Source organism: Micromonospora sp. WMMA1998 (assembly GCF_027497375.1).
Classification (GTDB): Bacteria; Actinomycetota; Actinomycetes; order Mycobacteriales; family Micromonosporaceae; genus Micromonospora; species Micromonospora sediminicola.
In genome coordinates this window covers 4,295,779-4,402,944 of sequence record NZ_CP114911.1, presented here as the reverse complement: position 1 = coordinate 4,402,944, position 107,166 = coordinate 4,295,779, and the positions used below count along the sequence as shown (strand labels likewise).

The window sequence follows — 107,166 nt, the reverse complement described above, 5'->3', positions numbered from 1 at the left end:
TGCCCCGGCCCAGGACAGACGGCACGGTCAGCCCGGGCGACGCGTACGCCGCGCAGGTCGACTGGTCGGACGTGCTGGAGCCGCACGGATGGACCGAGGTCCACCGGCCCGGCGGCGGTCAGATCCGCTACTGGCGGCGGCCGGAGAAGACGCTCGGCATCTCGGCCACCACCAACGCCCGCGGCACCGACCGCTTCCACAACTTCTCCACCTCGGGCTGGCCGTTCGAGGCCGAGCAGTCCTACTCCAAGTTCGGCGCGTACGCCCTGCTCAACCACGGCGGCGACCACTCGGCCGCCGCCCGGGAACTGAGCCGCCAGGGCTACGGCACGCCCACGACCAGCAACGCCGCCGCCGAGCAGCGCGCCGCCATCGCGGGGCCGATCGGCAGCGGAGACAGGGGCACCACGATGGACGCAGCCGAGCAGTGGGATGACCCGCTGCCGCTCGGGTGGCAGGCCGACCTGCCGCCGTTCCCGATCGACGCCCTGCCCCCGACGCTGGCCCGGTTCGTTCGCGGCCTGGCGCTGGAGGTGCAGACGCCGGCGGACCTGCCCGGCTCGGTGGTGCTCGGCATCCTCGCCGCCTGCGTCGGTGGCCGGGTGGTGGTCGTCGTCCGCCGTGGATGGCGCGAGCCGACGAACCTGTTCGTCGTGCCGGTCATGCCTCCCGGCTCACGCAAGAGCGCCGTCATCTCCGTCTGTCGTGCCCCGCTGACCGAGGCCGAGGTGGCGCTCGCCGAGCAGGTCGGGCAGCTCATCCGCGACCGGCGCACCGAGCGGGAGATCCGCGAGCAGCTCGCCGACACCGCCAAGCGGGCCGCAGCGAAGGACGGCGACCCGGTGAAGATCATGGAGGCGCAGGAGGCGGTACGCGTCGCCGAGCAGGTGGTGGTCCCGTCGTACCCCCGGCTCACCGCCAGCGACGCCACCCCGGAAGCCCTCATCACGCTGCTGGCCAACCAGGGCGGACGCATCGCCGCGATCTCCGCCGAGGCGGGGATCTTCACCTCGCTGACGGGCCGCTACAGCAAGTCGCCCAACCTCGACCCGATCCTCATGGCCCACGCCGGAGACGCGATCCTGGTCGACCGGCGCGGCCGGGAGCCGGAGCGGGTCGACGCCCCGGCGCTGACGCTGGTCGCATCCATCCAGCCGTTCGCGCTGCGCGAGCTGGTCGAGCGGCCCGACTTCGGCGGCCGGGGCGTGCTCGCCCGGATCCTGTGGGCACTGCCCGTCGACAACACCGGCCACCGCGACGTCGAGCCGCCGGAGATGCCCGAGCGGGACCGCGAGGCGTACCGGCACCTCATCTACGACCTGGCGCTCACCATGGCCGAGCGGGACACCCCCGCCCTGGTCGCGCTCAGCGAGGCCGCGCGGAAGGTGCACCTGGAGTACCACCGCGCCGTCGAGTACCGGCTACGCCGCGGCGGCGAACTCGGCGCCGACCTGGTGCGCGAGTGGGGATCCAAGCTGGCCGGCGCCGTCGCCCGGATCGCCGGGTGCCTGCACGCTGCCACCGCCTCGCTGGCCGACCCGATCAGCGAGGCGACCATGCGGGCCGCCGTCGAGCTGGGCGACTACTACCAGGCGCACGCCGTCGCCGCCCTGGCCGCCAGTGGCGACGACAAGGCCACCGCCGACGCGCGGCTGCTGCTGAGCTGGCTCGTCGACAAGGGCCTCACCCTGTTCAAGCTGCGCGACCTCCAGCGCACCGGGCCGAAGACGCTGCGCAAGGCCGCCGACGCGCGGCCCGTGCTCGACGACCTCGCCGAGAAGGGGTGGATCCGCGAGCACCAGGGCGGCGGGTGGGAGGTCCACCCGCACGCCGCACGACTGCTGAAGGCGGGCGACACGGGCGACACGGGCGACACGGGCGACAACCCGAGCGTGTCCGCTGGTCACGACCTGTCGCACCCTGTCGCCCCCGCTGTCGCACAGCCGGGCGACAGGGGCGACAACCCCGAACCCACCCCCCTCGCTGTCGCCTCTGTCGCCCCGGCGGGCGACAACCCGGGCGACAACCTGTCGCACTCCCCGATCAGGGGAAACACCGAACCTGTCGCCTCTGTCGCCCCTGTCGCCCCGCTCTGGCCCGAAGACAGCGACACCTGCCCCGCCTGCCACTGGCCGCTCGACTCCACCGCTCACTTCCAGAACTGCGAGGCCACCCGATGATCTCTGTAGCCGACATCCGCAGCTACGACACTCGCGTCGACACCGACGCCGCTCGCCGCATCGCTGAGGCGTGGAACCTGGTCTACCCGCACATGCGCGCCGCGCTCACCGGCGTGATCGACGGGAACCGGAGGTTCCTCGCCGAAGCCGATCGGTTCAAGCTGACCAACGAGCGCAAGGCCGCGCTCGCTCAGGCCATCAAGGACAACGAGCGCTGGCGGCGAGAACTCGGCCAACTCGACCGGAGCACGCTCCCGGCGTGCAGCGGCAGCGGCGGCTTCTCCGTGTCCACGGCGCTCGCCCTCGTGACCCCCGCCATCGCCGCGTTCTCCTGGGACTCGCCTCACCTCGGCGACGCCTTCCGCCTCGCCGCCGCGCTCGCCGACGTGGTGGGCGCCCGGACGGCGGCACGGCAGGCAGCCGAGCAGCACGCCCCGGAGGCCACCCGATGACCCCCACCCTGGCGCTGGAGCAGCTCATGCTCCACCCGCGCTACGACGAGCTGATCGACGCGCTGCGGTCGATCGCTCCGGTGCACATCGTCGACCAGGCCGACGCCGCCGCGGCCGACGCGCTGCGGCTCGTGACCACCATCGGCGCCGACGTGCTCGGCGCCGAGCAGACCACCCCGATCACCGCCGGCGGTACGCCCGGATGGCTGCGCCTGGGCATCCTCGACGCGCTCACCGCGTGGGTAGACGGGCGGGCATCGACCTGCCGGCACAACCCGCACCCGTCGCGGCCGGCGCCGGTCGTCGCCGCCGCCTGGCGGCCCGGCCTGGTGGCCTGCCCGGCGTGCGCGTACCTGGTCGCCCTGCCGCGGGGCAGCGAGCGGGACCGCACGTGCGACGCCTGCGGCCGGGTGTGCGCCGGCGTCGAACACGGAGACGGCGTCTGGCCGGGCCTGTTGCAACTGGGCAGCCTGATCTACCAGTACGGCACGTGCACCGACTGCCGACCGGCGATCACCCCGGATCCCGGCCCGCTGAGGCGGCCGGAGACGGCCGAACGGGACCGACCGAGGGGTACGGCAAGGGTCCGCCCGCGAGGCTCACGCGGACGCGGCCGGGGGCGAGGTGCACGGCGATGACCGGACCCACCGACGACGCCGCCCAGCTCGCCGAGCACGGCCTAGCCGCGCGGATCCTGCTCGCGTACCTCGACGGCGACCCCGACCATGTTGGCGAGCTGGTCAACGCCGACCCCAACGCGGCGATGAACGCCGTCATCGCCCTGGCTGGTGGCCTGGCCGCCACCGCGTGGGGACCGCGCGCCCAGGTCGCGCTGCGGTCCATCTCCACCGCCGCCGACCTCGACGCCATCGGACGGGAGGTCACCGGATGACCACCGCCGCAGCCAGGCCGGGCCCCGGCGGCGCCGCCGACCTGCTGCTCGCGCGCCACGCCGTGTACGCCGCGCTCTCCGGCTCGACCGCCGACGCCGGCTATCGCGCCGCCCGAGCCGAGCTGGAGCAGCTCACCATCGGGCAACTGCTCGCCGTCGCCGCCACCCTCGCGCTGCTGCTGGGGCGCACAGAGACGGTGCTGACCGTCGAGGAGTGGACGGATGTGGTCGACCGGATCGCCCGGGGCGATCAGTGACCGGGCCGCAGGTTTTCGTCCTGGCCGGCGGCGAACTGCTGGTGCGTGGACCTGCCGTCGCCCGCATCGAGCAGGCCGTACGCCACGCCCTCGCCGCCGCCCGACGCGACGGCATCGTCCCCCCGGACGTGCCCGGCCTCGCCGACGCCCTGCGGGTGGCCGTTGAGCGCCAGCAGGCGGCGGGTTGCGGCGTCGAAACCGCGAAACCGCTGGTCGCGGAGTTCGAGCCATCCTCAACCCAGCACGACGAGGTGGAGGTGGCAGACGTGGCGCGCATCGGCCAGGTCAGCGAGCAGTACGCCCGCCGGCTCTGCCGGGGCACGTTCACCACCGCCCGCATGGACGGCCGCCGCTGGCTGGTCGACCGCATCGAAGTCCAGACGTGGGCCGACCAGCGCGCGGCCCGGAAAGCGAGCTGACCATGACCGACCGACCGCGACGCCCCGGTGAGGACGTCATCGCGTGGGCGCACGACACCGGCAGGATCGGCGACGCCAGCACCCAGGCGTGGCGTGACCGGCTCGCCGCCGACCCGGCCGTCGAGCAGACCCTCGCCTCGCTGACCCCGGTCGACCTGCCCCGACTTCAGCAGCTCAACAACCAGGTACGGCGGCCCTCGGCAGCGGTGCTCGCCGCCAACGCCACGGCATACGCCCGCAACCCGCTGCTCGACGAGGCCCGCGCCAGCAACCCGCAGCTCGTCGCCCGCGCCCTGGCCAACGCTCCGGCGCCGACCCTGTTCCCCACCGGCGACCTGCCCGCCTTCACCGCCGCCGGCATCGACCCGCAAGCCCTGCTCAACGCCCCGTGGCAGGCGCGACACCCGATCGCCGAGGCGACGACCGCCGCCGCCGCGTACAAGGTGATGGACGAGTACGGCGGCGGCGAGGGTGCGGCCATGGCCGCAATGGACCTCGGCGGTCACCGCGGCAACCACGAGTACGAGCAGCGGTTCCGCAACTGGCTCGGTGCCGCCCTCACCGCCGAGGAAGTCCTGGCCGCGCTCGGCTGGGCGCAGGGCGACGAGGCCCGCGCCGCCCGCCGTGACCCGGCCGTTCGCTACGGCCCAGACCGGCCCGCCGTCGCGTTCCGGCGCGGCAACCGCATCCGGTGAGCGTCACCACCTGGCCGCCGCCCGCGAGCGCCAGCGACCGCCACGAGCGGGCGCCCGTCCTCGATGACGACACCGGGCAGCACCGCCTGGTCGTGCTGCGCGTCGCCCGTCTGTGGGGACGCAACGTGCTGATCGACACCGCCGGCCGTGTCCACTGCGACGGCTGCAACCAGCTCGTCGATGTTGACGAGCTGAGCCGACCCGACAACGGCCACCGGCCCGGCCTGCCCTACCGGGCCACGGGTCGCCTGGTCCCGGCGCGGGACTAGCGGAAGGGGTGGGCCGATGGGCGTCAACGTCACCCGAGTGACCAGCACGGATCGGGTCGCATCGGGATCGAAGGTCGAAGAGGCGGACTCTCCTTTCCCCGCCGGCGACACGGCCTGCGCCGCCCGGCCCGCCCCGCGACCCAATCCAGCGAGCGCCACTCTGAGTGAGCGCCGTCGGGTGCGGTCACGCAGGGTGATAGGCGTGCGATGCATGACTATGCAGCCGGCCTGCATAGGTGGGGTGCCAAAAAATCCAGCGGCAGGTCAGAGGACCACCGGGGCAGTCGCGAATCTCTCCCCCCGGCCTGGGGGGTGCCGGGGTCCGCATAACTATGCAATTCCTATGCAATCGGTGTGAATCGTCACGGAGTGTGACACGGGTTGTGTAGCGGAAAGTGACCGGCGTTGCCGCGCTGTCGGTGACTGAGTGGGGGTGGGCAGTGGCAAGAACAGTGAAGGTGGGCCTGGCGGTGGACGAGGCCCCGTTCGTGCGGGGCATGAAGCGGGCCGAGGCTGCCGCGGAGGGGCTCGACGACGCGCTCGGCGACGTCAAGGGCTCGGCCCGGGACACCGCCGCGGCGGCGGGGAAGGCCACCGAGTCGTTCGACGACCTCGGCGATTCGGCGACTGACACCGGCAGGGGGCTCGACCGCCTGCGGGCGGACGCCGCCCGGCTGGACCGGCAGATCGACGACACGGCGCGGACCATCCGTGATCTGGCGCGGGAGATCGCCGCAACGTCGGATGCGGCCGAGCGCGCGGACCTGAACAAGAAGTTGAACGTGGAGCGACGGGCCCTGCGTACGCAGACGAGCCTGCGGAAGCTCATTGACGTCGACTCGGCGTCCGACATGGGCGCGGAGCTGGCGGGCAGGGTGTCAGTGTCGTTCTCGCAGCGGCTCGGTCCGCTGCTCGCGCGGGCGCCCATGGCGGGCATGAACCCGGCTGCGCTGGCGATCGGGGCGCCGCTGGTCGCCGGTGTGGCCACGCTGCTCGGCACCGCGGCCGCCGGGGCGATCGTCGGCGGTGTCGGCATCGGCGGTGTGATCGGCGGGCTGAAGCTCGCGGCGAAGGACCCGGCGGTGCAGGCCGCGGGCGCGGAGCTGGGCGAGGATCTGTCGGCGATGCTGGGCCGCGCCTCGTCGTCGTTCGTGCCGGTGACGCTCGGCGCGATCGACACCATCCGGGGCCGGACGCTGGGGATGGAGGACGATTTCGAGCGGCTGTTCACCTCGGCGTCCCGGTACGTCGATCCGCTGGTCGACGGCCTGTTCGACGCGGCGGACAACGCGATGCCCGGGCTGATCGCCGCCATGGACGCGGCCGGCCCGGTCGTCGAGGTGGTCGCTGACGGCATCCGGGATCTCGGCAGCGCAGTCGGTGAGGGCCTGTCGGATCTGGCGCCGTACGCCGACGAGGGCGCGCGGGCGTTGCAGGTGCTGTTCACCGTGATGAACGGCGGTGTGGGGATCGTCTTCGACACGCTGGAGAACATGGCCCGGCTGTACCAGGCGTCGGAGATCGTCGGCGCGGTGCTGACCGGCGACCTGCCCAGGGCCATCGCACTGACGACCATGGCGCAGGACACCGCCAGCGGGTCGTCGACCGATCTCTCCGACGCGATCGGAGGCGTGGGCGGCGCGGCGGCCACGGCCGCGGGTAAGGCGCTCGAACTGGTCGACGTGTTGCAGATCCTCAACGGAATACAGCTGAACGCGAACGAGGCGGAGCGGGAGTTCCAGGCCGCGATCGACGAGGCGCGGGACACGTTCGACAAGAAGGTCAAGTCGATCAACCTGGGCACCGAGCGAGGCCGCGAGTACAGCGCGGCACTCGACAAGATCGCCTCGACGGCGAAGACGTCGGCGCAGGCCATCTACGACCAGACCGGCAGCGTGGACAAGGCCAACGCGAAGATCGACGAGGGTCGGAACGCGCTGTACAAGCAGGCCCGCCAGTACGGCCTGTCCGAGGGCGCGGCGTGGGCGTACGTGGACAGCGTGCTGTCGATTCCGAAGAACTGGAACACGGACATCAAGGCCACGGACAAGGCCACGCCCACCATCAACGCGATCAATGCCCGGATCGCGGCGATCAAGTCGAAGCGGGTAGTCATCACGGTTGTCAACAACGAGATCACGACTCGGTCTGAAGGCCGCAACGTGGGTATCGGAGACGGCATCGGTGGCCGCCGGTGGGGTGGCATCGTCGAGCACGCCCAGTGGGGTCGGCTGCGGGAGGCGCACGTGGCGTCGCCGGTCGCGCCGGCGCGCTACGCCTACGCCGAGCCGGCGACCGGTGGTGAGGCGTTCATCCCGCGGTACGGCAACCGGGAGCGGTCGCTGGGGATCCTGGAGCACGCCGCCCGCTGGTACGGCCAGCAGGTGGTGCCGGCCGGTGGTGGTGCCGGCGGCGGGCCGGTGACGTACGACAACCGGATCACGGTGCAGCCGTTGCAGGCGAACTTCACGGTGCACGAGCTGGAGGGGTTGCAGCGCCGCCAGGACGCGCTGGCCCGGGTGGGCCGCCCCCGCTGACCCCCGGACGCACGAACGGCCCGCCAGGATCGCCCTGGCGGGCCGTTCGGCGTGTCAGGTCGGTTTCACCAAGGGCCGTCGCCGTAGTTGTCGCCGCACACGTCGAGGAAGGCGCGGCGGGTCTGGCTGATGCCGAGGTTCGTGTCGGGTCCTGGGGCCGCCGCTGCCGCGCTGGCCACCTTCACCAGTTCCCGGCCGGCCCGGGAGAACGCCGGATCGGCGATCAGCTCGGCCCTCCGGGCGGCGGCGAGGTTGGCAGCCGGGTCGAAGTTGAAGTCGTTCCCGAGGGCGACGAGTTCGTTGCACACCTGGCGGATGGTTGCCTCATCGCTGATGGCGGCTGATGCGGTCGACGCGGACGTGGCCGGGGCGGCGGCCGAGCTGGTCGCCGGCGAGGCGGTGGTGGGCTGGTCCTCGGCAGAGCATCCGGCGAGGCTGAGCAGCAGGGCGGCGGCGGCCATCGGGGCGGCGATACGTGCTCGGGTCATCCCGGCAACGTATCGCCATCGATCAACCAGGGCCCGCGGCGCTACTGTCGGCGGCGTGGATGTGCTGGCGCTTCTGATCGGCGTGCCGTGCCTGCTGTGGCTGCTGGCCGCGCTGGTGATGGTGGTGTCGTCACGGTCACCGCTGGCCGAGCTACGCCGGCGGCACCAGCGGGCGATGTTCGTGCTGCGCGAGTCGGAGCGCCGGCAAGACGACGACCGCCCGGGCCAGGAGTGACGAGAACGGCCCGCCAGGGCGATCCTGGCGGGCCGTTCGGTGTCTTCGGTCTACCCGGCGAGCGCGTCGGCGAGGGCGGCGCCGAACGTGGCGGCGACGACCAGGGCGACGAGCGCCAGGGCGACGGTGCGGCGGTGCCGGTTCATCGGGCCACCCCGGCGTTGCGGTGCACCCGGCGGGCGCGGTTCCACAGCCTGCGGCCGTACCGGAGGCGCTTGCCGGTGGCCGAGCACCAGCGGCACGGGCGGGACAGCTTCCGCTTGCGCTTGCTGCGGTGGTGGCCGCGGCCGTCGCACAGCCAGCAGTCGCGGTAGGGCCTCACGGCGCACGACACGGCGTAGCCGAGGGCGAGGGCGGCGAGGATAGCGATTGCGGTCAGGGACGCTCTCACGGTGCCTCCTGGGGTGGTTTCCGGGGGTCGGGCGGGCCGCCGCGCTATCGGCTATCCCGCAGGTCACAGGCGGTGGGGTGCGCTAGCCCTCGCGCTATCGGATAGCGCACCCCGCGCTATCAGTCCTCGATCGCCTGGCGGCTGTCGGCGGGCAGCGCCGCGGTGAGGACGTCGAACTTCACGCCGTACTTCGTGGCACCCTTGCCGCCGTCGAGCTTGCGGTGGATCGACACGGTGGGGACGCCGGCGGCCTTCATCGCCGCGCCGAACGTCTTCACGTCCCACTGCCCGTACACGTCGGGTCGCAGCTCGGCCAGGCGGGGCACGAGCAGTTCCGACCACAGCGCCGCCTCGCCCGACACCCACACCGCCCGGACGTCGGCGAGCAGGTTGTACGCCTTCACCTTCGGCCGCTCGTCGTGCTGGTCGGGCAGCGTGCCGGCGGCGCCGCGCAGCTCGATCGCCCGGTCGACGATCCGCTCGGCGGTGGGCGCGTCCACGTAGTACGTGCGGACGATCGTCGGGGCGTCGAAGAACCCGACCGCCATGGCCAGACCCTTGTCGGTGAGCGCGAACTGCGTAGCCCGGAACCCGTTCTTGAACATCGACTGGCCCAACACCATGTCGTTCTCCTGCTGGCCCATCACCTTCAGGCACAGACGGGCACCCGCGTTGCCGGAGATGCCGGTGGGCAGGCTCGCCGCGTCGGGCCGCTGCGTGGCAAGCATCAGGATGATGCCCAACGCCGGCCCACGCTTGGCCAGGTCGGTGCAGATCGCGTCGAACTCCTTGCCGTGCTTCGGGTGGGTGAACATCACCTGGCACTCGTCGATGCCCACGACGATCGGGTGCAGACCCAGCGACTTGTTCGCCGCCAGCTCCGGCGTCACCTTCGACTCCGGGCACACATCGGCCGGCAGGCTGCGCAGCACCTTCGCGCGGCGCCGCATCTCGACGACCAACTCCCGCAGGCTGGCCAGCAGCGCGTCAACCTCGTCGTCGTCGTCACCGACGAAGTACCGGCGGGCGATCCGCTCGAACATCCGCAGGTCGCCGGTGCCCTTCAGGTCGGCCGCCCACACTTCGACGCGGGGGTCCAGGGCGACGCCGAGCAGCAGCAGCCGCAGCACGAACGTCTTGCCCATGCGCGGAATCGCACCGATGAGCAGGGAGACGAACATGACCAGACCGGCCAGCGGGTTGTTCCGCTCGTCGGTGCCGAACGGCAGCGGCTTGAAGATGTCCGCCCGACCGGCCTTGAGCAGCGGCCACGTCGGCTGCGGCGTCTGCGACAGCGGCTGGTCGGCCACCCACAGCTCCACCTGCCCGGTGTGCGCGCCTGGCTTCATCCACACCTGATCCAGTGGCAGGCGCAGCGCCGGCGAGCCGGCGACCTGCTCCCGCTTCTGAGTGATGAGTCCGGCGGTGACACCGGCGGGCAGGTTGACCAGCGCCGAGTAGCCGGGGCCGTCGCGGACGATCTCCCGGGGGAACTGGTAGTCGCTGGGCTCCTTGCCGTAGCCGGTGGCCAGCAGCGCCGCCCGCACCGTCTCGGCGGTGAGCTTGCGGTACGCCCGGCCCGGGGTCACTCGGTCGAGAATCGGCCGGTCGGCGGGCCGCCCGTAGTGCGCGGCGACCAGGACCAGGCCGACGACGGCCGCCCACCAGCCGACCGGCGGCATCCCGGCCACCGCGGCGGTGATGACGGCGGCGGCGAGCAGCACCAGCACGGCGCCGGCGGCCCACAGCCGGCCGGATGCCCGCTTGGCCCGGCCACGCTCCAGCGACTGCCACGTGTGCGGGTCGTCCCGGTTGGCGGCGCTGTTCTGCAGCTGGAACGTCTCCCGCCCGCCGAGGGTCCAGAACAGGGCGGCCGAGCTGCCCCGCCACGCGCCGCGCGGCGCGTACATGAGCACCTTGCCCAGGTACTTCGGGGAGCGGGTGAGGTGATAGGCGGCGGTGTGCAGCCCGTACCCGGCCGCCCAGCGGGCCAGCGCCGACCGCTGGTCCGGGGACCGCAGCGACGCCGGCACGATCGGGCGCCGCTGGTCGCTGCGCCCCACCACGTCGGCGAACGTGACCCGACGGTCCGGCGGGTCCACCGGCCCGCCAGCGGGCAGGGCCTCGAGGTCGTACGCCTCGGCGTCGTACTCGTCGTCAAACGGGATGCTGGTCATGGTCAGTACCTCCCTTGCGCCTGGTCGGCGAGGTTGCGGGCTTGGGTGGCCAGCTGGGGCAGCAGGTCGCGCCACGGCATCGTCGGCTCGACCATCTCGGACTCGATGAGCGCGGCCAGGGCGTTGAGTCCGCCGGCCGCGGCCCCGAGCCGCGCCAGCAGCTCGGGGCACAGCGTGCAGTCGTTGTCAGCCACGGTTGGCCTGCCGCCGGCGGCGGACGTGGAAGGCGACACCGGCCGCGCCCGCGCCGAGCCCGGCGAGGATGGCGGTGGTGGTGTGCCCGGTCAGGTTGGCCGCCACGGACACGGCGGCGAGGACAGCGGCGACGATGCTCATCGGGCGTCCGGTCCGGTGCGGAGGGCCTTCTCGTGCCGGTACAGCTGGTCGACCAGCGCGGTCGACGCCTTCCACCGGCGCGCGGTCAGCGCCTCCCGCATCCGCCGGCGGAACTCCCGCAGGCTCGGCGGGTTCTCGTCGACCTCGGCGGCGGTGTACACCTCGACGGCCAGCAGTTGCAGCGCCTTGTCGTCGGGCGTGCCGTAACCTTCCGCGCCCGCGCCGCCGGGCGTGCCACCTGCGGCGATAGCCGGGGCGGTCATCGAGTCGAGCAGCGCCCGGATGTCGTCGTCGGAGATCAGCCCGAACGACGGCAGCTCACCGCCCGGCACGGTCCCGGCCTCTTCGGCACGGTCCCGCAGCGCCGCCTCGTAGGAGCGGCGGGCGTCGTCGACCTCGGCGTGCGCCCGGACCCGGCTGCGGTAGTCCCGGGCGGTGTGCTCCGCCCCGACCTGCTCGCTGACCGCCTTCACCTCGTCGATGGCCCGCGCCACGGCGATGGCGTCCCGCCCGCGGGAGCGGACCATGTCGACCTTGCGCTGCGCGTCGGGGGTGATCCGCACGCCGGCCGTCGACAGGGCCATCTGCAGGGTCAGCTTGCCGAGCACGGGGATCACCGCACCGATGACCGCGATGGGCACGGTGGTGGCGGCCAGCCCGTGCACGAGCACCGCGGCGACGGACACGGCCAGCAGCAGCCAGCCCAGCAGGGTGGGCGTGCGGGACACCGAAGCGGATCGGCGGTGCGCCCGCTCGTGGAGCATCGCGGACACCCACACCAGGTCGAACAGGGCTCCCGCGCTGTAGGCGACCCACTCGGGTGCCTGCGTGGCGAGCAGGCCGCCAACGGCCACGAGGGTCCATGCGACCGCGAGCGTGGTCAGGGCGATCGGCAGGCCCCACAGGACGCCGGTCTGTACGGCGCTCAGGGCCTTCGTACGTGCGGTCATCGGGTCTTCTCCTTGGCGCAGGTCTGGATGTGCTCGGTCATGGCCTTCTTCAGCGCCTCGGCGGTGGCGTCGTCGGGGACGATGACCAGGCCGCACGCCTTGCAGGTCCAGAGGGTCATCGGGTCAGCTCCTTCTCGCGGCCGGCGGCCTGCCGGCGCTGCTGGGCGCGGATCTCGGCGGCGGTGGTGTCGGCGTGGCTCTCGCTGCTGCGCCGGGCGAGCAGGAACGGCGCGAGCATCACGGCCGGGCCGCCGAGCAGCACGGCGGTCAGGGCCAGGGCGGCGGTGTCGTTCATCGCGCACCGCCCGCCCAGCTCGTCGAGACGCACATGCCGCCGGCGCCCACCTGGTCGCCGGTGCACGGGTTGTCGTGGTGGTTCTGCATGAACGCGAGCCCGGCCAGGGCCGTGCACACCATCACGGTGCGCACGACCAGGCGGTTGATCCGGGCGGCCATCAGCGGTCGGCCTTGACGATGCGAGCGGCGGCGAGCAGCGCGTGGGCGAGCTGCTCGGCCTGCTCCGGCGTGCCGGTCCACCCGCCCGTGTCCAGCGAGCCGTGGTACTGGCCCTCGGCGCCCTCGGCCACGGTCATCACGATGCGGGCGGGGTCGGTGGGCTCCCCGGCCTCGCTGGACGACTCGATGTAGACGCTGACCGTCGCCGGGTGCGGGCGGAAGTGCTGCGGGTCCAGCGCGGTGATCTCGGCCAGGTTCAGCTCGTGGACCAGGCCGATGGTGAACCCGTCCTCCTCGGTGACCTGCCCGCGGTGGTCCTGGCTGCACCAGACGGGGCAGGCGGGCGGGCGCAACCCGGCCTCACGCTCGCGGATCGCCTCGGCGAGCCGCTGCACGGCGGCCGGGTTGCGCAGCCGGGCCAGCTCGACCAGCTCCAGGTCGCCGGCGGCGCGGCCGGCGTACGGCTGGTTGGTCGGGAAGCGGCCGGCGTTGTCCGCCTTGCGGGTCGCGGCCAGGTCGGTGGTGTCGGCGTCGACGAGACGCGACGACGCGGGGACGGGCGCGGATGCGATGATGCTCATGGGTCGGGGACTCCTCCCGATCAAGGCCTCCGGTTAGCGCTGCGAACGCTGCCGGGGGCCGCTTTCTTGTCTGGACTTGTCGTCCGGGTGTAGCTACACCGTAGCCGCTTGTGTAGCTACACCGCAAGGGGATAATCTCTGGTCAACTTCGATGACCGAGGAGATGACGTGGCACCCACAAGAGGCACGCCGACGCGACCCGTCCGGGTGGACCTGGGCGAATGGGAGCGGTTCGGCGTAGCGGCCAAGAGCCAGGGCGCGGATCGGTCCTCGCTCATCCGCGAGTTCATGCGCTGGTACCTGCGGCTTCCCGGCGCGAAGCTGCCGAAGCGGCCCGACGTGGCGCCGGCGGCGGTCGGCGAGTAGCTGCGCCAGGTGGTCACAGACTGGCCACGGACCCGCCGAGATGGTCACGACAGCGGCGTCATGATCCGACACGCCGCATTGCGGCTCAGCAGGAGAAACGCAGGGACCCGTCATCGTCCGTCACCGGGCGACACGGGTCCCTGCTCACTTTTAATCCATAGGTTCAGGGTTCGAGTCCCTGGCGGCCCACTCCGCTCCAGCTCAGCGGCCCTTTGTTGGGCCGCTGTTGCCGTGATCGGGGCCGGTACAGCAGCGAAGTACAGCAGTAGCCACTTCACCGGTCCAGTGCGCTGCCGAGCCGCTTGAGGGCGTCGCGGGTGGCCGCCGAGGAGACCACCGTGTAGATCTCCATGGTGATGGCGAACTGGGCGTGCCGAAGGATCTGCATTGCCACCCGGGGGTGGACGTCCAGGTCGGCCAGGAGCGAGGCGCAGGTCCGCCGGGCGTCCCTGACGGTGATCCGCCGGACGCCGGCTGTGTCGCAGCGACGGTCCCAGAAGCGGTTGAAGTTGCGTGGCTCGACCGGCCGGCCGTAGCGGGTGGTCAAGATGAGGTCCGACGGCTGCCAGGCGGGGCCGGCCGCATCCCGGGCAGCGGCCTGCGCGACACGGCGACGGCTGAGGGCCACGGTGCAGATGTCCGGCAGTGGCAGGGTGGCGTCCGAGGCGGCGGTCTTCGTCTCCCGGTGCAGCAGTTCGGCACCGACCCGCTGGAGCTGCCGATCGATGGTCAACTCCCCCGCGTCGAGGTCGACGTCCGCCCAGGTGAGCCCCAGCATCTCGCCCTTGCGCAGACCGAGCACCAGGACCAGGACGTACGCGGCGTAGAGCGGGTCGTCGTCGGCGCGGGCCGACTCCAGGAAGCGCCGCGCCTCGTCGCTCGTCCACGCCTTCCGCTTGCGCTTCCGTACCGGTGGCAGCTTCACCAAGGATGCGACGTTGCGGGTGATCAGCCCTTCGGTGATCGCCTGGGACAGCAGCGTCCGGAACACGGTCCGCAGGTGGGTGACGCTGGTTGCCGAGGGCAGATTCTGGCAGCAGCGGCCGAGGGCGCAGCAGCGACGCTGGGTGGGCTTGCGCCGCTCGTCCTTGCCCTGAGCGCAGCACTGGCAGGTCCGTCCGACCTCGTTGATCCAGGTCTGTACGTCACTGACCCGGAGCTTGTCGAGGCGCTTCCGGCCCAGCCCAGGGACGAGGTAGAGCCGGACCACCACCTCGTAGGTGACGTAGCTGCCCGGGGCGAGGTTCGGCTTGACGATCTCGCGCAGCCAGTAGCCGGCATACTCCCCCACGGTCGGAGAGCGGGTCGCCACCGGGCCAGCCTTAGCCTGCCCGTGCAGCTTGATCCACTTATCGTGGACGGCGTCGCGGGTCTTGCCGTAGACCCACTTCCGGCCCCGCTTGCCGTCCGGCTTCTCGACCCAGACGTACGCGGCAAACCCGTTCCGGTAGGGGAAGATCGAGCCTTCGCCGTTGGCCCTTGCGCGTCCAGGCATCAGGCGGCCTCCTGCCGCTCGACCTGTTCGCGGATGTAGTCGTCGACCCATTCGGGGAGGATGCGGCGGTACTTGCCGTCCTTGATGGAGCGCAGTTCGCCGGCGGCGATCTTCATCTTGACCTTGGAGATGCCGAAGCCGAGCAGCACGGCGACCTCGGCGGGCGAGTACCAGCGGGGGCGGAGGTCGTGGGTCATGCGGCGGCTCCGGTTACCCAGGTTTCGTGGGCGAGTTCTTCTCGGCCGATGCGTCTGCTCTCGCGCCGCTGGCGGGCGGCGGTGTTGGCGAGCAGGGCGTCTCCCTCGGAAAGCCAGCCGGAGCCGATGTAGGTGAGGGTGCCGACGGTGAGGGTGTCGTCGGGTTCGTCGTCTTCGGTGCGGCGGTAGGTAGCGCGGGTCTCGCGGAGTTGGCCGAAGGTGACGGAGTAGCGGCGGGCTTTGGTGAGGAAGTGGCCGCCGTAGCCGAGCATGTGTGCCCAGCGGCGCAGCCCGGCGTAGACGTTGGGTTTGGCGTCAAGGATGCCTTGACGGTCGTCGGCGGTTGCGGCGCCGCCGGTCGTGTCGGTGTGGGTGGGGCGGCCGAGGTGCCAGCAGGCGTCGATGAGGCGGGCGACGTGGTCGCCTCCGGGGTCGGCGTAGTCGTCAACCGCGGAGGGGGTGAGTCGGGTGGAGCTGTGTCCGGTGGCTTCGGTGGCCTTGGTGGCGTACTTGGCGAGGTAGGCGGCGACCTTGCCGTCGGTCAGCTCACCGTCGCTGCTGTTGATGCGTCGGACGTCGACCTGCTCGCCCCAGGCGATCAGCCAGCCTTGCGGCCGGTCGGGGTGCGGGGGTGTGGTGACGGTGATCTGCCGGGAGGCGGCGTGAACGGCGGCCTCCAGGTCGTCGATGGTGATGCCGGCGGGAGGCGGCACGAGCGCGCCTGGGGCGTTGGGGTCGACGCCGTCGAGGCGCAGCAGGGCGTGGAAGTGCACGGCTCCCCGGCGCTGCATTTCGGCGACCTTGCCGTGGGACACCCGCACGGGCGGCACCCAGCGGACCTTGCCGGAGGCGGTGACGATGCCGACCTTCGGGATGCCGCGTTGACGGCAGCGCGCGGCGACGTGGCGGTCGATGGCTTGCTTGGTGCGTCGCCACAGCTCGCCGGAGAAGTGGTTCCAGACGACCTGGTGGGCGTGGTCGTAGCAGTCGAGGCACAACGGCTGGCCCAGCCGCGGATCGTTGGCGTCGTGGCGGGCGAAGCACGCCGAGGGCTGCCCATGCCGGCAGGTGCCGGCGGCCCTACGGGCGAGGCAGGGAGCGGGTCGGCAGTCGCAGCGATGCCGGTTGCGGCAGGTGTGGCGGGGGACGTGGCGGTGGTGGACCGGGCCGAAGGACGGGGCGGTGAAGGTGGCGAAGACGACCGGGTGTCGGCCGACCGAGGCGGGGACGCCCTTGCCGCCGGTCAGGCCGCGACAGACGACTTGGTAGGCGTCGCCCTGGTAGACCCAGGCGCAGTCCCGGCAGACCGATTCGCGGCGGTTGCCGCACGCCTTGTAGAGCGTCCGATCGGGCAGCTCGTCGGTGTGCTGCTCGCTCAGGACTCGGCCGGTGTCGCGGTCGACGGCGGTGATGGTGCCGGTGAGGCGGATCGGGCGGGAGCAGCCGCCGGCGGGGCGGGTGTGCTCCAGCCAGCCGGAGAACTCCGGCGTAGCGGCGCGGTGCAGGACCTGGGCGTCACGACCGGCGGCGAGGCCGGGGCGGTAGGTGGTGAAGATGGCGGTCTCCTCGTGCGGGGGTGGCAGGGACGGGAGACGAAGCACCACCAGCCGTGGACGCCTGTCCGCTGGTGGTGTTCGTCGTGTCTCCTGGCACCGCCGAGAGGGCGGCTGACGCCGGAGGGCGGAATCGTGGTGATGCCACTTCCCGCCGATGGGTCATGTCCTTTCGCGCTCGTGAACCTGTGAATGTGGGCCGGCACGGGTGGGGAGCCTGGGATGTCGGCATCCGGCGGGCTGCCGCAGGCTGCCCCCACCCGTGGAGACGTGCGAATCCGGGCCATCGTGGACGGCAGGCGAAAGCCGTGCTGGGCCGCTCAGCGGATTCGGGGAACCGGCACAGCGGCCGGTGCGATCAAGAGCCGGCGGGACATGGCCCGCATCAGCGGCACGAAGGCCGCTCGGCATCTCCAGAGTCGAGTTCAGCGATCCGGCAGAAAGGCCGCGCTAACGTGCTCGACGAACGTCAGAGTAGCACCGGGTACCGACACGTCAACCCGAAGTAATGCCGGAGCCCGGGAGGCCATCCGGCCACCCGAGGACGCGCTCCGTGATTACGCCTCGGAGGATGGCCCCGTCCCACCGGGCCCCGGTTACGTCTGTGCGCCCGTACTCCGGATCGTGCGTTCTCCCGTAGGTGAACTGCGCGAAAGAAAGATCCGCATCGCGCAGGTCGGCATCCCGCAGATCGCAGCCAGCGAAGTGAGCACCTCGAAGAGAGGCGCCCCGAAGGTCGACGCCCCGAAAATCGCAGAACTTGAAGGAGTGCCCGTCCAGGGTGCGATGCCGAAGATCGCCACCCGCAAACGACTGTCTCGTCGCGCCGGGCAGGATGCTCATACGCGAACCGTAGCCCGATCGCCCGTTACCGAACCACCGGCTTTCTACGCGCTGACATGCGACCCATCAAGCGACGCAGGAGCCCGCCGCTGGCCTTGCCTGGTCTCGCATGATGGTTGACGGAACGGCGTCGCAGGACGCTTGACGTCAGGTCTAGATCGAATACTGGTGATCTGGTGCTGACGTCGATGGTATGGCGTGGCGGTGGTGTGCCTGGCCGACTGCTCTGGGTGTCGTGTTAGACGAGCCGGAGGATCTCTACGAGTTGGGAGAAGGTCGGGGTGACGGTCCGCCAGGAGCATTGCTTCGGGTCGGTCCAGAAGTCGCTGGCGACGACCCGGGGGTCGGCGGGGTCGGTGCGGTAGTCGAGGGCCATCGCGACGTCATCGCCGGGGATGCGGTTGACCGCGATGAGGACTGCCTGTTCTGCGTCGAGCCAGGGCAGTTCGACGCCCGCGGTGGAGATGCTGCCCCGTGCTTCCCGGAACAGGTGCGAGGAGGGTGGGTCGTCGGCAAACAGGGTGAGCGATCTGCTCTCGCCGCGTATCTGTTCGGAGCTGGTGAGGAAGTCCAGCGGAGATTCGAACCAGGGCATGAGATCACGAAGGACGTCGTCACCTGGATGTCGCCAGCGGCCACCGTTGAGCAGTTCGGTCAGCAAGGTGGGCAGCACCAGGCCATTGACGTCCAGGGTGTTCTCCACGCGCTCTTTCCCGTTTCCTCAGTATGGTGCCGACGGACGCGCCGGCGGGCATGGTGCCGATGACGAGACTAGGTGTCGTGTCGAGGTCAGCGCCGGGAGGTAGTTATCTGGTGTTTGGCCTTGGTTCGGTTCAGGTCGGTGGTGCTGCGGCGGGGCACGGCTGTGATCGGGGTGTCGGCGTCGTAGACGGTGACGGTGTGCTCGTCGAGGGCGACGGTGACGAGCTTGCGGGCGTGGACTTTCCCGACTTGGATCTTCTGTCCGGCGACCTGGATGCTGCCGTTTATGGACACGATCCGCTGAACGGTCGGGGCGGTGGCCGGTGGTGGGATGGGGGAAGCGGGTCGGGCATCGCGGATGCGGCCAAGCGCGGTGGGCGGCAGTGGGCAGCGCAGGGTGCGACGCAGCTGCCCGGCGTCATCGATGACGTGCAGGAGGACCCCGTCGACGCGGATGCGGATCCGTTGACCGGCAAGCGGCATGCCGACGCTGATCTGCCGGCCGGCGATGCTGATCCCGCCGCAGGCGTTGACGACCCGGTCGACCTCGACAGCGGTGGTCTGCGGCTCGGTCTGCGGCAATGGCGGTGGTCCGGCGGGGACGCCGCCGTCGGCCAGGAGGCGGGCAAGGTCACGTTGGGACAGCCGGGACGGGCTGGACTTGATCCGGGCGCCGTCGGCGGTCAACACGTGCAGCCGGTCGGTGTCGACCCAGATCATGACCGGGGTGCCGGCGAGGACGGGGCCCAGCCACACCTGCTGTTGGGCGACGGTCAGGTTTCCCGACGGCGGAACGACCCGGACGAGCTGCACCGGCTGCGGCCGGCCGGTGGACACGGTCACCGAAGCGGTGTCGACCTCGACAGGGAGTGGCTTCCTGGGGGCCGGTGCTGCGATGGGCAGCAGCCCACCCGGCAGGCGCAGCGGCAGGACGTCTGCCGCCGTCTGGCTCTGTCCCGCAGTCGGTCGGTGGAACCGGTCGGCAGGGAAGGCGTCGTCGATGCCCTGGTGGGGCCGGTCGTAATTGTATTCCGCGGCGAACGCGTCCACCGCAGCCTGGGCTTCCTCCACGGTGGCGAACACCCGCCCGTCCAAGCACTCACCTTGCAGGCTCTGGTGGAACCGCTCAACCTTGCCGGTGGTCGTCGGGGTGCGGGGTCTCGTATTTCGAGCCACGATGCCGTTCTCCCTGCAGATCCGCTCGAACAGCACCTCACCCGGGCGGGGCTTGGTGAACCGGCCGGTGAACTGCTTGCCGTTGTCGGTCAGCACCTCACCCGGCGTCCCGAACCGGGTCAGAGCGGCGGCGAACGCGGCGCACACGGCCCGGCCGGTGGCCCGGCGAACCACGGTGGCGATGACGCAGTAGCGGGAGTGATCGTCCAGGCCGGTGACGACCTTCGCCTCCGTGCCGTCAGCGAGCAGTACCCCGCCGACGATGTCCATCTGCCACAGCTCCATCGGCTCCGGACGTTCCCACCGCCGATAGTCCTCCCGCCGACGCTTACGCGGCACGGCCGGCACCAAGTTGTTCCGCCGAAGGATCCGATACACCGTCGCCCGAGCCGGCGCAGGAGTGACACCGCGACGGCCGGCCTCGAACCGCAGCCGACGCGGACCCCACCGCGGATGATCCCGGCGCAGCTCACACACCAGCGCCTCCGTGGAGGGGTCTACCCGGTGCGGGCAGACATGCGGCCGGTGAGACCGGTCCTCCAAGCCCTTGATGCCCTCGGCCGCATAGCGGGCGAGCCAGTTGTGGATCGTCTGCCGCGACACCCCATACCGGGCGGCGACCTCTGTCTTCGGCGTGCCGCCCAGGCACTCCATCACGGCGTGAAACCGCTGCTCCATGACGCTCAACTCCGCGAGTCCCACCCGGTGCTCCTCCCGCCTGAGTTACAGGCGCAACGAGCACCAGGCCGACCAGGTGTCAAACATCAACCGAGGCCGCCGTGTCAAACATCAACCGGCGCAGGACAGCCCGCCGCTGGCCTGTGTGGGAGGACTTTCTGTACGTCTATCAAGGCGGCCCTGAGCGGGCCGCACGCGCCGCCCCCCGGGCGCGCGTCCGCCGCTCCGCTGTCGCTCCACGCCGGCCACGCAACACGCCCGGCGGCTGGCGCGGAGAGCGGGAAGCCCGGGGCCGCCGCAGACGGCAGCGCCGAGAATGGTTGATGTTGCTGGGCCGGCAGCCGGCCGGCGCGGCGGCCGTCGGTACCGCCGCGCCGTAGGGCGGGTCTCCGCCGGCCGTGGTGGGGATGCGGCGCGGAGGATGCGGGGCCGCCCCTCCGACCTCAAGGGCGCTTCGCGTCGCTGCGCGACGGCCCTGCGGGCCGCCCTTGACCCCGGAGCCTCTGCGACCCCTCGGGCCGGCGTTGCCGGCAGGCGGGGGCCTGCCCGGGGTTCACGCGCCGCATCCCCACCACGACCTCGTCGCGTGGCTGTAGTGGCCGGCTGTGTCAACTTGCTCTTGACCTACAACGAGCTAGCGCTACGGCATTATGCGGGCCAATATGCTGCTCAGGCGTTCGAACGGCTCCGGCGAGGGAGCGAAGATCACGGCTCCAATCAACACCAGCAAGGTAAGTGCGATGACGGCTCCCCAGTGGTTCACCGAGACACTCCACCGTGTCCCAGGCCCGGAATCTTCCGGTTGAGCTTGGCGGCTTAATGGCCGTCGGACAGGGCGCGGGCGTATCCTCATGGTGACGTTCTCCCATGCTGATGACAGGCGGGCAGGACGAGGGAACGGCTCCGGCGGCCACCGGGGCCGTTCGCTTATGCAAGCGGCCTGCCGTTCACATACATGCTCGCGACTGTCTTGGAGCCGCGCCTTCAACTACGGTTGATGAATGTTCCGAGAGCTTGGGATCCCGCATGACGACGACTGGCAGTCCGGCGGCAGCGTGAGCTGGATAGACCAGAGGTTGCGGGCATGGACCAAAGAGGAGTGCCAGGAGCGCGTCAAGCTGTGGCAGGACAGCGCCAGCCGGTTCGAGAAGTCAATCAGCAGGTTGAGCCCCTATGCGCAGTATCACGTCGCCGCGATCTCGATCATGTCTGCCACCCGTCTTCGGCTCGATCGGGAGCTCTTGCTGTTGGTTGGGCAAGCTGAGGAACTAGGCATCCCGTGGACGGCTCTAGCCGAGGCGCTCGTCACCAGCCCTCAGAACGCACACAAGGTCTATGGAAGGCGTCTGATGGACATTCGCGGGGCCGTGGCGAAGGGCTGGAGCCTTCAGTCCGCGATCGAAAACTTCTATCCCCGTAGGGGAGGCTGATCGACGCAGCACCATGGACGAGACGACCTGTACGCCGGATTGTTTGGCCTGATCTACTGGCGAGATGCGCGGGCATCTTCCCTACCTCGCACTGCTGAGCGCTGGCGTCATGACGGCAGGGGCTGGCCTGATGGTCGCCCTGGGCTACATGGAACAGCCGGGACCGCTGAACGAGGCGCTGTTGGGTGCGATCGGCGGTGCCACAACGGCGGCGGGGTTCCGTCGTTGGAGGAAGCACCGTTCGTCGGGCTTGGGGCACACACGGGGCACAAGACAGCGTGAAACGTCGGCAAACAGCCACCAATGACGTGAGGTCGGCACGGGGTGCCGCCAGCGCGTCGGGCACGTCGGTGCAGGTCACGGGAGCCCCCGTCTTAGTTCCGCTTCAACGTCTGACACCGGTCGGGGGCAGGGGTGAGATCGTGGCACCTTTACAGCTGCCGGTCCGTGGCTACCGGTCGTCGTCCTCGTCGTCCCGCATCAGGCGGTCGAGGTCGTCAGGGCTCAGCCGCTTGATTTGGGCTTCCAGTTTGCGGCTGTACTGACGATCGTTCGGATCCATCCCGTTGCGAGATCGAGAGCTGCGGCCGTACTCCTTGAGGAAGTTGCCCAGCTCCCGACGCATGCGTTCCCGCCGGCCCGACACGGACCCCACTCTAGGCTCCGAAGGGCGAGTCGCGCCTTCCCATGAACCGCTGTCGACAGCAGCGGCGACAGCAACGGCCCGAGTTGAGGACAGCCGGCAGCGACCGGGCATGGATCGTAGCCCGAGATCACGGGCGCGGACGGACGTTGCCAGACGGAGCGCCCAGAACTTACAAGCGAGGGGTCATCAGCCGCTGCTACCGGCCGACGCGGATGCGATCGGCGGCGTACAGCTCGCGGGAACCGTCGGCACGGAAGATCACGATGACCGGGATGCCCTCGCCCATCTCCAGCTCGCGCCGCTCGACAGGGGTAGGCATCCGAGCAGTGGCGGTGTCGCCCTTGAGGAGCGTTACCGTCTCGGTTGGTTCGACGGCGCGAACGAACGTGCCTCGCGGCGGTTCCACGATTACGAGCCCTTCCGACCGGAGCAGTGCTACCGCTTGTCGGACGCTGGTGCGGCTCAGCCCGTACTCCTGAGCCAACCGCAGCTCGCTGGGAAGTGAAGCCCCGGGCGCGAGGTCGCCAGAGGTGATCCGGTCTCGCAGGAGGTCTGCGAGCTGCCGGAACACGGCGCGATCCGCACTCGGGTCGATCACGAAAGTGACGCTACGTGTCCAACAGCTCTACATCTTATTGTATCTACAGTCCTACGTCGTTACGGTGATGCGAGCTGCGGCATTGCGCTGAGCCGGTCTGCGGGAACACCCGCGACCTTGGTCGAGAGCCGAGGGAGGCCCGATGCCTCGTGTCTCGTACGAGGAGTACCTGATCGCCGTCGCGCTCACTCTGGCCAGGCGGCACCGGCCGGTCTGGTCATGGGAGCGATGGCGGAGGGTCTGCCGATGCGGAAGCGAGCTGCCCTGTCATACGACGCATCGGATACCGATCAATCGAGGCCACTGGCCTTCTGAGGACGACCGGCAAGACGCCCGACCAACGAACCAGGCGGCGAAGGAGCTGCGGAGATGACGACTCACCTCCCGGTCACACCGGCTTGGAGCTGCGGCGGCTGCGGTGCCGACTGGCCCTGCCAGACGCGGCGGCGCGAGCTGCGAGCGGAGTACGACCGCGCCCCGGTGTCGATGGCTCTCTACCTGGCCGCCCAACTCGTCGACGCCGCCCAGGACCTGGCCCACGTCCCCGCCGGCCACCTGCACCACCGATTCCTCGGCTGGACCCGATGAGCATCCTTCGGCCCGGGGACGAGAAGTTCCACTACAGCGACGGCTCCCACCGGTGGACCCCGCCAGACCTGGACTACGACCAGGAGGTCTGGGAGGAGCAGGTCCGCCAGCACAAGCAAGGCCACCTCAGGAACGAGCGCCCCAAGGTCCGCATCCAGCGGCTTATCTGATGCCAGCAGTACAGCAGCGAAGTACAGCAACCGTGCCAGCCGAACCAAGCCGAGAAGCGCGCCAACAGACCCGATGACCTCGCACCGCGCCCGACCCAGCCAGTTCGCCGGCAATCCATAGGTTCAGGGTTCGAGTCCCTGGCGGCCCACAGTTGACTCTTGCGCTGAGTTTTGCCGTCACCGCTGTGCGGTGGGCCGTACCACGATCTCGTTGATGTCGACCTGGTCCGGCTGGGTGACCGCGTACGCGACGGCGTCCGCGATCGCTGCGGGATCCAGCGCCATGGCGTCGCGGCTGGCCAACAGCGTGGCGCGTGCGTCGGGGTCGGCGACCGCGTTGACGAAGTCGGTGTGTACGAAGCCCGGTGAGACGACGGTGACGCGTACCGTGTCGCCGACCTCCTGCCGTAGCCCTTCGCAGACCGTACGCACGGCCGTCTTCGTCGCGGCGTACACCGCCTGCCCGGGGACGGTGCGGTACGCGGCGGTGGACGCCACCGTCACCAGGTGTCCGAACCCCTGGCGGCGGAAGACCGGCAGCGCAGCGGCGATGCCGTGCAGTACACCGCGCAGGTTGACGTCGATCATGTCGTCCCACTCGTCGACGCGCAGGTCGTCCAGCGGGGAGATCGGGCCGATGCCGGCGTTGTTGACCAGAACGTCCAGCTGGCCGAATTCGGTGACCGCCGTGTCGACCATGCGGATGAGGTCGTCGCGCCGCCGCACGTCGGTCGCCAGGGCGACGGCACGGCCGCCGCGTTCACGGATCTCACCGGCGAGCCGCTCGACGCGGTCGCTCCGCCGGGCGCCGAGGACGACCGTCGCCCCGCCGGCGGCGAGGGCCAGCGCGGCGGCGCGGCCGATTCCGCTGCTGGCGCCGGTGATGGCGATGACCTTGTTCCGGGTACCGGTCTTGTCTGTGCCTGTCATGGCTTTGTTCTCCTCGGGTTGCTGTACCGGGCCGCACGGAAAACGTCGCGTCTCCTCTCGCGGCGGCTCGAATCGGATGCACTTCCGCAGCCCCATCACTCCTGGGGGCGACGGCCGGTGGCTAGGATGGAACCGAAGCGGACAGGTGTCCGCATGGCCTCCACGTTAGCGGACACCTGTCCACTTCGCCAGCGAACAGGAGTGACATGGATCGCGGCACCGACGACAAGTCGAAACCCGGAGCGCAGAGGGGACCGAGCCGGCGGACCGACGCCGAGCGCAACAGGACCCGAATTCTCGACGCCGCGCGCACCGCCCTGGAGCAGGACCCCGACGCCTCGATGCAGTCGATAGCCAAGCTCGCCGGCATCGGCCAGGGCACCCTGTACCGCAACTTTCCCAACCGCGAAGCGCTCGTCCTGGCAGTACACCGTCGCGACGTTCACGACCTCATCGACGCCGCGCCCCGGCTGGCCGCCGGCAACCCTCCGCTCGCCGCGCTACGGCGATGGCTGGACGAACTGGGCAGCTACGGCAGGATCAAGCACGGCCTGGCCGGCGCCCTGAACAGCTCCACCAGAGAACAGCTCGCCGCCGAGGGGTACGACCCGGTCGTCGACGCCATGGACACGTTGCTGCACGCCTGCCAGCAGGCCGGCGAAGTCCGCACCGACGTGACCGCCGACGACCTCCTGTTGCTGGTCGGCTTCCTCTGGCGCATCAGCCCGGACGAGAACTTCGAGACCCGCAGCAGCCACCTGCTCGACCTCGTCATGGACGCACTGCGACCTCCCATCACGTAGCGCGGCGACCGGATTCCACAAGGGTCGGGCGATCGCGGCCTGCACGATGGCCACTGTGGACGAAGCAGCCGGGGTCGTATCGAGACGTTCACGTCGGTAAGATCCGCCGGGTTGCTCGTCGAGCCGGAGATCGGGGCGGTGCGAATGGCGGATCAAGAGCGTACGGATCATGCTGCGGTCGGCCGTTCCCTGGAAGCCGCCATGCGCCTGCTCGGCCAGGCGACCGGACCTACCAGGTCGGCGGATCCCACCTCCCCGGTCGAGGAGACCCCGCTGCGCGGGCGCGGCACCGGCGCGGACGGCCTGGTCGAGGCGGTCGTCGGCGGCTACGGGCGGCTGGAGTCGCTGGAGATCAACCCGACCCTGCTGCGCTCCGGCACGACGGCCATCGCCCAGTACGTGGTCGAGGCCGTGACCGCCGCCCAGGACGACGAACGGCGGCAGCGCCAGGAGGCGCTCGGCGGTGAGGTCGACCAGGCGGCGCTGCACCGCCAGCTCGAGGGGGTCGCCGAGCAGGCCTGGCGGGGGCTCGACGGGATGATCGGTGACCTGGACGCGATGGTCCGCCGACTCGATCGCGATCGGCGGTGACCGGTTGACCGGCGGGATCGAGGTCGACGTCGTCGCGCTGCGGTCGGCGGCCCGGACCATCCGGGGCGGCGGCGAGCGGCTCGCCGGCGAGGTGCAGCGGCTCCAGGGCACGGTCAGCGGTTCGGGCAACCCGTGGGGTGGCGACGAGGCCGGGAGCATCTTCGGGATGGCATACACCGAGGTGCTCCAGCACGCCCTCGACGTGTACGCCTCGATGGCCGACCAGCTGGTGGACGTGGCCGAGCGGCTCGACACGGTCGCCGCCGACCACGAGCGCACCGACCTGGACAACGCCGCCCTGTTCAAAGGACTGGAGTTGCCCGGTGGGCCTGCAGTTACCACCTGAGCTGGCCGAGGCCCTCAACTGGGTGGGCTTCACCTGGCCCGAGGCCGACGAGGAACTGCTGGTCGAGGCGGCCCAGGCGTGGACGGCCTTCGCCGGGACGCTGCGCGCGGCGGGCGCCGAGGCGAACGCCGGCGCCGCGACGGTCGGCGTCGCCAACCGGGGCCGGGACGTCACCGCGTTCGACACCATGTGGCGGGGCGAGGAGGGTCCGACCCGGCGCATCGAGGACGGCGCCGCGGCCGCCGAGCTGATCGCCGCCGCGCTGCTGGTGATGGCCGTGATCACGCTGACCCAGAAGATCCTCACGATCGTCCAGCTGATCATCGTGGTGGTCCAGGTCGCAATGGCTCTGGCGGCGGCCGCTCCCACGCTGGGCGGGTCGCTGGCGCAGATCCCGGTGACGATCGGCATGGCCCGGGTCGCGATCCGCCGGATCATCAAGGAAGTCATCGACCGGGTCGTCAACGAGATCATTCCCCGGCTGCTCCGTCGCGCGAAGACGCTGCTCCGTCGGTTCACCCGTAAGCCGGGCCGTGGCCCGGGACGTCCGCCGAAGGTGCCGGGGCCGCTGCGGGACATCCGCTACCAGGGCAAGCCGATGCTGGACAAGTACCGGTACGAGACCATGGGCGACCACCCGGGCAACCCGTTCCGGCCCAGTTCCGTACGGCGACTCGACGAGGCGCAGCTGGAGCAGCACCGGGTCTACGTCGACTCGGACGGCATCATGCGCAGTGCCCGGGACGGGCAGCCGTTCGACACCCGCAACGCCAGCACGCACTGGAGCCAGGACGGGGGACGGGCGATCTTCGTGATGGACGAGCGCGGCAACATCTACGCGTCGACCTACCAGGAGGTCGGCAAGTTACACCACTCCACGCTGGGCAACGGCAAGCCGGTCGCCGCGGCCGGGGAGATCGCGGTGGTCGACGGTAAGGTGCAGTACGTGACCTCGGCGAGTGGGCACTACCAGCCGACTCCGCAGCACATGCGACAGGTCACCGACGAACTGGGCCGCAACGGCGTCGACAACGTCCCGCTCTTCGGCTTCGACGGCCGTACCCGGCTGAACTGACTGTCGGAATCGGAAAGGGTGTCTGCGAGTGGCCAGTGACGACTGGAAGGGCATCGTCAACCAGATCCTGTACGGGTTGATGTTCACCCCCCAGCTGGACGACGACACCGCCGGCCAGATGGCCGCGGCGATGGTCGAGCGGCGCTACTTCGGCGCCGGCCCCGACGCGTACGCGGACGCGATCGTCCAGGCGCTGCGGTACGACGGCCCGCTGACCGACGAGATCGACACGCCGCACGGCGAGGCGGCGTTCCGCGACTTCCTCGGCCGGCTCGGCACCCGGCTGGAGGCGCTGCGGCCCTGGCCGCAGACACCGGCCTGACACCCCACCGGCGTGCGCCTCGTCGACCGAGCCACCTGAGGTACAATTTTCTGTACTTAGCCCGGAGGTGACCGTGCGGACCGTGAACTTCACCCAGCTACGGCAGAATCTCGCCGCCGAACTCGACAGCGTGATCAACGACGCCGAGGAGGTGGTGGTGACCCGGTCCGGCCACGAGCCGGTGGTGATCGTGCCGCTCGCGGAGTACGAGTCGATGAAGGAAACCGAGTACCTCCTGCGTAACCCGAGCAACGCCGCCGCGCTTCGTCGGTCGATGGCTGAGCTGGAAAAGGGTGAGGCGGCCGATCGGGAGCTGATCGACCCGGCCACCGTGCGGGACGTCGCGTGAGGCTGGTCTTCACCGCGACGGCGTGGAGCCAGTACCTCAGCCACACGGACCGCAAGTCGGTCAAGCGCATCAACGACCTCATCGCCGACGTGATGCGCAACGGATATGAGGGCATCGGCAAGCCGGAGCCCTTGCGGGGAGAGCTGTCCGGCTTCTGGTCCCGCCGGATCGATCGCGAACACCGGCTGGTATATCGGATCGCCAAGGAAGACGTCGAGATCATCGCCTGCCGGTACCACTACGGCGACCGGTAGCGAACCGCGAGCTCGTCGGCGTGGCCTGCGAGGACGGGCTCCAGCGGATCGTCTCGCGCCTGGAAGCATGCCCCCGCTCCTGGTCACGTGGGGCCACCTAGCGGCACAACGCGCCGATCATGTCGTCGAAGTCGGGGAACTCCGCCCTCGCCGCCGCGATGACCTCCTCGGCGGAGGCACGGGCAGCACCCTAGCGACGACGAGCGACACACCGGCCCCGTGCCGGGCCACGTCGGGTCTAGGGTGTCGCCGTGAACGATCACGCAGTCGAGTCGCACGAGCACGGCGACCAGCACGAGGTGTTCCGGTCCCTGCCCTTTCCCTTCACCGATGACCGGTTCCCGGACCAGCTCGGCGCGGTCGTGCAACGGACCGTGCTGGAGGGCGTGGAACCGGCTCGGGAGGTCATCCACACGAACGACAACGCGTGGATCGTCGGCGACGGCGTGAACGACCCGAACGAGCCGGGTGCCGTGGTCGTCACGTGCATCCAGCATGTGGCCGAGCGGGACTCGGCCGTGGCCGGGTTGGCCGGCCTCCCGCTCGGCCAGGTGGCCCACCGGGAGGACCCCGGCCAGCCGTGGTCGGTCGAGCCCCACTCGTGGCTGATGGAGTGACGGGCAGACGGTCGCTCGCCGTCTGCCCGTCACCCACGATGGACGGTCGGGTCAGCTGATGGGTACGAGCTGGAACCGCTGGTTCGCCTGCCCGTTGCAGTCGTAGAGCTGGACCTGCTGCCCGTTGCCGGTGCCCCAGACGTCGAGGCAGCGGCCGGACTGGACGCCGGTGATGGTGCCGTTGGAGTTGACGTTCCACTGCTGGTTGGTCTGGCCGTTGCAGCTGTAGATCTGGATCGCCGCGCCGTTGCCGGAGCCGGCGGCGTCCAGGCAGCGGCTGCCGCCGTACACCGTCAGTTGCCTGCTCGCGGTGTAGGTCCACTGCTGGTTGGTCTGGCCGTGGCAGTCGTAGAGCTGCACCCGGGTGCCGTTGGTCTGCGACGCGTTGGGCACGTCGATACACCGGCCGGACTGGTTGCCGACGATCCGGTTGGCGCCGTTGGTCGGCGGCGGCGTGGTCGGCGTGGTGGTCGGGGTCGGCGTCGGCGTCGCGGTGCCGGTCGGCGCCGGGCCGGCGGCGTTGAGGGCGTTGAGGACCGAGGTGTACGCGGCCTTCTTGTTGCCGCCGCCGTCGAACAGCAGCGGACTCTCGTTCGAGCGCCAGGAGTCGCTGTCGCGCACGCCCCACACGGTGATGCCGATGCAGCGCGGCACGTTCATGCACGCCTGGGTCAACCCGGCGTACTGCGAGGTGGAGGCGTTGGTGACGTCGACCTCGGTCAGCGCCACGTCCACACCGAGCGCGGCGAAACTCGACAGTGTGGTCTGGAAGTTGCCCGGCAGGGAACTACCGCCGGTGAAGTGGGTCTGCAACCCCACGCAGTCGATCGGCACGCCCCGGGACTTGAAGTCCTGGACCATCCGGTAGACACCCTGCGTCTTGCCGTAGGACCAGTTCTCGATGTTGTAGTCGTTGTAGCACAGCTTCGCCGACGGGTCGGCCGCCCGCGCGGTGCGGAACGCCACCTCGATCCAGTCGTTTCCGGTGCCCTGCAGGTTGGAGTTACGGCGACTGCCGTCCTCGTTGAACGCCTCGTTCACCACGTCCCACGCGGCCAGCTTGCCCCGGTAGTGACCCATCACCCCGTTGATGTGATCGATCATCGCCTGACGCAGGTTCCCGCCACTGAGACTCTGCATCCAACCCGGCTGCTGCGCGTGCCACGCGAGAGTGTGACCCCGCACCTTCAGGCCACGCTGCGTCGCCCAGTTGTAGATCTGGTCCCCGGCGGAGAAACTGAACTGACCCCGCTGCGGCTGCGTCGCGTCCGGCTTCATCTCGTTCTCAGCCGTGATCATGTTGAACTCACGCGCCGCGATCGTGCTGTACGTCGAATCGTTCAACCGGTTCGCCGCGATCGCCGTGCCGAAGTACCGACCCGACTGCGCCGCCGCCGCGCCCAGCGTGCTCGCCGCCTGGGCCGGACCCGGCACGATCAGCGCCGCGCCGACCAGGGTCAGCGCGCCGGCGGCGGCGGCCGCAGCCAGACGGTAACGGCCGTGCTTCAGTAGACGTTTCATGACACTCCTGTGCATATCGGGGGATGTGCAAGGTCGTGAGGAAACGCGGGCCCGCGTACCTGCCGTGCGGGAGTCGGCGCCGCGAGATTCTCGGGCCCCGGCTCCGAAACTTTCCGGAAACGTACCGGTAACTTGCCCAGCAAGATACTCGCGGGTCCGTGATCGGTCAACGTCGATGGCCGCCCGGATCACGGCGGGAAGGGCCCGGGGCAGCATCGGAACCCGGTTCGAGAAATGGCTCCGAAACTTTCGGAGGTCGGCCCTCGAGCGCCACCCGTCGCTGCGCGGTTCGCATGCCCCGACACTGTCGGTCAGGTGACGTCCTGGCGCATCGGGACGATCACCGCCACCGCCGCGGCAGCCAGCGCGTACGCGGCCAGCAGCAGCGCTCCTCCGACCGGCGGGAGGAGGTGCACGGCGTCGCCGCCGACCTGGTCGGACATGGCGTCGGCGAGGTAGGTGAAGTCGGTCAGCGCGGCGGTCGCCCCACCGGGCAGGACCGGATAGAGCGCGCTGACCCCGGGGATCATCATGAGCACCGGCTCGCCGAGGTAGAGGTAGCCGACCACGACGGCAAGGGCGGCGACCTGGTTGCGCAGGAGCGCGCCCACGCCGACGCCGATGAGCAGGTAGACCGTCATCGCGATCCCGATCCGGGCGAGCAGCGCCAGCACGGTCGGCGCGGGCAGCCCGAGCGGTACACCACGGGCGGCCGTGACGGTGAACAGCGCCGCCGCGGCAGAGCCGGCGAGAACGATCCCGTAGGCGAGGCCGACGACCGCGTGGGTGGCGAGTTTGGCGGCGAGCACGCGCCCGCGGCGCGGCGCGAACAGAAACGTGACGGCGGCGGTGCCGTGCCGGTACTCGGACGTGACCGCGAGCGTGCCGACGGCGGCCGGCACGAACGCGGTGTAGCCGAGGATGCCGAGGACCGAGCGGAGGCCGACCTCGGTGTCCAGCCCGGGCATGGGCGGGTCGAAGTTCTCCGGGCCCACCAGCGCCATGAGGCCGACCAGTCCACCGCCGAGCAGTACGGCGGCGAGCAGCAGCCCGCGCCACATCCGGGTCGCCAGCAACCGGCGCGACTCCGCTCTGATCAGGGGGGTCATCGGGCGGCCACCGAGTCGCTGGTCAGGTCCAGGAAGAGGCGTTCGAGGTCGGCGTGCGCGGTGACCAGCTCGTGGACGCGGAGACGGTGGGCGGCCGCGAGGTCGGCGACGGCCGGCGCGTCCAGTCCGCGTACCCGCAGCTGTCCGGGCCCGGCGGGTTCGACGGCGCCGGCGGGCAGGGCAGCGGCGAGCGCATCGGCGTCGGGCGAGGTGACCAGCACGGTCGGCGGGCCGGCGAGCCGGGACAGCGGCCCGGCGGCGACGAGTTCACCCCGCCGCATCACCACCAGATCGTCGACGAGCTGCTGGACCTCGCTGAGCACGTGACTGGAGATCAGGACGGTGCGTCCCTCGTCGGCGAGTCGGCGCAGCAGGTCACGCAGCCACGACATGCCCGCCGGATCCAGCCCGTTGCCCGGTTCGTCGAGCAGCAGGACCCGGGGGTCGCCGAGCAGCGCGGTGGCGAGGTTGAGCCGCTGCCGCATGCCGGTGGAGAACCCACGGGTACGGCGGTCGGCGGCCCCGGTGAGGCCGAGCAGGTCCAGCAGCTCGGTGACCCGACCGTCCGGGCAGCCGCTCATCGCGGCGTAGACCCGCAGGTGGTCGCGGGCGGTGTGGCCGGGGTGGAAGGCGTTGGCGTCGAACATCGCGCCGACGGTGCGCGCCGGCTCGGCCAGTCGCGCGTAGGGCAGCCCGCCGATCGTGGCGGTGCCGCTGGTGGGTGACACCAGCCCGGTCATCATCCGCATGGTGGTGGTCTTGCCGGCGCCGTTCGGACCGAGGAATCCGGTCACCACGCCGGGCGCCACGGTGAACGTCAGGCCCCGCACGACGGTCGCGTCGCCGTAGCGCTTCGTCAGGCGCGACACCTCGATCGCCAGCCGTTCGCCGGTCACGGTCGCGCCGCCGTCCCACGCGCGATCGCGGCGGCGAGCGCCGGTGCGTCCGGAGTGGAGAGCACGACCTCGTCGAACTCGCCGCCGGCCGCCGCGCGGTCGAGCACGAGGTGCAACCCGGGTTCGCCGCGGCGAGCCACCACGAGCTGCCGGGGACCGCCGAACAGGCCCCAGACACCGATCTTGGCGAGGCCGGACACCACGAAGCCGCGCCGGGCGCCGCGGGCCAGCCGGACCGGTTCAGCCACCGGGGCGGCGTGCCGGACCGCGCCGACGGGCAGCACGAACCGCTCTCGCCCGGTCCAGACGCGCTCCCATCCGGTGAACCGGACGTCGATCATTTCGCCGGTGAGCACGACGGTGGCCATCAGCTGTCCCCCTTCGTCGGGTCGGAGTCGTTCGCCGACTCCGGTGCGTCTTCGGTGCCGGTCGGCGGCAGGTCGGCGGGCATGAGGACGGTCGCCAGCAGGCGCGGTTTCCGCCCGTCGCCGGGCCGGTTGCCGAGCAGCGGGCCGACCAGCGCGGTGAACCCGGCCGCGAACTCACCCAGCTCGGCGTCCGTCAGGTGGAGCACGATCTGCTGGTAGCCAGCGCCGTCCGCGGCGAGGTCCACCCGGTCCCGGGCCAGGTAGCGGGAGAACTCCGAGAGCAGGCTCGACACGAACGCGGTGAAGTAGCGCTCGTGGTCCTCGGGCGTGGCGGCGGCCAGGGCGTCGGCGTCGAGCGTGGCGCCGTGCGCGGGCAGCGCGTAGACCCGTTCGACGGCTCCGCGCACCCGGCGCCCCTCGACCACGTCGAGCAGCCCGGCCTTGACCAGCGTCGCCAGGTGCCGGTAGAGCGTGGCCTGCGGCACGTCGGGCAGCAGCTCGACCAGGTCGTGCGTGGTCAGCCGGGTGCCGGCGACCGCCCGCAGGATCCGGATCCGCACCGGATGCAGGGCCAGTTCGGCCCACCGCTCCCTCGACATCGCCATGGCCGAACGTTATCACTCTTGATAGTGATAACGGTAGGGTCAGGCCGAGTGGTGACGCAACAGCCGGGTGAGCAGCCGGGACAACTGCGCGCGCTCCTCCGGCGAGAGCGGCGCGAGCAGTTCGTCCTGCACCACCGCGAGCCGCGTCTCCAACCGCCGCAGCTGCCGCCGCCCGGCCGGGGTGATGGTGACGACGTTGCGGCGCCGGTCGGCCGGATCCGGCTCGCGGGTCACGTAGTCGCGGTCGGCGAGTTCGTTGAGCGCCGCGACCACGTCACTGACGTGGATGCCGCTGCGGCGGCCGAGTGCCGCCTGGCTGGCCGCCCCGAACTCGTCCAGCGTGGCGAGCAGGCGGAAGTGGTAACCGCGGGCGTCCACCGCGGCGAGCCCTTCGCTCACCATCCGTCCGGCGCGGACGGCGATCTGGCTGATCAGCCAACTCGGCAGGCCGGCCAGGCGGGCCGGCACGACGTCCTGATCCGGAGTGTCCATGTGAGCAGCCTAACCAGAAACGTTGGTGCGACCAACAAAGCGACCCCATACTGTTGGTCGCACAAACGTTAGGACGACCAACGAAAGGCAGATCATGATCGAGCCGTTCCGTGTCGACATCCCCCAGCGCGACCTCGACGACCTCGCCGACCGCCTGGCCCGGACCCGCTGGCCCGACGAGCTGCCGGACGCCGGCGCCGACTACGGCATCCCACTGGCCCGGGTACGCGAGCTGGCCGAGCACTGGCGCACCGGGTACGACTGGCGAGCGCACGAGGCCGAACTGAACCGGTACCCGCAGTTCACCACGGAGATCGACGGGCAGAACGTGCACTTCCTGCACGTCCGCTCCGCCGACCCGGACGCGCTGCCGCTGATCCTCACCCACGGCTGGCCCGGCTCGGTGGTGGAGTTCCTCGACGTGATCGGGCCGCTGTCCCGCCAGTTCCACGTGGTCGTCCCGTCGATCCCGGGCTTCGGCTTCTCCGGCCCCACCCGGGAACGCGGCTGGGACGTCACCCGCGTCGCCCGCGCCTGGGCCGAGCTGATGCGCCGGCTCGGCTACCGGCGGTACGGCGCCCAGGGCGGCGACTGGGGCTCGGTGATCTCCACCCGCCTGGGCGGGATCGCCCCGGACAACGTCGTCGGCGTGCACCTCACCTACCTGCCCACACCCCCACCGCCGGGCTGGACGGGCGAGGGCGACCTGTCCGAACAGGACCGGGGCCGGCTGGCCCGGATCCGGCACCTGATGACGCACCGGCACCCGCACCAGATGCTCTACACCGCACGCCCGCAGACCGTGTCGTACGCGCTGAACGACTCACCCGCCGGCCAACTCGCCTGGATCGCCGAGAAGTTCACCGAGTGGGCCGACCCGCGTTCCACCATCAGCGCGGACCGCATCCTCACCGACGTGTCGCTCTACTGGCTCACCGGCACCGCGGCGTCCTCGGCCCGACTGGTCCGGGAGAGCGCGCTCGGCGGACCGCCCGCGCCCTGCCCGCCGCCGGTGGGCGTCGCCGTCCTCCCGCACGACATCACCCAATCCGTCCGCCCGCTCGCCGTACTGACGTACCAGATCCGACACTGGAGCGAGTTCGACCGGGGAGGTCACTTCGCCGCCCTGGAGGTGCCGGACCTGTTCGTCGCGGACGTCCGCGCCTTCTTCGACGGCCTACGGTGAGCGCCCGGCAGGCCGGCCCGGGACCTCCCGGGCCGGCCGATCCCGCCGCTCAGGCCAGCGCGGCGGCGAACATCCCCGCCTCATACGCCCCGCCGCGCTGGTGCGCGATCACCGCGAACCGGTTCGCCGCGTTGATCAGCCCGACCAGGCAGACCAGCGCCGCGATCTGGTCGTCGTCGTAGTGCTCGCGCACCCGGGCCCAGGTCTCGTCGGACACCCCCTGGTGGGCGTCGGCGAGCCGGGTGCCCTCCTCGGCGAACGCCAGCGCCGCGCGCTCCGCCTCGGTGAAGACGGTCGACTCGCGCCAGGCGGCGACCAGGTGCAGCCGGACCGCGCTCTCCCCGGCGGCCGCCGCCTCCTTGACGTGCATGTCGATGCACCAGCCACAGCCGTTGATCTGGCTGGCCCGCAGCGACACCAACTCCTGGACGGCGTGCGGCAGCGGCGACTGCTGGACCACCAGGCCCGCGTTGGCGAACCGCTTCATGAACTTCGCCGCGGTCGCGTTCTCGAACAGGTTGATTCGGGTCTCCATCGTTCCGGCCTCTCTGCTGGGGTGGTGTCGGACGACCACGAGATGCCGGCCGCCGCGCCGGCGTGACAGCGTGGCCCGGTGACCACCGACACAGCGACGGGACGTCACACCGCGTCTTCGGCCGGCGTCTGGTGGGGAACGCAGCCGAGCAGCGAAGGAGCCAGCCATGGCGGACCCGGCCACCGAGGACTTCCTCGCCCACCGGAACCTGCTCTTCACCGTCGCGTACGAGATGCTCGGCTCGGCCGCCGACGCCGAGGACGTGGTGCAGGAGACCTGGCTGCGGTGGGCCGGCGTCGACCTCGACGAGGTCCGGGACCGGCGCGCCTACCTGGTGCGGATCACCACCCGCCAGGCGCTGTCCCGGCTGCGCGCGCTGGGCCGCCGCAGGGAGTCGTACGTCGGGTCCTGGCTGCCCGAGCCGCTGCTCACCACGCCCGACGTGGCCGACGACGTGGCCCTGGCCGACAGCGTGTCGATGGCGATGCTGCTCGTGCTGGAGACGCTCACCCCGACCGAGCGGGCCGTGTTCGTGCTGCGGGAGGTCTTCGACGTCGGCTACGACGAGATCGCCGCGACGGTCGACCGGAGCCCGGCCACGGTGCGGCAGATCGCCCACCGGGCCCGGGCCCACGTCGCGGCGCGCCGGCCCCGGCAGGCCGTTTCCGCGGCCGAGACCCGCGACGCGCTCGACGCGTTCCGGCGGGCGGTCGAGACGGGTGACCTCCGGTCGCTGCTCGCCGTGCTCGCCGAGGACGTGGTGCTGGTCGGCGACGGCGGCGGGATCAAGCAGGCGATCCCGCGCCCGGTCGTCGGCGTGGACAAGGTGGCCCGGCTGCTGGCCGGCGGCTGGGGCCGGGTCGCACCCGTGGCCTCGATGGAACCGGCGCAGGTCAACGGCTATCCGGCGCTCGTCGTCCGGCTCGACGGCGAGCTGGACACGGTCGTGGCGGTCCGCCTCGACGACGGCCGGATCAGCGGGCTCTACACGGTGCGCAACCCGGAGAAGCTGTCGCACATGAACCGGGAGAACACACTGCGCCGGTGAGCGGCGGGCCGTGCGACGATGCCCGGATGAGCAGCGACGTCCCGCCCGACGTGAGCGCCCTGGCCATCAACGTGACCGTCCCGGAGGCGTTGCGCTGGACCGACACCCGGCGCGGCGAGGAGTTCACGCTGACCACGCTCAACATCCGGCTGCTGCCGGACGGGAGCCTCGCGGCGAAGGCATACGGCCGGCCCACGGCGGGCGGGCGCGGCGCGTACGTGTCGTTCCGGGTGCCCGACCGGCCGGAGCTGGCCGCGCTGGTCGCGGCGGCGGCCGACCGGGCCGGCGCGCTCTGGGCCGCACACCGCGGTCTCGGCTGAGCCGCTCGCGCACGGCGAGCCGCCGGGCGACCGAGGCGGCGCGACGCGCAGGCCCCACGACGCGGCGGATCCGGGCGGACCGGTCAGCGGCGGACGCCGACGCCGCCGTAGCCGTGCGACACGGCGGCCCGGGGCTCGCCGTCCGGCCGCCAGTCGGCCAACCGGACCAGGCCGGGCTCGACCACGTCGTAGCCGTCGAGGAAGCGGGCCACCTCGGCGTGGGTGCGGGGCATCAGCGGCGCGCTGCTGCGCCGATAGACCGCCGTGCCGGCCCGGGCGGGCAGCGGCGGCGCGCCGTCCAGGGTCAGGTGGGAGACCGCGAGCACGCTGCCCGGCGCGGTGGCGTCCCGCAGTCGCGCCACGGCCGCCCACGGATCGTCCGCGTCCGGCACGAAGTGCAGCACCGCCACCAGCAGCAGCGCCACCGGCTCGGCAAGGTCGACGGTGGCGCGCAGCAGCGGGTCGGCGAGCATCTCGTCCGGCCGCCGCAGGTCGCCGCGCAGCACCACGGTGCGGCCGTCGGTGGGCAGCAGCCGCCGGGCGTACGCCACGGCCACCTCGTCGTGGTCGACGTAGACCACCCGGGCGTCGGGGGCGACCGCGCGGACCACCTCGTGCACGTTGCCCTGGGTGGGCAGGCCGGCCCCGACGTCGAGGAACTGGCGTATCCCCTGCTCGGCCGCCCAGCGCACGGCCCGGCGCAGGAACGCGCGGTTGGTCTGGGCCGCCACGCCGGTGTCCGGGAAGATCTTCAGGATCTCCTCGGCGGCGGCCCGGTCGGCGGCGAAGTTGTGGCAGCCACCCAGGTAGTAGTCGTACATCCGGGCGACATTGGGTCGCGTCTCGGCCTCCGTCACGCCCTGATGTCTAGCACTCTGGGCGACACACCGCTGACCCGACGTGTCCATGATCCGCTTGCCCACGCGGTTGACCTGGTACGACGGTGGGACCAGCCGATTCGAGGAGGTACCGATGACCGGTGGACGGAAGACCGTGGAGGTCGACCCGGTGGTGTTCCGCGCCGTCTACGACTCGCCCGCCTCGCTGCCGGGGCGGCACCGGTGGACCACGCCGGAGGCGGACGTACGGCGGCTGGAGAAGCTGCTGAACATCCCGGCGCGCAGCGTCGGCGCGCCGCTGTGGGTCAGCGGCGACGAGCCGGACTGCCCGAAGTGCGGGCGGCGGGTGACCTGGTACGACATCGTTTCCTCGGCGCTGCACGAGGTGCACGACCGGGCGATGATCGCCCGCGTGGTGCTCGGCGAGCGGAAGTACGTCAACACCGAGGTGCCGGAGGCGATCCCGGGTGTCCACTGTGCCGACTGCCGCACCCCGATCACCGGCCTGCGCAGCTTCAAGTGCCACAACTGGGCGTACGCGTTCGAGGCGCTGGAGGAGATCGTCGAGCGGATGTCCGGCGTGCCCGCTCAGTCGCCGCCCGCCGCCTCCTGAGCGCGCCGGGCGGGGCGACGGCCGGGTGGCGAGGACGGCTCGGGGCCGGGGTCCGGCACCGGCGGCATCGGGCGGGTGACCGGCGTGCCGCCGGTGACCCGCAGCCGCTCGCCGTGGTGCCACAACTCGACCGCGTCGTCGCCGCCGGCGTCGGGCAGCGCGTAGCCGGCCGTGTCCGGGGTGAGCGTGACCCGTAGCCGGTGCCCGTGCCAGCGCAGGTGGAACACCAGCCGGGTGATCCGGCGGGGCAGCCGCGGGTCGAAGGAGAGCACGCCCCGGTCGTCGCGCAGCCCGCCGAAGCCCTGCGCCACCACCAGCCACGCCCCGGCCAGGGACGCCAGGTGCAGCCCGTCGGCGGTCTTGTCGCCCAGGTCGGCCAGGTCCTGGAACGCCGTCTCGGCGAGCAGGTCGTATGCCAGGTCGAGGTGGCCGACCTCGGCGGCGAGGGTCGCCTGCGCGGACGCGGACAGCGACGAGTCCCGGACCGTGCGGGCCTCGTAGTAGGCCAGGTTGCGGGCCTTCTCCTCGGCGGTGAACTCGCCGGGGCAGCGCAGCATGGCCAGGACCAGGTCGGCCTGCTTGACCACCTGCCTGCGGTACAGCTCCAGGTAGGGGAAGTGCAGCAGCAGCGGGTAGTCGTCCTCGCCGGTGCCGGCGAAGTCCCACTCCGGCTGCTCGGTGAAGCCGGCCGACTGCTGGTGCACGCCGCGCTTGCCGTCGTACGGGACGTGGACCGCGTCGGCGGCGGCCCGCCAGCCGGCCACCTCGGCCGGGTCGACGCCGAGCCGGTCGGCCACCTCCGGGCACCGCCGGACGGCGTCGGCGGCGCCGCGCAGGTTCCGCCGGGCCATCAGGTTGGTGAAGACGTTGTCGTCGACCAGGGCCGAGTATTCGTCCGGGCCGGTGACGCCGGTCAGGTGGAAGGCGCCGGCGTCGTCCCAGTGGCCGTAGCCGTGCCACAGCCGCGCGGTCTCGACGAGCAGTTCGGCGCCGCACTCGGCGAGGAACGCGGTGTCCCCGGTGGCCGCGACGTAGCGCAGCACCGCATCCGCGATGTCCGCGTTGACGTGCAGGCCGGCGCTGCCGGCCGGCCAGTAGCCGGAGCACTCCCGGCCGCCGAGCGTCCGCCACGGGAAGGTCGCCCCGGTCAGCCGCAGCTCGGCCGCGCGCTCCCGGGCCTCGGGCAGGTGGGCGTGCCGCCACCGCAGCGCCGAGCGGGTCAGCTCCGGCGCCAGGTATGTCAGCACCGGCAGCACGTACCCCTCGGTGTCCCAGAGCACGTGCCCGTCGTAGCCGTTGCCGGTCAGGCCCTTCGCCGGGATGGTGCGGTCGCCGTCGGCGCGGCCGGACTGGATCAGGTGGAACACCCCGAAGCGGATCGCCTGCTCCAGCTCCGGGTCGCCGGCCAGCTCGACGTCGGCGGTGGCCCAGGCCGCGTCGAGGGCGGCCCGTTGCGCGTCGAGCAGGGCGTCGAAGCCGTCGGCCCGGGCCGCGTCCGCCTCCGCGACGACCAGGTCGGCCAGCTCGTCGGCCGGGGTGCCGTCCACGTCCGCGCACTCGTACGCGGCGAACTTGGTGACCCGGATCCGCTCACCCGGGCGCAGCGGCCCGGTGAGCGCCAGCCGGAACCGGTCATCGGTCAGCTCGGCGTCGGTGGCCGTGTCGTCGGGGGTCTCGACCCGGTGCGCGACCGCCACCGCGACCCGCTGGCCGCTGTGTCCGGTCCGGTGCACCAGCACGCCGTCGGTGCCGTCGTGCCGGCCGGTCTCGGCGGTGAGCGGGTCGTGGATCACCGAGGCCGCGCGGGGGTCGTCGGCGCGTTCCGGCACCCGCTCGTTGGCGAGCAGGTCGGAGCAGATCCGCACCGGGACCGGGCCGTCCAGCGGCTCGACCGTCCAGTCGACGGCCGCGACCGGCCGGCGGGGCAGCGAGACCAGCCGGGTGCTGACGACCCGGACGCCCCGGCCGCCCGGTGAGATCCACTCGGTCTCCCGGCGCACCACCCCGGCCCGCAGGTCCAGTTCCCGGTGGTGTCGCCGGATCGTGCCGGTGCGCAGGTCGAGTGGCTCCCCGTCGACCCAGAGCCGGACCAGCGCGGCGTTGGGGGCGCTGATCACGGTGTCGCTGCGTTCGGGGAAGGCGTACCCGCCCTCGGGGTAGCTCAGCTCGTGCTGCTCGTGGAACCCGTTGAGATAGCTGCCGGGCATGCCGTACGGCTGGCCCTCGTCGAGCGTGCCGCGCCAGCCCACCCAGCCGTTGGCCAGCGCGAACACCGACTCGGTCTCGCCGAGCCGGTCCAGGTCCGCGCTGGTGCGCCGGATGCGCCAACCGCCGTGCGACACGTGTCCTCCCGGGCTCGGTGCGTGGACCGCCACCGAACCAGACCCGGCTGAGAGGTGGCTGGGATCCCGGTACCCGCGGCGGGCCGCGCGGCCACCCGAGGGTGGCCGAGCACACGGCTCAGGTGGTGAGCACCAGCGTGACCGCGGTGGCCAGGACGAGGAACGGCCCGAACGGCAGGTGGGCCGACCAGCGGACCCGGCGGAGGACGAGCAGCACCACCCCGGCCACACCGGAGAGGGTCACCGCGAGGACCAGGCCGGCCACCAGCACCGGCCAGCCGTACCAGCCGAGCAGCGCGCCGGCGCCGAGCGCCAGCTTGGCGTCGCCGAGGCCGAAGCCGCGCCGCCCGAGCAGCAGGGTGGTCGCCGCGAAGCCGGCGCCGAGGGCCAGCCCGGCCGCGGTGGCCCGCAGCCACGGCGACGGACCGGGCCCGGCCAGCGCGGCCACCCCGAGAAGCGCCCAGGTGCCGGCCGCGGCGGGCCAGGTCAGGCGGTTCGGTAGGCGGTGGGCGGCGGCGTCCACGAGCGCCATCGGCACCGCCCAGCCGAGCCACCAGGCCAGGGCCAGGCGCGCCGCCGGCGGCCCGCCGGTCAGGGCGAGCACCGCCACGGCGGCCAGCAGCGCCACCTCCACCAGCGCGGGTGGGGCGCCGACCCGGGCCCGGCAGCCCGGGCAGCGGGCGGTGGGGCCGAGCGCCGGCAGCGGTCGGTCCAGGTTGATCGGGGTGCCGCAGGTGTCGCAGGCCGCGCGGTCGGGGGCGTCCGGCGGTACGGCGTAGCGGGCCACCGCCAGCCGGACCGGCGGCACGACCGTGAGGACGGCGAGCAGCCGGACGACCGGGCGGGACGGGACGGCCGCCGGGGCGGCGGGGTGCACCCGTTCGGTGGTCACATCCGTGCTCCCGTCCGGTCGCCGACCGTTCCACTCTGGAGCACGCAGAGTGATGTCCGGCCGGACATCGGCGGGCGGACGGCGGGACGAACCGTCTCCGGCGCGCCCCCCGCGCCACCGGGGCGACCTGTGCCGGCGGCGCCTCCCGGGCCGGCCGGAGCGGCAGGACGGATCGGACTCCCGGGTCGGAGCCCACCCATACCGGCGGCCCCCGCGTCGACCTCGGGGGAACCGGCGACGCGTGCGGGTGAGCGCACTCCCGCCGCCGGGAAGGCCGACGATCGCCCGCCCGTCACCGTCCGGCCATCCACCGGTCGCCACCACCCGTCTTCACTCACCGTGTTCACGTGAATTGCCTCTGTTGCATCGGCTGACGTCAGCCTATGCTCGCCCCTTGGGTACGACGCAACCCCCCGATCAATAGGCGTCGGAGGCCGACCGAAGACATCAGTTCCCCATTCTTGAAGATCAGCACAGGTAAATGCACGCGGTGGCGGTCGAGGCCCGGCCGGACAGATCCGGGCGCGCTTCCGCATGCCCGGAGCGGGTCGGATCGACCACACCGGGCCGGCACCGAGGAGGGCTCGGCGTTGCGCACACGGCAATCCCGTCGATGGGAAATCTGCCTGCTCAGCCTCACGCTGGCGGTCGGCGCGGCCGGCTGCGGCAGCGGGCCGGAGGCGACGACCGGTCCGCTGACCGGGCGCGCCGCCGCACCCGTCGCCCATTCCGACGCCGAGGAGAACGCCGCCGCAAAGGCCGCGCTCGCCGCCTATTCCGGCTATCTCGACGCGTCCCGGACGGCGAGCGCGCGCAGCGATCCCGGGCATCCCGCACTGCCCCGCTTTCTAGCCGATCCACTGCTGACCCGGGTACGGCTGGCAATTCGTGACGCGAAGGAGCACGGCGCGATGCGTACCGGAAAACTGGTTTCCGACCCCACCGTCGTCTCGGTCGACCTGGCCGCCGACCCGCCCACCGTCGAGATCCAGGACTGCCTCGACGCGCGCGACTACCGGCTCGTCACCGTCAAGGACCGCAAGACCGTGCCCGGCACCCGCGGCGGTCGCTACCTGGCCACCGCGACCGCGGCCCGCTACCCCGACGGCCGGTGGCTGGTCAACACCGGCGCCGCGCACCAGGACCAGCCGTGTTGACCTGGGGAGGTGGGGGCGCCCCGGCCCGCCGGACCCGGGCCGGGGCGTCCCGACGGCTGCTGCTGGCCGCCGGCCTGGCCGCGCTGCTGACGCTGACCGGTGCACCCGCGCACGCCGCCGACCCGGGCGGCTCCTGCCCGCCCGACCAGACCGACTGCGACGTGTGGGACGACGACCCGGGTGTCCCGGGCGGCGGCGGCGGACCGGGCGGCGGCGGGAACGACGGTGGCGGGGGCGGCAACGGCGGCGGCACCGCGAAGTGCCAGTGGAACGGCCAGGTCGTCAAGTGCTACGACGACCTGCTCGGCTGGTTCAACAACAGCGACGGGTGCTACTACAAGCTGACCGAGCCGCAGCTGCCGGCGCCGGCCGGCCAGCAGTGGTACACCGCCAGTTGCGTCGGGGGCGCCACCGGCCAGCAGGGCAACGTCCTGCTCGCCGCCCCGCCGCCCGGCTTCGGCACGCCGCCCGACCCGGAGGAACTGGCCCGCCGCGCGCTGGCCTCGATCTCGCTGCTGCCACCCCGGGTCGCGGTTGCACCCCGGCGCAGCAAGGGACCCGGCCTGGTCGGCCTGCCGGTCTGGATGTGGGCCAGCCCCGGCGCGTCGTACTTCGGGCCGCTGTCCGCCTCCGCCTCCGACCGGGGGCTGACCGTCGAGATCACCGCGAAGGTGGACCGGATCGTCTGGCACATGTCCGACGACATCGACGTCACGTGCCACGGGCCGGGCACGCCCTACGACGCCGACGGGCCGGACGCCGGCGCGGCCTCGCCCGACTGCGGCCTGCCCCACGGCTACCCGAAGGCCGGCACGTACCGGGTCAGCGCCACCACCTTCTGGACCGTCGAGTGGTCGTCCAGTGGCGGCGAGCGCGATCAGATCCCCCAGAGCCGGGTCAGCGGTGTGGTCCCGGTGCTGATCAACGAACTTCAGGTGGTGACCCGATGAGTGTGGTGGCGTCCCGGAACGGGACCCCGGTGGAGGCGCCGGTGGCGCCCCCCAAGGTGGTCCGGCAGCGGCGCATCCGGCCCGGCCTGCTGGGCCTGGCGATCCTGCTGATCGCGGTCGGCGGGCTGGGTGCGGCGTTCGCGGTCACCTCGGTGCGGTCCACCGGCAGCTACCTGGCGGTGGCCCGGCCGGTCGAGGTCGGCCAGCAGGTCACCGCCGACGACCTGATGCCGGTCCGCGTCTCCGGCGGGCGCGAGCTGCGGCCGGTGCCGGCCGACCGGGTGAAGGACGTGCTGGGCCTGCGGGCCGCGGTCCGGCTCACCCCGGGCACGCTGCTCACCCCGGCCCAGCTCACCGACGCCCCACTGCTCGGCCCCGGCCAGCAGCAGATCGCGCTCGGGCTGGAGCCCGACCAGGTGCCGGCCCGCAAGCTGCACCCCGGCGACAAGGTGCTGCTGGTCAGCACGCCGGACAGCAGCGCCAACGGCAGCGCGGCGGCGCGCGCCGGCGGTACCCGCTTCGAGGGCACCGTGATCGACACCGCGACGCCGCAGAACGACGACACGGTCGTCTACCTGGCGCTGGCCGTCCGGGACGTGCCGGCCGTGGTGGCGCTGGCCGCGGACGACCGGATCGCGCTCGTGCTCACCGAGGCCGCCTGATGGCGATCATCGCCCTGGTCTCGGCGAAGGGCTCGCCGGGCGTCACCACCACCGCGCTGGCCGCGGCGCTGAGCTGGCACCGCCGGCTGGTGCTGGCCGAGTGCGACCCCGCCGGGGGCTCGATCCTCGCCGGCTACCTGGGCGGAGCGCTGGACGGTCCGCGCGGCATCGGCGAGCTGGCCGTCGGCGAACTGCGCGACGGCAGCCTGGAGAGCGCGTTCTGGTCCCAACTGGTCGACCTGGACGCGCCGCGCCGGGAGCGGCTGCTGCTGCCCGGCGTGGTCGACCCGGCCCAGGCCGGCAGCGTGATCCCGCTCTGGCAGCGGTTCGCCGACTACTTCACCGGCCTGGAGCGGGGCGTGCCGCCCTACGACGTGCTGGTCGACTGCGGCCGGCTGGCGGTCGGCGGTCCACCGTGGCCGCTGCTCCGGGCCGCCGCGGTGGTGCTGCTGGTGACCCGCGCGCACCTGCCCGACCTCTCCGCCACCCGGGCCACCGTCCGGGCGATCGAACGCGACCTCGGCGAACACCGGGTCCCCCCGGGCACCCTGCGCCTGCTGGTGGTCGGGGACGGGCACGGCACCAGCGAGATCAGCAAGGCGCTGCGGCTGCCGGTGATCGCCCGGCTGCCGCACGACCCGCGTACCGCCGAGGTGCTCGGCCACGGCGGCACCGTGCGCGGCAACCGGCCGCTGATGCGCGCGGCCGGCGCGTTGGAGGTGCCGATCCGGGCGCTGCTGGACCGGCGACGGGCCCGGCTGGCGTGGCCCGGCACCACCGCCGCGCGCGCGGTGGCCGAACCGACCGCGCCGGGGGTGCCCGGTGCGGTTTGAGCCGGTCTCCCACGACCCGCGCGGCCAGCAGCCCGGCGTCGTCTCCACGGTCCCGCCGCTGGCCCCGCCGAACGGTCGGCACCAGGTCACCGCGCCCGCGCCGGCCGCGCCACCGGCGCCGCCGCGCCCCCGGGTCGACTTCGCGGTGGTCCGCGAACTGCGCCGGGAGCTGAGCGAACGACTCACCCACTGGCAGCGGGGGCGGGAGTTCGACGCCGACGCCGAGGAGGTCGAGCGGGCCCGGCTGGCCGTCGCGGTCGTCTCCGCGTACGCGGACTCGGTCCGCCGGGGCGGCACGCCGATGCCCGCCGACGCGGAACGACTGCTGCTCGACCAGGTGACCGCCGAGCTGGTCGGCCTGGGCCGGCTCCAGACGCTGCTGGTCGACGACACCATCGAGGAGGTGCACATCCTCGGCTGCGACCAGGTGCGGATCACCCGGCACGGCGGCGGCGTCGACTGGGCCGAGCCGATCGCCGAGACCGACGACGAGCTGGTGGAGATCCTCCAGGCGGCGGCCCGGCGGGCCGGGGCGACCGAACGGTCGCTCTCCACCTCCAAGCCCACCCTCGACCTGCAACTGCCCGACGGCAGCCGGCTGGCCGCCGTGTTCCTGGTCAGCCACCGCCCGTACGCGGTGATCCGCAAGCACAACACGCTCGCGGTGAGCCTGGAGGACATCGCGGGCGGCCGAGCCGACCTGGACGAGATGATCGACCCGCTGCTGCGCGACTTCCTCCGCGCGTCCATGCGGGCCGGACTGAACATCATGGTCGCCGGGCTGGCCGGGGCCGGGAAGACCACTGTCATCCGGGCGCTGATGGACGAGATCCCGGCCGACGAGCCGTACGTGCTGCTGGAGGAGAGCCGGGAGCTGCTGCCGGCGCGGCGCGGGCACAAGCACCGGGCGGTGATGAGCTTCGAGTCCCGCGAGGGGCACGGCGAGCGCGGGGCCGACGGGCGACCCGCCGGTGAGGTCAGCATCGCCGACCTGATCCCGGTCTCGCTGCGGATGGGCGTGCTGCGGATCATCGTCGGTGAGGTGCGGTCCCGGGAGATCGTGCCGATGCTCCAGGCGATGACGACCAGCCGCGGGTCGATGTGCACCATCCACGCGCGTACCCCGGCGGGGGTGAGCGAACGGATCATCGAGCTGGCGCTCTCCCACGGCCGGGAGATGACCGTCGACCAGGCCCGCCGGATGGCCGGCAACGCGCTCGACCTGATCGTCTACGTCACGGTCGACGACGAGACCGCGATCGGTGGGCGCAAGCACCGGTTCGTCTCGCACGTCGAGGAGGTCATCGGCGTGGGCGAGGGCAACCGGATCACCACCACCACGGTCTTCGGCCCGGGACCGGACGGCCGGGCGGTCCCCCGCCACCTGCCCGAACGGATCCGCGACCAGTTGCTGCGGGTGGGCTACGACGCCCGGCTGCTCACCCGGTTCGTCGAGGCCGGGATGGGCGCCTGGCGGCGGCCCCGGCACACCCGCCTCGGGCGGCGGCCGAACGGGGGCCCGGCGTGACCCGGATCGAGCTGATCGCGCTGGTCTCCGGCGCGGCCTGCGTGGCCGGGCTGGTGCTGACCGTGGTCGCGCTGGTCGGCACCCGCCGGCCACCGAGGTCGGCGCCGGGCGGCGCCGGGCCGGGCCTGAGCCGGCTCTGGAACGGCTCCGGGGCGAGCCGCGCCGACCGGCAGCGACACCAGCTCCTGCTCGGCGTCGCCGTGGTGGCCGGCGCAGCGGCGTTCCTGCTCACCGGCCTCCCGGTGGTCGGCCTGCTGGTGGCGCTCGCGGTGCCCGGCGTGCCGTGGCTGTTCGCGGTCGGCCGGGCCGAGCAGCGGGCCATCGCCCGGGTGGAGGCGGTCGGCGAGTGGACCCGGCGGCTCAAGGACATCTCCGCCACCGGGCAAGGGCTCCAGCAGGCCATCATCGGCACGATCGCGACCGCGCCGGAGGAGATCCAGGAGGAGGTACGCACGCTGGCCGCCCGCCTCCAGGCCGGCTGGCTGGCGCGCTCCGCGCTGCTCGCCTTCGCCGACGAGATCGCCGACCCGGTCGGCGACCAGGTGGTGGCCGCGCTCATCCTGCACCTCACCGACCGGGGCGAACGCCTCGGTGACGTGCTCGGGTCGATCGCCGGCGCCGCGTCGGCCGAGGTGGCCACCCGGCGCGAGGTCGAGGCGAAGCGGACCCAGCCCCGGTTCGCGGTCCGCTTCCTCACCGGCATGACCCTGGCGACGCTCGCGTACGGGCTGGTGAACAGCGACTACATCCGCCCCTACGGGACCGTCACCGGGCAGCTCGTGATGGCGGTGCTCGGTGCGGCCTTCATCGGGCTGCTGGTCTGGGTGCGCTCGATGAGCCAGCCGCCGCGTCCGGCGCGCTTCCTGCCGGCGCCCGACCTGGAGGAGGCGATCGCGTAGTGGTCCTCAACTGGCAGATGGCGATCGCGGTGCTCGGCGGGGGCGCGGTCGGGCTCGGGCTGTTCCTGGTGGTCCGCGAGGCGTTGCCGGCCACCCCGGCGCTCGGCCCGGCCCTGCGTCGGCTGCACCAGCCGCCCGGCCAGGCCCCCGCGGCCGGCGCCGGGCCGGACTGGTTGGGCGGCTTCGCCCGCTGGCTGCGCCCGCCGCACCGCCAGCTCGCGCTGCTCGACCGGACCCCCGAGCAGTACGCCCTGTCCGTGCTGCTCTCCGCGCTGGTCGGCTTCGCCACCCCGGCGGTCGCCTCGGCCGTGCTCTTCCTCGGCGGGGTGGCGCTCCCGGTGGCCGTACCGGTGCTGGCCAGCCTGGGCCTGGCGCTGGCCGCCGGCCTGCTCGCGCACCGCTCGGTGCTGGCCCGGGCCGACGCGGCCCGGGACGAGTTCCGCCAGGCGGTCTGCACCTACCTCGACCTGGTCGCCTTGCAGCTCTCCGCCGCGCACGGCCCGGTGCAGTCGCTGGAACGCGCGGCGGCGGTCTGCGACGGCTGGGTGTTCGACCGGATCCGGGAGGCGTTGCGGCTCGCCCAGCTCCAGATGCACTCGCCCTGGGACGAGTTGCAGGAGCTGGCCGACCGGATCGGCATCCCGGAGCTGGGTGACGTGGGCGCGATCATGCGCTCCTCGGGCAGCGAGGGCGCCCAGGTGCACGAGACGTTGCGCTCCCGCGCCGACTCGCTGCGCGACCAGATCCGCACCGACAACCTGACCCGGGCCGAGGGGGTGACCAGCAAGTTGGACATCCCCGGCTCGCTGCTGGTCTTCGTCCTGCTCGGCTTCGCCGTCTACCCGTTCATCGCCCGTCTGTGATCCCACCCCGAGAAGGAGAAGACCATGCACCTCTACGCCTATCTGTACGCGACGGTGAGCACCCGCCTCGCCGAGCTGCGCCGGGACTCCGAGCGCGGCGACAGCCCGGTGCCGACCGCCGTGATCATCTTCGGCCTGGTCGCGGTGGCGATGGCGGTCACCGGGCTCGCCCTGGCCAAGGCGAACAACTGGATGAACGCCATCCCGAACAACACGGCGCCGCAGGCACCGTGATGCGCCGCCCCACCCGTACGGTCCGGAGCCGGCCGGCACCCGCCGGCCGGCCCGCCGGCCCGCGCGGTCCGGGGCGGATCGCCGCCGCCCTGCGCGCCCGCCTCGACGCGGGCGGGCGTGAGCGGGGCGCCAACCCGGTCGAGCTGGCGGTGATGATGCCGGTGATCCTGGTGCTGCTCTTCGGCTCGATCCAGGTCGCCGTCTGGTTCGTCGCCCGGTCCACCGCGCTCAACGCGGCGCAGACCGGGGTCAACGCCCAGCGCACGTTCGACGCCGGTCCGGACGCCGGCCGGGAGCGGGCCACGAACTTCCTGCGCCGCTCCGGGGACTGGCTGGTCGGCTGGGAGCGGACCGGGCCGACCTGCGCGGAGATCGGCGACGGCGTCACCTGCACGGTGCGGGGCCGCTCCCTGTCGGTCATCCCGGGGGTCTCCTTCGAGGTCACGCAGACCGCGCACGGCCCCGCCGAACGCTGGACCGCGGGGTGAGGCCGGTGCCACGGGACCGGGGATCCGTCTCGATCGAGGTGGCGGTGCTCGCCCCCGCCTTCATCGGGCTGATGGTGCTCGCCGGGGTCGCCGGGCGGACGGCCGTCGCCGACGAGGCGGTGGAGTCCGCCGCGCACGACGCCGCCCGGGCCGCCTCGCTGGCCCGTACCGCGGACGACGGCGAGGAGGCCGCCGAGAACGCGGCCCGCACCCAGCTCGACTGGTCCGGCCTGCGCTGCACCGCGCCGCCCCGGCTCGAACTGGCCGGTTCGGTGGCCGGGACGGCGACCAGCTTCGCCGCCGCGTACCGCAGCGCGCCCGGCGTGCCGGCGACCGTCACGGTGACGGTGACCTGCACCGTGTCCTTCGACGACCTGAGCGCGCCCGGGCTGCCCGGAGTGCCGGGCGGCAAGACCGTCGCGGCGAGCTTCACCTCGCCGCTGGACACCTACCGGAGCCGCGGATGACCGGGCGACGCGGGGCGGAGAGCGGCCGGGTGAGTCTCTTCCTGGCCGTGGCGATGACCGGCGTGCTCGCCGTCATCGGCCTCGCCTACGACGGCGCCGGGCAGCTGCGCACCCTGCAACGGGCGGACAACCTTGCCGCCGAGGCGGCCCGCAGCGGCGGCCAGATGATCGACCGCGCGGGCGCCATCGAGGGCGGCCCGACCCGGATCGACCAGGTCGCCGCCCGCAGGGCCGTCGCCGACTACCTCGCCGCCGCCGGCGGGGTGGGCGGCCACGAGGTCGACTTTCCCGTGGTCGGCGCCGAGACCCAGATCCGGGTACGCGTGCGGATCACCTACCGCCGGGACCTGCTCGGTCTCTTCGGCGCGCCACGGACCGCCACCGTCACCGGTGAGGCCACCGCTCGGGCGCTCACCGCGCCGCCACCGCCACCGTAGGAAGGAAGGCCATCATGGGTGCACCCCGACGCTCCGCCGTCCACCGCACCGGCCAGGTCCTCACCGGGCTCGGCGCCCTCGTCGTGCTCGTCGGGGTGCTGGCCGGCGGGCCGGTCGCGCTGCTGGCCTTCGCCGGCAGCCCGCTCCCCGACCACCTGCCCACCCTGGCCGAGGTGGGTACGGCGTTGACCAGTCGCGACGACGGGCAGCTCTTCCTGCGGGCGCTGGCCGTGGTGGGCTGGTTCGGCTGGGCCACGTTCGCGTTCTCCGTCCTGGTGGAGTTGGGCGCGTCGGCGCTGCGCCGGCCGGCGCCGAAGCTGCCCGGCATGCACCGCCAGCAGCGGGCCGCCGCCGCGCTGGTGGGTTCGGTGGCGCTGATCCTGGCCGCGAGCCCGGCCGCGGCGAGCGCCGCCGCCCTGTCCGCCCCGCAGGCCGTGGCCGTCGCCCCGGCGGCGGCCACCACGACGCAGGCCGCGACGCCGGTACGGTCCACGTCGGTGACCACCGACCCGGCGGTGTACCGGGTGGCGAAGGGCGACTACCTGGGCGAGGTGGCCGACCGCTACCTGGACGACTTCGACCGCTACCGGGAGCTGGCCCGGCTGAACCGGCTCGCCGACCCGGACCGGATCCGTCCCGGCCAGCTCATCCGGCTGCCCGAGGGCGCGGTGGACTCCGGCGCCCAGCGCCACGCCGCCGGACGGTTGGTGGTGACGTCGGCGCAGCCCAAGCCGGCGAAGCCGGGTGGGGGTGGCGCGTCGTCGACGGCGTCGAAGCCGAAGCCGAAGCCCGCGCCGCACACCACGGCCCGGGACACGACGCCGACCGTGGCGGCGCCGGACGGGCAGCCGCCGGCCATGTCGGCGGGGGCGTCCCGGGCGACGGCCGAGGAGGGCATCAACCGCCCGCTGGCCATCTCGGCGGTGCTGGCGGTGGCGAGCATCGTGGGCGCGCAGATCGGCGCGGTCCTCGGCCTGCGCCGGCGGCCGGTCCCGGCACGTGCGCTGGGCAGCGGTCGACACCGCCGGGACTGACCCGGGTCAGGGCAGCCGGGCCTCGACCCGGCCGGAGACCACGCGGGTGGGGAGCACGACCTGGTCGTTGGCGGCCGGGCCGTGCACCACCTCGCCACCGTTGAGCCGGAACGCGCTGCCGTGCCACGGGCAGACCACGCAGGCGTGGCCGTCGATCTGCCGCACCTCGCCCTCACCGAGCGGGCCGCTCTGGTGCGGGCAGCGCTCCAGCATCACGGTGACGTCGTCGCCGTGCCGGTAGAGGATCACCGAGACGTCGTCGATCTCCCGGGTGACCAGTTCCCGCTGCGGCAGGCTGCCCAGGTCGCCCACGGCGTGCCAGCCGTCGCTGATCAGGTGCATCTCGGAGACGCTCTGGCTGACCTGGGCGCCCTGCTTGTAGGCCAGGTGCCCGCCCAGGTACGCCCCGCCGCTCGCCGCGGACAGGCCCAGGTAGGCCAGCGCCCGGCCGAGGCCGTGCCGCCCGTTCAGCCGGGCCGCGAGCGAACCGGCGTAGAGGGTCAGGCCGACGATGTTCGCCCCCGCGTGCACCAGGCCGATCCGGCGCTGGTCCCGGGAGAGGGAGGCCCAGTCGTTCCATCCGGCGACCGCGGCGGGCAGCGCGCTGACCGTGCCGAGCCCGACCAGGGCGGTGGCCGCCCGGCGCTGACCGGGCAGCAGGTCCACCACGGCGGCGGAGATCCACGCGCCGACCGGGACCTGCACCATCGCCGGGTGCAGCGGGTGCCCCAGCCAGACGCCGTGCAGCGCGTCCCGGACCCGTTGCGAGCGCAGCGTCCCCTGGACGACGCGTTGCAGGCGGTCGCCCACCCGGTCGAGTCCGGAGGCCTGTTCGAGCTTCGTCATCAGTTCGCGCACCTGTTCCGACTTCCCGGCCGGCGGGCCCCCAAACCGGACGGCCGGGAAATCCCTCGCAGGTGGGCCGGGGCGTACCGTCGGAGGCATGGCACGCCGTCGCATCCCCCGTTGGCTGGCCCGCGCGCCGATTCCGCTCTACCGTCACGGCCTCGGCCGGTTGCTCGGCCGCCGGCTGATGATGCTGGAGCACCGGGGCCGCCGCTCCGGCCTGCCCCGCCACGTGGTGCTGGAGGTGGTCGACCGGGAGCCGGGCGCGCTCTTCCTCGCCTCCGGCTACGGCCGGGGGTCGCAGTGGTTCCGCAACGTCTCCGCGGATCCGGCGGTGCGGGTGTGGAACGGCCCGGACCGGGGCGTGCCGGCGCGGGCGACCGTGCTGGCCGGCGAGGAGGTACGGCAGCGGCTCGCGCGCTACCGGCAGCGGCACCGGCGGGCCGCTGCGGCGTTGGGCCGTGCTCTGGGCATCCCGGAGCTGACCGGCGACGGCCCGCTGCCGACCGACGTGGACGCCCGCCTCCCCCTGGTCCGCCTCGACTTCGCCGAACGCTGAACCGCCACCGTCACAGCCGCCGCCAGATATACTCCAGGCGCTTGCCGTATATAGGAGGCGTGGATGACCAAGATCCTGGTGGATGTCGACGATGAGGCACTGGCGGACGCCGCCGAAGCGTTCGGCACCAAGACCAAGAAGGAGACGGTCAACGTCGCCCTTCGCGAGGGTGCCGCCCGCCTACGCCGCGCCCGGGCCTTAGCCGAGCTGTCCGAACGCGGCCGGGCCGGTGACTTCGACGAGTTGCTCGACAAGGGCAGTTACCGCTCGTGAAGCTCGCCGACTATCTGATCGACACCAGCGCTCTCGTCCGGCTGCTCCGCGACCCCGACGTGGCAAAGCGCTGGGAGGAGACGGTGACCGCCGGCCTGGTCGCCGTGTGTCCGCTGGTCGAGCTGGAGTTCCTCTACACCGCCCGTTCCGTCGCGGACCGGGCCCAGCTGGAACAGCAGCTCCGAACCGTATTCGGGTGGGTGGCGATGCCCGACCGGATCTACGGACGCGCCGCCGAGACACAGCTGGAGCTGACCGGCCGGGGGACACACCGCTCAGCCGGTGCCGTCGACCTCCTCGTCGCCGCCACCGCCGAATACCACGGGCTCTCGCTGTTGCACTACGACCGGGACTTCGACCAGGTGGGCGCCGTGACCGGCCAACCGATGCGGTGGCTGGCCGCACCCGGCACGATCAAGTAGCCGGCCCGCGTCCGCTGGCCCCCGGGCAACGTCGGGGGCATGCTGACCCCATGGGTGTACGCGTCGAGCACGCCGACGGCGTGACCACGGTGATCCTGGACCGGCCGGAGGCCCGTAACGCCGTGGACGGGCCGACCGCCCGGGCCCTGGCCGACGCGTTCCGCGCCTTCGACGCCGACCCGGACGCGTCGGTGGCCGTGCTCTGGGGCGCGGGCGGCACGTTCTGCTCCGGCGCCGACCTCAAGGCGATCGGCACCCCGCGCGGCAACCGGGTCGAGCCCGAGGGCGACGGGCCGATGGGCCCGACCCGGATGCGGCTGTCCAAGCCGGTGATCGCCGCGATCTCCGGGTACGCGGTGGCCGGCGGCCTGGAACTGGCGCTCTGGTGCGACCTGCGGGTCGCCGAGTCGGACGCGACGCTGGGCGTGTTCTGCCGGCGGTGGGGCGTACCGCTGATCGACGGCGGGACGCTGCGGCTGCCCCGGCTGATCGGGGAGAGCCGCGCGATGGACCTGATCCTCACCGGCCGCCCGGTGCCCGCCGACGAGGCGTACGCGATGGGGTTGGTGAACCGGCTGGTCGCGCCCGGCGCGGCCCGCGCGGAGGCCGAGCGGCTGGCCGTCGGGATCGCCCGGCATCCGCAGACCTGCCTGCGCAACGACCGGGCGGCGCTGCTCGCCGGCGCCGGTCGGCCCGAGCCGGAGGCGCTCGCCACGGAGCTGGCCTACGGCATGGAGTCGCTGGCGGTGGACGGGGTGCACGGCGCCGGCCGGTTCGCCGCCGGGGCCGGCCGGCACGGCGCGCCGGCCGGCTGAGGCGTCACTTCAGGTTGCGCAGCGCGTCCTCGACGGCCCGGTGGAACGTCGGGTACGCGTAGATCATGTGCCGGAGCTGGCTGATCGGCACCGCCGCGTGCACGGCCACCACCAGCGCGGAGAGCACCTCGCCGCCGGTCGGGCCGGCCGAGGTGGCGCCCACCAGCACGCCCTTGTCGGCGTCGGCGACCAGTTTGATGAAGCCGGCGTTGCCGGTCTTGTGGATCCAGCCGCGGGCCGACGAGGTCAGGTCGGTGTACCCGACCTGGACGTTCACGCCGCGCTCGCGGGCCTGCTGCTCGGTGAGGCCGACCGCGCCCACCTCCGGGTCGGTGAAGGTGACCCGGGGCAGCGCCCGGTAGTCGGCGACCGGGACGCTGCCCGGCGCGACCGTCGAGCCGCCCGCGCTCATCGCGCCGCCGACCGCGCTGACCACCCCGGCCGCGCCGCCGACCACGCTGGCGGTGCCGCTGGCGTCCGGGCCGCCCTTGGTGCGCCGCATGTGGTCGAGCACGTCCGCGACCACGATGCCGGCCTGGTACATGGCGATGTGGGTGAACGCGCCCTCGCCGGTGAGGTCGCCGACCGCCCAGATCCCCTCGGCGACGTGCATCCGGTCGTTCACCGGCAGGTAGCGCTGCCCGGCGTCGACCCCGACCGTGTCCAGCCCCAACTCCTCCAGGTGCGCCTTGCGGCCGGTCACCACGAGCAGCTTCTCGCCGGTGAACGCGGTGTCGTCGGCGTGCACGGTGAACGCGCTGCCGTCGTGGCTGACCCGGCCCGCCTTGACCCCGGTGTGGATCTCCACCCCGTCGGCGCGCAGCGCCTCGGCGGCGAGCGCGGACGCCTCCGGCTCCTCGACGGCGAGCACCCGGTCGGCCGCCTCGACGACCGTCACCCGGACGCCGAACCGGGCGAAGACCTGGGCCAGTTCCAGCCCGATCGCGCCGCCGCCGAGCACCAGCAGCGACGCGGGCAGCTCCTCCACCTCGATGGCCTGGTGGTTGGTCCAGTAGGGCGTGTCGGCGAGCCCGTCGATCGGCGGGACCGAGGGGCGGGTGCCGGTGCCGAGGACCACGCCGTAGCGCGCCTGGAACACCTGGTCACCGACGCGGACCCGGTTCGGGCCGTCGAGCCGGCCGCTGCCCCTGACGAACCGGCCGCCCTTGCCGGTGAACCGGTCGACCGCCGCCGTGTCGTCCCAGGTGTCGGTGGCCTCCTCGCGGATCCGCTTCGCCACCGGCGCCCAGTCGGGCCGTACCTGGGCGGAGCCGGCCAGCTCGTTCACCCGGTGCGCCTCGGCCAGCGCGTTGGCCGCCCGGATCATCATCTTGCTCGGCACGCACCCCCAGTAGGGGCACTCGCCACCGACCAGGTCCCGTTCGACGCCGACCACGGTGAGGCCGGCCTCGGCGAGCCGCCCGGCCACCTCCTCGCCGCCGACCCCGAGCCCGACCACGACCACGTCCACCAGTTCCGGCTCCGCCATTCCGCCAGCATTCCGCACCGCCGGGTCGCGGGCCACCGGACCCGGCCGGATTTCCCGTGCCGGTGACGCACGCGACGTCCTACAGTCGCCGGATGCACGCGCGCTTCGTCCCGGTCCGGGACTGCTTTCACGACCTCTTCGCCACCGGCCGGGAGACCGGCGCCGCGCTGACGGTGTGGCACCACGGCGTACCGGTGATCGAGCTGGCGGGCGGCACCTCGGCGGCGGTCCCGCCGGGCGTGGTGGTGCCGGCCGTCGGCGCGGACCGGCCGTGGCGGCCGGACACGCTCGTCGACGTCTACTCGGTGGGCAAGCCGGTGGTGGCGCTCTGCCTGCTGCTGCTGGTCGACCGGGGGCGGGTGAATCTGGACGCGCCGGTGGCCGCGTACTGGCCCGGGTTCCGCGCCCCGGCGACCGTGCGGCAGGTGCTCGCCCACACCGCCGGGCTGCCCGCCTTCCCCGTGCCCCGGCCCGCCGCCGCGATCACCGACTGGGACCTGCTCTGCGCCGACCTGGCCGCCGCCGAGCCCGAGTGGACGCCGGGCGCCGTCGCGGGCGAGCACGCCTGGACGTACGGGCACCTGGTGGGTGAGGTGGTCCGCCGGGTCGACGGGCGGTCGGTGGGCCGGTTCCTGGCCGAGGAGATCGCCGGTCCGTGGCGGCTGGACCTGGCCTTCGGCCTGGGACCGGCGGACCGGCGGCGCTGCGCCGACCTGTCCTACGGCGACCCCGGCTGGCCGGACCTGGTCCGCGGCGAGCCGGGCTCGCTGCGCGCCCGCGCACTGGACAACCCGCCCGGCGGGCGGGACGTCGCCGTGGTGAACGGCGACTCCTGGCGGGCGGCCGAGATCCCGGCGGTGAACCTGCATGCCACCGCGTCCGCGCTGGCCCGGCTCTACGCCGGGCTGCTCGCCGGCGGCATCCTCGACGGGGTACGCCTGTTCAGCCCGGACCTGGTCGCCGAGGCGACCCGGGTGCAGTACGCCGGCCCGGACCTGGTGCTGGACCGGACGGCGCACTGGACGCTCGGCATGCAGTGGGATCCGGACGGCAGCTGGGGCATGGGCGGGATCGGCGGCAGCAGCGCCTGGGCGGACCCGGAGCGGGGCTACACCTTCGCGTACGTGACGGCGCGGTTGGCCGACCACGACCGGGTGGACGAGCTGGTCGAGGCGTTGCACTCCTGCCTCTGACCCGTCGCCCGGGTCAGCGCAACCAGACCGGGTCGGCGCCGGGCACCTCCAGCGGCGGCGGATAGTCGAGCGTCCGACGCGTCTCGTCGGGCAGCCGCCACGGCTGGTGCACGGCCTTGCCCGGCACCGACTCCAGCTCCGGGACCCAGCGCCGCACGTACGCGCCGTCGGGGTCGTAGCGCTCGGCCTGCCGTACCGGGTTGAAGCCGCGGTACGGCCGGGTGTCGTTGCCGGTGCCGGCCACCCACTGCCAGTTGCCCGAGTTGTTGACCCGGTCGCCGTCGAGCAGCCAGCGGAAGAAGACCTCCAGCCCGGGCCGCCAGTCCAGCCCGAGGTGCTTGGTCAGGTAGCCGGCCGTGATGAGCCGGGCCCGGTTGTGCATCCAGCCCTCGGCGCGCAGCTGCCGCATCCCGGCGTCCACGATCGGCATCCCGGTCCGTCCCTCGGTCCAGGCCTCCAGCGCGTGCGGGTCGTCGCGCCAGTCCTCCCGGGCGCCCCGCCGGTAGGCGGTGGTGGACAGGTCGGGGAAGCCGGCGACCACCTGGTGGTAGAAGTCGCGCCAGCAGAGCTGCCGGACGAACGGCCCGTCGCGGTCGCCGGCCCGGTTCGCCACCGCCAGCGGCGAGACGCAACCCCACCGGAGGTACGGGCTGAGCCGGGAGGTGTCGTCACCGGCCATGTCGTCGTGGATGTCGTCGTACCGGTCGAGGGTGGGCAGCCAGGCCCTCAGGCGACGCTGGGCGACGCTCTCCCCGCCGTCGGCGGCGTCCGGGCTGTCGCCCTTCGGCGGGTCGGGCAGCCTGCCCGGGTCGACGCCGTCGGGCAGCCGGATCCGCTTCGGCGCGGCCAACTCCTCCCGGAGCTTCGCGCCCTGCCAGGCCCGGAAGTAGGGGCTGAACACCTTGTAGTGGTCGCCGCCGGTCGGCCGGAGCGCGCCCGGCTCGACGATCGTCAGGCCGGGAAAGAGCCGCAGGAACAGCCGGTGCCGGTCGCACTCCTCACGAAGGCGGCGTTCCCGGCGGTGGGCGTGGCGGCTGACGTCGGCGGAGAGCCCGATCCCCTCGGCGCCGACCTTCCGGGCCAGCCTCACGGTCTCGGCCACCGGGTCGCCGCGCCGGACCACCAGGTCGCCGCCGCGCTTGCGGAGCGCCTCGCGCAGGTCGGCGAGGCTCTGGTGGAGGAACCGGGTCCGGTTCGGGGAGAGCTTCTGCAGCGCCGGGTCGAGCACGTAGAGCGGCACCACCCGGTCGAACGCCGAGACGGCGGCGGCCAGCGCCGGATGGTCGTGCACCCGCAGGTCGCGGGTGAACAGCACGACCGCCGTACGCTCGGTCATCCGGCCAGGGCCGGCTGGAGCGCCGGGCCGGGCACCCGCACCGGCGTGCCGGCCGGGGTGAGCAGCGCCCGGGCGGCCACCGACATCCGCCGCCGCTGCGGCACCAGGGCCCGGCGGACGAAGACGTCGAAGCCCTGCCCGGCCACCTCGTCGAGGATCCCGCCGTAGAGCGCGTACGCCGTGCGCATGCACGCCTGCGACGCGGGGTTGAGCAGCGGGATGCCCGGCGCGGCGGCGAGGTAGTGCGCCTGGGCGCGGGTCACCTCGTACTCGATCAGCTCGCGGATCCGGGACGTGGTGCGTCCGGCGGCCTTGGCGGCGAGCAGGTCGTCGCGGGTGACGTCGAACTTGGCCAGGTCCTCGTCGGGCAGGTAGGTCCGACCCCGGTCGAGGTCCTCGGCGACGTCCCGGATGAAGTTGGTGAGCTGGAACGCGAAGCCGAGCTGGCGGGCGGGCTCGCGGGCGGCGGCCGGGTCGGAGCTGCCCAGGATCGGCAGCATCATGGTGCCGATGACGGCGGCCGAGCCCTCCATGTAGTCGAGCAGGTCGTCGTAGGTCGGGTACGACATGACCGTCAGGTCCATCGCCATGCTGCGCAGAAACGACGCGAAGTCGTCGCGGTCCAGGTCGAACACGGCGATGGTGTGCAGCACCGCCGGCAGCAGCGGGTCGTCGACCGACGCACCGTGCAGGCCGGCGACGAACCGGTCCGACCACTCGCGCAGCCGGGCGGCGCGCTCGGCGGGCGGCAGGTCCTCGGTGCGGTCGACGATCTCGTCCGCGTAGCGGGTGAATCCGTACAACGCGTGCACATGGCGCCGTTTCCATGCGGGGAGAAGGCGGGTGGCGAGATAGTAGGTACGGCCGTGACGCCGGTGCAGCTCGCGGCAACGGTCATAGGCAGCGGTGAGATCCGTGTCCACCGGCCCTCCTCGGTTTTCGACGCAGCAATCGACGCAACTCGTAACCCTAGGGTACGCTCCCCCACATGGCCAACGACGCAGTTGCGGGTAATGCGCTCCGCGTCGCGCCGGCACAGCCGGAAGCGACGGACGATCCGGTCCGCGGCGTACTGGCCGCGTTCACGAAAGACCTGATCAAGGGAGTTGACGACACCCTGGCGGGGTTCCTGGCCACCGAGGTCGACTCACTCACCGAGATCGACGCAGCGATGGGTGGCTTCGCCGCGACGGCCCGCGACGCCGTGCTGGCCGGCGGCAAGCGGGTCCGCCCGACGTTCGCGTACTGGGGCTGGCGCGGGGTGATCGGCGGCGAGGCGGCGGTGCAGGACGTGCTGCCCGCCCTGTCCGCGCTGGAACTGCTGCACACGTTCGCGCTGGTGCACGACGACGTGATGGACGCCTCCGACACCCGACGCGGCCTGCCCACCGCGCACCGGGCCGCCGCCGCGCGGCACCGGTCCGCCGGGCACGCCGGCGACCCCGACCGCTACGGCGAGGCGGTCGCCGTGCTCATCGGCGACCTCTGCATGGTCTGGGCCGACCGGTTGATGGCGCGTGCCGCCGTGCCGGCGGACCGGCTGCTCGACGTGCGCCGCTGCTACGACCAGATGCGGGTGGAGACGGTCGCCGGGCAGTTCCTCGACATACTGGGCGAACACGACGCGGCCAACTGGTCGGTCGACCGGGCGCTGCGGGTGGCCCGCTACAAGACCGCCAGCTACACCGTCCAGCGCCCGCTGCTCTTCGGCGCCTGCCTGGCCGGCGCCGACGCGGACGGGCCGCTGATCGCCGCGTACACCCGCTACGGGCTGGCCGTCGGTGAGGCGTTCCAGCTCCGCGACGACCTGCTCGGCGTCTACGGCGACCCGGAGACCACCGGCAAGCCGGCCGGGGACGACCTGCGTACCGGCAAGCCGACCGCGCTGCTGATGCTGGCCCGGCAGCTCGCCGACCCGACCCAGCGCCGGGCCCTGGACCGGGCCGGCACGGTCACCGGCGACCGCGAGGTGGCCCGGCTGGCCGACCTGGTCCGGGACACCGGGGCCGCCGCCCGGGTGGAACGGATGATCTCCGAGCGGGTCACCGACGCGTTGGCCGCGCTCGACACCGCACCGATCGACGAGACGGCGCGCACCGCGTTGACCGGCCTCGCCACCGCCGCCACCGCGCGGCGGTCCTGATGAGCACCTTCGTGAGCACGAGCAAGGGAGCCGGAATGCGCACCGTGAACGGGCGGACCGACCGGGTGGTCGTGGTCGGGGCCGGGCTGGGTGGGCTGGCGTGCGCGCTGCACCTGGCCGGCAGCGGCCGGCAGGTGACCGTGCTGGAACGCGAGCCGGTGCCGGGCGGGCGCGCCGGCCGGCTCAGCGTCGACGGGTACGAGTTCGACACCGGACCGACCGTCCTCACCATGCCCGACCTGATCGCCGAGGCGCTGGGCGCGGTGGGTGAGGAGCTGACCGACTGGCTCGACCTGACCCCGCTCGACCCGGCCTACCGCGCCTACTACCCGGACGGGTCGACGCTGGACGTCATCACCGACACCACCCGGATGGCCGCCGAGATCGCCAAGGTCTGCGGCCCCCGGGAGGCGGACGGCTACCTGCGCTTCGTCGACTACGCCCGCAACCTGTGGAAGTGGGAGCGGGCCGACTTCATCGAACGCAACCTCGACGCGCCCACCGACCTGCTCACCGGGAACCTGCTGAAGCTGTTCGCCAACGGCGCGTTCCGGCGGCTCCAGACGAAGATCAACCAGTTCTTCCGCGACCCGCGTACCCAGCGGATCTTCTCCTTCCAGGCGATGTACGCCGGGCTGTCGCCGCACGACGCGCTGGCCATCTACACGGTCATCGCGTACCTCGACTCGGTGGCCGGGGTGAGCTTCCCGCGCGGCGGCATCCACGCGGTCTCCCGGGGCATGGCCGGCGCGGCGGAGAAGCACGGCGTGCAGATCCGGTACGGCACCACGGTGAGCCGGGTGGAGACGGCACACGGCCGCGCCACCGGGGTGGTCACCTCCGACGGCGAGTTCGTGCCCGCCGACGTGGTGGTGCTCAACCCCGATCTGCCCGTCGCCTACCAGGAGCTGCTGCCCGAGAGCCGGCAGCGCAGGCTCACCTACTCGCCGTCGTGCGTGGTGCTGCACGTCGGTTCGACGCAGGGCTATGGCAAGATCGCCCACCACAACATCCACTTCGGACGCGCCTGGAAGGGCACGTTCGACGAGGTGATCCGGCGAGGCGAGCTCATGACCGACCCGTCGCTGCTGGTGACGAACCCGAGCCGCACCGACCCGTCGGTGGCGCCGGCCGGCAAGCACACCTACTACGTGCTGGCCCCGGTGCCCAACCTCGACCGGGCGCCGTTCGACTGGTCCGGTGACCTCACCGACCGCTACGCCGGTCAGCTCGTGGCGACGCTCGAGGAGCGCGGCTACGTCGGTTTCGGCGACGGCATCGAGGTGCTGCGCGCGGTCACCCCGGCGGACTGGGCGGCGCAGGGCATGGCGGCCGGCACGCCGTTCGCCGCCGCGCACAGCCTCTTCCAGACCGGCCCGTTCCGCCCGTCGAACCTGCACAGGACGCTGGGCAACGTGGTCTTCGTCGGCTCCGGCACCCAGCCCGGCGTGGGTGTGCCGATGGTGCTGATCAGCGGCAAGCTCGCCGCCTCCCGCATCACCGGGAACTCCTGATGGGCCGGGAGGAACACCTGGTCGAGCTGGTGGACGACGGCGGCCGGGTGCTCGGCGAGACCACCGTGGCCGCCGCCCACCAGCCGCCCGGTCGGCTGCACCGGGCCTTCTCGGTGCTGCTGGTCGACCCGGCCGGCCGGGTGCTGCTCCAGCAGCGGGCCGCGGTCAAGACCCGGTTCCCGCTCCGCTGGGCCAACTCCTGCTGCGGGCATCCGCTGCCCGGCCAGTCGTTGACCGACGCCGCCAACCGCCGGGTCGCCGAGGAACTCGGCCTCGGCCCGGTGGACCTCACCGAGGTCGGCGTCTACCTCTACTACGCCGAGGACCCGGCCACCGGTCGGGTCGAGTTCGAGTACGACCACGTGCTGCGCGCCGAGGTCCCCGCCGACCTGCCGACCCGGCCCGACCCGGACGAGGTGGCCGACCTGCGCTGGGTGGACCCGGTCGCGGTGCTGGCCGACCTCGACACCGACCCGCGGGCGTACGCCCCCTGGTTGGGCGGCGTGGTGAACCGGCTCCTGCACCCGGTGGGCGTGGCCCGGTCCGGCGCGCCGGCCGACGAGGCACCGGAGCGGTCGGGTGGCCGATGAGGCACTGAGCGCGGGGGCGGTCGCGCGCCGGCTGGGCGTGGCGGTCACCACCCTGCGCACCTGGCACCAGCGCTACGGCCTCGGCCCGAGCGAACACGTGCCTGGCCACCACCGGCGCTACACGCCCGCCGACCTCGCCCGCCTGGAGATCATGCGACGGCTCACCGGGGAGGGCGTCGCGCCGGCCGAGGCGGCCCGCTGGGCCCGCCAGGCGCCGGCCGTGCTCCCGCCGGACCGGCTCGGCCTGAAGGCCCGTACCTCGACGGTCCGCGACGGCGGCGGCACCACCATCCCGGTCGGCCGGGCCGGGCCGGTCGCCCGCGGCCTGGCCCGGGCCGCCATGCGCCTGGACTCGGTGACCATCGGCCGCACCGTCGGCGACTCGCTCGCCGCCGACGGCGTGGTGGCGACCTGGGAGGGCCTGCTGCGACCGGTGCTCGCCGGGATCGGGGAGCGGCACGCGGCCACGTCCGGGCTGATCGAGGTGGAGCACCTGATGTCCCGGTGCGTCTCCGAGGCACTCGCCTCGGTGGCCCGGGCGCACCCGACCGTCGGACCGCCGCGGATCCTGCTCTCCTGCGCGGACGAGGAGCAGCACTCACTGCCGCTGGAGGCGCTGGCCGCCGCGCTGGCGGAGGCCGGTGTGAGTTACCGCATGCTCGGCGCCCGGGTGCCGGTGGCCGCCCTGGTCGAGGCGGTCAACCGGACCGGGCCGGCGGCCGTGGTGCTCTGGTCGCACACCCGGGCCACGGCCGGTCCGCACCAACTCGCCGCGCTGCTGGCGGTCCCGCGCCGGCCGCTGCTGGTGCTCGCCGCCGGGCCGGGGTGGCGGGCCGACTCGCTGCCGGCCGGGGTGGTCCGACCGGTGGATCTGGCCGAGGCGCTCTCGCTGGCCGTGGCGGTACGGGACTCGCTGGACCAGTCGGCCGCGGGCTGAGGGCCTTTCCGCTCCGGGGCGGCGTCCACTACGGTCGGAAAGTCCGTCTGACCCCGACCCCTCCGGGAGCGACAGATGCGTCCCCGCACCCTGTTGGCGTTCGCCCTCGGCCTGGTGCTCCTCGTCACCGGCTGCGGCGATCCGGGCAAGACCCCGGAGAAGGTCACCGCCCAGCCGTCGGCCTCGGCCTCGGCCACGCCGGAGCCGAGCCCGACCCCGAGCCCGATTCCGCGGCCGAGCCGCACCACCCCACCGGCGAAGCCGAAGCTGCGGCCGGTGCCGAAGAAGCTGCCGCCGGGCCTGCACCGGGCCAGTGGGAGCCCCGGGGTGGCGTTGACCTTCGACGACGGTCCGGACCCCCGCTACACGCCGCAGATCCTGGCCCAGCTCCGGGCGGCCCACGTCACCGCGACGTTCTGCGTGGTGGGCCGGCAGGCCAAGCGCTACCCGCAGTTGATCGCGCAGATCGTCCGCGAGGGTCACCAGCTCTGCAACCACAGCTGGCACCACGACGTGGACCTCGGTCGGCGCCCGGTGGCGGAGATCCGGGCCGACCTGGAGCGGACCAACCGGGCCATCCACGCGGCCGCCCCCGGCGCGCCGATCACCTGGTTCCGGCAGCCCGGCGGCCGCTGGACCGCCGAGGAGCTCACCGTCGTCCGGCAGCTCGGGCTGCGTCCGCTGCACTGGAGCGTCGACCCGCAGGACTGGGACCACCCGCCGGCGAAGACGATCATCAAGCGGGTGGAGTCGGCGACCCGCCACGGCTCGGTCGTGCTGATGCACGACGCGGGCGGCGACCGGACCCAGACGATGGCCGCCTGCCGGCACCTGATTCCGGACCTCAAGCGGCGGTACGGGATCGTCCGGCTCCGGTGAAACCACGCCTGACCTGCGCTCTTGTCCGCCGGTGTGCCGACGGCCATACCGGTTTGGCCGTCCGAGGAGGCATGGCATATGCTTCTCATGCCTCCGGCGGGGCCGGATGGGAGCAAGTCCGCTTGAAGTTGCGAGTGTGCAATGATGGCGGGGCCGCCCTCATCGTCTAGCGGCCCAGGACGCCGCCCTTTCAAGGCGGTAGCACGGGTTCGAATCCCGTTGGGGGCACGGTCCGGCTCGCGCCGGATGCAACACCAGCCAGGTCCTGTGGAGCAGTTGGAGTGCTCGCCGCCCTGTCAAGGCGGAGGTCGCGGGTTCAAGTCCCGTCAGGACCGCAAGCGCTGACGCCGCGCACCTCATGCGCGGCGTTCTGCGTATCGGCCCATGCGGTAGCATGTGCCGAGCACCACGGCCAGGTAGCTCAGTTGGTACGAGCGTCCGACTGAAAATCGGAAGGTCGGCGGTTCGACCCCGCCCCTGGCCACATAGCCTTTCGCCGGGCTACAGGAGCGCCGACCAGCGGAAACGCCGGTCGGCGTTCTGCTTTTCGCCCCGGGAGTCTGTCTGTCCGGTCTAGCCCTCGTTGACCCCGGAATCCCCCTGATGGCCGCCCGATGTTGCACGGGGATTGCACGACTCGCCTTGACCGGGTGCGTGAAGCGGCGCGAGCCCATCTCGTGGCGGAGATCGCACCTTCGTGGCAGCCGCAGCAATCCTCTGGGCGCACACACGCACGACACTGGATCGTGTACGGTCCGCCGAGTGCGGAAGCCTCCCTTGCCCAAGCCCTCCCCGCCGGTCACGGAGGAGTGGCTACGGCAACGCAACATTGGAGGGGTGCTTCCCCGGTTGACCGAGCCGATCGAGATCCACGACTACGACCCCGCGTGGCCGCAGATGTTCCAGCGCCACGCCGAGCGCATCCGGGCAGCCATTGGTTCGCATGCGCTTGCGGTGGAGCACGTTGGATCGACGGCCGTACCCGGCCTCGCCGCCAAGTTTCGCCTGGATATTGACCTGATCGTGGCCGATCCTGCAGATGAGGGAACGTATCTGCCGGCGTTGGAGGCGGCCGGCTACGTCCTCAAAGTGCGGGAACCTGACTGGTACGAGCACCGCTGCCTGCATGGCTTCGATCCGCCGGTCAATCTGCATGTCTTTGGCCCGGACTGCGACGAGCACCTAAGGCACTTGATCTTCCGTGATTGGCTACGCGAGCACCCGGAGGATCGCGAGTTGTACGCCGCAGAGAAGCGCCGCATCGCCGCGCTGAAGGTGTCGTACATGGCCGAATACGCCAGCCAGAAGGCTGCGGTCGTGTTGGAGATCCTACGCAGGGCAGGCCTGAGATGATCCCTAGCTAGGTCTACGTCGCCACGCTGTCCCCATCCCCCGAATAGGTGCCGACAACTGCGGCGCCCGGTCGGGGTCAAGGGTGGCCGTAGGCCATCGGCGTGCCGACGCGCAGCGCCCTTGACGCCGGGCGGGCGGCGTAGAGGATTGGGCGCCTGGGGGATGGGTCACGTCCTGGTCCTCGTCGTCATCGAACCGCGGACAGCGCCCACGTGACTCGAAGGCAAGCAGCTCTGCTGCGCGGCAGCGATCGCCCCGCCGTCAACGGCCAGTAACCCCGATGGCGATCGTCCCGCCTCAGCCCTCGTTCATGCTCCTCGAAGCGTGGCCGGCCGGCCCGGCCGATGCCGGCCGGAGGTCGCCAGCAGGCCGGGGCCGGACCGGCGCGGCCCGCTTGCGGGCCGCCTTGATCTCATAGAGCGCAATTCGGCAGTGTGTGACCGCTTACCCGTGTCCCGTCACGGGACATGCTTGACACTCGCGTCCCACCACATGCTTGACACCGCCGGCTGAGAGCGTGTGAAGTCGGCCCGGCTCGTCGGTGCGACCCGGAGGTGATGGGTGGATTCTGGCCGGCTGGAGACCTGGCGCGAGGATCTGCGGAAGGCCACCGCCTCCGCGGTGCTCGACTTCGAAGACCGCTACGGGTACCCACCTGGCGAGAACGCCGTCAGCGAGCCCGACGCAGCCGCTGCTGCACGGCTCGCTGCTGTTCGTCCCGCCATCCCAGCCGACCTCGTAGACCTGTACGCCGCAATCGGTGCCGTAGATCTACCGGACGTCGGTAACGGGTTCTTCCTGCACACGACCTCTGACGTGGCTGACGCCCACGAGTCACGGAACCTCTGGCACGTACGTGGCCGCCACGACGCCGATGTTGTCGTATTCGCCAGCGATGGCGGCGGCACCCAGTACGGGCTGGCCATGCCGGCAGGATCTCCCGTCTACCGCCTGCCACCGGACGCTGTCCTCGGCGGCATCTACACCTCGGAAGACCCGCGCTTCGACGTAGCCGCCCCGGACCTGCCAACCTTCCTCGACCGCTTGCTCCAGGCCGTCAAGGCGTTCGCTGCATCGAGCACAACGCCGAGCTTGTAATCGATCGCCTAGGCCAAGCGTCAAGGATGTGCTGGGACGGATGTGTCAAGCATGTGGTGGGACTAGGCAGTGACCGCTTACCCGTCTAGGTTGCGGATCTCTTCGTACAGGTCGTCCGCCGCGCTCGCGCCTCGGTATGGCTCGGCACGAAGCATCGCGGCGAACCTGTCGAGCCGCTTCTTGATCCAGGAAATTTGGCGGTCCGCTGGCAAATCGAGAATCGGCCGGATGGCGGCAGTGGCGGCGTCGAGGTCCCCGACTTGCAGGAGAGCGGTTCCTTGATAGACGTGGGCCAGAGCCTCGTCATCCAGGGACCTGCTCTCCGGGGGTTCCGCCTCCCACAGCTCGATGGCCCGCCCCGCCTCTCGGGCAGCTCGTTCCGCGTCTGCCCCACCCGCCAACCAAATCAGGCTGCTCCCCGCGTAGTAGTGCTGCTTAGCGACCGAGAAGCCGAAGAGACCATCGACGGAGTCCGTGCTAGCAAGCTCCTCCCGTTCCGTCTGAGCTAAGTCAAGGGTGCGGTTCGCGCCTGCGGAGTCGCCGAGATTGGCATGGCACTGAGCCACGCCGCAGAGCAGCCGTATCCGGCCGGTGCCCCGTGCCTTGTAGCGCAGTCCGTCATGCACGTAGTCCAGGGCGTGGGCGTAGTCGCCCTTAAAACGCGCGATCAGGCTTTGGGTGCCGCGTGTCCACGCGCGTAGCTCGTTGTCTCCAGCGTGTTCCGCACAGGTCCATGCAGCATCTGCGTGGGTCATGGCTGCATCGGCGCTGCCCAGGTCGAGGGCGGCGTATGCCAGTACGCCTTGCAGCCTGCCCAGCAGGAGATAGAGATCCCTGAGTTCGTGTGGGGCGTGGTGGCGGTCGCGCAGCCGTTGCAGGACCTCGCCGCGCAACTCGACGGCATCTTGCAGCATCGGCCCCGGTGGCGCTCCAAGGTAGGCGACCGCCAATCCGTCCACCCCGTCGCTGATCTGGGCCAGGTCGTGGCGATCCTCGGCGGCGGTGAGCAGCCGGAGGGAGTCCTTGACGGAGGCCGTCAGTAGCTTGCCCATCCGCTCGGCGTCATGCCGCTGGTTGGCCTCAAACTGCCAAGCTTCGATCAGAGCGCCGCGCGTGCCGAAAGCCTGGTCGGCTCGCTCTGCGAACTGTCGGTCCGGAAACTTCTCGCCCTGCTCGACCTTGCCGATGTAGCCGCGGTTGTAGGTGATGCGCTCCGCGAGATCGCGCAGCGACCAGGTGCGCTCGGCCCGCATGCGTCGTAGTTCAGCGCCGAATGGCGGCTGTGCGGCGCTCGTTGAAGCTGCCACGGATGGGCCTCCCCTGCTGTCGCCCACTCGCCTCAGTTGATGTTGGGCGACATCCAAAGTATCGACGTTGCGACATGTCCTCGGGAGCCTAGGAGCATGAAGCGGACCCTTACTCCGGAGGAAGCCAACGGGATTCTTGCCCGACTCGACATCTTGGCGGCGCGTCTGGCGAATCTGACGCAACGAGCAGACGCGCTGGACGCTAGCTCGTCGGCCCGCCCTCAAGACGACGCAGCCGCTGATCCAGCCGAGCAAGCTCGTCGTGCATCGAGTCGAGACGCTTCATGATCTCGTCGTGGACCGTCCCGGACGTGGACTCTGTCTCACCGCTGAGACTGCGGACGAACGTGCCGCGCCCCTGCCACGAGACGATGAGGTCTTCGCCGCGTAGATCCGTGAGCGCCCGCTGCACGGTCATCTTGGCTACGCCGTACTGCTCGGCCAGCTCGGCCACAGTGGGCAACCGGTCCCCTGCTGAGTACACGCCATCCCGGATTGCTGCGCGGAGAGCGTCGGCCACCTGCTGGTACGGCGGTCGCCGGTTATCCATGTCCAGACCCACGCTTCCAAACCTAACCTTCCTAGCTCGCCTGAGCGAGATAGCAGATCCAAGGATCTTGGTGGCGTCCATTGTGGTTACTGAAAGACCTAGGTAACCTAGGTCTTACGTCTAGCGCTGGTCTACCCGGCGGACTCATTCGGAGGTAAGGGCATGGTTCCCAACTCGATCAAGGTTCCGGTTCCGTTCGACTACGTCTTCCCGGCTGGTGCGCTGTGCCTCGGGGTGGAGCCGGTGACGGACTTCGACAAGCGCGGCCAGGGCGACGACCAGGCGCGCGACAAGGACACGGGCGAGCGCCTGTGGGTGGTCAAGGTCCTGGACCTGGACCCGGAGGCCGGGAAGTTCGGCGGGTCGAAGGAAGTCAAGGTGAAGATCGCCGCGCCGGTGCAGCCGGTGCCGCCGGCGTCGAAGATCCCGGGTTACCCGCCGGCGGTGGTGTTCTCCGACGTGACGCTGACGCCGTACGTCGACAGCCAGCGGTGCAAGGGCTCGGGGAAGTGCCGGGCGCGGCAGGCGTGGTCGATCCGCGCCGGTGCCATGACCGAACCCGCCGCCGCGACGAAGCAGGCGGCCTGACCAGATCTGGACGCGCGGGGCGGGACTCGCCCGCCAAGACAACTCGCGCCCCGCGCCTCACCCGCTCTCCCTCGAAAGGAGTTGGGCTGATGCCCACGCTAGCTGACGCTGCCCGCATCGCCGGGAACCCGCGCCCCGCCCCGCACCGTCGCACCCACCGCCGCACCGTGATGCGCCTTGCCGGGGCGGGCATCCGGGCCGCCCGCAACGTCTACACCACCGTTCCCGCCGACGCGGTCAGAGTGGCCGCGCTGGTGGAGATTTCCGCCGCCGCCGCTGCTCTGGCGCGGACGGTGGTGAAGCTGCGCCACCTGGACCCGGATCTGATCGCCCCGCACGTCTCCGACCGCGTCGATCTGCGGGCGGTCCTCGGTCGGGGTCGGTGGTTGCCGACCATGACCCGTCACGTCCCCGCCCCGGAGTCGGGACCGGTGGACCTGGCCGCGCTGATGCCGGCCCGCCCGGCCGTGCGTCGCCGCGTTGTGCGTCGCCGTCCCGGTTCGCCGGGGCAGGGCTCCCTGTTCACCGCCGCGACGGCGGGGGAGGGCTGACCGATGCCGCTTGTCAACGTGATCCGGGGTGACCGGATCGACTCCGCCCCGATAAACGTGCGGACCCCGTTCATCCGCATCCCGCTGTGGCTGGCCCTGACTTGGTGGACGGTCAAGGCCCTCGCTCGCCTGGCCGTGGTCCTGGTGCGGTTCTGGTACGTCACCGCCCCGGCCGCGTTCTTCGGCTGGCTGTATCTGCGCTTCGGCTGGGCCGGCCCGGTCGGGGTCATCGTCCTGGTCGCGGTCGTCGCCGCCGGCTGGGGCTTCGGTCACCGGCCGTCGTTCCTGCGGTTCGGGTGGTGGCCGGTGCTGTCGCGGTATCGGCGGTGGCTGTACGGCCGGAACTGGCACGCCGCGATGGTCACCGCCCGCCTCGCCGTCTCCTTCGACTCCCACACCGTCCTGCCCGTCCTGCGCCGGGTCACCTGCGCGGCCGGCGTCGACGTGGTCACGGTGCGGATGGTCACCGGCCAGATTCCCGACGACTTCGCCAAGGTGGCCGAACGCCTCGCCCACACCTTCGGCGTCCGCCAGGTCAAGGCCACCCCCGGCAACCGGCCGGACGTGGTGCTGCTGCACCTGTTCCGCGGTGACCCCCTCGCCAAGCTCCTCCGCCCCCTCCCGGTGCCAGCGGTGCCGGAGTTCACCGCCCTGCCGGTCGGCCGGCGCGAGGACGGCGACGGCTACGACCTGCGCCTCTTCGGCACACAAGTTCTCGTGGTGGGCGCCACGGGGTCGGGGAAGGGCTCGGTCATCTGGTCCGTGGTCCGCTCCCTCGCCGCCGGGGTCACCTCGGGCCTCGTGCAGCTCTGGGGGCTGGACCCAAAGGGCGGCATGGAACTCGGGATGGGCGCACCGATGTTCGCCCGCTTCGCCCGCAAGGACTACGCCGCCATGTGCGAGCTGATCGAGGAAGCCGCCACCGTCGCCAAGGACCGCGCCGGGAAGCTCTACGGCCGCACCCGCCAGCACACGCCGACCCCGGATGAGCCGCTGATCGTCGTGGTGATCGATGAGCTGGCGAACCTGACCGCGTACCTGACCGACCGGCAGTTGAAGGACCGAATCAAGGCCGCCCTGTCGATCCTGCTGTCCCAAGGCCGCGCCGTGGGCGTGCACGTCCTGGCGGCGATTCAGGACCCGCGCAAGGAAGTCCTGCCGTTCCGGGACCTGTTCCCCACGCGCATTGGGCTAAGGCTGGCTGAGGCGGCGCAGGTGGACTTGGTGCTGGGTGAGGGGATGCGGGACCGGGGCGCGCTGTGCGACCGCATCCCCCAGTCCCTGCCCGGCGTCGGGTTCGTGGTCATCGACGGCGACCCGACCCCGATGCGGGTCCGGTTCTCCTACCTGACCGATGACGAGATCCGCGACATGGCCCACACCTACGGCCGGCTCCGCGTGATCGACGGTGAAGTCCTGGACGGTGCCGCATGAAGCCCCACCCGAACTCGACCCGCGCCGACCGCGTTGAGGGCCTGGTCCTCGTCGTCATCCTCCTGCTCGTCGCCGGCTTCGCCGGAGCCGCCTCGTTCACCCACGTCAAGGACTGGACCCTCGACAACAGCCCGGACGGCACAGGCGAGTGGTTCGGCTGGGCCAACGCCGTCATCTCCGAACTCGTCCCCGTCGCCGCCCTGCTGACCATCCGCCGCCGCAAGCGCACCGGCGGGCCGATCGGCTACCCGATGTTCCTGCTCGTCGCCGCCGTCGCCCTGTCCCTCGCCGCACAGCTCGCCGTCGCCAAGCCCGGCCTGTCCGGCTGGCTGCTGTCCGCCGTCCCCGCCCTGGCCTTCATGGGCCTGTCCAAGCTCGTCCTCACCACCGCCGCCGCCCCAAGCCCGGCCGCCGACCGTGCGCCGGCCAGCCCCGTCGAGCAGCAAGCTCCCGCCCGACCGGTGGAGCAGTCCGCGCCGGCCCGCCCGGTCGCGCAGCCCACCGCACCGGCTCCTACGCCGGCCGTTGCTGAGCCCGTCGACCCGGTCCCGGTCGAGCCCGCTCGCCCGGCCCCGGTCGCCCCGCTGGCTCCGGTGTCGCCGGCTGCCTTCGCCCGCCGCAATGGTGTCCCGCTGATCGGAGAGGTGACCCGATGACCGACGCACTCCTGTCCGGCCTGCTCTTGGTCGCCGGCCTCGCCGTCTTCTGCTGGGATCAGTACCGGCTCTACGCCGTCCGCTACGAACTTGCCGCCCTGCAACGCTCTGCCCTCCGCGACCCGCTCACCGGCCTCGCTAACCGCGCCGGCCTGGCCGACGCCTGGACCCAGCTCGCCCCGCTGCGCCCGTGGGTGGTCGTGGTCGACCTGGACGGCTTCAAGCCGGTCAACGACACCCACGGCCACGCCGCCGGGGACCTGGTCCTCACCGCCGTCGCCGCCCGGCTGCGCACCGCTCACGGCCTGGCGGCGCGGCTCGGTGGGGACGAGTTCGCCGCCCTGCTCCTGGACACCGATCCGGCCGCGGCTGCCCGCCGGCTCGCCGCCGCCATCGCCGCGCCGGTCCGTCTTCCCTCCGGCGTGGCAGTGTCGGTGACCGCCAGCATCGGCCTCGCCCCGGCCAGTCCGTCCGGGCTCGCCGCCGCCCTGGCCAACGCCGACGCCGCCATGTACCGGGCCAAGACCACCCGCACCGGGGTCGTGGCCTTCGACCCGCTGCGCGACGACCACACCACCCCCACCGCCGACCCCCGCCCCGTCCTCCGGGTTCGCGACCTGACCCCGCCGTCGCTGGGGGTGGGCCGATGACTCTCACCCCGACGCTGCCCGGCCTCGAACCTGCCACCCCGGTGGAGCCGAGGCCGGGCTCCCGGGCCGCCCGCATGTTGATGCCCCGCTCCGTCGACGTGGTCAAGGACCTGGCCGCTGACTACGGCGTCTGCACCCGCCCCGTCAGCCTGCGCCGCACCGACCTCGACTCCGGGCAGACGGAAGTCATCGACATGCCGTGTGGGGCCACCCAAGAGGCCAAGTGCCCGGCCTGCGCCACCCGCGCACGGCGTCTGCGGCAGCAGCAGATCCGCGAGGGCTGGCACCGTGACGACGAACCCAACCCCGGACCTGAGCCGGCCACCGACGCGCAACGCGGCCTGATCGTGGCTCGCGCTCACCTGGAATTTGCCCGCGATGAGGCCGCCCGTGCTTCTCAGTGGGATCAGGTCGCGGACCTGGACGACGCGATCGCGGAACTGGAAGGCCAGATCACGACCGAGGGCATGCGCGGCCGGCCGGCTCCGCCGCACGCCACCGACGACGACCAGGAGGGCGACGGCAAGCGGCGGGTCCGCTCGACCAAGCGGCGGCAGGACGCCCCGGACCTGCCCCGTCTTCCGGTCGACAGCCGCACCGTTGGGCGGACGTTCGAGGGACACGCCGGGGTGGTGTTCCGGCCGTCGATGTTCCTGACCCTCACCCTCGGCTCCTACGGCCGGGTGCACTCCGACGGCACGCCGGTCGACCCCGATGCGTACGACTATCGGCGGGCCGCCTGGGATGCGGTGCACTTCCCCCGGCTCCTCGACCGGTTCTGGCAGAACCTGCGCCGGGCGGTCGGCTGGAACGTGCAGTACGCGGGCGCGGTCGAGCCGCAGCGGCGGCTTGCCCCTCACGCGCACTTCGCCATGCGCGGCACCATCACCCGCGCTCTCGTCCGGCAGGTCGCCGCCGCCACCTACCACCAGGTGTGGTGGCCGCCCGTCGACGAGCTGGTCTACGAACCGGGAAGGGCGCCGCAGTGGAACCCGGCCGCCGGCGGCTACACCGACCGGGACACCGGGGAGCTACTGCCGACGTGGGATGACGCCCTGGACCTGGTCGACGCCGACCCCGACGCCGAACCTGTGCACGTCGTCCGCTTCGGCGTCCAGGTCGATGCCAAGGGCGTCCTCGCCGGCACCAAGGACGCTGATCGGTGCGTCGGCTACATCACCAAGTACCTCACCAAGCAGGCCGCCGACTGCCACGACGTGACCAGCGGCCGGCAGCGTGCGCATCTGGAACGGCTCTGGCAGGAGTTGCGGCACACGCCGTGCTCGGAGCGGTGCGCCAACTGGCTGCTCTACGGCATCCAACCCAAGAAGGCCCGGCCCGGGTTGAAGCCGGGCAACTGCAAGAACAAGGTCCACAAGCGGGAAACCCTCGGCATCGGCGGCCGGCGCGTGCTGATCTCCCGGCAGTGGTCCGGCAAGACCCTGGCCGACCACCGCGCGGACCGGAAGGACTGGGTCAAGGCGCTGCTCGGGGTCACCACCGACGCCGACACCGCCCCGGCCGGCGGCGAGCAACGCCACGCCTGGGAACTCGCCCGGCCCACCGACCCCGACGTCGCCCCCCTCGGCCACCGGGTCCTCCGGGCGATCTCCGAACGCATCCAATGGCGCGCCCAGCTCGACGCCGCCAGACGTGCCGCCGACTCGCCCGATGTTTCGGCAACCGCAGACACGAACCCGACCGGGAAGGAGGCTACCGAGTGGAGAAGCTGCTGACGGTCAAGGAAGCCGCGGCTCGCCTGGGTACCACCGAGCGATTCCCCCGCCGGCTCATCGCTGAGCGGCGCATCCGTTACGTGAAGCTCGGCGGCCACCACGTCCGCATTCCTGAACCCGCCTTAGCTGAGTTCATCGCCTCCGGCACAGTCGAGCCGGTCACCGTCACGTGGGCAAGCGGAAGGGTGGTGGCCTGATGGGTAAGCGTCGTCAGTTCGGCATGGTTCGCAAGCTGCCATCGGGGCGGTTTCAAGCCTCGTTCCTGCCGCCTGCTAGTGGCGTTCGGCAGAACGCGCCGCACACCTTCAAGACCAAGACCGATGCTCACCGCTGGCTGACGTTGGTGGAGGCGGACATCTCGCGTGGCACCTGGATGGACGACCGTGCGGCAGCCGAATTGTTCGGCAACTACGCGCGGGCCATCCTGCGGGACAGTCCGAAGATCGGTGTCCGTTGGCGGGAGACGTGCGAGCGAAATCTTCGACTTCACCTGGCACCGCTGGTGGGCGTACCCCTTCGGGAGCTGACGGCGAGCAGGGTCCGGGAGTGGCATGCCGCCGCTCTACGGGGTAGCGGTGGCCGTACCTCTATCTCTCAGTCGTACCGGTTCCTGCGGATGGTCATGAACACCGCTGTTCGTGAGGGCATCATTGCTCGGAACCCGTGCCAGATTCCGGGGGCCGGCACGGTCCGCGTCGCCGAGCGTCCTGTCGCTACGCCGGCTCAGGTCGTCGCCCTGGTCGGCGCCATCAATCCGCGTTACCGCACGGCGGTACTCATCGCTGCCTGGTGTGGCCTGCGGCGTGGGGAAATCGCGGGGTTGCGCGTCTCGGACGTCGACCTGGTCGAGCACACCATCACAGTCCGCAAGGCCCGGGTCGAGCCGCTGCATGATCGGGGGAAGGCGTTCGACAAGGACCCCAAGTCCGAGGCGGGCAAACGGACCATCGCCATCCCGCCACACGTCATCCCGGTGATCCGTCTGCACCTGGATGAGTACGCGGGCAAAGATCGACTGTTCGTCAGTCGCGATGGCTCGCCCCTGCGGGGGGACACCTTGTATCAGGCGTTCGTCCGCGCACGGGCGAAGGTGGGCCTGGATGACCTCACCTTCCACGACCTGCGGCACACGGGGCAGACCCTCGCCGCACAGACCGGCGCGACTCTGGCAGACCTAATGAAGCGGCTGGGTCACTCGTCCATGGCGGCAGCTCGTCGCTACCTGCACGCCGTGGACGGGCGTGACCGGGAGATCGCCAAAGCCCTGTCCGAGCTGGCCGCGCATGGCGATGTTGCACGGCTGCCCCGGCACATCACCATGCGGAGCTAGTTGGTGCGCTACTCCCGCGATACGACGAACCAACCCAGCGCAGCTAGAGCAAGCAGCAGTCCTACGGCCAACAAGATGCCGGAGATCAGGAAGGGCATGGGGATGAGAGACGTGGCCTCCAGGATCAGCACCGCGGCCGCGACTAGCGCGAGGCCGACGCCGATGCGGACTCTCCGGGCCTGCTGGTTCTCCGTCGGAGGGGCCGGGCGCGTCCAGGCTGCGGGGAACCGTCGTGATACAGCGAGACGGACGCCGGCCATGAACAGGAAGAGGAAGAAGAGCACGAGCACCAGGCGGACGGCGACCAACACCACGTTCGTGTCACTCATGCGGCCATCGTTCAGGGCATGTCAAGGCTAGTTGCACGGGCCGTTGCACGACGGGGTACGGCGACTCTCTGACCTGGGGAAATGCGGGTGCCTGAAAATCGGAAGGTCGGCGGTTCGACCCCGCCCCTGGCCACATAGCCTTTCGCCGGGCTACAGGAGCGCCGACCAGCGGAAACGCCGGTCGGCGTTCTGCTTTACGCCCGGCGAGTCTGGACGACTCCTCGGGGGACGTTAGGGTGCGGCATGACCGAGGTTCCGCTGACCGGTGGGCACATCGCTCGTGAGGTCGTCCGGATCGGCGGAACCGTGCACCGCCGAGGCGGTGAAGAGAACGCGCTCAGCGTGCGGCTGCTCTCCCACCTGGAAGCCGTCGGCTACCCGTACGCGCCACGGCACCTGGGAGTCGACCCGCACGGTCGGGAGATGCTCACCTTCATCCCCGGGGAAACCACGGACCACCCCAGCCAGCGGGCGGCCGGAGCGTACGCCTTGGGCGGGAGGATGCTCCGTGCCCTGCACGACGCCACCTCCGGTCATGCCCTGGCCGCTGGCGCCGAGTGCGTCGTCCATGGTGATCCGGGTCCCTTCAACACGATCTTCCAGGGCGGCCTTCCGGTTGCCTTCATCGACTGGGACTCGTGTCGCCCGGGCGACCGGCTCGACGACCTCGGTTACATGGCGTGGACCTGGTGCATCCAGTCGCAGGGCCACGTACCGGTGGCGGACCAGGCCCGTCACCTTCGTGAGCTACGCGACGGCTACGGCGATGTCGAGCCCCAGTCGCTGATCCGGGCCGTTCTGCGCAGGCAGACCGAGCTCGCCGAGGTGGAGGAGGCCAACCTGCGCGATCCGCGACACTCTCCCGCGCGGCGTCGCCACGCCGAGTGGGCGGTCGCGTGGGCGCGGGCGGACCGAGCCCTGGTCGTACGGCACGAAGAGGAGCTGTTCGCCGCCCTGGCCGCGCCGCGGCGACCGTCGGACCCGAGCGCGTAACCGTCGCCGGGCCGCGCGGAGATCCCAGGCCGGCGCGAACGCCGCCGGGGATCGTCGTGCCACATCGCCGGCGACCCGCCACTCAGGCGCAGCAGGTGCTCTCGGCGGCCTTGGCCAGCTGCGGGGAGTCGGCCTTGACGGTGTACACCTCCCACGGCTCGTCGCCCGGGCCGCGCACCCAGACCTTGTCCTGGAGCGCGTAGCAGCACTCGGTGTCGTTCTCCTCCAGCGTGACCGGGCCGGCGTCGGTGAGGCGGCCGATGGCGGCGGCGACCTCGTCGGTGCTGGCCACCTCGACGCCGAGGTGGTCCAAAACGGTGGGCCGGCCGGGCTCCCCTTTGAGCAGGACGAGCTTCAGCGGGGGGGGTTCCCGGGGAAACGGTACGAGGACTGGAAGCTCACCGACCCCGCCGGGCAGCCCCTCGACGTGGTGCGGCAGATGCACGACGAGATCAGGGCGAGGGTCGCGGCGCTGGTCGCCGGCCTCCGACGCGACTGACGCGGCTCACTGCGGCGTCTGGCCGCGACGCCACACCTCGCTCTGCACGCCGTGCCGCTCGGCGGCGTGCCGCTCCTGCTCCAATCGCGCGGCGCGCGCGGCGGCCGCGTCCTCCGGCCCGGACAGCCGCGCCCGGTCCCGCCGGGCCACCAGGACGAACGCCCCGATCATCAGCACCGCCATGACCACCAGCAAGCCGACCAGCGCTCTCATGCCGTCGAGCGTAGGAAGACCGGTCAACCCCCTTGCGCTTCAAGGTTTGTAATGCAAACCTATTTGGGTCACAGTAGCTCGATGCCCCGGGAGGAACCATGTCGTCCGCACCGTCGCCCCGCGAGGAGAGCCCGGAGGAACTGCTCGAATCGGTGACCACGCTGCGCCGCAGAGCGCGGGCGGCCCGCCAGGCGTACTGGTTCCCGCTCCTGCTGTTCGGCGTGCTGACCGCCGCGGCCGCGCCGCTGTACGTCGAGTCGACGGAACCGGCCGCCCTGCGCGCCACCCCGGACAACCCGCCGCTCACCGGCCTCGGCGGCGACTTCCTGGAACGGTCGGCCGCGCTCGGCTGGTACTGGTTGGCCGCACTCGTCGGCGGCTACCTGCTCAGCCTCGCCTGGTACCGGCGGCACGGCCGGCGCTCCGGCGTGCAGACCCCGACCCGGGCGTACGTCGTCGCCGGCATCGCCGGCACGCTCGTCGGCCTCGTCCTCCCCGTCGTGCTGGAGTTCCTGCTGTTCAACACGGCGGCACCGGTGTCGGACGGCACCCGGTGGCTGACCGGCCCGCTGCTCGGCGCCGCCAACCGCGGCATGCTGCCGCACCTCGTGATCGCCCTCGGCTTGGCGGTACTCGCCCACCTGGAACGCAGCCGACGCCTGTGGATCGTGGTCGGTCTCCACACCGCCGTGCTCGTCGCGGTGAACGCCTGGTTCCAGGTCGCCGACCTGCAACCGGGCGACCTCGACCGATTCAGCTTCATGCTGGCGGCCCTGCTTCCCGTGCCGGTCCTGCTGGTCGGCGGGGGTGTCGCGCTCGCCGCCACCAGGCAGCAGCACAATGGGTACGCGTGAGCACCGAGGACGGCCCCCGCAGCGCGCCGGCGTACCCGACGAACGGCCTCGACGACACCGTCCACCAGCGGCACCGGCTCGGCATCCTGACCATCGCCGCGGAGAGTGAGCGGGTGGAGGTCGTCTATCTCCGGGAGGCCCTCGAACTCACCGCGGGCAACCTGTCGAGGCACCTCACCGTGCTGGAGGAGGCGGGCCTGATCCAGGTGGAGAAGGGTTACCACGGTCGTCGGCCGAGAACCTGGATCCGGATCACCCGGGAGGGCCGGCGGGCCCTGCTCGCCGAGATCACCGCCCTGCGGGCGCTGCTCATCCGCCACACGGCCCTCGACCCCGGCGCGGACCCCGCCTGAGACCGGGATCCGTCAGCGGCCCCGGCGTGGGGGGCGGTTCTGGGCCATGCCGCCCTGGATCGCCTCCCACACGCTCCGGCCCGCCTGCCGCAACGTCTGCCCGGCCTGACCCGCCAACTGCGCGGCCCCGCCGGCCGAACCCGGCTCCGGCCCGGCGCCTCTCCCACCGCCCGGCCGGTCGCCGCCCGAACCGGTGTCCCCGCCCTCGCCGCCCGAACCGGCGGCACCGCCCTCGCCGCCCGAACCGCCCGAACCGGCGGCACCGCCCTCGCCGCCCGAACCGCCCGAACCGGCGGCACCGCCCTCGCCGCCCGAATCGGCGGCACCGCTCGCGCCCCCCGCACCGGCGCCCTCGGCGGTCCCGCCGCCGTGCTGCCCTGATCCGGGGTCGCCGCCACCCGGTTCCGCGGCCCGCCCGGAACCCTGACCCGCCCCCACCTCACGCGCCGCGTCACCGGCCGGTCCGGCTCCGGGGCGGTCCGCCCGGCCCTCGTCGGTGCGGACGGGGCCGCTGCCGACCCCCGAGCCGGCGGCGAACTCCGCCGCGGTCTCCGCGGCCGGCCGGACCGCCGATGCGGTGACCTCGGCCGCGGCCCGGTCCACGACCGGTTCGCCGAGCTGACCGGCCGCGCGGTGCACGTCCTCGACCGTCGCCCCGACCGACCGGGCCAGCGCGTCGATCAACTGTGGGTTCCGGTCGATGGTGGTCAGCGCCCGGTCCAGGATCTGCACCAGCTTCTCCAACCGGACCTTGAGCAGCGCCTCGGCCCGGACGCCGGCGATGTCCAGCTCGACGCCCTCCAGGTGCACCCGGACGCCCGCGTCGAGCTGGAGCAGGTTGGCCAGCCGGGCCCGCAACGACAGGTCCGCGTCCAGCCCGTCGACCGCCAGCCGGATCTCGTCGACCGACAGCTCCGCCACGTCGAGCAGGACGTCCGGCTCCGGCCCGGCGCCGCCCCCCTGCTCCGGCCGCTCGTCGGCAGGCTCCGGCACGCGTTCGCTGGCTCGACTCTCGCTCATGCTCCCCGCTCCCCCGTCGGCCGGTCCGTCCGGTCCGGGTCAGCGGCGGTTACCCGCTTTGCGGTACGGCATCCGTCGGCCGCGGCCGCGGCCGGGTTCGTGGATCGACGACCATGCCCTTCCCGGTTGTCGGAAACCCGGGGTCCCGCTCTCCGGAAGCGGGCACGACGAAAGCTGCACAGCGGGACATGAGCCGGTATGGTCCGGGCCTATGGGACAGGAGATGACCGATCCGGATGAGGTCCGGCAGGAATCCGACCGCTTCTCCCTCCGCAGCAGCCTCCTGGTCCCCGTGCCCGTGGAGCAGGCGTACGCCGTCTTCACCGGCGCGCTGGATGACTGGTGGGTCCGCGAATACACCTGGTCCGGGCCGCAGGCGCTGGCCGGGCTCGGCATCGAGCCGCGGGCCGGCGGCATGCTCTACGAGATCGGCCCCTACGGCTTCCGCAACGACTGGGGTCGCGTGCTGACCTGGGACCCGCCCCGGCGGCTGGTCTTCACCTGGCAGATCGGGCCGGACCGGGTGCCGGTGCCGGATCCGGCGCGGGCCAGCGAGGTGGAGGTCCTCTTCCATCCGGAAGGCGACGGGTCGACCCGGGTGGACGTGGAGCACCGCTACTTCGACCGGCACGGCTCGGCCGCCGAGGGCTACCGCGAGGCGCTCACCGCGGGCTGGCACGAGTTGCTCTGCCGCTACCTGGCCACGGTCGCCCGCACCGGAGACTGAACGGAGCCGGCGGTCAGCCGGTGATGCCCCGGCTCATGTCCGGGCCGCTCACCCCCGTACCACCCAGGTCGGCCCGCCGGCCGGCGTCCGCGCCCGAGCCGTAGCCACCTCCGGCGAGGCGGCGGCGCGGGGCGGTACGCAGTCGCGGGTACACCTCGGCGAGCCGCCGCTGCACGCGGTCGGAGCGGTCGGCGAGTACCAGCGCCACCGACGACGCCCCGGCCTCGGCGGCCGCGCCGGCCTCCGCCGCACGCAGCCGCTCGGCGACGACCTGGGCGAAACCGGCCAGCCAGGTGCGCCGGTACGCGGCCGGATGCTCGCCGTCCGGCACGACGGCCCCGGCCAACCCGTGGGCGGCCTGCACCAGCAACGAGGTGAAGAGCAGCTCGGCCCGTTCCAGGTCGCTCGCGAAGCCGAACAGGTGCATGGCGAACCCGGTGCCCTGCCGGCGGCGTACGCAGCGGCAGCGCAGCGGGTCGGCGACCGCCGCGAGCAGGCCGGCCTTGTCCCGGGCGTACGGGGCGACGACCTCGACCACCCGGTCGCCCACCGGGTCACGGGTCGGGTCGGCGGCGGCCAGCAGCGCGCGGTCGACGCCGTAGCGGGCGATCAGCTCGGTCGCCTTGGCCATGAAGGCGGCCGACTCGGCGGGGGTGCAGGCCGGGTCCTCGGCCTGGGCGAGCAGCTTGCGCACCTTGCTGAGCATCGCCTCGGACATGCCCCAGAGCTATCACAGGGCCGTCGGGCGCGAGCGTTCAGTCCTCGCGACTGCGCAGCGTGGCGATGGTCGAGCCGGCGAGGGTGAGCAGGCAGTCGGGCAGCAGCCCGTCGGCCGCCGCCGCGCCGAACAGCGCCTCGCCGGTGTCGGCGTCGTCGTTGGCGCACGCGCTGACGAAGCGCGCCACCCAGCGGGTGTCGTAGTCGGCCTGGTCGATGCCGGGGAAGTCGAGCGCGGCGGCACCGGCCGGCGCGTCGTCGCCGAGCATGGTGGCGGCCAGGCACCAGGCCACCCCGTACGCCCCGGACAGCCCCGAGCGGCCGACCACCGCGTCGAAGGCGCCGACCACGCCGTCGCCGTCCCCGACCAGCGCCGAACGGAGCACGGCGGTCGCGTCGTCCAGCGTCTGCTGTGCGTCGTCGGTCACCTGCGGAACAGTAGCGCCGGGGGTCAAGCGGTGACCCCGGATCGGCCCGACGATCACGCACAGTGATTCCCGCAGTCGGGGTGCCGACGGAGCCCACTCCACAGTCCCGCCCGCCGCGCCGGCACGCTAATGTGCGCAGCGGACCTTCGCCCGAGGAAGGACGACCATGCTGAGAACACGCACGTCGCGCGCGGCCCTGTCCACGGCCTGCGCGGCGCTCCTGCTCGCCACCAGCGCCTGCGGGAGCGACGAGCCGAAGGACGCGGCCACCACCCAGGTACGCCTCTACGGCACCGACGGCAACATGCTCAACTCCTACGCCGCGTCCCTCAAGGACCGGGCGGATCTCCTCAACGGCATGAAGGGCACCACCCCTCTCACGCCGCTGCCGGAGAGCTTCAAGGAGCGGCTACGCAACGTAGACCCGAAGCTGACCGACTATCTGTACTCGGCGGAGTCGTACGACGCCGTGGTGATCAGCGCGCTGGCCGCCCAGCTCGCCGGCACCACCGCGCCGGCCGAGATCGCCAAGCAGATCGTCGGGGTGACCACCGGCGGTCAGCGCTGCGACGAGGTGGCGGCCTGCCTCCAACTCGCCCGCGCCGGGCAGGACATCGAGTACCGGGGCGTGTCGCTGACCCGGGCCGGGTTCACCGACGCCGGCGAGCCGGCCACCGCGAGCTACGGCACGTTGCACTTCGACAACGAGAAGATCGACGACGCGAAGACCGAGTTCGTCGGCGCGGGTGAGGACTCGGGCGCGAGCAGCAAGGCGCCGCCGCGCGGTCGCAAGGTGCGCGACGGCAAGGCGAAGGACGCCCCGCTGGTGCTCGGCGGCCTGCTGCCGAAGACCGGTGACCTGGCGCTGGCGTACCCGCCGATGGCGGCCGCCGCGGCGCTCGCCCTCGCCGAGGTCAACGCGGCCGGTGGCGTACTCGGCGAGCCGGTGAAGTGGGTCGACGGCGACGACGGCACCAACCCGGCGGTGGCGAAGGCGACGGTGGCCTCGCACGTCGGGCAGGGTGTCCAGGTCATCATCGGCGCCGGCGCCTCGGGCATCTCCCGCGCGGTGCTGCCGGACGTGGTGGCCGCCGGCCGGATCCTGTTCTCGCCGTCGAACACCGACGCGGGCCTGAGCACCGTGGACGACAAGGGGCTCTACTTCCGCACCGCGCCGCCGGACAGCCTCCAGGGCCGCGCCCTGGCCGACGTGATGCTGCGGGACGGGCCTCGCAAGATCGTGATCCTGGCCCGCAAGGACTCCTACGGCGAGGGTCTCCAGGAGAACGTCCGGGCCGAACTGGAGAAGGCCGGGGTCGGCGCGGACCGGCTCAAGCTGCTCACCTATCTGCCGCCGGAGGACCCGAACACGCCCGTCGACTTCGGTGGCCTCGCCCAGGAGATCAAGGGCTTCGGTCCGGAGGCGGTGCTGCTGATCGGCTTCGGTGAGTCCATGCCGTCGATCACCGCGATGGCCGACGCCGGAATCCAGTTCAGCAGCTGAGACGCGCACGACGGGGGCCGCACCGGGACGACCGGTGCGGCCCCCGCTGTCTCAGCGGGCCTTGCGGCGCTCCAGGAACTCGGTCATCCGCCGCTGCTTCTCCTCGTCCTCGAAGAGGACCGCCTGGCTGAGCAGGTCGAGCTGCGGGTGCGCGGCCGGCGGCGCGTCGACGGCCAGCTTGGTCAGCCGCAACGCCAGCGCGGAGCCCTTGGCCATCTCGTCGAGCAGCTCGTGTGCGGTGGACAGCAGCTCCACCGGGTCGGCCACCACCCGGTTGACCAGACCGATCCGCAGCGCCTCGTCGGCGTCCACCCGCCGGCCGGTGAACAGCAACTCCTTCGCCCGGGCCTCGCCGATCAGGGCGGGCAACCGGTAGGTCGCGCCCGCGCCGGCCAGAATGCCCAACCGTACCTCGGGCTGACCGAACACCGCACGGCCCGTGCACACCCGCAGATCGCAGGCGTACGCCAGCTCGGCGCCGCCGCCCAGCGCCGGGCCGTCGACCGCCGCCACGGTGGGCATCGGGAGCGCCCGGATCCGGGCGAAGACGCCCTGGTTGATCGCGGCCAGCGCGTCCAGCCGGCCGCGTTCGCGGAGCTGGGCGATGTCCGCGCCGCCGGCGAAGATGCCTTCGGCGCCGCCGGTGAGCAGCATCAGCCGGGGTCGCGCCTCCAGCTCGGCGCAGACCGCGTGCAGTTCGCCGACCAGGTCGGCGTCGATCGCGTTGCGCTTCTCCGGCCGGTCCAGCGTCACCACCAGCCGGTCCGGCAGTTCCTCGATCCGCAACCCACTCACTGTTTGACGCCGTCCTTCCACGTGTAGAAGCCCTGGCCGGACTTCTTGCCCAGCTTCCCGGCGTCCACCATCTCCAGCAGCAGCGGCGGCGGCGCGAACCGGTCCCCGTACGCGGCCTGGAGGGTGCGCGCGATGTCGAGCCGGACGTCCAGCCCGACCAGGTCGGTCAGCTCCAGCGGCCCGACCGGGTGCCGGTAGCCGAGCACCATGGCCTTGTCGATGTCGGCCGGGCTGGCCACCCCGTCGGCCACCATCCGGATCGCCTCCAGGCCGAGCGTGACGCCGAGCCGGGAGGTGGCGAAGCCGGGCATGTCGCGTACCACGACGGGGTCCTTGCCCAAGCGGCCGGCGAGCGCGACGGCTGCCTCGGTGGTCTCCGGCGCGGTGGCCGGGCCGACCACCACCTCCAGCAGTGCCATCGCCCAGACCGGGTTGAAGAAGTGCAGCCCGACGAAGTCCGCCGGGCGGTTCAGCCCGTCGGCCAGCTCGGCGATCGGGATGCTGGAGGTGTTGCTGCCCAGCAGCACCGGTCGGCGGCCCTCGGCCTCGCGGAGCACGGCCCGCTTGAGGTCGAGCCGCTCGGGCACCGCCTCCACGATCACGTCCGGTCCCTCGGCCACCTCGGCCAGGCCGGCGCGCAGGGTGACCCGCGCCCGGTTGGCGGTCGCCGCCTCCTCGGTCAGCTTGCCCCGCCGCACCCCGCGCTCCCACAGCTCACCGAGCCGCCGGACGGCGTCGGCGCCCCGGGCCGGGTCGACCTCGACCAGCTCGACCGCGTACCCGGCGCCGGCCGCCACGTACGCGATGCCGAGGCCCATGGTGCCGGCCCCGACGACCACAAAACGACCACTCATCGACGTCCCCTCGCCGCGGCGGGGGCGGGCGGGGTCTCCGCCGCGCCGGGCCCGGCCGCTCGCTCCTGGATGCGACCCTATGCAGGGCCGGGCCGCCGGGCATGCGTGGGGGCGGAGCGGACGGGGTACAGACGGCCGTCAACGCCGAAGGAAGGATCGAGATGAGCCAGGCACCGGAGAGCGCGCAGAACACCGAGACGGTCGAGACGCGCGGCGACGAGCGGGTGGACCTGCTCCGCGCGGACACCAACAACGACGGCAAGACCGACGTCTGGGTGGTGGACACCGACGGCGACGGCAAGGCCGACCTGTTCCAGTTCGACACCGACGGCGACGGCAAGGTGGACATCACCATGGTCGACATCGACGAGGACGGCACGCCGGACGAGGTGGTCGACGGCGACGGTGGCCTGCCGCCGGAGCAGACGACGCCCACCGTCCAGGTCTGAGATGCAAGGAAGGGCCCCTTCTTATCGCCTGAGCGATAAGAAGGGGCCCTTCCTAACGCCTGAGAGCGAGCGTGGCGAGGTAGTAGGGGTGGTCGGTGTCGTCCACGTCGGTCAGTCGCCACGGTGAGCCGTGGACCAGCTCGGCGAACTCCTCGGGCGAGCAGACCAGGTAGTCGAACCACTCGGTGCCGAGCAGCCGGTAGCGCAGCCGCAGCCGCAGCTGCCCGCCCAGCCGGCCCCGCCGCCGGTTCCGCTCGTGGTAGCCGGTGTGCACCGGGTCGGTGGTCCCGTACGGGTCGGTGCCGTGCGCGATCACCGTCGCCCCCGGCCGGGCCAGCGCGGCGAGCGCGGCCAGCAGCGCGGGGGCCCGCTCCCGCCCCTCGAAGAGCCCGAGGTTGTTGCCGAGCAGCAGGAACGTGTCGTAGCGCCGTCCGTCGGCGACGTGCTCGTCGACGGTGCCGTGCACCAGCTCGCGTACGCCCCGGTGCCGACTGACCCGCAGCGCGCCGAGCGAGGTGTCCAGGCCGGTGACCGGCACGCCGCGCTCCTGCAGGTGCAGCGCGATCCGGCCGGCGCCGACGCCGACGTCGAGCACGTGCCCGTGGACCCGGTCGACCGCCCGGTGGTCGTGTGGCTGCCAGCGGTCCGGCGGGTCGAGGTAGTGGCCGGCGGGCGCACCGTTGACCAGCCCGTCGTCGCGCTCGATGATCTCGATGACCGGGCGGGGCAGGCGCCCGCCGGCCATCGGTCGGGGACCGATGCCGGTCGCCACCGCGTACGCGTCGCGGATCATTTCGCCGAACACGTCGCCGATCTCGGGTTCCCCGGTCATGAGAGAGCACGCTATCCGGGCTCGGCGCCGCTGTCGCAGCCGTATCCTGGGCGGCGTGACCGACCTGGACCGCCTTGCGGCGGAGAAGTACGTCCTGCTCACCACGTTCCGCAAGGACGGCCGGGCGGTGGCGACCCCGGTGTGGGCGGTGCGCGACGGCGACGCGCTGGCGGTGTGGACCGTGTCCGACTCCGGCAAGGTGAAGCGGATCCGGCGCGACGGCCGGGTCACGGTCGCGCCGTGCGACGTGCGCGGACGCCCCCACGGTGAGGCGGTGCCGGCCCACGCGACGATCAGCGACCAGGAGAGCACCCGGCGGATCCGGGGCCTGCTCAAGCACAAGTACCGGCTGATCGGCCGGCTGAGCCTGCTGGGCAGCCGGCTGCGCCGGGGGGAGGGCGGCACGGTGGGGCTGCGGATCGTCCTGGACGGACCGGCCCCCGGACACGATTAAGGGCGGTGGCCCGTCGGCCGACCGCCCTTGATCGGGATTGCCTGAGGAACTTCGGGCCGTCAGTCTCCCTGACGCTGCTGGGGAATCTGCCCCTGCAGCAGGGCCCGAACCTCCGACTCGCGGTAACGGCGGTGGCCGCCCAGGGTCCGGATGGCGCTGAGCTTGCCAGCCTTGGCCCACCGGGTCACCGTCTTCGGGTCGACACGGAACATCGACGCCACCTCGGCCGGTGTGAGTAGCGGCTCTGGTTCGTGCGTTCGCGATGCCATCGGGGTCACTCCTCCACATGTATAGACATCGGCCGGGGTCCCGCCGGCCGACGCGTCTCCCATGGTCCGGCTAGTCCCCGATGTCCGACATGGGCCGAACGGCTGAAGGTCCCTAGACGGACGGATGAAGCATGCCCGATTTTTACGACTTTTATGCCGCAGAAACTACCTTATTCGGACTCATGATCACGGTTCGTGATGCGTCAACTACGAGACACTCTCGTATCACGACCCCCGAAAGGGGGCAAACCGGGCGTCAGTTGCAGCGCTCCAGCAGCTGCACCGCACGCCAGCGCGCGACCAGCTTGTCGTAGGCCGCCGAGGCCTCCTCCGCCTCGCCCCGGGCCAGCCCGGCCAGCCCCTCCGCGACCAGCTCGGTCGAGTCGTCGTCCGCCAGCGTCTCGTCCGGCAACAGCTGCACCAGGCCGCCGTAGTCCAGCTCGACCACCGACCGCGGGTGGAACTCCTCCAACCAGCGGGCGGCCTCCTCGACCGCCTCGGTGATCGGCGCCTCCCCGACCGACTTGCGCAGCACCGACAGCGCCCGCGAGGAGCGGCGCCGCGCCTTGGAGATCTCCGTGCGGAAGCGCAGCGCGCGCCGCTCCGGCTCGGTGACCAGATGCCGCTCCCCGGCCTCGAACAGCACGAACCAGCGCAGCGGCACACCCCAGGTGGCGATCTGCTCGTGCACCCGGGGCACCCCGTGCTCCAGCACCCGGGCCCCGCTGCGCCAGTCCTCCACCACGGCCTTGGCCTGCCCGGCCAGCACCGGCGGCACGAACGCGTCGGCGAGCACCGACGGCACCCCGTCCCGCGCGCTCAGCGCCGCCTCGGCGACCCGGATGCGCAGGTTCCACGGGCAGACCAGCAGCGCCTCGTCGGTCTCCAGGACGTACGCCTCGTCCGGCAGGTCGGGCAGCCGGGTCCAGCCCGCGCCGAGCGCCTCGATCACCGCCGTCCGCTGCCGCACCGGCCCCTCCAGCGGGGCGATCGCCCGACCCTCGCTCACGTACCGGCGCCAGTACGACTGCCGGTCCCGGTCGAAGGCGGTCAACGGCTCGTACACGCGCAGGTATGAAGCGAAGAGCGACGGCACGGCGCGATCCTCCCACGAGACGGGACCCCCCGTCGCCGCCGTCACGCCGGCGGCGTGACGTGCGCGACAGTACGGTTCCGGCCGATATTAGGCTCAACGGCACCGGCACCATCCCGCCGGCGTGCCACCGAAGGTTCCGCACCCCACAAGGGCGCACACCGACACAGGAGTCAGCCATGGGCGTATTCGCCAGCACCGACGACCCGGTATCCACGGGTCACGAGCAGGTCGTGTTCTGCCAGGACAAGCAGTCCGGCCTGAAGGCGATCATCGGGATCTACTCCACCGCGCTGGGCCCCGCGCTCGGTGGCACCCGGTTCTACCCGTACGCCAGCGAGGCCGAGGCCCTCGCCGACGTGCTCGACCTCTCGCGGGGCATGGCGTACAAGAACGCCCTGGCCAACCTCGACCTCGGTGGCGGCAAGGCGGTCATCTGGGGTGACCCGGAGCAGATCAAGAGCGAGGCGCTGCTGCGCGCCTACGGCCGCTTCGTGGAGTCGCTGAACGGCCGCTACTACACCGCCTGCGACGTCGGCACCTACGTCGCCGACATGGACGTCATCGCCCGCGAGACCCGCTACGTCACCGGTCGCAGCGTGGAGCACGGCGGCGCCGGCGACTCGTCGATCCTCACCGCCTGGGGCGTCTTCCAGGGCATGCGGGCCGCCGCCGAGCACGTCTGGGGCAGCCCGACGCTCGCCGGCCGGCGGGTCGGTGTGGCCGGCCTGGGCAAGGTCGGCAAGTACCTCACCGCGCACCTGCTGTCCGACGGCGCCGAGGTCGTGGCGACGGACGTCAACCCGCGCGCCCGGGAGTGGGTGCGCACCACCCACCCGCAGGTCACCCTGGTGGACGACACCGCCGCCCTGGTCGCGTCCGACATCGACGTGTACGCCCCGTGCGCGCTGGGCGGCGCGCTGGACGACGAGACCGTGCCGGTGCTGCGGGCCAAGGTGGTCACCGGCGCGGCGAACAACCAGCTCGCCCACCCGGGCATCGAGAAGGTCCTCGCCGACCGGGGCATCCTCTACACCCCCGACTACGTGGTGAACGCCGGTGGCGTGATCCAGGTCGCGGACGAGATCGAGGGCTTCAACTTCGATCGGGCCAAGCTGCGCGCCACCCGGATCTTCGACACCACGCGGGAGATCCTGCGGCTCGCCGACGACGAGGGCGTCCCGCCGGCGGTCGCCGCGGACCGGCTCGCCGAGCGGCGGATGGCCGAGGTCGGCCGCCTGCGCACCATCCACCTGCGCTGAACGTCACCCGGGGGCGGGCCGCCGGCTCCGCCCCCGGGCACACGCCGGACCGGGTACGGCGTTAAGCTGACCCTCGGGATATTTCGTCCGGTTTGCGCACTGTCACGGCCGGCACCGGCCGACGCCCCTTACCCGGTACACTTTGTGACGGCTGGAACACTGCGACGCGCAGGGCCGGTCGACGGTGACCCGAGGTGCCGAACGGTGGCATCCCCATGTACCGTAAGAGCCACGAGAGATGCCTGACGTCATCGGGGCCCGCCTTCGGGCTGCCCCGCATTCTGTGCGAGGGGGTCGAGCCATGGGGCGCGGCCGTGCTAAGGCCAAGCAGACGAAGGTGGCCCGGGAGTTGAAGTACCACTCCCCGAACACCGACCTAACCGCCTTGCAGCGCGAACTGGCGGGTAGTGGTAAGTCTGAGCACAACTTCGACGACGACTACAAAGAGTATGTCGACGACGATGACGAGGACCACGCGGACGACGACCCGGACACCTGGGCCCGCCCGACCCGCTGACCTCCCATCACATCTGAGCACGCGGCAACCCCCGCGTGCTCACGCATGTGCTCTGCCGAGCCGGCGTACGACCGACGATCAGGGACCTGCCGCACCGGGGCGACCCCCGGCCGCACCGGCAGGTCCTTGATCGCGGAACCGTTCCCTCAGCGCGGTCGGTTGTTCCAGTTGTAGAACGTCGGGATGTTCTCGAAGTGGTTCCACGCGCACACCGCGCTGGCACCGTCGCCCCCCGACACCTCCGCCCGCAGCAGCCGCGCCGCCTCGGCCTCGTGGAGCAGCGCGGTCAGCCCCGCGGCCGCGTCCCGCACCCGGTCGGCGACCACGTCCCGGTCGTTGTCACTGGTGATCTCGGGCATGCTCCAACACTCCCTCCAATAGGCGGATCTTGCTGTTGCGGCAGTGCTCGGTCTCCGTGCCGTCGAACCGCCCCAGCTCGAAGTAGCGGTTGGCGGCGTGACCACCACCGCAGAACCCGAAGTAGGCGCAGGACGACCGGCACGCCTCCACCCCGGTGAGGAACTCACCGACCCAGGGCGTCCGCCCGGCGCCGGCGAGGATCTCGCTCAGCGGGGTGGTCAGCACGTTCCCGCTGCCGAAGTCGCCGTAGCGGGGGTCGCTGAAGCCGGCCAGCTCGGGGGAGAGCACCACCACCGAGCCGTCGTGGCCGACGGTCGGGATCGGGTCGAGGTGACGGGGCAACAGGTCGCCCGCCGTGCCGGCCAGGACCGCCCCCGCGTACCGCAGTGACCACTCCACCTCGCGCAGGTGGATCCGGGGATCCCGACGCCAGGCCGCGACCAGCTCGGCCCAGAAGCCGGTGACGTCGGCCGCGTCGCGGGCGTTCGTCCGGGTGTTGACGCCCTCGGTCTCCTCGATGTTGACGCCCAGCACCTCGCAGCCCAGGTCGAGGAAGTAGTCGTACAGCTCGGTCGCCAGCCCCGGCTCCGGCCGGGAAACCACCGCCAGCGCCGAGAAGGGCAGCCCGTGCCGACGCAGCGCCGCCACCCCGGCCACGATCCGGTCGTACGCCGGCCGCCCGCCCCGGGTGACCCGCTCGGCGTTGCGCGCCCGCGGGCCGTCCACGCTCACGCTCACCCGCACCCGGTGCTCGGCGAAGAACGCGCACCAGGCGTCGTCGACGAGGGTCGCGTTGGTCTGCACGTGGTGCTCGACGTCCGGCCCGAACGGGGCCAGCAGCGCGGCCAGGTGCTCCCGACCGGCCGCGAGCGGCTCCCCGCCGTGCCAGACCACGGAGAAGCGCCCCCCGGCCGACCAGGGGTTCACCGACGCCGCCACCGCCTCGGCCACCGCCACCGGCATCCGCCGGTCCGCCGCGCGCAGCGGCAGGTAGCAGTAGGCGCAGTCGAGGTTGCAGAGCGTGGTCGGCTGCATGACCACGTACGAGGGGACGGCGGCGATGCCCCGCATTCCCTCGGGCGTGCGCGCAGCCATCGACCCCTCCCCCGCGTGCCTGGAAACCGAACCTTCAGGCTAGGCGGCGGTGGCCGCTCGGGTGAACCCCCGATCAGGTGCCCGGCTGATCAGCGGAGCGTGATCATCCCCGGGTGTGCTGCCCGACCATCTGCACGTTGCCGGAGCCCTCGATGATCTCGCCGGCCTGCCAGGCCTCGACGCCACGGCCGGTCAGCGTGGCCAGCGCGCGGTCGGCGTCCTCGGCGGAGACGATCGCGAACATACCGACGCCCATGTTGAACGTCGCCTCCATCTCCGGGTCCTCGATCCGGCCCTTGGACTGGATCAGGTCGAAGATCGGCTGCGGCTTCCAGGTGGAGCGGTTGACCACCGCGTCGACGTGCTCCGGCAGGACCCGGACCAGGTTGCCCGGGATGCCGCCGCCGGTGACGTGGGCCAGGGCCCGCACCTCCGCCTCGGCGATCAGCTTCAGGCAGTCCTGCGCATAGATCTTGGTCGGGGTGAGCAGCTCCTCGCCCAGCGTGCGCTGGCGGCCGAAGTCGTCGATCACCACGTCCAGCCGCATCCGGCCGGCGCCCAGCAGCACGTGCCGGACCAGGGAGTAGCCGTTGGAGTGCAGACCGGAGGAGCGCATCGCGATCACCACGTCGCCCACCTCGACCCGCTCCGGGCTGAGGATGTCGCTCTCCTCCACCACGCCCACACCGGTGGCCGAGATGTCGTACTCGTCCGGGCGCAGCACGCCGGGGTGCTCGGCGGTCTCGCCGCCCAGCAGCGCGCAGCCGGCGTACCGGCAGCCGTCCGCGATGCCCGCGCCGATCTCGGCGACCTTGTCCGGCACGACCTCGCCGGTGGCGATGTAGTCGAGCAGGAACAGCGGCTCCGCGCCGCAGGCGACCAGGTCGTCGACGACCATGGCGACCAGGTCGATGCCGACCGTGTCGTGGATGTCGAGCTGCTGGGCGATCACCAGCTTGGTGCCCACGCCGTCGGTCGAGGAGGCGAGGATCGGGTTCTTGTATTTCTTGGTGTCCAGCCGGAACAGGCCGGCGAAGCCACCGAGGTCACCCATGACCTCCGGGCGCCGGGTCTCCCTGACCTTGGACTTGAGCAGCTCGACCGCGCGGTCGCCCGCCTCGATCGACACCCCGGCGTCGGCGTACGAGACCGAGCGTTTGCGCTGCGTCCGGCCGGACCCCGCCGTCCAGGGCTGGCGGTCGCCGCCGGCGCCCGACGGGCTGGATCCTGCGCCGCTGCGCTCGGACACGTGCGTCACGGTTCTCCCCTTTGTGGTTCCCGCGGGACCGGAGCGGCCGGACCCGCGTCGGTGGTGCTACGGGTGGTGGGTCGGTGTGGCGACGAGCGGGACGGTGGGCTCGGCCGCCTCGGCGGCGACCCGGCGGCCCACTCCCTCGAGCACGTGCTTGCCGATCAGGTTCCCGGCCGGCAGTTCGATCGGGTACTCCCCATCGAAGCACGCCCGGCAGAGCCGCGTCTTCGGCTGCTCGGTCGCGGCGATGAGACCGGGCAGGGACACGTAGCCCAGCGTGTCGGCGCCGATCGAGCGCCGGATGCCCTCGTTGTCCAGCCCGTTGGCCAGCAGTTCGGCCCGGGTGGCGAAGTCGATGCCGTAGAAACAGGGCCAGCTCACCGGCGGCGACGAGATCCGGACGTGGACCTCCAGCGCCCCCGCCTCGCGCAGCAGCCGGACGATGGCCCGCTGCGTGGTGCCCCGGACGATCGAGTCGTCCACCACGACCAACCGCTTGCCGCGCACGTTCTGCCGCAGCGGGTTCAGCTTGAGCCGGACACCGAGCGCGCGCAGCGTCTGCGAGGGCTGGATGAAGGTGCGCCCCACGTACGGGTTCTTCATCAGGCCCTGGCCGTAGGTGATGCCGGACTCCTCGGCGTAGCCGATGGCCGCCGGGGTGCCGGACTCCGGCACCGGGATCACCAGGTCGGCCTCGATCGGGTGCTCCTTGGCGAGCTGCCGGCCGATCTGCACCCGGGCGGCGTGCACGTTGCGGCCGGCGATGGTGGCGTCCGGCCGGGCGATGTACACGTACTCGAAGAGGCAGCCCTTCGGCTCCGGCGCGGCGAACCGGCTGGAGCGCAGCCCGTTCTCGTCGATCGCGATCAGCTCACCCGGCTCCACCTCGCGCACCACGCTCGCGCCGACGATGTCCAGCGCGGCGGTCTCGCTCGCCACCACCCAGCCGCGCTCCAGCCGGCCGAGGACCAGCGGGCGCACGCCGTGCGCGTCGCGCGCCGCGTAGAGCGTCGACTCGTCCATGAAGACGAAGCTGAACGCCCCCCGCAGCTGCGGCAGCACCTCCATCGCGGCCGCCTCGACCGAGAGGTCGGGCCGGCTGGCCAGCAGCATGGTGACCAGCGAGGTGTCGTTGGTCGAGCCGTCGGAGTCGACGCCCCGGGCGGACACCTCGCGTCGCAGCTCGGCGGTGTTGACCAGGTTGCCGTTGTGGGCCAGCGCGATCGTCGTGCCGGCGGTGGTGGCCCGGATCGTCGGCTGGGCGTTCTCCCAGGTCGAGCCGCCGGTGGTCGAGTAGCGCGCGTGCCCGATGGCGACGTGCCCGCGCAGGCTCGCCAGGGTCGGCTCGTCGAACACCTGGGCGACCAGCCCGAGGTCCTTGTAGACCACCACGCCGGAGCCGTCGCTGACCGCGATGCCCGCGGCCTCCTGACCCCGGTGCTGGAGGGCGTAGAGCCCGAAGTAGGTGAGGTTGGCGACCTCTTCCCCGGGCGCCCAGACACCGAAGACGCCGCACGCGTCCTGGGGGCCGGGTCGCTGGGGGTCAAGGTCGTGGCTCAGCCGGCCATCGCCTCGGGGCACCTGCCGCTCCCTCATGGTGGGGGTCTGGACTGGCCTGGCGGAGTCGGGGGGCAGCTCCGCACCGTGGGCCGGGACCGTCGTCGGGCACCAGTGTACGCGAACAGGAGTCGACACCGACAGTCACGAACCGTCCGCCGAGCGTGACGCCGAGCTGCCACGACGGCCCGGCTAAATCGGGAGGTACGCGGAGAGGTCGGCCCGGATCCCGGAGACCCGTACGCGACCCTCGGTGACCGCTTCCGCCCAGCCGAGGCGTCCGGTGGCCACCGCCAGCCAGGTCGCCGGGTCCATCTCCACCACGTTCGGCGGGGTGCCGCGGGTGTGTCGCGGACCGGTCACGCACTGCACCGCGCCGTAGGGTGGGACACGCACCTCCACCGATCGGCCGGGGGCACGCTCCGCAAGGGCGGCCAAGAGCGTCCGGACCGCCTCCCGGAGCACCGGCCGTTCGGGCGTACGCCCCTCGTCCAGCGCCGTCAGGGCGGCTGACACCACGTCGGAATAAGCGTGCGGAGAGGACACGACGGGACGATACGACCCGGCAGAAGGCCGCATGACGCCGGCCCTGGGTAGAGATGATCCGGTCAGACAAGGCATAGTTGCCGACGGCGTATTTCGTACCGTGAGTGATCAACCCGGCCGGAGCGGCCAGCGGGGAGATCAGACCCGGAAGGCGGTGGACGTGTCAACACACCGACGTGCCTGGAAGCATCGGGCCGGTGTGGTCGTAGCGCTGGTCTTCGGCGCCTTGCTCACCGTCCCCGCCACACCCGCCCTCGCGGCCAGCGTCAGCGTGTCGCCCGGATCGACCACGATCAACGCCGGCAGTGACGCCACGATCACCGTGACGGTGAATCCCGAGGGCACTGACACCAACGGCGACATCAGCCTGAGTGGTCTGCCCGCCGGGGTCAGCTGCACCAGCGGTTGCGGCGGCGTGGAGTTCAACCCTCCGGGTACCCCGAAGGTCCAACTCCTAACCCTCCGTGCGAACGACAACGCGGGCGATGCCAACGCCTCCGTCACGGTCCGGGTGCAAGGGGTGGGCCGGCCGGCCACCGCGAACTTCAACCTCACGGTCAAGGGCAAGGCCGCTCCGCCCTCGCCGCAGCAGCCGCAGACCGTGAAGACGGTCTCCGGCAAGGTGGTCAACTCCGACGGGGAGCCGATCTCCGGCGCGCTCGTCATGCTGCGCGACAGTTCCGGCAACCCGCGCCAGACGACCACGAACGGCAGCGGCAACTTCAGCTTCAGCGGCTCCGCCTCGAACCCGATCCTGCCCGGCCGGATCGACCTCGGCGCCTCCACCGACGGCGCCAGCCCGAGCGCCAAGTCGATCAACGCGGCCGCCGGCCAGTCCGTGACCGGACTCCGGCTCAGCATCGCGGTCAAGGCCTCGGCGAGCCCGAGCGCCACCCCGTCGGCCAGTGAGTCGGCCCTTCCGTCCGAGGAGCCGACCGAGGACGAGGTCACCGACACGCCGGCCACCGAGGCGCCCGCCGCCCAGCAGCCGACCGCGAACGAGGACTCCGGCGGCTTCAGCTCCTGGCTGCTGATCCTGCTCGGCGGCCTGTTCGTGGCCGTCGGCGTGGGCACCATCGTGCTGCTCTACATGCGGCGCAAGAACGACGACGGCGACGGCGACGGCGACGGCCCGGGTGGGCCGACCGGTCCCGGCGGTCCGGGTGGGGCCGCCATGGCCGGCGCGGTTCCCGCGGCCCGGGGCGCCTACCGGGGCGCCGACGACCAGACCCGCGTGGTCAACGGCATGGGCGCCGGGCCCGCTCCGACGGCGGTCGGCGGCGCGGCGATCAGCGACGCGCCGACCATGCTGCAGCGGCCGGTCGTGGACGACGTCCCGCCGGACCCGTACGGCGCGCCGCCCGGACCCGCGTACGGCGTCGGTGCGGGGCAGCGCGGCTACGGCTACGGCGACGAGGCGCCCGGGCAGGGCGGCTACGGCGGGGCGAACGGCTACGGCAACGCGCCCTCCTCGGGCGGCGGCTACGGCAACGGCCCGTCCTCCGGTGCCGGCTACGCCGCCGGCGCCGGGGCTTACCCCCCGGCCCAGGGCGGCGGCTACGGCAACGAGCGTTTCGACGAGCCCACCGGCCGCTACACCGGTGACAGCACCCAGTACGCGCCGCCGGCCGACCCGTACCCGACCAGCACCTACCAGCCGGAGCAGGGCCGGGGCTACGACCAGGCCGGCCCGGGTCAGTACGGCCGCGGCCCGGAGCAGGGCGACGGCTACGGTGGCGGTTACGGCGCCGCGTCGGGCGGCTACGACAACGGTCCGGCCGGCGGCTACGACAACGGCCGTCAGCAGGGCGGATACGGCGACGTTCCCACCGGCGGCTACACCGGCGCTCCGGGCGGCTACGGCGATGCTCCGGCGGGCGGTTACGGCGACGACCCGGGTTACGCCGGCCGACCGGCGGGCGGCTACGGGGCCGCCCCGGTGAGCGGTCACGGCGCCGCCCCGACCGGCGGTCACGGCACCGCCTCGGTGGGCGGCTACGGCGACAACCCGGCCGGCGGCTACGGCGACGCCCCGACCGGCGGTTACGACAACGCCTCCGTCGGCGGCTACGAGGGTGGCCGCGCCCCGGGCGGCTACGGTGACGCGCCGGCCGGTGGCTACGGCGACAACCCCGCCGGTGGCTACGGCGACAATCCGGGCGGCGGCTACGACGGTCGGCAGCAGGGCGGCTACGAGAGCGGCCCGGCCGGCGGCGGTTACGGCTCCGGCTACGACGGCGGCCACCAGCAGGGCGGCTACGACCAGCAGGGCGGTTACGACCAGCGCGGCGGTTACGGCGACGGCTACGGCCAGCAGGGCGGCTACGGCCAGGAGCCGCCGCAGCAGCGCGGTGGCGGCTACGACAACCAGGGCGGCTACCACAACGACCCGGCCCAGGCCGGTCGCGCCCGCCCGGACGGCGCGTCGGAGCGGGGCGGTCGACGCCTCGACTGGCTGGACGACTGACCCGCACCCCGCACGACCGACAGTGGCCGCCCGCTCCGCGGGCGGCCACTGTCGTCAATCCCGCTGCCGGGGCCCGACCAGTCGCCGATCTTGGAGTTGTGGCACCTACCAAACCGGGCCAGATCCGCCGTCCTGGGCACCACAACCCCAAGATCGACGGGAGCGCGGGGCGGGGCGAGCGGGCGCGGGGGTCAGGCGGGGGCGAAGAAGTTCTGGCGGAGCACCGGTACGACGTCGGAGACGCCGACCTCGGTGGCCACCGCGACGTCCCCGGCGAAGCCACCCTCGGCCAGCTCCCGGCCGGAGACGCAACCCCGGACCGCCGCCGGCACGTCCGGGGTGCTGGCCAGCGCGGCCAGCGCCATCGCCGCCTCCACCGAGAGTCCCCCGGGCACCCCGGCCAGGGCGTCCAGCACGCAGGCGGCCCCGAGCTGGTCCTCCACACAGGGGCGCAGTGACCCGTCGGGCCAGCGTTCCCCGGCGGCCACCACGCCGATCGGGGCGTCGTTCGTGCCGTACCCCTGATCGCGGAGCCACCGCCCGACGGCGCGCGCGTTGCGCAGGCATGCCGCGACCACCGGAATGCCGGTGGCGCTCGCCGCGGCGCTGATCGCCGAGCCGTTGGGCGACGGCAACACCAGGTCGGCGACGACCGGCGCGGTTTGCAGCGCTGCCGGGGAGAGCGACCACGGATGTTCCGCTGTCGTCCTTCGACGGCCCACCGCGGCGACCGCGCCGACCCGGCGGGCGTACTCGGCGGCCTGCTCGCCCCAGGGGAACGGGTGCACCCGCATGCCGCGGCTCACCGCCACCTCCACGGTGGTGGTGAACGAGAGCACGTCCACCACCACCAGGGCGGCGCAGACCCGGCCGAGTTCCGCGGCCCCGGTCAGTCCCCAGTCGAACCGGGCACCGGCGCCGGGTTGGGCGAAGACCGCCAGGGCCAGGGCCTCAGCGCTGGTCCGGCGCGGATCGCTGGCCCGGCTCATCGGAGGCCGTGTCGGTGTCGTCCGGCGTGGCCGCCGGGGCGACGCCCTCCGGGTCGTCCGTCGACGTGCGGTCGCCCTCGACGGTCGACCCGCCGTCGGTCGGGGACCCGGTAGCCGCCGTCACCTGCCGGGACGGGTCGTCCGCCGCGGCGGTCCCGGTCCCGCCCTCGGCCGGAGTCGACCCGCCCGGCGCGGTGTCGGCTCCCGTCGGGGCTTCCGCGCCCGGCGACGGGGCGGCCGTCTCCGGGCCGTGCTCGGCGATCGGCTCGGCGGCGACCTGCGCCGGGTCCACCCCGACCGGCTGCTCGGCGGTCGCCGGCAGCACGGTGGTGGTGCCGGTACGGGTCGCGGCCACCTCCACCCGGGGCGCCTCCGCGTCGCCGAAGAGGCGCGGCAGCGTGGCGGCGTGCGCCTCGCGCAGCTCGTCCAGGCCGATCCGGAACTGGCCGTGCACCTCCAGGACGCCGCCGGTCGGGTCGGTCACGCCGATGAACTCCCACGGCACCCCGCGCTCGGCGCAGAGGGCGGTGAACGCCTTCTCGTGACCGCGCGGCACCGACACCAGCACCCGGCCGGCGGACTCGCTGAACAGGAACACGAACGGCATCGAGCCGTCGGCGAAGTGCTCCGGGAGCGCGATCCGGGCTCCGACGCCCCGGCGCAGGCTCGACTCGACCAGGCTCTGCGCCAGGCCGCCGTCGGAGAGGTCGTGCGCCGAGCTGAGATGCCCGACCCGCGCCGCCTCGGCCAGCAACTCGGCGAGCTGCCGCTCGCGGGCCAGGTCGACCTGCGGCGGGATGCCGCCGAGGTGCTCGTGGGTCACCCAGGCCCACTCCGAGCCGGACAGCTCGACGTGCGTCTCGCCGAGCAGGAAGAGCTGGTCGTGGTCCCCGGCGGGCCGCGGCACGAAGCCCATCGGCACCCGCTCGGCGACGTCGTCCAGCACGCCCAGCACGCCGACCACCGGGGTCGGGTGGATGGCCGCCGCGCCGGTCTGGTTGTAGAAGCTGACGTTGCCGCCGGTGACCGGGATGCCCAGCTCCAGGCAACCGTCCGCCAGGCCGCGCACGGCCTCGGCGAACTGCCACATCACGCCCGGGTCCTCCGGCGAGCCGAAGTTCAGGCAGTTGGTCACCGCGATCGGCTTCGCGCCGGTCACCGCCACGTTCCGGTACGCCTCGGCGAGCGCCAGCTTCGTCCCCTGGTACGGGTCGAGGCGGGCGTACCGGCCGTTGCCGTCGACCGAGAGGGCGACGCCGAGGCCGCTGCGCTCGTCGATCCGGATCACGCCGGAGTCCTCCGGCTGGGCGAGCACGGTGTTGCCCAGCACGTAGCGGTCGTACTGCTCGGTCACCCAGGTCTTGTCGGCCAGGTTGGGCGACGCGATCATGCGCAGCACGGTCTCCCGCAGCGCGTCCGGGGTGCTCGGTCGGGGCAGCGTCTCGGCCCGGTCCGCCTGGAGCAGGATCAGGTCGGCCGGCTCCCGCATCGGCCGGGCGTAGACCGGACCGTCGTCGACCAGCGAGCCCGGCGGCACGTCGACCACGAGCTGGTCCCGCCAGGTGACGACCAGGCGGCCCGGCTGGCCGTCCGGCGACGGCGCGGTGACCTCGCCGATGGCGGTGGCCCAGACGCCCCACTTCTCGGCGGTCTTGAGCACCGCCTCCAGCTTCTCCGGCGTGACGACCAGCAGCATCCGCTCCTGGGACTCGCTGGCCAGGATCTCGTGCGGCTCCATCGAGGGCTCCCGCAGCGGGACCCGCTCCAGCCAGACCCGCATGCCGGTGCCGGCGGAGGCGGCGGTCTCGGTGAGGGCGCAGGTCAGGCCGGCGCCGCCGAGGTCCTGGATGCCGACGACCAGCTCGGCGTCGTACAGCTCCAGGCACGCCTCGATGAGCAGCTTCTCCATGAACGGGTCGCCCACCTGCACGGACGGGCGGCGCTGCTCGCTGCCCTCGTCGAAGGTGGCGCTGGCCAGCACGGACACGCCGCCGATGCCGTCGCGGCCGGTCTTGGCGCCCATCAGCACCACGACGTTGCCGGGGCCGGTGGCGTCCTTCTTCTGCAGCCGGTCGACCGGCAGCACGCCCAGGCAGAGCGCGTTGACCAGCGGGTTGCCCTGGTAGCAGGGGTCGAAGACCACCTCGCCGCCGATGTTGGGCAGGCCGAGGCAGTTGCCGTAGCCGCCGACACCGGCGACCACGCCGGGCAGCACCCGGGCGGTGTCCGGGTGGTCGGCCGCGCCGAAGCGCAGCGGGTCCATCACGGCCACCGGGCGGGCGCCCATGGCGAGGATGTCCCGGACGATGCCGCCGACGCCGGTCGCCGCGCCCTGGTAGGGCTCGACGAAGCTCGGGTGGTTGTGCGACTCGACCTTGAAGGTCACGGCCAGCTCGTCGGAGACCCGGACCACGCCGGCGTTCTCCCCGATGCCGGCCAGCAACCGGTCGCTCGGCGGCGCCTTCTCACCGAACTGGCGCAGGTGCACCTTGCTCGACTTGTAGGAGCAGTGCTCGCTCCACATGATCGAGTACATGGCCAGCTCGGCCTGGGTGGGGCGTCGGCCGAGGATGTGCCGGATCCGGTCGTACTCGTCGTCGCGGAGGCCCAGCTCGGCGTACGGCTGGAGCTCCTCCGGCGTGCCGGTGGCGCGGGGGACGGTGTCCACGCCGGGCGCCCAGTCGTCGGTCGGGCCGGCCTGGGGCACGACGCCCTGCTGCTCGCGCAGGGTCGGGTCCGGATGGGTGGTCATGACGTCTCCTCGTTGCGCTCGCCCGCGCTCACGCGGGCGCTCCCACCAGGTGCTTGAGCACCGAGGTGAAGAAGCCGAGACCGTCCAGCGAGGGGCCGGTGAGCGCCTCCACCGCGTGCTCGGGGTGCGGCATGATGCCGACCACGTTGCCGGCCTCGTTGGTGATCGCGGCGATGTCGCGCTGCGATCCGTTGGGGTTGCCGCCGACGTACCGGGCCACGACGCGGCCCTCGGCCTCCAGCCGGTCCAGCGTCGCCGGGTCGGCGACGTAGCAGCCCTCGCCGTTCTTGACCGGGATCAGCACCTCCTGCCCCGGCTGGAACGCGTTGGTCCAGGCGGTGCCGGTGGCCTCGATCCGGAGGACCTGGTCCCGGTTGCGGAAGTGCAGGTGCTGGTTGCGGGTGAGCGCGCCGGGCAGCAGGTGGGCCTCGCAGAGGATCTGGAAGCCGTTGCAGATGCCGAGCACCGGCAGGCCACCACGGGCGGCCTCGACGACCGTCTCCATCACCGGGGCGAACCGGGCGATGGCGCCGCAGCGCAGGTAGTCGCCGTAGGAGAAACCGCCGGGCAGGACGACGGCGTCCACCCCGTGCAGGTCCGGGTCGCCGTGCCAGAGTCGGACCGGCTCGGCGCCGGCGATCCGGACGGCCCGGGCCGCGTCCCCGTCGTCGAGCGAGCCGGGGAACGTCACCACACCGACCCGGGCGGTCACGAGTGCGCGCCCGCGGTCTCGTCGGCGTCCACCACGCGGACCGTGAAGTCCTCGATGACCGGGTTGGCGAGCAACTTGTCGGCGATCTCGCGGGCCCGGTCAAGGTCCGGTTCGCCGGTGAACTCGATCTCGATCCGCCTGCCGATCCGGACGGAGGCGACGTCACTGACGCCGAGCCGGGGCAGCGCGTTTGCGACGGCCTGGCCCTGCGGATCGAGGATCTCGGGCTTGAGCATGACGTCGACGACGACGCGAGGCACTGGGCACTCCTGACTGTGTACGCAGTTGGGTGCCGGCCCACAAACGGGCGAGCGCAGCCAGCCTACCTGGCAGATATCGCCCCGCCCGCACCGGCCGGGGACAGTTCGGGCGGTGATCGGCGGGACCGACCGCCCGGCCCGGAGACCGTTGCGCGTTCGTTGCGGCGTCGATACGGATTTGTTGCCCAACCTCATGGTCAACAGCCGTCCAGAACGCCGCTCACCAGGCATTTTGCCCTCAATGACGGGGTGGCGGGACCGGTTTCCGACAGCCGGTCCAACACGCCGTCGAGACCGGCCCAACCATCGGCACATCTCGATTCACGTCTTGTGACAGAGCCCGGCGCGCCCGTAGCATGCATCGTCAGACGTCGATGTCATTGATCGACGTACCTCGCCGGGCCACCCGCCCGGCGGGCCCCACCGGCCCGGCAACCCCGGGCGTCCGCGCCGAAGGAGCCCCCACATGCGCCTCCGTCCCCTGCTCGCCGTGCTGACCACCGCGCTGGCCGGCGTCCTGGCCACCGCGTCCGGCGCCGCCGCCGCACCGGCCGGGCCGCAGCCGATCATCGGCGGCGGCACCGTCTCGTCCGCCCCCTGGGCCGCGGCCGTCTTCAGCAACGGCTCGTTCACCTGCTCCGGCAGCGTGATCGCGTCCCAGTGGGTGCTCACCGCCCGGCACTGCGTCAGCGGCGCCATGTCGGTCCGGGTCGGCAGCGTCTACTACGCCTCCGGCGGCGTCACCCGCACGGTGAGCGCCTCCTACACCCGTTACGACCTGGCCCTGCTGCGGCTCTCCAGTTCGGTCAGCACCTCCACCGTGACGCTGGCCAGCAGCAACCCGCCGGTCGGCTCGACCAACTCGATCTACGGCTGGGGCATGACCTGCTACAGCGGCTGCGGCGCGTCGCCCCAGCTCAAGACCGCGAGCGTCAGGGTGACCAGCACCAGCGTCACCGACGCGTACGGCGGGCAGGCGATCCGGAGCACCAGGATCAACGGCAACGCCTGGCGGGGCGACTCGGGCGGCCCGCAGTTCTACAACGGGCGGCAGGTCGGGGTGGCCTCCACCGCCGACGGCTCCAGCATCCAGAACTACGGCAGTGTCGCGTACAACCGGTCCTGGATCACCTCGGTGGCCGGTGTCTGACCGATGACGCCGTTGCGGCGCGGATGGGTCGGGTGCCGCCCGACCGTCCGCGCCGCGCCGTTTTGCAGCATCCGGTCAGGTGAACACCTGTCGCGAACCACCCGGCCGGTGCCTGACAGCATCGGAACCGTGCTGGTCGTGACGACGGATCAACTGCCCGGCTACGAGATCCGCCAGATCCTCGGCGAAGTGGTCTCCTCCATGGCGAGGACCCGCAACCCGTACCGCGAGGGGGTCAAGAACCTGCGCGGCGGCGCCTACGACCCGATGGCGCCGGACAACCTCACCCGCTGGCGCACCGACTCGGTGGCCCGGCTGGGCGAGGAGGCGCAGCGGCTCGGCGCGAACGCGGTGATCGGGATGCGCTTCGACAGCCGCGACTGCGGCGAGATGTGGATGGAGATCTGCGCCTACGGCACGGCGGTGATCGTCGCGCCCAAGATGCCCGACGTCATGCCGCCGGACCAGCCGATGATCGCGGCCGAGACCGCCCACGACCCGGAGATCGCCTCCGCTCCCGGCGGCATCGCCGAACCCGCGAGCGCCCCCAACCTGAGTTCCGCCGCCGAAACCCCCACCGGCACCTGACCCACCCGTTTACCCCGTCGCCGTCAGAGGATGGGGGGTGGGGAGTAGGTGGCGGCCCGGGGGTGGGTTTCGACGATCTTGGTGATTCTTGCGGTCACCCTGGTGACCTGGTCGGGGGCGGCGCCGACGAAGGCGTTGCGGTCGGCGACCAGGGAGTCGATCTCGGACCGGGTCAGGCCCAGGCGGCCGTCGGCGGCGAGGCGGTCGAACAGGTCGTTCTCGGCCGCGCCCTTCTCCCGCATGGCCAGCGCCACGGCGACGGCGTGCTCCTTGATCACCTCGTGCGCCACCTCCCGGCCGACCCCCCGGCGTACGGCCGCCACCAGGATCTTCGTGGTGGCGAGGAACGGCAGGAACCGCTCCAGCTCCCGGTTGATCACCGCCGGGTACGGGCCGAACTCGTCCAGCACGGTGAGGAACGTCTGGAACAGGCCGTCGGCGGCGAAGAACGCATCCGGCAGCGCCACCCGGCGCACCACCGAGCAGGAGACGTCCCCCTCGTTCCACTGGTCACCGGCCAGCTCACCGACCATCGACAGGTAACCCCGGATGATCACCGCGAAGCCGTTGACCCGCTCCGACGAGCGGGTGTTCATCTTGTGCGGCATCGCGCTGGACCCGACCTGTCCCGGCTTGAAGCCCTCGGTGACCAGCTCCTGGCCCACCATCAGCCGGATCGTGGTGGCCAGCGACGACGGCGCGGCGGCCACCTGGGCCAGCGCGGAGAGCACGTCGAAGTCCAGCGAGCGCGGGTAGACCTGGCCGACGCTGTCCAGCACCCGGGCGAACCCGAGGTGCCCGGCCACCCGCTGCTCCAGCTCGGCGACCTTGCTGGCGTCGCCGTCGAAGAGGTCGAGCTGGTCGGCGGCGGTGCCCACCGGACCCTTGATCCCCCGCAGCGGGTAGCGGCCGATCAGGTCCTCCAACCGCTCGTACGCGATCAGCAACTCCTCCGCGGCCGACGCGAAGCGCTTGCCGAGCGTGGTGGCCTGCGCGGCGACGTTGTGCGACCGGCCGGTCATCACCAGCGCCGAGTATTCACCCGCGTGCCAGCCCAGCCGGGCCAGCGTGGCGACCACCCGGTCCCGGATCAGCTCCAGCGAGGCGCGGACCTGGAGCTGCTCGACGTTCTCGGTCAGGTCGCGGGAGGTCATCCCCTTGTGCACGTGCTCGTGCCCGGCGAGCGCGCTGAACTCCTCGATCCGGGCTTTCACGTCGTGCCGGGTGACCCGCTCGCGCGCCGCGATCGAGGCCAGGTCGACGTCGTCGACCACCCGCTCGTACGCCTCGACGACCCCGTCGGGCACCGGCACGCCGAGGTCACGCTGGGCCTTGAGCACCGCCAGCCAGAGCCGGCGCTCCATCCGGACCTTCTCCTCCGGCGACCAGAGGGCGACCAGCTCGGGTGAGGCGTACCGGTTGGCGAGCACGTTCGGGATCGTCGTCACGGCGCCCATTCTCTCGTACGGCTGGGCGGGACCAGCGTTGGCCCGCGCGGATCGGGCGCCCCAGCCAATCGCCGTCGGGCGCCCGATCCGCCGACTCAGGGCAGCACGCCCAGCAGGTCCGGGTGAGCGGCCAGCGCGACCACCTGGTCAAGCGTCAACGGCGGGGTCGCACCACCGGGCTTAACCCCGTAGGCCCACGCGCTGCGCGGTGTCCGCCCCGCGTTGCGTTCCGGGCGGTTGTTCAGCCGCACCTCGGTGAAGGTCCGGTCGGGCCGTTGCACGAACGCCATGTAGGTGACCACACCCTTGACCCGGGAGACCACCGTGACCTGCCGGTTCCCATCCGGCCGCGTGGTCTGGACGCAGTCGCCGTCGTGGCTGTGCTCCCGGTGCGGGTTGTTCCACAGCTTCCCGAGACTGGCGCAGCTCAGCTCGACGGTCCCGCGTTCCACGACCGCCTCGCCGTCGCCGGCGAGGCCGCCGCGGTCGATCACGAAGCCCAGGCCCCACATCCGGGGCTCCGGGTCGGCGGATCCGGTGTTCAGCCAGAAGTGGATCCGTCCGGTGGTCGACACGTCGGCCAGGGCCGAACCCAGCGCGGTCTGCACCGGGGCCTCGACGGTGTGGAACCAGTCCGAGCCGTCGCGCCGCGCCGCCGAAGGGCCGGCGCCGGCCGGGGGCCGATCGGACAGCTTGAGGGCGGGGTCCCTGGCGATCCGGGTCAACGTCTCACCCGTCACCCCTTTCGCCAGGCCGTAGGTGCGGACCGTGACCAGGGAGCCGTCCGGACGCAGCACCTCGGCCGTCTGGCCCTCTCCGGGCACCGGCCGGTCGTACGGGTGGTCCCACTTCGGCCCGAAGGAGATGACATCCCGCCGGACCCGGGCGCGCTCCCCCGAGGACCCGGTCGAGACCACACAGTTCTCCGCGGCCACCCCCCGGGTCGGGCAGGGTGTGCGCTTCTGCCACACCGCCGCGCCGTCCCGGTCGATGTCGATGTTGACCGAGACCCCCTTGCGATCGACCCGGAAGTTCACCAACGGGAGGCGGTAGAAGTCCCGGTTCGACCGGGTCGGAGGCCCGACCTCCACCCACACCGGATTCCGATCGACGCTGTCCGTGGAACCGGGCATCGTGATCCAGACCAGGTCGGGCACCGCACGTTCGATCGCCGTCCTAGCCGCCGCCTTGAGGCGGGCGACGTCCTCGGCCGTGCCGGGAACCGTGCTGACGACGGGCGCCGGCGAGCGGGTGACCGCCGGCGCGGGCCCCGAGTGGGGCTTCCCCGTCAGCGAGGTGGTGCCGACCAGCACGGCGGCCACCACCGCGGCGACCGCCGTCGTGCCGGCACCGATCCGCAGCCGCCGGGCCCGGCGCTGTCCGCCGATCACCCGGTCCACGTCCACGGTGGAAACCGGCGTCTCACCGATCAGGTCGTCGAACAACTGCCGGTACGTCATGACAGCTCCCCCCGGGTCGACGGGATGCCGGTCAGCAGCAGGCGCAACGCGTCCAGGCCCCGAGCCGCCTGGCTCTTCACCGTGCCGGCGCTGATGCCGAGGATGTGGGCGGTCTCGTCCACGGACAGGTCGCAGTAGTAGCGGAGCACCAGCACGGCACGGCGGCGGGGCGGCAGCTGACCGAGCAGGGCGAGCAGCATGTCGCGTTCGGCGAGTGTGGGCTCCGGCAGGATCATGTCGGCCGTCTCCGGCACCTCGTCGGTGCTGTGCTCGCGCCGCCAGGGTCGCCGCCGCTCGTCCAGCCACGCGTTGGTGAGCATCCCGCGCACGTACGCGTCGACGTTCTCCACGGCGCGGACCCGGCGCCAGTGCCGGTAGAGCTTGCCGATGGTGATGGAGACCAGGTCGTCGGCGGTGTGCCACTCGCGGCAGAGGAGGTACGCGGTGCGGCGCAACGATTCCATCCGGGCGGTGACGAACTGCCGGTACTCGTCTTCCTCGGCCCGGTTCACGTCCCGAAGCCCCTCGTTCGCCTCATGCCCAGGTGACGGAGCACGCCCCCGTCCGGGTTGCTCAGGAGGTGGAATGCTCGGCGAGGATGTGGAACAGGGCGGCGGTCGCCTCCGCCTCGGTGGCGTACCGCCGCCACAGCTTGTACCGGCCGCGTTCGTAGGGGCCGATCTCCCAGCCGCCGTCGCCGGGCCGGAGGAACCAGAAGTCGGGCGGGACCGGCTGGTGCTCGTGCGCGTCCGCCAGC

128 protein-coding genes and 3 tRNA genes (2 of these 131 cut by a window edge) are annotated in these 107,166 nt (G+C 72.4%); 73 read left to right on the top strand and 58 right to left on the bottom strand.

Annotated elements, in window-relative coordinates:
• From O7600_RS20175 to O7600_RS20135, 9 genes are all read left to right on the top strand, one after another.
• On the top strand, window positions 1-2,180 hold the 3' portion of the coding sequence (locus O7600_RS20175) for a DUF3987 domain-containing protein (RefSeq protein ID WP_281589585.1). It extends 676 nt beyond the left edge of the window; only the last 2,180 of its 2,856 coding nucleotides appear in the window; its start codon lies off the left edge, out of view; the stop codon is at window positions 2,178-2,180.
• Window positions 2,177-2,632, top strand: a complete 456-nt coding sequence (locus tag O7600_RS20170; protein WP_281589583.1) for a hypothetical protein — start codon at window positions 2,177-2,179, stop codon at window positions 2,630-2,632. Before O7600_RS20175 ends, O7600_RS20170 begins: the two co-directional genes overlap by 4 nt.
• Window positions 2,629-3,270, top strand: coding sequence for a hypothetical protein (locus O7600_RS20165; RefSeq protein WP_281589581.1), 642 nt, complete (start codon window positions 2,629-2,631; stop codon window positions 3,268-3,270). The genes O7600_RS20170 and O7600_RS20165 overlap by 4 nt, the downstream gene beginning before the upstream one ends.
• Window positions 3,267-3,524, top strand: a complete 258-nt coding sequence (locus tag O7600_RS20160) for a hypothetical protein (protein ID WP_281589579.1) — start codon at window positions 3,267-3,269, stop codon at window positions 3,522-3,524. The genes O7600_RS20165 and O7600_RS20160 overlap by 4 nt, the downstream gene beginning before the upstream one ends.
• Entirely contained in the window at window positions 3,521-3,781 is a 261-nt protein-coding gene (locus tag O7600_RS20155) for a hypothetical protein (RefSeq protein ID WP_281589577.1), read from the top strand. The genes O7600_RS20160 and O7600_RS20155 overlap by 4 nt, the downstream gene beginning before the upstream one ends.
• Complete coding sequence (locus O7600_RS20150; RefSeq protein ID WP_281589575.1) at window positions 3,778-4,200, top strand: hypothetical protein; 423 nt, start codon at window positions 3,778-3,780, stop codon at window positions 4,198-4,200. The genes O7600_RS20155 and O7600_RS20150 overlap by 4 nt, the downstream gene beginning before the upstream one ends.
• Window positions 4,201-4,202: 2 nt before the next feature.
• Complete coding sequence (locus O7600_RS20145; RefSeq protein ID WP_281589572.1) at window positions 4,203-4,895, top strand: hypothetical protein; 693 nt, start codon at window positions 4,203-4,205, stop codon at window positions 4,893-4,895.
• Window positions 4,892-5,164, top strand: coding sequence for a hypothetical protein (locus O7600_RS20140; RefSeq protein WP_281589570.1), 273 nt, complete (start codon window positions 4,892-4,894; stop codon window positions 5,162-5,164). The genes O7600_RS20145 and O7600_RS20140 overlap by 4 nt, the downstream gene beginning before the upstream one ends.
• Window positions 5,165-5,604: 440 nt before the next feature.
• Window positions 5,605-7,701 (top strand): hypothetical protein, encoded by a 2,097-nt coding sequence (locus O7600_RS20135; protein ID WP_281589568.1) that lies wholly within the window; start codon window positions 5,605-5,607, stop codon window positions 7,699-7,701.
• A gap of 65 nt (window positions 7,702-7,766) precedes the next feature.
• Here O7600_RS20135 and O7600_RS20130 read toward each other — a convergent pair whose 3' ends face one another.
• Window positions 7,767-8,189 carry a hypothetical protein gene (locus tag O7600_RS20130; RefSeq protein ID WP_281589566.1) on the bottom strand — a complete coding sequence of 141 codons (423 nt, stop codon included), beginning with the start codon at window positions 8,187-8,189 and terminating at the stop codon, window positions 7,767-7,769.
• 55 nt (window positions 8,190-8,244) lie between these two features.
• Between O7600_RS20130 and O7600_RS20125 the strand changes: the two genes are divergently transcribed.
• Entirely contained in the window at window positions 8,245-8,424 is a 180-nt protein-coding gene (locus tag O7600_RS20125) for a hypothetical protein (RefSeq protein WP_281589564.1), read from the top strand.
• Between the two features lie 142 nt (window positions 8,425-8,566).
• Here the strand turns inward: O7600_RS20125 and O7600_RS20120 are convergent, their stop codons facing one another.
• The 9 genes from O7600_RS20120 to O7600_RS20080 all read right to left on the bottom strand — a co-directional run bounded on the left by O7600_RS20120 (window position 8,567) and on the right by O7600_RS20080 (window position 13,315).
• Entirely contained in the window at window positions 8,567-8,815 is a 249-nt protein-coding gene (locus tag O7600_RS20120) for a hypothetical protein (RefSeq protein ID WP_281589562.1), read from the bottom strand.
• A gap of 119 nt (window positions 8,816-8,934) precedes the next feature.
• Window positions 8,935-10,992, bottom strand: coding sequence for an FtsK/SpoIIIE domain-containing protein (locus O7600_RS20115; protein ID WP_281589560.1), 2,058 nt, complete (start codon window positions 10,990-10,992; stop codon window positions 8,935-8,937).
• A gap of 2 nt (window positions 10,993-10,994) precedes the next feature.
• Complete coding sequence (locus O7600_RS20110) at window positions 10,995-11,186, bottom strand: hypothetical protein (RefSeq protein ID WP_281589558.1); 192 nt, start codon at window positions 11,184-11,186, stop codon at window positions 10,995-10,997.
• Window positions 11,179-11,328: a hypothetical protein gene (locus tag O7600_RS20105; protein ID WP_281589556.1), complete on the bottom strand. Its 150-nt coding sequence runs from the start codon at window positions 11,326-11,328 to the stop codon at window positions 11,179-11,181. The genes O7600_RS20110 and O7600_RS20105 overlap by 8 nt, the downstream gene beginning before the upstream one ends.
• Window positions 11,325-12,278 (bottom strand): hypothetical protein, encoded by a 954-nt coding sequence (locus O7600_RS20100; protein WP_281589554.1) that lies wholly within the window; start codon window positions 12,276-12,278, stop codon window positions 11,325-11,327. The genes O7600_RS20105 and O7600_RS20100 overlap by 4 nt, the downstream gene beginning before the upstream one ends.
• Window positions 12,275-12,397, bottom strand: a complete 123-nt coding sequence (locus O7600_RS20095; RefSeq protein WP_281589552.1) for a hypothetical protein — start codon at window positions 12,395-12,397, stop codon at window positions 12,275-12,277. Before O7600_RS20095 ends, O7600_RS20100 begins: the two co-directional genes overlap by 4 nt.
• The gene (locus O7600_RS20090) at window positions 12,394-12,573 is read right to left on the bottom strand and encodes a hypothetical protein (RefSeq protein ID WP_281589550.1); all 180 of its coding nucleotides are present in this window, start codon (window positions 12,571-12,573) and stop codon (window positions 12,394-12,396) included. Before O7600_RS20090 ends, O7600_RS20095 begins: the two co-directional genes overlap by 4 nt.
• Entirely contained in the window at window positions 12,570-12,734 is a 165-nt protein-coding gene (locus O7600_RS20085) for a hypothetical protein (protein WP_281589548.1), read from the bottom strand. Before O7600_RS20085 ends, O7600_RS20090 begins: the two co-directional genes overlap by 4 nt.
• The gene (locus O7600_RS20080) at window positions 12,734-13,315 is read right to left on the bottom strand and encodes a hypothetical protein (RefSeq protein ID WP_281589546.1); all 582 of its coding nucleotides are present in this window, start codon (window positions 13,313-13,315) and stop codon (window positions 12,734-12,736) included. Before O7600_RS20080 ends, O7600_RS20085 begins: the two co-directional genes overlap by 1 nt.
• Before the next feature lie 168 nt (window positions 13,316-13,483).
• Between O7600_RS20080 and O7600_RS20075 the strand changes: the two genes are divergently transcribed.
• Window positions 13,484-13,681, top strand: a complete 198-nt coding sequence (locus tag O7600_RS20075) for a hypothetical protein (protein WP_281589544.1) — start codon at window positions 13,484-13,486, stop codon at window positions 13,679-13,681.
• 274 nt (window positions 13,682-13,955) lie between these two features.
• On the opposite strand, the gene O7600_RS20070 is transcribed toward O7600_RS20075, so the two are convergent.
• The 5 genes from O7600_RS20070 to O7600_RS20050 form a co-directional block, all read right to left on the bottom strand.
• Complete coding sequence (locus O7600_RS20070; RefSeq protein ID WP_281589542.1) at window positions 13,956-15,176, bottom strand: tyrosine-type recombinase/integrase; 1,221 nt, start codon at window positions 15,174-15,176, stop codon at window positions 13,956-13,958.
• A complete protein-coding gene (locus O7600_RS20065; RefSeq protein WP_281589540.1) occupies window positions 15,176-15,373 on the bottom strand; it encodes an excisionase family DNA-binding protein in 198 nt (65 codons plus the stop codon). The genes O7600_RS20070 and O7600_RS20065 overlap by 1 nt, the downstream gene beginning before the upstream one ends.
• Window positions 15,370-16,929: a replication initiator gene (locus O7600_RS20060; RefSeq protein WP_281594212.1), complete on the bottom strand. Its 1,560-nt coding sequence runs from the start codon at window positions 16,927-16,929 to the stop codon at window positions 15,370-15,372. Before O7600_RS20060 ends, O7600_RS20065 begins: the two co-directional genes overlap by 4 nt.
• Window positions 16,930-18,007: 1,078 nt before the next feature.
• Complete coding sequence (locus O7600_RS20055; RefSeq protein WP_099163003.1) at window positions 18,008-18,472, bottom strand: hypothetical protein; 465 nt, start codon at window positions 18,470-18,472, stop codon at window positions 18,008-18,010.
• An 86-nt stretch (window positions 18,473-18,558) separates the two neighbouring features.
• Complete coding sequence (locus O7600_RS20050; RefSeq protein WP_281589538.1) at window positions 18,559-20,349, bottom strand: IS481 family transposase; 1,791 nt, start codon at window positions 20,347-20,349, stop codon at window positions 18,559-18,561.
• A 977-nt stretch (window positions 20,350-21,326) separates the two neighbouring features.
• Here O7600_RS20050 and O7600_RS20045 point away from each other — a divergent pair.
• A complete protein-coding gene (locus tag O7600_RS20045; protein ID WP_281589536.1) occupies window positions 21,327-21,755 on the top strand; it encodes a hypothetical protein in 429 nt (142 codons plus the stop codon).
• 451 nt (window positions 21,756-22,206) lie between these two features.
• Here the strand turns inward: O7600_RS20045 and O7600_RS20040 are convergent, their stop codons facing one another.
• Both O7600_RS20040 and O7600_RS20035 read right to left on the bottom strand, forming a co-directional pair.
• Window positions 22,207-22,401 carry a hypothetical protein gene (locus O7600_RS20040; protein WP_281589534.1) on the bottom strand — a complete coding sequence of 65 codons (195 nt, stop codon included), beginning with the start codon at window positions 22,399-22,401 and terminating at the stop codon, window positions 22,207-22,209.
• A 196-nt stretch (window positions 22,402-22,597) separates the two neighbouring features.
• Complete coding sequence (locus O7600_RS20035; RefSeq protein WP_069088172.1) at window positions 22,598-22,999, bottom strand: winged helix-turn-helix domain-containing protein; 402 nt, start codon at window positions 22,997-22,999, stop codon at window positions 22,598-22,600.
• Between the two features lie 369 nt (window positions 23,000-23,368).
• Here O7600_RS20035 and O7600_RS20030 point away from each other — a divergent pair, with 369 nt between their 5' ends.
• Window positions 23,369-23,587 carry a flavin reductase gene (locus O7600_RS20030; RefSeq protein WP_069088171.1) on the top strand — a complete coding sequence of 73 codons (219 nt, stop codon included), beginning with the start codon at window positions 23,369-23,371 and terminating at the stop codon, window positions 23,585-23,587.
• A complete protein-coding gene (locus O7600_RS20025; RefSeq protein WP_167435514.1) occupies window positions 23,584-23,757 on the top strand; it encodes a hypothetical protein in 174 nt (57 codons plus the stop codon). The genes O7600_RS20030 and O7600_RS20025 overlap by 4 nt, the downstream gene beginning before the upstream one ends.
• A gap of 177 nt (window positions 23,758-23,934) precedes the next feature.
• On the opposite strand, the gene O7600_RS20020 is transcribed toward O7600_RS20025, so the two are convergent.
• Window positions 23,935-24,687: an SDR family oxidoreductase gene (locus O7600_RS20020; protein ID WP_281589527.1), complete on the bottom strand. Its 753-nt coding sequence runs from the start codon at window positions 24,685-24,687 to the stop codon at window positions 23,935-23,937.
• A 206-nt stretch (window positions 24,688-24,893) separates the two neighbouring features.
• Between O7600_RS20020 and O7600_RS20015 the strand changes: the two genes are divergently transcribed.
• The 8 genes from O7600_RS20015 (at window position 24,894) to O7600_RS19980 (ending at window position 29,044) form a co-directional block, all read left to right on the top strand.
• Entirely contained in the window at window positions 24,894-25,490 is a 597-nt protein-coding gene (locus tag O7600_RS20015; RefSeq protein ID WP_281589525.1) for a TetR/AcrR family transcriptional regulator, read from the top strand.
• Window positions 25,491-25,691: 201 nt separating this feature from the next.
• The gene (locus O7600_RS20010) at window positions 25,692-26,081 is read left to right on the top strand and encodes a YbaB/EbfC family nucleoid-associated protein (protein WP_281589523.1); all 390 of its coding nucleotides are present in this window, start codon (window positions 25,692-25,694) and stop codon (window positions 26,079-26,081) included.
• The gene (locus O7600_RS20005; protein ID WP_281589521.1) at window positions 26,035-26,427 is read left to right on the top strand and encodes a WXG100 family type VII secretion target; all 393 of its coding nucleotides are present in this window, start codon (window positions 26,035-26,037) and stop codon (window positions 26,425-26,427) included. Before O7600_RS20010 ends, O7600_RS20005 begins: the two co-directional genes overlap by 47 nt.
• Window positions 26,405-27,502, top strand: coding sequence for a hypothetical protein (locus O7600_RS20000; RefSeq protein WP_281589519.1), 1,098 nt, complete (start codon window positions 26,405-26,407; stop codon window positions 27,500-27,502). Before O7600_RS20005 ends, O7600_RS20000 begins: the two co-directional genes overlap by 23 nt.
• 28 nt (window positions 27,503-27,530) lie before the next feature.
• Window positions 27,531-27,824, top strand: a complete 294-nt coding sequence (locus O7600_RS19995) for a hypothetical protein (RefSeq protein WP_281589517.1) — start codon at window positions 27,531-27,533, stop codon at window positions 27,822-27,824.
• Between the two features lie 73 nt (window positions 27,825-27,897).
• Window positions 27,898-28,173, top strand: coding sequence for a type II toxin-antitoxin system prevent-host-death family antitoxin (locus O7600_RS19990; RefSeq protein WP_281589515.1), 276 nt, complete (start codon window positions 27,898-27,900; stop codon window positions 28,171-28,173).
• On the top strand, window positions 28,170-28,427 hold the full coding sequence (locus tag O7600_RS19985; RefSeq protein WP_281589513.1) for a Txe/YoeB family addiction module toxin: 258 nt from the start codon (window positions 28,170-28,172) through the stop codon (window positions 28,425-28,427). Before O7600_RS19990 ends, O7600_RS19985 begins: the two co-directional genes overlap by 4 nt.
• Before the next feature lie 251 nt (window positions 28,428-28,678).
• Window positions 28,679-29,044 (top strand): hypothetical protein, encoded by a 366-nt coding sequence (locus O7600_RS19980; protein WP_281589511.1) that lies wholly within the window; start codon window positions 28,679-28,681, stop codon window positions 29,042-29,044.
• A gap of 51 nt (window positions 29,045-29,095) precedes the next feature.
• On the opposite strand, the gene O7600_RS19975 is transcribed toward O7600_RS19980, so the two are convergent.
• The 6 genes from O7600_RS19975 to O7600_RS19950 all read right to left on the bottom strand — a co-directional run bounded on the left by O7600_RS19975 (window position 29,096) and on the right by O7600_RS19950 (window position 34,035).
• Window positions 29,096-30,565 carry an endo-1,4-beta-xylanase gene (locus tag O7600_RS19975; protein WP_281589509.1) on the bottom strand — a complete coding sequence of 490 codons (1,470 nt, stop codon included), beginning with the start codon at window positions 30,563-30,565 and terminating at the stop codon, window positions 29,096-29,098.
• A 311-nt stretch (window positions 30,566-30,876) separates the two neighbouring features.
• On the bottom strand, window positions 30,877-31,674 hold the full coding sequence (locus tag O7600_RS19970) for an ABC transporter permease subunit (RefSeq protein ID WP_281589507.1): 798 nt from the start codon (window positions 31,672-31,674) through the stop codon (window positions 30,877-30,879).
• The gene (locus O7600_RS19965; protein WP_281589505.1) at window positions 31,671-32,570 is read right to left on the bottom strand and encodes an ATP-binding cassette domain-containing protein; all 900 of its coding nucleotides are present in this window, start codon (window positions 32,568-32,570) and stop codon (window positions 31,671-31,673) included. Before O7600_RS19965 ends, O7600_RS19970 begins: the two co-directional genes overlap by 4 nt.
• Complete coding sequence (locus tag O7600_RS19960; protein ID WP_281589503.1) at window positions 32,567-32,938, bottom strand: hypothetical protein; 372 nt, start codon at window positions 32,936-32,938, stop codon at window positions 32,567-32,569. The genes O7600_RS19965 and O7600_RS19960 overlap by 4 nt, the downstream gene beginning before the upstream one ends.
• Window positions 32,938-33,543 (bottom strand): helix-turn-helix domain-containing protein, encoded by a 606-nt coding sequence (locus tag O7600_RS19955; RefSeq protein WP_281589500.1) that lies wholly within the window; start codon window positions 33,541-33,543, stop codon window positions 32,938-32,940. The genes O7600_RS19960 and O7600_RS19955 overlap by 1 nt, the downstream gene beginning before the upstream one ends.
• Window positions 33,544-33,582: 39 nt before the next feature.
• On the bottom strand, window positions 33,583-34,035 hold the full coding sequence (locus O7600_RS19950; RefSeq protein WP_281589498.1) for a MarR family transcriptional regulator: 453 nt from the start codon (window positions 34,033-34,035) through the stop codon (window positions 33,583-33,585).
• A gap of 94 nt (window positions 34,036-34,129) precedes the next feature.
• Between O7600_RS19950 and O7600_RS19945 the strand changes: the two genes are divergently transcribed.
• Window positions 34,130-35,221 (top strand): epoxide hydrolase, encoded by a 1,092-nt coding sequence (locus O7600_RS19945; RefSeq protein WP_281589496.1) that lies wholly within the window; start codon window positions 34,130-34,132, stop codon window positions 35,219-35,221.
• A gap of 49 nt (window positions 35,222-35,270) precedes the next feature.
• Here O7600_RS19945 and O7600_RS19940 read toward each other — a convergent pair whose 3' ends face one another.
• Window positions 35,271-35,756, bottom strand: a complete 486-nt coding sequence (locus tag O7600_RS19940; protein WP_281589494.1) for a carboxymuconolactone decarboxylase family protein — start codon at window positions 35,754-35,756, stop codon at window positions 35,271-35,273.
• Window positions 35,757-35,922: 166 nt separating this feature from the next.
• Between O7600_RS19940 and O7600_RS19935 the strand changes: the two genes are divergently transcribed.
• Together O7600_RS19935 and O7600_RS19930 are read left to right on the top strand one after the other, a co-directional pair.
• On the top strand, window positions 35,923-36,804 hold the full coding sequence (locus tag O7600_RS19935) for an RNA polymerase sigma-70 factor (protein WP_281589492.1): 882 nt from the start codon (window positions 35,923-35,925) through the stop codon (window positions 36,802-36,804).
• Window positions 36,805-36,830: 26 nt separating this feature from the next.
• Complete coding sequence (locus tag O7600_RS19930; protein WP_281589490.1) at window positions 36,831-37,124, top strand: hypothetical protein; 294 nt, start codon at window positions 36,831-36,833, stop codon at window positions 37,122-37,124.
• A gap of 83 nt (window positions 37,125-37,207) precedes the next feature.
• Here O7600_RS19930 and O7600_RS19925 read toward each other — a convergent pair whose 3' ends face one another.
• On the bottom strand, window positions 37,208-37,981 hold the full coding sequence (locus tag O7600_RS19925) for an SAM-dependent methyltransferase (protein WP_281589488.1): 774 nt from the start codon (window positions 37,979-37,981) through the stop codon (window positions 37,208-37,210).
• Between the two features lie 115 nt (window positions 37,982-38,096).
• On the opposite strand from O7600_RS19925, the gene O7600_RS19920 reads away from it, so the two are divergent.
• Window positions 38,097-38,576, top strand: a complete 480-nt coding sequence (locus O7600_RS19920) for a hypothetical protein (RefSeq protein WP_098746131.1) — start codon at window positions 38,097-38,099, stop codon at window positions 38,574-38,576.
• Here O7600_RS19920 and O7600_RS19915 read toward each other — a convergent pair.
• Both O7600_RS19915 and O7600_RS19910 read right to left on the bottom strand, forming a co-directional pair.
• Complete coding sequence (locus tag O7600_RS19915) at window positions 38,552-40,918, bottom strand: glycosyl hydrolase family 65 protein (protein WP_281589484.1); 2,367 nt, start codon at window positions 40,916-40,918, stop codon at window positions 38,552-38,554. The two genes, O7600_RS19920 and O7600_RS19915, sit on opposite strands and share 25 nt — an antisense overlap.
• Before the next feature lie 118 nt (window positions 40,919-41,036).
• Window positions 41,037-41,795, bottom strand: coding sequence for a prepilin peptidase (locus tag O7600_RS19910; RefSeq protein WP_281594211.1), 759 nt, complete (start codon window positions 41,793-41,795; stop codon window positions 41,037-41,039).
• Between the two features lie 710 nt (window positions 41,796-42,505).
• Here O7600_RS19910 and O7600_RS19905 point away from each other — a divergent pair.
• Genes O7600_RS19905 through O7600_RS19850 form a run of 12 tightly spaced genes read left to right on the top strand, consistent with a single transcriptional unit; the run spans window position 42,506 to window position 51,362 of the window.
• Window positions 42,506-42,967 (top strand): hypothetical protein, encoded by a 462-nt coding sequence (locus tag O7600_RS19905; protein WP_281594210.1) that lies wholly within the window; start codon window positions 42,506-42,508, stop codon window positions 42,965-42,967.
• Complete coding sequence (locus O7600_RS19900; protein WP_281589482.1) at window positions 42,961-43,917, top strand: hypothetical protein; 957 nt, start codon at window positions 42,961-42,963, stop codon at window positions 43,915-43,917. The genes O7600_RS19905 and O7600_RS19900 overlap by 7 nt, the downstream gene beginning before the upstream one ends.
• Window positions 43,914-44,579: an SAF domain-containing protein gene (locus O7600_RS19895; protein WP_281589480.1), complete on the top strand. Its 666-nt coding sequence runs from the start codon at window positions 43,914-43,916 to the stop codon at window positions 44,577-44,579. The genes O7600_RS19900 and O7600_RS19895 overlap by 4 nt, the downstream gene beginning before the upstream one ends.
• Window positions 44,579-45,412, top strand: coding sequence for a ParA family protein (locus O7600_RS19890; protein ID WP_281589478.1), 834 nt, complete (start codon window positions 44,579-44,581; stop codon window positions 45,410-45,412). Before O7600_RS19895 ends, O7600_RS19890 begins: the two co-directional genes overlap by 1 nt.
• Window positions 45,402-46,940 carry a CpaF/VirB11 family protein gene (locus O7600_RS19885; RefSeq protein WP_099163027.1) on the top strand — a complete coding sequence of 513 codons (1,539 nt, stop codon included), beginning with the start codon at window positions 45,402-45,404 and terminating at the stop codon, window positions 46,938-46,940. Before O7600_RS19890 ends, O7600_RS19885 begins: the two co-directional genes overlap by 11 nt.
• A complete protein-coding gene (locus O7600_RS19880) occupies window positions 46,937-47,839 on the top strand; it encodes a type II secretion system F family protein (RefSeq protein WP_099163028.1) in 903 nt (300 codons plus the stop codon). Before O7600_RS19885 ends, O7600_RS19880 begins: the two co-directional genes overlap by 4 nt.
• 17 nt (window positions 47,840-47,856) lie before the next feature.
• Window positions 47,857-48,702, top strand: a complete 846-nt coding sequence (locus O7600_RS19875; RefSeq protein WP_281594209.1) for a type II secretion system F family protein — start codon at window positions 47,857-47,859, stop codon at window positions 48,700-48,702.
• 24 nt (window positions 48,703-48,726) lie between these two features.
• Window positions 48,727-48,936 carry a hypothetical protein gene (locus O7600_RS19870; protein ID WP_174531188.1) on the top strand — a complete coding sequence of 70 codons (210 nt, stop codon included), beginning with the start codon at window positions 48,727-48,729 and terminating at the stop codon, window positions 48,934-48,936.
• Window positions 48,936-49,424: a TadE family protein gene (locus O7600_RS19865; protein ID WP_281589474.1), complete on the top strand. Its 489-nt coding sequence runs from the start codon at window positions 48,936-48,938 to the stop codon at window positions 49,422-49,424. Before O7600_RS19870 ends, O7600_RS19865 begins: the two co-directional genes overlap by 1 nt.
• Before the next feature lie 5 nt (window positions 49,425-49,429).
• The gene (locus O7600_RS19860) at window positions 49,430-49,891 is read left to right on the top strand and encodes a TadE/TadG family type IV pilus assembly protein (protein ID WP_281589472.1); all 462 of its coding nucleotides are present in this window, start codon (window positions 49,430-49,432) and stop codon (window positions 49,889-49,891) included.
• Window positions 49,888-50,328: a hypothetical protein gene (locus tag O7600_RS19855; protein ID WP_281589470.1), complete on the top strand. Its 441-nt coding sequence runs from the start codon at window positions 49,888-49,890 to the stop codon at window positions 50,326-50,328. Before O7600_RS19860 ends, O7600_RS19855 begins: the two co-directional genes overlap by 4 nt.
• Window positions 50,329-50,342: 14 nt before the next feature.
• A complete protein-coding gene (locus O7600_RS19850; protein ID WP_281589468.1) occupies window positions 50,343-51,362 on the top strand; it encodes a LysM domain-containing protein in 1,020 nt (339 codons plus the stop codon).
• A 6-nt stretch (window positions 51,363-51,368) separates the two neighbouring features.
• On the opposite strand, the gene O7600_RS19845 is transcribed toward O7600_RS19850, so the two are convergent.
• Entirely contained in the window at window positions 51,369-52,220 is an 852-nt protein-coding gene (locus O7600_RS19845) for a Rieske 2Fe-2S domain-containing protein (protein ID WP_281589465.1), read from the bottom strand.
• 85 nt (window positions 52,221-52,305) lie between these two features.
• On the opposite strand from O7600_RS19845, the gene O7600_RS19840 reads away from it, so the two are divergent.
• The 4 genes from O7600_RS19840 (at window position 52,306) to O7600_RS19825 (ending at window position 54,277) form a co-directional block, all read left to right on the top strand.
• Entirely contained in the window at window positions 52,306-52,767 is a 462-nt protein-coding gene (locus O7600_RS19840) for a nitroreductase family deazaflavin-dependent oxidoreductase (RefSeq protein ID WP_281589463.1), read from the top strand.
• 63 nt (window positions 52,768-52,830) lie between these two features.
• The gene (locus O7600_RS19835; protein WP_099163034.1) at window positions 52,831-53,040 is read left to right on the top strand and encodes a type II toxin-antitoxin system VapB family antitoxin; all 210 of its coding nucleotides are present in this window, start codon (window positions 52,831-52,833) and stop codon (window positions 53,038-53,040) included.
• Entirely contained in the window at window positions 53,037-53,462 is a 426-nt protein-coding gene (locus tag O7600_RS19830; RefSeq protein WP_099163035.1) for a PIN domain nuclease, read from the top strand. The genes O7600_RS19835 and O7600_RS19830 overlap by 4 nt, the downstream gene beginning before the upstream one ends.
• A 50-nt stretch (window positions 53,463-53,512) precedes the next feature.
• Entirely contained in the window at window positions 53,513-54,277 is a 765-nt protein-coding gene (locus O7600_RS19825) for a crotonase/enoyl-CoA hydratase family protein (protein WP_281589460.1), read from the top strand.
• Window positions 54,278-54,281: 4 nt separating this feature from the next.
• Here O7600_RS19825 and O7600_RS19820 read toward each other — a convergent pair whose 3' ends face one another.
• Window positions 54,282-55,766 carry an FAD-dependent oxidoreductase gene (locus O7600_RS19820; RefSeq protein WP_281589458.1) on the bottom strand — a complete coding sequence of 495 codons (1,485 nt, stop codon included), beginning with the start codon at window positions 55,764-55,766 and terminating at the stop codon, window positions 54,282-54,284.
• Window positions 55,767-55,858: 92 nt separating this feature from the next.
• Between O7600_RS19820 and O7600_RS19815 the strand changes: the two genes are divergently transcribed.
• Window positions 55,859-56,959, top strand: coding sequence for a serine hydrolase domain-containing protein (locus tag O7600_RS19815; protein WP_281589456.1), 1,101 nt, complete (start codon window positions 55,859-55,861; stop codon window positions 56,957-56,959).
• A 13-nt stretch (window positions 56,960-56,972) separates the two neighbouring features.
• Here the strand turns inward: O7600_RS19815 and O7600_RS19810 are convergent, their stop codons facing one another.
• Window positions 56,973-58,295 carry a deoxyribodipyrimidine photo-lyase gene (locus O7600_RS19810; protein WP_281589454.1) on the bottom strand — a complete coding sequence of 441 codons (1,323 nt, stop codon included), beginning with the start codon at window positions 58,293-58,295 and terminating at the stop codon, window positions 56,973-56,975.
• Window positions 58,292-59,218 (bottom strand): phytoene/squalene synthase family protein, encoded by a 927-nt coding sequence (locus O7600_RS19805; protein WP_281589452.1) that lies wholly within the window; start codon window positions 59,216-59,218, stop codon window positions 58,292-58,294. The genes O7600_RS19810 and O7600_RS19805 overlap by 4 nt, the downstream gene beginning before the upstream one ends.
• 65 nt (window positions 59,219-59,283) lie before the next feature.
• Here O7600_RS19805 and O7600_RS19800 point away from each other — a divergent pair, with 65 nt between their 5' ends.
• The 10 genes from O7600_RS19800 to O7600_RS19755 all read left to right on the top strand — a co-directional run bounded on the left by O7600_RS19800 (window position 59,284) and on the right by O7600_RS19755 (window position 66,809).
• A complete protein-coding gene (locus O7600_RS19800; RefSeq protein WP_281589450.1) occupies window positions 59,284-60,438 on the top strand; it encodes a polyprenyl synthetase family protein in 1,155 nt (384 codons plus the stop codon).
• A 35-nt stretch (window positions 60,439-60,473) separates the two neighbouring features.
• Complete coding sequence (gene crtI / locus O7600_RS19795) at window positions 60,474-61,952, top strand: phytoene desaturase family protein (RefSeq protein ID WP_281589448.1); 1,479 nt, start codon at window positions 60,474-60,476, stop codon at window positions 61,950-61,952.
• Window positions 61,949-62,542: an isopentenyl-diphosphate Delta-isomerase gene (idi, locus tag O7600_RS19790; protein WP_281594208.1), complete on the top strand. Its 594-nt coding sequence runs from the start codon at window positions 61,949-61,951 to the stop codon at window positions 62,540-62,542. The genes crtI and idi overlap by 4 nt, the downstream gene beginning before the upstream one ends.
• Window positions 62,532-63,479, top strand: a complete 948-nt coding sequence (locus O7600_RS19785; RefSeq protein WP_281589446.1) for a MerR family transcriptional regulator — start codon at window positions 62,532-62,534, stop codon at window positions 63,477-63,479. Before idi ends, O7600_RS19785 begins: the two co-directional genes overlap by 11 nt.
• Window positions 63,480-63,554: 75 nt before the next feature.
• Complete coding sequence (locus O7600_RS19780) at window positions 63,555-64,358, top strand: polysaccharide deacetylase family protein (RefSeq protein ID WP_281589444.1); 804 nt, start codon at window positions 63,555-63,557, stop codon at window positions 64,356-64,358.
• A gap of 155 nt (window positions 64,359-64,513) precedes the next feature.
• Window positions 64,514-64,586 (top strand) — tRNA-Glu (locus tag O7600_RS19775).
• 33 nt (window positions 64,587-64,619) lie between these two features.
• Window positions 64,620-64,693: transfer RNA gene (locus O7600_RS19770), tRNA-Asp, on the top strand.
• 75 nt (window positions 64,694-64,768) lie between these two features.
• A tRNA-Phe gene (locus tag O7600_RS19765) sits at window positions 64,769-64,842 on the top strand.
• A gap of 365 nt (window positions 64,843-65,207) precedes the next feature.
• The gene (locus tag O7600_RS19760; protein ID WP_281589442.1) at window positions 65,208-65,711 is read left to right on the top strand and encodes a GrpB family protein; all 504 of its coding nucleotides are present in this window, start codon (window positions 65,208-65,210) and stop codon (window positions 65,709-65,711) included.
• A 621-nt stretch (window positions 65,712-66,332) separates the two neighbouring features.
• Entirely contained in the window at window positions 66,333-66,809 is a 477-nt protein-coding gene (locus tag O7600_RS19755) for a hypothetical protein (RefSeq protein ID WP_281589440.1), read from the top strand.
• Window positions 66,810-66,886: 77 nt separating this feature from the next.
• Here O7600_RS19755 and O7600_RS19750 read toward each other — a convergent pair whose 3' ends face one another.
• Together O7600_RS19750 and O7600_RS19745 are read right to left on the bottom strand one after the other, a co-directional pair.
• Entirely contained in the window at window positions 66,887-68,116 is a 1,230-nt protein-coding gene (locus O7600_RS19750) for a helix-turn-helix domain-containing protein (RefSeq protein WP_281589438.1), read from the bottom strand.
• A gap of 202 nt (window positions 68,117-68,318) precedes the next feature.
• Entirely contained in the window at window positions 68,319-68,747 is a 429-nt protein-coding gene (locus tag O7600_RS19745; RefSeq protein ID WP_281589436.1) for a winged helix-turn-helix domain-containing protein, read from the bottom strand.
• A gap of 81 nt (window positions 68,748-68,828) precedes the next feature.
• Between O7600_RS19745 and O7600_RS19740 the strand changes: the two genes are divergently transcribed.
• From O7600_RS19740 to O7600_RS19705, 8 genes are all read left to right on the top strand, one after another.
• Entirely contained in the window at window positions 68,829-69,254 is a 426-nt protein-coding gene (locus O7600_RS19740) for a hypothetical protein (RefSeq protein WP_281589434.1), read from the top strand.
• A gap of 89 nt (window positions 69,255-69,343) precedes the next feature.
• Window positions 69,344-69,805 (top strand): hypothetical protein, encoded by a 462-nt coding sequence (locus O7600_RS19735; protein WP_281589432.1) that lies wholly within the window; start codon window positions 69,344-69,346, stop codon window positions 69,803-69,805.
• Window positions 69,806-69,808: 3 nt separating this feature from the next.
• Entirely contained in the window at window positions 69,809-71,239 is a 1,431-nt protein-coding gene (locus tag O7600_RS19730) for an FtsK/SpoIIIE domain-containing protein (protein WP_281589430.1), read from the top strand.
• Window positions 71,236-71,895: a DUF2637 domain-containing protein gene (locus tag O7600_RS19725; protein ID WP_281589428.1), complete on the top strand. Its 660-nt coding sequence runs from the start codon at window positions 71,236-71,238 to the stop codon at window positions 71,893-71,895. The genes O7600_RS19730 and O7600_RS19725 overlap by 4 nt, the downstream gene beginning before the upstream one ends.
• Window positions 71,892-72,545 carry a GGDEF domain-containing protein gene (locus O7600_RS19720; RefSeq protein WP_281589426.1) on the top strand — a complete coding sequence of 218 codons (654 nt, stop codon included), beginning with the start codon at window positions 71,892-71,894 and terminating at the stop codon, window positions 72,543-72,545. The genes O7600_RS19725 and O7600_RS19720 overlap by 4 nt, the downstream gene beginning before the upstream one ends.
• Entirely contained in the window at window positions 72,542-74,281 is a 1,740-nt protein-coding gene (locus tag O7600_RS19715) for a replication initiator (protein ID WP_281589424.1), read from the top strand. The genes O7600_RS19720 and O7600_RS19715 overlap by 4 nt, the downstream gene beginning before the upstream one ends.
• Window positions 74,266-74,478, top strand: coding sequence for an excisionase family DNA-binding protein (locus O7600_RS19710; RefSeq protein WP_281589422.1), 213 nt, complete (start codon window positions 74,266-74,268; stop codon window positions 74,476-74,478). Before O7600_RS19715 ends, O7600_RS19710 begins: the two co-directional genes overlap by 16 nt.
• Window positions 74,478-75,611, top strand: a complete 1,134-nt coding sequence (locus O7600_RS19705; protein WP_281589420.1) for a site-specific integrase — start codon at window positions 74,478-74,480, stop codon at window positions 75,609-75,611. The genes O7600_RS19710 and O7600_RS19705 overlap by 1 nt, the downstream gene beginning before the upstream one ends.
• A gap of 8 nt (window positions 75,612-75,619) precedes the next feature.
• Here the strand turns inward: O7600_RS19705 and O7600_RS19700 are convergent, their stop codons facing one another.
• Window positions 75,620-75,940, bottom strand: coding sequence for a hypothetical protein (locus O7600_RS19700; RefSeq protein WP_281589418.1), 321 nt, complete (start codon window positions 75,938-75,940; stop codon window positions 75,620-75,622).
• A 243-nt stretch (window positions 75,941-76,183) separates the two neighbouring features.
• Here O7600_RS19700 and O7600_RS19695 point away from each other — a divergent pair, with 243 nt between their 5' ends.
• Complete coding sequence (locus O7600_RS19695; protein ID WP_281589416.1) at window positions 76,184-76,933, top strand: aminoglycoside phosphotransferase family protein; 750 nt, start codon at window positions 76,184-76,186, stop codon at window positions 76,931-76,933.
• 82 nt (window positions 76,934-77,015) lie between these two features.
• On the opposite strand, the gene O7600_RS19690 is transcribed toward O7600_RS19695, so the two are convergent.
• Together O7600_RS19690 and O7600_RS19680 are read right to left on the bottom strand one after the other, a co-directional pair.
• On the bottom strand, window positions 77,016-77,378 hold the full coding sequence (locus O7600_RS19690; protein WP_348651348.1) for an ArsI/CadI family heavy metal resistance metalloenzyme: 363 nt from the start codon (window positions 77,376-77,378) through the stop codon (window positions 77,016-77,018).
• Between the two features lie 60 nt (window positions 77,379-77,438).
• Window positions 77,439-77,645 (bottom strand): hypothetical protein, encoded by a 207-nt coding sequence (locus tag O7600_RS19680; RefSeq protein ID WP_281589415.1) that lies wholly within the window; start codon window positions 77,643-77,645, stop codon window positions 77,439-77,441.
• 98 nt (window positions 77,646-77,743) lie between these two features.
• Here O7600_RS19680 and O7600_RS19675 point away from each other — a divergent pair, with 98 nt between their 5' ends.
• Complete coding sequence (locus O7600_RS19675) at window positions 77,744-78,499, top strand: hypothetical protein (protein WP_281589412.1); 756 nt, start codon at window positions 77,744-77,746, stop codon at window positions 78,497-78,499.
• The gene (locus O7600_RS19670) at window positions 78,496-78,852 is read left to right on the top strand and encodes a transcriptional regulator (protein WP_281589411.1); all 357 of its coding nucleotides are present in this window, start codon (window positions 78,496-78,498) and stop codon (window positions 78,850-78,852) included. The genes O7600_RS19675 and O7600_RS19670 overlap by 4 nt, the downstream gene beginning before the upstream one ends.
• A gap of 12 nt (window positions 78,853-78,864) precedes the next feature.
• Here the strand turns inward: O7600_RS19670 and O7600_RS19665 are convergent, their stop codons facing one another.
• Window positions 78,865-79,872 carry a hypothetical protein gene (locus O7600_RS19665; protein WP_281589409.1) on the bottom strand — a complete coding sequence of 336 codons (1,008 nt, stop codon included), beginning with the start codon at window positions 79,870-79,872 and terminating at the stop codon, window positions 78,865-78,867.
• Window positions 79,873-80,083: 211 nt separating this feature from the next.
• Here O7600_RS19665 and O7600_RS19660 point away from each other — a divergent pair, with 211 nt between their 5' ends.
• A complete protein-coding gene (locus O7600_RS19660) occupies window positions 80,084-80,599 on the top strand; it encodes an SRPBCC family protein (RefSeq protein ID WP_281589407.1) in 516 nt (171 codons plus the stop codon).
• A 13-nt stretch (window positions 80,600-80,612) separates the two neighbouring features.
• Here O7600_RS19660 and O7600_RS19655 read toward each other — a convergent pair whose 3' ends face one another.
• The gene (locus tag O7600_RS19655; protein WP_281589405.1) at window positions 80,613-81,317 is read right to left on the bottom strand and encodes a DUF2786 domain-containing protein; all 705 of its coding nucleotides are present in this window, start codon (window positions 81,315-81,317) and stop codon (window positions 80,613-80,615) included.
• Between the two features lie 37 nt (window positions 81,318-81,354).
• Window positions 81,355-81,744, bottom strand: coding sequence for a hypothetical protein (locus O7600_RS19650; protein ID WP_281589403.1), 390 nt, complete (start codon window positions 81,742-81,744; stop codon window positions 81,355-81,357).
• Window positions 81,745-81,910: 166 nt separating this feature from the next.
• Between O7600_RS19650 and O7600_RS19645 the strand changes: the two genes are divergently transcribed.
• Window positions 81,911-83,248, top strand: coding sequence for an ABC transporter substrate-binding protein (locus tag O7600_RS19645; RefSeq protein ID WP_281589401.1), 1,338 nt, complete (start codon window positions 81,911-81,913; stop codon window positions 83,246-83,248).
• A gap of 51 nt (window positions 83,249-83,299) precedes the next feature.
• On the opposite strand, the gene O7600_RS19640 is transcribed toward O7600_RS19645, so the two are convergent.
• Together O7600_RS19640 and O7600_RS19635 are read right to left on the bottom strand one after the other, a co-directional pair.
• Entirely contained in the window at window positions 83,300-84,043 is a 744-nt protein-coding gene (locus O7600_RS19640; RefSeq protein WP_281589399.1) for an enoyl-CoA hydratase/isomerase family protein, read from the bottom strand.
• A complete protein-coding gene (locus O7600_RS19635; protein WP_281589397.1) occupies window positions 84,040-84,897 on the bottom strand; it encodes a 3-hydroxyacyl-CoA dehydrogenase family protein in 858 nt (285 codons plus the stop codon). The genes O7600_RS19640 and O7600_RS19635 overlap by 4 nt, the downstream gene beginning before the upstream one ends.
• A 161-nt stretch (window positions 84,898-85,058) precedes the next feature.
• On the opposite strand from O7600_RS19635, the gene O7600_RS19630 reads away from it, so the two are divergent.
• Complete coding sequence (locus tag O7600_RS19630) at window positions 85,059-85,346, top strand: hypothetical protein (protein ID WP_091565690.1); 288 nt, start codon at window positions 85,059-85,061, stop codon at window positions 85,344-85,346.
• Window positions 85,347-85,398: 52 nt separating this feature from the next.
• Here O7600_RS19630 and O7600_RS19625 read toward each other — a convergent pair whose 3' ends face one another.
• Window positions 85,399-86,178: a class I SAM-dependent methyltransferase gene (locus O7600_RS19625; protein WP_091565695.1), complete on the bottom strand. Its 780-nt coding sequence runs from the start codon at window positions 86,176-86,178 to the stop codon at window positions 85,399-85,401.
• A 55-nt stretch (window positions 86,179-86,233) separates the two neighbouring features.
• On the opposite strand from O7600_RS19625, the gene O7600_RS19620 reads away from it, so the two are divergent.
• Window positions 86,234-86,632, top strand: coding sequence for a PPOX class F420-dependent oxidoreductase (locus O7600_RS19620; RefSeq protein WP_099163059.1), 399 nt, complete (start codon window positions 86,234-86,236; stop codon window positions 86,630-86,632).
• A 59-nt stretch (window positions 86,633-86,691) separates the two neighbouring features.
• Here the strand turns inward: O7600_RS19620 and O7600_RS19615 are convergent, their stop codons facing one another.
• Both O7600_RS19615 and O7600_RS19610 read right to left on the bottom strand, forming a co-directional pair.
• Window positions 86,692-86,901, bottom strand: coding sequence for a BldC family transcriptional regulator (locus O7600_RS19615; protein ID WP_007073996.1), 210 nt, complete (start codon window positions 86,899-86,901; stop codon window positions 86,692-86,694).
• 256 nt (window positions 86,902-87,157) lie between these two features.
• Window positions 87,158-87,997, bottom strand: coding sequence for a hypothetical protein (locus O7600_RS19610; protein ID WP_281589392.1), 840 nt, complete (start codon window positions 87,995-87,997; stop codon window positions 87,158-87,160).
• Window positions 87,998-88,173: 176 nt separating this feature from the next.
• On the opposite strand from O7600_RS19610, the gene O7600_RS19605 reads away from it, so the two are divergent.
• Together O7600_RS19605 and O7600_RS19600 are read left to right on the top strand one after the other, a co-directional pair.
• Entirely contained in the window at window positions 88,174-89,256 is a 1,083-nt protein-coding gene (locus tag O7600_RS19605) for a Glu/Leu/Phe/Val dehydrogenase dimerization domain-containing protein (RefSeq protein ID WP_281589390.1), read from the top strand.
• Between the two features lie 301 nt (window positions 89,257-89,557).
• Window positions 89,558-89,773, top strand: coding sequence for a DUF3073 domain-containing protein (locus O7600_RS19600; RefSeq protein ID WP_013283429.1), 216 nt, complete (start codon window positions 89,558-89,560; stop codon window positions 89,771-89,773).
• A 146-nt stretch (window positions 89,774-89,919) separates the two neighbouring features.
• Here the strand turns inward: O7600_RS19600 and amcA are convergent, their stop codons facing one another.
• From amcA to O7600_RS19575, 5 genes are all read right to left on the bottom strand, one after another.
• Window positions 89,920-90,132 (bottom strand): multiple cyclophane-containing RiPP AmcA, encoded by a 213-nt coding sequence (amcA, locus tag O7600_RS19595; RefSeq protein ID WP_281589388.1) that lies wholly within the window; start codon window positions 90,130-90,132, stop codon window positions 89,920-89,922.
• Window positions 90,113-91,204: a cyclophane-forming radical SAM peptide maturase AmcB gene (gene amcB, locus O7600_RS19590; protein WP_281594207.1), complete on the bottom strand. Its 1,092-nt coding sequence runs from the start codon at window positions 91,202-91,204 to the stop codon at window positions 90,113-90,115. Before amcB ends, amcA begins: the two co-directional genes overlap by 20 nt.
• Before the next feature lie 127 nt (window positions 91,205-91,331).
• Window positions 91,332-92,486 (bottom strand): phosphoribosylformylglycinamidine cyclo-ligase, encoded by a 1,155-nt coding sequence (gene purM, locus O7600_RS19585; RefSeq protein ID WP_281589386.1) that lies wholly within the window; start codon window positions 92,484-92,486, stop codon window positions 91,332-91,334.
• Window positions 92,487-92,543: 57 nt separating this feature from the next.
• Window positions 92,544-94,061 carry an amidophosphoribosyltransferase gene (gene purF, locus O7600_RS19580; RefSeq protein WP_281589384.1) on the bottom strand — a complete coding sequence of 506 codons (1,518 nt, stop codon included), beginning with the start codon at window positions 94,059-94,061 and terminating at the stop codon, window positions 92,544-92,546.
• Window positions 94,062-94,229: 168 nt separating this feature from the next.
• Window positions 94,230-94,553 carry a sterol carrier family protein gene (locus tag O7600_RS19575; protein ID WP_091576717.1) on the bottom strand — a complete coding sequence of 108 codons (324 nt, stop codon included), beginning with the start codon at window positions 94,551-94,553 and terminating at the stop codon, window positions 94,230-94,232.
• Between the two features lie 229 nt (window positions 94,554-94,782).
• Here O7600_RS19575 and O7600_RS19570 point away from each other — a divergent pair, with 229 nt between their 5' ends.
• Window positions 94,783-97,050: a carboxypeptidase regulatory-like domain-containing protein gene (locus tag O7600_RS19570; RefSeq protein ID WP_281589382.1), complete on the top strand. Its 2,268-nt coding sequence runs from the start codon at window positions 94,783-94,785 to the stop codon at window positions 97,048-97,050.
• A gap of 191 nt (window positions 97,051-97,241) precedes the next feature.
• Here the strand turns inward: O7600_RS19570 and O7600_RS19565 are convergent, their stop codons facing one another.
• Genes O7600_RS19565 through purS form a run of 4 tightly spaced genes read right to left on the bottom strand, consistent with a single transcriptional unit; the run spans window position 97,242 to window position 101,763 of the window.
• The gene (locus tag O7600_RS19565) at window positions 97,242-98,039 is read right to left on the bottom strand and encodes a 2-phosphosulfolactate phosphatase (RefSeq protein WP_176558749.1); all 798 of its coding nucleotides are present in this window, start codon (window positions 98,037-98,039) and stop codon (window positions 97,242-97,244) included.
• Complete coding sequence (gene purL, locus O7600_RS19560) at window positions 98,002-100,791, bottom strand: phosphoribosylformylglycinamidine synthase subunit PurL (RefSeq protein ID WP_281589379.1); 2,790 nt, start codon at window positions 100,789-100,791, stop codon at window positions 98,002-98,004. The genes O7600_RS19565 and purL overlap by 38 nt, the downstream gene beginning before the upstream one ends.
• A 28-nt stretch (window positions 100,792-100,819) precedes the next feature.
• The gene (gene purQ / locus O7600_RS19555; RefSeq protein WP_091565722.1) at window positions 100,820-101,503 is read right to left on the bottom strand and encodes a phosphoribosylformylglycinamidine synthase subunit PurQ; all 684 of its coding nucleotides are present in this window, start codon (window positions 101,501-101,503) and stop codon (window positions 100,820-100,822) included.
• A complete protein-coding gene (gene purS / locus O7600_RS19550; RefSeq protein ID WP_091565725.1) occupies window positions 101,500-101,763 on the bottom strand; it encodes a phosphoribosylformylglycinamidine synthase subunit PurS in 264 nt (87 codons plus the stop codon). The genes purQ and purS overlap by 4 nt, the downstream gene beginning before the upstream one ends.
• A gap of 466 nt (window positions 101,764-102,229) precedes the next feature.
• Between purS and O7600_RS19545 the strand changes: the two genes are divergently transcribed.
• Entirely contained in the window at window positions 102,230-102,913 is a 684-nt protein-coding gene (locus tag O7600_RS19545; RefSeq protein WP_281589375.1) for a DUF1986 domain-containing protein, read from the top strand.
• Between the two features lie 3 nt (window positions 102,914-102,916).
• On the top strand, window positions 102,917-103,501 hold the full coding sequence (locus tag O7600_RS19540) for a YbjQ family protein (RefSeq protein WP_281589373.1): 585 nt from the start codon (window positions 102,917-102,919) through the stop codon (window positions 103,499-103,501).
• Between the two features lie 23 nt (window positions 103,502-103,524).
• Here the strand turns inward: O7600_RS19540 and purB are convergent, their stop codons facing one another.
• The 4 genes from purB to O7600_RS19520 all read right to left on the bottom strand — a co-directional run.
• Window positions 103,525-104,949, bottom strand: coding sequence for an adenylosuccinate lyase (purB, locus tag O7600_RS19535; protein ID WP_281589371.1), 1,425 nt, complete (start codon window positions 104,947-104,949; stop codon window positions 103,525-103,527).
• 95 nt (window positions 104,950-105,044) lie between these two features.
• Entirely contained in the window at window positions 105,045-106,409 is a 1,365-nt protein-coding gene (locus tag O7600_RS19530) for a hypothetical protein (protein ID WP_281589369.1), read from the bottom strand.
• Window positions 106,406-106,921 (bottom strand): SigE family RNA polymerase sigma factor, encoded by a 516-nt coding sequence (locus O7600_RS19525; RefSeq protein WP_281589367.1) that lies wholly within the window; start codon window positions 106,919-106,921, stop codon window positions 106,406-106,408. The genes O7600_RS19530 and O7600_RS19525 overlap by 4 nt, the downstream gene beginning before the upstream one ends.
• Before the next feature lie 61 nt (window positions 106,922-106,982).
• Window positions 106,983-107,166 carry the 3' portion of a hypothetical protein gene (locus tag O7600_RS19520; protein WP_281589365.1) on the bottom strand. Its footprint extends 62 nt past the window's final position, so only the last 184 of its 246 coding nucleotides appear in the window; its start codon lies beyond the right edge, outside the window — the gene reads right to left on this strand; the stop codon is at window positions 106,983-106,985.

What these genes read in the sequence shown, in the direction of transcription:
- O7600_RS20020 (WP_281589527.1), bottom strand. Translation starts at nt 24,687, where the DNA reads ATGACAGGCACAGACAAGACCGGTACCCGGAACAAGGTCATCGCCATC.
- O7600_RS20155 (WP_281589577.1), top strand. Translation starts at nt 3,521, where the DNA reads ATGACCACCGCCGCAGCCAGGCCGGGCCCCGGCGGCGCCGCCGACCTG.
- O7600_RS19735 (WP_281589432.1), top strand. Translation starts at nt 69,344, where the DNA reads ATGCCCACGCTAGCTGACGCTGCCCGCATCGCCGGGAACCCGCGCCCC.
- O7600_RS20030 (WP_069088171.1), top strand. Translation starts at nt 23,369, where the DNA reads ATGACGACTCACCTCCCGGTCACACCGGCTTGGAGCTGCGGCGGCTGC.
- O7600_RS19970 (WP_281589507.1), bottom strand. Translation starts at nt 31,674, where the DNA reads ATGACCCCCCTGATCAGAGCGGAGTCGCGCCGGTTGCTGGCGACCCGG.
- O7600_RS19960 (WP_281589503.1), bottom strand. Translation starts at nt 32,938, where the DNA reads ATGGCCACCGTCGTGCTCACCGGCGAAATGATCGACGTCCGGTTCACC.
- O7600_RS19605 (WP_281589390.1), top strand. Translation starts at nt 88,174, where the DNA reads ATGGGCGTATTCGCCAGCACCGACGACCCGGTATCCACGGGTCACGAG.
- O7600_RS19825 (WP_281589460.1), top strand. Translation starts at nt 53,513, where the DNA reads ATGGGTGTACGCGTCGAGCACGCCGACGGCGTGACCACGGTGATCCTG.
- O7600_RS19875 (WP_281594209.1), top strand. Translation starts at nt 47,857, where the DNA reads ATGGCGATCGCGGTGCTCGGCGGGGGCGCGGTCGGGCTCGGGCTGTTC.
- O7600_RS19600 (WP_013283429.1), top strand. Translation starts at nt 89,558, where the DNA reads ATGGGGCGCGGCCGTGCTAAGGCCAAGCAGACGAAGGTGGCCCGGGAG.
- O7600_RS20015 (WP_281589525.1), top strand. Translation starts at nt 24,894, where the DNA reads ATGGATCGCGGCACCGACGACAAGTCGAAACCCGGAGCGCAGAGGGGA.
- O7600_RS19850 (WP_281589468.1), top strand. Translation starts at nt 50,343, where the DNA reads ATGGGTGCACCCCGACGCTCCGCCGTCCACCGCACCGGCCAGGTCCTC.
- O7600_RS19740 (WP_281589434.1), top strand. Translation starts at nt 68,829, where the DNA reads ATGGTTCCCAACTCGATCAAGGTTCCGGTTCCGTTCGACTACGTCTTC.
- O7600_RS19890 (WP_281589478.1), top strand. Translation starts at nt 44,579, where the DNA reads ATGGCGATCATCGCCCTGGTCTCGGCGAAGGGCTCGCCGGGCGTCACC.
- O7600_RS20090 (WP_281589550.1), bottom strand. Translation starts at nt 12,573, where the DNA reads ATGAACGACACCGCCGCCCTGGCCCTGACCGCCGTGCTGCTCGGCGGC.
- O7600_RS19665 (WP_281589409.1), bottom strand. Translation starts at nt 79,872, where the DNA reads ATGAGCGAGAGTCGAGCCAGCGAACGCGTGCCGGAGCCTGCCGACGAG.
- O7600_RS19615 (WP_007073996.1), bottom strand. Translation starts at nt 86,901, where the DNA reads ATGGCATCGCGAACGCACGAACCAGAGCCGCTACTCACACCGGCCGAG.
- O7600_RS19800 (WP_281589450.1), top strand. Translation starts at nt 59,284, where the DNA reads ATGGCCAACGACGCAGTTGCGGGTAATGCGCTCCGCGTCGCGCCGGCA.
- O7600_RS19895 (WP_281589480.1), top strand. Translation starts at nt 43,914, where the DNA reads ATGAGTGTGGTGGCGTCCCGGAACGGGACCCCGGTGGAGGCGCCGGTG.
- O7600_RS19705 (WP_281589420.1), top strand. Translation starts at nt 74,478, where the DNA reads ATGGGTAAGCGTCGTCAGTTCGGCATGGTTCGCAAGCTGCCATCGGGG.
- O7600_RS20170 (WP_281589583.1), top strand. Translation starts at nt 2,177, where the DNA reads ATGATCTCTGTAGCCGACATCCGCAGCTACGACACTCGCGTCGACACC.
- O7600_RS19935 (WP_281589492.1), top strand. Translation starts at nt 35,923, where the DNA reads ATGGCGGACCCGGCCACCGAGGACTTCCTCGCCCACCGGAACCTGCTC.
- O7600_RS19715 (WP_281589424.1), top strand. Translation starts at nt 72,542, where the DNA reads ATGACTCTCACCCCGACGCTGCCCGGCCTCGAACCTGCCACCCCGGTG.
- O7600_RS19675 (WP_281589412.1), top strand. Translation starts at nt 77,744, where the DNA reads ATGTCGTCCGCACCGTCGCCCCGCGAGGAGAGCCCGGAGGAACTGCTC.
- amcB (WP_281594207.1), bottom strand. Translation starts at nt 91,204, where the DNA reads ATGCGGGGCATCGCCGCCGTCCCCTCGTACGTGGTCATGCAGCCGACC.
- O7600_RS19940 (WP_281589494.1), bottom strand. Translation starts at nt 35,756, where the DNA reads ATGGAGACCCGAATCAACCTGTTCGAGAACGCGACCGCGGCGAAGTTC.
- O7600_RS20165 (WP_281589581.1), top strand. Translation starts at nt 2,629, where the DNA reads ATGACCCCCACCCTGGCGCTGGAGCAGCTCATGCTCCACCCGCGCTAC.
- O7600_RS20100 (WP_281589554.1), bottom strand. Translation starts at nt 12,278, where the DNA reads ATGACCGCACGTACGAAGGCCCTGAGCGCCGTACAGACCGGCGTCCTG.
- O7600_RS19565 (WP_176558749.1), bottom strand. Translation starts at nt 98,039, where the DNA reads ATGAGCCGGGCCAGCGATCCGCGCCGGACCAGCGCTGAGGCCCTGGCC.
- O7600_RS20145 (WP_281589572.1), top strand. Translation starts at nt 4,203, where the DNA reads ATGACCGACCGACCGCGACGCCCCGGTGAGGACGTCATCGCGTGGGCG.
- O7600_RS19930 (WP_281589490.1), top strand. Translation starts at nt 36,831, where the DNA reads ATGAGCAGCGACGTCCCGCCCGACGTGAGCGCCCTGGCCATCAACGTG.
- amcA (WP_281589388.1), bottom strand. Translation starts at nt 90,132, where the DNA reads ATGCCCGAGATCACCAGTGACAACGACCGGGACGTGGTCGCCGACCGG.
- O7600_RS19745 (WP_281589436.1), bottom strand. Translation starts at nt 68,747, where the DNA reads ATGGACGCCACCAAGATCCTTGGATCTGCTATCTCGCTCAGGCGAGCT.
- O7600_RS19540 (WP_281589373.1), top strand. Translation starts at nt 102,917, where the DNA reads ATGACGCCGTTGCGGCGCGGATGGGTCGGGTGCCGCCCGACCGTCCGC.
- O7600_RS19725 (WP_281589428.1), top strand. Translation starts at nt 71,236, where the DNA reads ATGAAGCCCCACCCGAACTCGACCCGCGCCGACCGCGTTGAGGGCCTG.
- O7600_RS19950 (WP_281589498.1), bottom strand. Translation starts at nt 34,035, where the DNA reads ATGGACACTCCGGATCAGGACGTCGTGCCGGCCCGCCTGGCCGGCCTG.
- O7600_RS19700 (WP_281589418.1), bottom strand. Translation starts at nt 75,940, where the DNA reads ATGAGTGACACGAACGTGGTGTTGGTCGCCGTCCGCCTGGTGCTCGTG.
- O7600_RS20070 (WP_281589542.1), bottom strand. Translation starts at nt 15,176, where the DNA reads ATGCCTGGACGCGCAAGGGCCAACGGCGAAGGCTCGATCTTCCCCTAC.
- O7600_RS20130 (WP_281589566.1), bottom strand. Translation starts at nt 8,189, where the DNA reads ATGACCCGAGCACGTATCGCCGCCCCGATGGCCGCCGCCGCCCTGCTG.
- O7600_RS19810 (WP_281589454.1), bottom strand. Translation starts at nt 58,295, where the DNA reads ATGACCGAGCGTACGGCGGTCGTGCTGTTCACCCGCGACCTGCGGGTG.
- O7600_RS19945 (WP_281589496.1), top strand. Translation starts at nt 34,130, where the DNA reads ATGATCGAGCCGTTCCGTGTCGACATCCCCCAGCGCGACCTCGACGAC.
- O7600_RS19680 (WP_281589415.1), bottom strand. Translation starts at nt 77,645, where the DNA reads ATGAGAGCGCTGGTCGGCTTGCTGGTGGTCATGGCGGTGCTGATGATC.
- O7600_RS19835 (WP_099163034.1), top strand. Translation starts at nt 52,831, where the DNA reads ATGACCAAGATCCTGGTGGATGTCGACGATGAGGCACTGGCGGACGCC.
- O7600_RS19955 (WP_281589500.1), bottom strand. Translation starts at nt 33,543, where the DNA reads ATGGCGATGTCGAGGGAGCGGTGGGCCGAACTGGCCCTGCATCCGGTG.
- O7600_RS19855 (WP_281589470.1), top strand. Translation starts at nt 49,888, where the DNA reads ATGACCGGGCGACGCGGGGCGGAGAGCGGCCGGGTGAGTCTCTTCCTG.
- O7600_RS19720 (WP_281589426.1), top strand. Translation starts at nt 71,892, where the DNA reads ATGACCGACGCACTCCTGTCCGGCCTGCTCTTGGTCGCCGGCCTCGCC.
- O7600_RS19820 (WP_281589458.1), bottom strand. Translation starts at nt 55,766, where the DNA reads ATGGCGGAGCCGGAACTGGTGGACGTGGTCGTGGTCGGGCTCGGGGTC.
- O7600_RS19630 (WP_091565690.1), top strand. Translation starts at nt 85,059, where the DNA reads ATGAGCCAGGCACCGGAGAGCGCGCAGAACACCGAGACGGTCGAGACG.
- O7600_RS20065 (WP_281589540.1), bottom strand. Translation starts at nt 15,373, where the DNA reads ATGACCCACGACCTCCGCCCCCGCTGGTACTCGCCCGCCGAGGTCGCC.
- O7600_RS20160 (WP_281589579.1), top strand. Translation starts at nt 3,267, where the DNA reads ATGACCGGACCCACCGACGACGCCGCCCAGCTCGCCGAGCACGGCCTA.
- O7600_RS19975 (WP_281589509.1), bottom strand. Translation starts at nt 30,565, where the DNA reads ATGAAACGTCTACTGAAGCACGGCCGTTACCGTCTGGCTGCGGCCGCC.
- O7600_RS19920 (WP_098746131.1), top strand. Translation starts at nt 38,097, where the DNA reads ATGACCGGTGGACGGAAGACCGTGGAGGTCGACCCGGTGGTGTTCCGC.
- O7600_RS20010 (WP_281589523.1), top strand. Translation starts at nt 25,692, where the DNA reads ATGCGCCTGCTCGGCCAGGCGACCGGACCTACCAGGTCGGCGGATCCC.
- O7600_RS20085 (WP_281589548.1), bottom strand. Translation starts at nt 12,734, where the DNA reads ATGGCCGCCCGGATCAACCGCCTGGTCGTGCGCACCGTGATGGTGTGC.
- O7600_RS19660 (WP_281589407.1), top strand. Translation starts at nt 80,084, where the DNA reads ATGGGACAGGAGATGACCGATCCGGATGAGGTCCGGCAGGAATCCGAC.
- O7600_RS20095 (WP_281589552.1), bottom strand. Translation starts at nt 12,397, where the DNA reads ATGACCCTCTGGACCTGCAAGGCGTGCGGCCTGGTCATCGTCCCCGAC.
- O7600_RS19695 (WP_281589416.1), top strand. Translation starts at nt 76,184, where the DNA reads ATGACCGAGGTTCCGCTGACCGGTGGGCACATCGCTCGTGAGGTCGTC.
- O7600_RS19840 (WP_281589463.1), top strand. Translation starts at nt 52,306, where the DNA reads ATGGCACGCCGTCGCATCCCCCGTTGGCTGGCCCGCGCGCCGATTCCG.
- O7600_RS19655 (WP_281589405.1), bottom strand. Translation starts at nt 81,317, where the DNA reads ATGTCCGAGGCGATGCTCAGCAAGGTGCGCAAGCTGCTCGCCCAGGCC.
- O7600_RS20115 (WP_281589560.1), bottom strand. Translation starts at nt 10,992, where the DNA reads ATGACCAGCATCCCGTTTGACGACGAGTACGACGCCGAGGCGTACGAC.
- O7600_RS20025 (WP_167435514.1), top strand. Translation starts at nt 23,584, where the DNA reads ATGAGCATCCTTCGGCCCGGGGACGAGAAGTTCCACTACAGCGACGGC.
- O7600_RS19815 (WP_281589456.1), top strand. Translation starts at nt 55,859, where the DNA reads ATGCACGCGCGCTTCGTCCCGGTCCGGGACTGCTTTCACGACCTCTTC.
- O7600_RS19730 (WP_281589430.1), top strand. Translation starts at nt 69,809, where the DNA reads ATGCCGCTTGTCAACGTGATCCGGGGTGACCGGATCGACTCCGCCCCG.
- O7600_RS20045 (WP_281589536.1), top strand. Translation starts at nt 21,327, where the DNA reads ATGTTCCGAGAGCTTGGGATCCCGCATGACGACGACTGGCAGTCCGGC.
- O7600_RS19530 (WP_281589369.1), bottom strand. Translation starts at nt 106,409, where the DNA reads ATGACGTACCGGCAGTTGTTCGACGACCTGATCGGTGAGACGCCGGTT.
- O7600_RS19635 (WP_281589397.1), bottom strand. Translation starts at nt 84,897, where the DNA reads ATGAGTGGTCGTTTTGTGGTCGTCGGGGCCGGCACCATGGGCCTCGGC.
- O7600_RS20105 (WP_281589556.1), bottom strand. Translation starts at nt 11,328, where the DNA reads ATGAGCATCGTCGCCGCTGTCCTCGCCGCCGTGTCCGTGGCGGCCAAC.
- O7600_RS19865 (WP_281589474.1), top strand. Translation starts at nt 48,936, where the DNA reads ATGCGCCGCCCCACCCGTACGGTCCGGAGCCGGCCGGCACCCGCCGGC.
- O7600_RS19625 (WP_091565695.1), bottom strand. Translation starts at nt 86,178, where the DNA reads ATGACCGGGGAACCCGAGATCGGCGACGTGTTCGGCGAAATGATCCGC.
- O7600_RS19780 (WP_281589444.1), top strand. Translation starts at nt 63,555, where the DNA reads ATGCGTCCCCGCACCCTGTTGGCGTTCGCCCTCGGCCTGGTGCTCCTC.
- purL (WP_281589379.1), bottom strand. Translation starts at nt 100,791, where the DNA reads ATGACCACCCATCCGGACCCGACCCTGCGCGAGCAGCAGGGCGTCGTG.
- O7600_RS20080 (WP_281589546.1), bottom strand. Translation starts at nt 13,315, where the DNA reads ATGAGCATCATCGCATCCGCGCCCGTCCCCGCGTCGTCGCGTCTCGTC.
- crtI (WP_281589448.1), top strand. Translation starts at nt 60,474, where the DNA reads ATGCGCACCGTGAACGGGCGGACCGACCGGGTGGTCGTGGTCGGGGCC.
- O7600_RS19645 (WP_281589401.1), top strand. Translation starts at nt 81,911, where the DNA reads ATGCTGAGAACACGCACGTCGCGCGCGGCCCTGTCCACGGCCTGCGCG.
- O7600_RS19870 (WP_174531188.1), top strand. Translation starts at nt 48,727, where the DNA reads ATGCACCTCTACGCCTATCTGTACGCGACGGTGAGCACCCGCCTCGCC.
- O7600_RS19545 (WP_281589375.1), top strand. Translation starts at nt 102,230, where the DNA reads ATGCGCCTCCGTCCCCTGCTCGCCGTGCTGACCACCGCGCTGGCCGGC.